Source organism: Vogesella indigofera (genome assembly GCF_003633895.1).
Taxonomy (GTDB): domain Bacteria; phylum Pseudomonadota; class Gammaproteobacteria; order Burkholderiales; family Chromobacteriaceae; genus Vogesella; species Vogesella indigofera.
Genome location: NZ_RBID01000014.1, coordinates 57,672 through 169,598, shown reverse-complemented (window position 1 = coordinate 169,598; position 111,927 = coordinate 57,672). Strand labels below are relative to the sequence as shown.

Below are 111,927 nucleotides of genomic sequence, written 5' to 3'. Positions count from 1 at the left end.
GTAGCTCTTGGCCACCTGGCTGCCCAGCGACAGTCTGAGCGCGGCCAGCGAGCGCTCGCTGGCGCTGACGTCGGCCAGCGCCGCTTCGCGTTCGCGGCGCAGCTTGCCCCACAGGTCCAGCTCCCAGCTGGCGGTCAGCCCGGCCTGGCGGCTGTCGAGCAGCGCCCCGCCACCACTGCTGTAGCTCGAGGTCTGGCTGCGGCCGCTGCCGGCACTGGCGCTGACCTGCGGCAGCAGGCCGGCTCGCGCCACACCGGCGGCGGCGGCGGCTTCTTCCACCCGCGCCGCGGCCTGCACCAGATCACGGTTGTAGCGCAGCGATTCGTCTATCATCGCGTCCAGCACCGGATCCTCGAAACTGCGCCACCAGTCGCTGGCGACCGGCGCCACGTTGGCCGCCGCCTGCGGCATTTCCAGCTGCGGACGCTGGTAGTCGGGGCCGACCGCGCACGCCGACAGCGCGGCGGCGACCATGATTGGCAACAGCGCTTGCTTAAGCATCATGCTGTTCTCCTTGTGGCGCCGGCTTGCGCTGGCTCCACTGCATAATCAGTTTGAAAAACAGGGGGATGAACAGCGCCGCGATGAAGGTTGCGGCCAACATGCCCCCGATCACGCCGGTACCGATCGAGTGACGGCTGGCGGAGCCGGCACCGCTGGAAATCGCCAGCGGCACACAACCGAGGATGAAGGCCAGCGAGGTCATCACGATCGGGCGGAAACGCAGCTTGGCCGCCTCCACCGCCGCCTCGGTCAGCGAACGCCCTTCTTCCATCTTCAGCACCGCGAATTCGACGATCAGGATCGCGTTCTTCGCCGCGAGGCCGATCAGCGTCACCAGCGCCACCTGGAAGTAGATGTCGTTCTCCAGCCCGCGCAGCCAGTTGGCCACCAGCGCGCCGAATACCGCGAACGGCACCGCGGTCAGCACCGCTATCGGCAGCGTCCAACGCTCGTACTGTGCCGCCAGGATCAGGAACACCATCACCAGCGCGATCACGAATACCGTCGACGAGGCACCGCCGGTGGACTGCTCCTGGAAGGCGGAACCGGTCCACGCCAGGGTGTAGCCATCCGGCAACGTTTCCTTCGCCAGCTGTTCCATCACCGCCAGCGCTTCGCCGGAGCTGTAGCCCGGTGCCGGGCCGCCGACCAGCTTGGCCGACGGGAAGGCGTTGTAGCGCTCGACGATTTCCGGACCGGTGGCCTGCTCCACCGTCACCAGGCTGGACAGCGGAATCATCTGCCCGTTCTGCGCCCGCACGAACACGGTACGCAGGTTGTCGACGCTCTTGCGGAACTCGGCCTCCGACTGCAGCTGCACGGTGAAGATGCGGCCGAACTTGTTGAAGTCGTTCACGTACAGCGCGCCGAAGGTGCTCTGCATGGTGTCGAACACGTCGTCGATCGGCACGCCCAGCGCCTTGGCCTTTTCACGGTCCAGCTGCACGTTGACCTGTGGCACGTTGGCGGAGAAGGTGCTCTGCACGCCGGCCAGTTCCGGCCGTTTTGCCGCCGCCATCATCAGCGCCTGCGCCTGGGCCGCCAGCTCGCCGGCCGAGGCACCGGCACGGTTCTGCACGTAGGCCTCGAAGCCGCCGGTGGAGGACATGCCGGAGATCGGTGGCGGGTTGAAGGCCAGGACCAGCCCTTCCTTGATGCCGGCACCCTTCATGAACACGTCGCCGACCACCGCCTGCGCCGACATGCCCGGCGCCTTGCGCTCGTCCCACGGCTTCAGGGTGATGAAGGTGACACCGGTGTTGGTGCGGTTGGAGCCGGACAGGATGTCGAAGCCGGCAAAGCTCATTACGTCCTTCACCGCCGGGTTCTTGGCGATTTCCACGTCCAACTTGTCCATCGCGTCCACGGTGCGGTTGATCGCCGCGCCGTCGGGCAGGATGGTGGCGGAGATCACGTAGCCCTGGTCTTCTTCCGGCGCCAGCGACGACGGAATCAGCTTGAACAGCCATGCCGAGGCGCCGATCAGCAGCCCGAACAGCACCAGTGCCAGCACGGAACGCTTGATCAGGAAGGCCACGCCGCTGCTGTAGCGCTGGGTGATGCGGTCAAACAGGCGGTTGAAGCCGTCGAAGAAGGCGTTGCTGTGCTGATGCTCGGACTTCAGCATCGCCGCGCACAAAGCAGGGGTCAGCGTCAGCGCCACGATGCCGGAGATGGTCACCGACATCGCGATGGTGATGGCGAACTGCTTGTACATCTGGCCGGCAATACCGCCCATGAACGCCACCGGGATGAACACCGAGCACAACACCAGCACGATGGCGACCACCGGGCCGCTGACTTCCTTCATCGCCTGGATGGTGGCTTCGCGCGGCGGCTTGCCCTCTTTCATCATGATGCGTTCGACGTTCTCCAGCACCACGATGGCGTCGTCGACCACGATACCGATCGCCAGCACCATGCCGAACAGCGTCAGGGTGTTGATGGAGTAGCCGAACATGTACATGCCGGCAAAGGTACCGACGATGGACACCGGCACCGCCAGCCCCGGAATCAGCGTCGCGCGCCAGTTCTGCAGGAACAGGTACACCACGGCGAACACCAGCACCATCGCTTCCATCAGCGTGGTGATCACTTCCTGGATCGACACCTCAACGAAGCGGGTGGTGTCGTACGGAATGGAATAGGACAGGCCAGCCGGGAATTTCGCCGCCAGCTCGTCCATCTTCGCCTGTACCGCCTTGGCGGTGTCCAGCTGGTTGGCGCCCGGCGCCAGGTTGATACCGATCGGGATGCTAGGACGGCCGTTGTGCTTGCCGTAGAAGTCATAGCCCAGCGCACCCAGCTCCACCCGTGCCACGTCCTTCAGCCGCACCTTGGCCCCGTCGGCAGCCGCGCGCACGATGATGTTCTCGAACTCGCTGGCCTCGGTCAGGCGGCCCTTGGTGGTGATGGTGTAGGTGAAGTCCGGCTTGCCGGCGTTCGGTTCGGCGCTGATCTTGCCGGCGGCGAACTGCGCGTTCTGCTCGCGGATGGCCTGTGCCACGTCGCTGGGCGTCAGCTTCAGCTGCGCCAGACGGTCCGGTCGCAGCCACACCCGCATCGCGTAGTCCTTGCCGGCGAAGTTGGTGACCTGGCCGACGCCGGGAATGCGCTTGATCTCGTCAACCACGTTGAGCAGCGCGTAGTTGCTCATGAACAACGTGTCGTAGCGCTTGTCCGGCGAGTACAGCGAGATCACCTGCAGGAAGGTGGCGGCCTGCTTGCGCACGTTGACGCTCTGGCGGCGCACCTCTTCCGGCAGCGACGACAGCACCGACTGCACGCGGTTGTTGACGTTGATCGACGCCTGGTCCGGATTGGTGCCGATCTTGAAGGTGACGTTGATGGTCAGCCGGCCGTTACTGGCACTGCTGGACTGCATGTACAGCATGTCGTCGACGCCGTTGATCGCCTGTTCCAGCGGCGAGGCCACGGTATCGGCGATCACCTCGGCGGAGGCGCCGGGATAGGCGGTGGTCACCGCCACCGACGGCGGCACGATCTGCGGGTACTGTTCGATCGGCAGCGCGCGCATGCCGAAGAAACCGGCCAGCACGATCACGATCGACAGCACGCTGGCAAAGATCGGCCGGCGGATGAAGAAAGATGAAAACATGTGTTATTCCTCGCCTTAGCCTTGGGCCGCTGCCGGGGCGGCAACGTTGGCCGCAGCCGCCTGCGGCACCACCTTGGCACCCGGACGCAGCTTGATCAGGTTGTCGGTAATCACCAGGTCGCCGGCCTTCAGCCCGCTCTCGACGATGAAGCCGTTATTGGCGCTGTCGCTGATCTGCAGCGGACGGGCCTCGACGGTATTGTCCTTGCCGACCACCCACACCATCTTGCCCTGCTGCGAGGTCAACACCGCCTTCTGCGGCACCACCAGCGCATTGAGGCGCACCGCGCCCTTCAGCTCGACGCGCACGAACTGGCCGGCACGCACGGTGCCTTCCGGATTGACGAAGCTGGCGCGCGCCGCCGAGGTGCCGGTGGTCGGGTCGATGACGCGGTCGGCAAAGTTGATGCGGCCTTCACGGCCGTAGGTGCTGCCGTCCGGCAATTTCAGCGACACGATGTAGCGGCCGCCTTCCGGCTGGCGCAGCTTGCCGCTGGCTGCCAGTTGCTGGTTCTTCAGTACGTCGTTGTCGGACAGCGAGAACTTGACGTAGATCGGGTCCAGCTGCGAGATCTTGGTCAGCAGACCGGCATCGCCCGGCTGCACCAGACTGCCCTCGGAACGCGCCTCGGCACTGGTCACGCCGGAAATCGGCGCGGTGACGCGGGTGTAGCCGAGGTTGATCTGCGCCGACTTCATCGCGGCGCGGGCGGCGGCGACCGAGGCCTTGGCGCTGGCCAGCGCGGCCACCGCGTCATCGCGGTCCTTCTGGCTGACAGCGTTTTCCTTGAACAGCGGCAGCACGCGGTCGTGGTCCTGCTGCGCGCGGATCAGCTTGGCTTCTTCCAGCTTCAGCGTCGCCTCCGCCTGCTCCAGTGCCGCCTGGTACGGGGCGGCGTCGAGCTGGAACAGCACGTCACCGGCGCGCACGCTGGCACCCTCGGTGTAGGCACGCTTCTGCAGGATGCCGGAGACGCGAGCGCGCACTTCCACCTCGCGCGAGCCGACCGCCTGGCCGACGTACTCGGTGACCACCGGCACATCGGCGGCGGCCATCTTCACCACGCTGACCGGCATCGGCGGCATCGCCCCGTGACCGGCAGCCTGCTCGCCCTGCTGCCCGCAAGCGGTCAGCATCACTGCCAGCGGCAACAGCGCCAGCGTCCATTTATGATTATTGAAAGAACTCACCAGAGATCTCCTTGATGTGTGCGTCGTACATTGGCAACAGCTGTCTGCGCGCTGCGTGCCGGTCAAAAAATGCCAACCGGCTATATAGCATGCAATCGTGCTGGACAGCCGCTTGCCAGGACGCGTTTCTGAATTCCGGTACAGACAATGCGGCAAATTTGCGCCAAAATACATACATTCGTGTATGTATGTAAACAAATCAACCAGCGCAGCGGTGGCTTTAACGCTATCCTTACGCCGCGTTGAATAACCCTTTCGAGAACATGGCACGCAAGACTAGAGAAGAAGCCGAGCAAACCCGTCACCTGCTGCTGGATACCGCCGAACAGGTGTTCTGGGAAAAAGGTGTCGCCGCGACCTCGCTTGCCGACATCGCCGCCGCCGCCGGGCTGACCCGCGGCGCGATCTACTGGCACTTTTCCAACAAGCTCGACCTGTTCAACGCGCTGTGCGACCGCATCATTCCGGAGCTGGAAATCCTCGACGCGCGCCTGCTCGACAGCAGCATCAACCCGGCGACGCGGCTGTGGCTGCACGGTCATTCCATGTTCGCCCTGCTGCACGACAATCCGCGTATCCGCCGCATCTGCGGCATCCACCATCTCGGCTGCGAACAGGTCGGCGAAATGGCGCCGTTGCTGCTGGAGCAGATCAGCTGGACCCAGGAAAAACAGGCCAAGCTGCAGCAGGTGCTGCACTGTGCGCAGGAGCAGCAATTGCTGCGTGCCGATGTCGATCCCAAGCTGGCCGCCATCGGCCTGCACAGCCTGTACGGCGGCCTGATCCACAGCTGGTTGCTGGCACAGGACGACCGCACCATTCACAATAATCTATCCGCGCTGTTAAGCCCTTATTTTGAAGGCATTTTCAAGGAGCGCTGCTGGCTGCAACCCCTGCCATGCGCTGCTGAATAGCGTTATACTCCGCGTCTTTACGCCTTCCGCCCTTCTGTCATGACTCACGCCATCAGCATCGATGCTGTCAGCAAACGCTTCGCGTCGCTGCAGGCACTGGATCACATCAGCTTCACTGTAGAACACGGCGAGTTCTTCGCCCTGCTCGGCCCCAACGGCGCCGGCAAGACCACGCTGATTTCCGCCATGGCCGGCCTGTCGCGCGCCGACAGCGGCCAGATCCGCATCATGGGTCACGACGTGGTTGCCGAGTCGCGCGCCGCGCGCATGAAACTGGGGGTGGTGCCGCAGGAACTGGTGTTCGATCCGTTCTTCACCGTGCGCGAGACGCTGACCTTCCAGTCCGGCTATTTCGGCATCCGCCACAACGATGCCTGGATCGACGAACTGCTGCACAAGCTGGGGCTGACCGACAAGGCCAACGTCAACATGCGCGCGCTGTCCGGCGGCATGAAACGGCGGGTGATGGTGGCGCAGGCGCTGGTGCACCGCCCGCCGGTGATCGTGCTGGATGAACCAACCGCCGGCGTCGACGTCGAACTGCGCCAGAGCCTGTGGGCGTTCGTGAAGGAACTCAACGCCGCCGGCCACACCATCGTGCTGACCACCCACTATCTGGAAGAAGCCGAAGCGCTGTGCAGCCGCATCGCGATGATGAAAAAAGGCCGGCTGATCGCGCTGGAAAACAAGGACACCCTGCTGTCGCGCAGCGCGGCGCGCGAAGTGTCGCTGCAGCTGTCGGGGCCGTTGCCGGCCAGCCTGCAGCCGCTGAGCCTACGCCAGCAGGACGGCCGCCACATCCTGGCGCTGCCGGACATTGCCAAACTGGAGCAGGTATTGAGCGAACTGAGGTTGGCCGCAGTGGAAGTACGCGAACTGTCGGTGCACGAAACCGATCTGGAGCAGGTCTTCGTCAAGCTGATGCACGGGGGACAACTCTGATGTATGGCTTTCTGACCCTGTTCAAGAAGGAAATCCTGCGCTTCTGGAAGGTCGGCTTCCAGACGGTGATGGCGCCGGTGCTGACCGCGCTGCTGTACCAGATGATCTTCTCGCACGTGCTGTCGCAGCACGTCGAGGCCTATCCCGGCGTCAGCTACACCGCGTTCCTGATCCCTGGCCTGGCGATGATGTCGATGGCGCAGAATGCGTTCGCCAACAGCTCGTCCAGCCTGATCCAGTCCAAGATCACCGGCAACATCGTGTTCTTGCTGCTGCCGCCGATCAGCGCGCCGGCGTTCTTCGGCGCCTACCTGCTGGCGTCCATCGTGCGCGGGCTGGTGGTCGGCTGCGGCGTGCTGCTGGTCACCGCCTGGTTCGGCCTCAGCCTGCCGGCACAGCCGCTGTGGCTGCTGGCCTTTGCCGTGCTCGGCTGCGGCGTGCTCGGCGCGCTGGGCATCATGGCCGGCATCTGGGCCGACAAGTTCGACCAGCTGGCCGCGTTCCAGAACTTCCTGATCATGCCGCTGACGTTCTTGTCCGGCGTGTTCTACTCTATCAACAGCCTGCCGCCGCTATGGCGCAGCGTCTCCCACCTCAACCCGGTGTTCTACATGATCGACGGCTTCCGCTACGGTTTCTTCGGCCAGGCCGACGTCTCGCCGTGGCTGTCGCTGGCGGTAGTCGGCGGCTGTTTCGTCGCGCTGTCGCTGTGGGTGATGCGGCTGATCGCCAGCGGCTACAAGCTTCGCCATTGAGCAGCGGCACCTTGCGTGCCGCGCCATTACAACAAAAGACAGGAACCATGATGGTAAGTGCAGACTATATCAAGGAAGTCATTCTCGCCGGACTTCCCTGTGACTACATTGACGTGCAGGGCGATGACGGCACCCACTTCAACGCCGTGATCGTCAGCGCGGAATTCTCCGGCCGCAATCGCGTCCAGCGCCACCAGTTGGTGTACCAGGCCCTCGGCGACCGCATGCGCGCCGAGATTCATGCATTGGGAATGAAGACACTCAGCCCGGAAGAATGGGCGCAGCAACAAGGCTAAATCACGAAAATGGAAAAACTGGTCATTCAAGGCGGCAACGGCCCGCTCAACGGTGAAATCCGTGTTTCCGGCGCCAAGAACGCCGCCCTGCCTATCCTGTGCGCCGGCCTGCTGACCGCCGACACGCTGAAGCTCACCAATGTGCCGATGCTGCGCGACGTGGCCACCACGCAAAAGCTGCTACAGGGCATGGGCGTACGCGTGATGACCGACAACGTGCACGAGTTCGAGATCACCGCCGCCAGCCTCGACACCCTGGTGGCGCCGTACGACCTGGTGAAAACCATGCGTGCGTCCATCCTGGTGCTGGGCCCGACGCTGGCCCGCTTCGGCGAGGCCACCGTGTCGCTGCCAGGCGGCTGCGCCATCGGCTCGCGCCCGGTGGAACAGCACATCAAGGGCATGGTTGCCATGGGCGCCGAGATCTCCATCGAGCACGGCTACGTCAAGGCGCGCGCCAAGAAACTGCGCGGCGCCCACATCGTGATGGACATGGTCACCGTCGGCGGCACCGAAAACCTGATGATGGCCGCGGTACTGGCCGAAGGCACCACCATCCTGGAAAACGCCGCGCGCGAGCCGGAAGTGGTCGACCTCGCCCACTGCCTGGTGGCGATGGGTGCCAAGATCCAGGGCATCGGTAGCGACAAGCTGATCATCGAAGGCGTCGAGCGCCTGCATGGCGCAGAACACGCGATCATGCCGGACCGCATCGAAGCCGGCACCTTCCTCGTCGCCGGTGCCATGACCCAGGGCCACGTGGTGCTGCGCAATGCCGCACCGCGCAGCATGGACGTGATCCTCGACAAGCTGACCGAAACCGGCGCCGTGATCGAGTGCGGCGACGACTGGATCTCGCTGGACATGAAGCGCCGTCCGAAAGCGGTCAACGTGCGCACCCTGCCGCATCCGGCATTCCCGACCGACATGCAGGCGCAGATGATGACACTGAACACCATCGCCGACGGTGCGGCGGTGATGACCGAGACCATCTTCGAAAACCGCTTCATGCACGTGCCGGAGCTGAACCGCATGGGTGCCAACATCGAAGTGGAAGGCAATACCGCCATCGTCAAGGGCGTGGAAAAACTGTCCGGCGCCACCGTGATGGCCACCGACCTGCGCGCCTCCGCCAGCCTGGTGATCGCCGGCCTCGCCGCCGAGGGCGAGACCATCGTCGACCGCATCTACCATCTGGATCGCGGCTACGAGCACATCGAAGCCAAGCTCAATGCCGTCGGTGCCAACATCACCCGCGTCGCGAGCTAAATCTTAAACAGCCACACCACCGCCGTGACTGCAACCGCAGCCACGGCGGTTTTTTATGGCCATCTCTGTTTAACAAAACTGTTGCACAAACGTCATTTACCATACATTAATTTAAAATATTAAACACCCGTCGCTTTATCTTCCGCCCTGCCGCCGCCTATCATCAGCCGACCCGCACCACCACAACCACGCTGCAGCGACAAGGAAGATCATGTTCGACACCATCAAGGCCAAGCTGCTGGTCGGCACCGGCCTGCTCGTTCTCGGCGGCTTCAGCCTGATCATCGGCGTCAACGCCCACCTCTCCGCGCAACAGGCGGAACAGCACGTACTGGCCGCCACCCGGCTGCTGGCCGCCAACGAGGCCGCCAAGCTCAACCAGCGCCTGGAAGGCGCCTACACCACCGCCAAGGACCTCGCCGCCTACGCGCTGGTGCTCAAGCGCGGCGCGCCGGCCAACGCCCGAGCCCTGGCCAGCGCCCACACCCGCCTGCTGATGCAGACCAATCCGCAGGCCATCGGCGTGTTCCTCGGCTGGGAGCCGAACGCACTGGACGGCCGCGACAGTGAGCTGGCCGGGCAGCCGGAAAACGGCGCCAGCGGCCGCGCCGGCAGCTACTGGTTCCGCAAGGGCGGTCAGGAGGACGTGGTGTGGGGCTCGGAGGACACCGACGGCAGCGAGTACTACGACGGCCCGAAGCACAGCCTGCAGCCGGTGCTGACCGAGCCGTACGAGGATCACGACATCAAGGTGCTGATGGCGACGCTGTCCTACCCCATCCTCGATAACGGCCGCTTTCTCGGCGTCGCCGGCATCGACTTCAGCCTGGCACAGCTGCAGGCGGTCGCCGCCGCGATCCGGCCCTACGGCAGCGGCTTCATGACCATCTACTCCAGCAAGGGCATGGTGCTCGGTGCCGGCAACAAGGCGCTGGTCGGCAAGGCGGACCCGGGGCTGCCGGCGGCGGCGCGGCGCGCGATCCACAGCGGCGCCAGCCTGCAGTACATCGACGACACGCAGGTGCTGCACTACATCGAGCCGATGCGCGTCGGCAACATCCGCAACGCGTGGGCGGTGCGCATCTCGATTCCGCTGGAGCGTGCGCTGGCCGACAGCCGCGCCGCCACCCGCGACACCATTCTGTTCAGCCTCGGCGCGCTGCTGCTGATCCTGCTGGTGCTCGGTGCGCTGCTGCGGCGGCTGACCACCCCGCTGACGCGGCTGCAGCAGGCGCTGAGTGCACTGGCCACCGGCGACGGCGACCTCACCCGCGAGCTGGCGATCCGCGGCCGCGACGAGATCGGCGCCTCCGCCGGCGCCTTCAACCGCTTCAGCCAGTCGCTGCGGCAGATGCTACTGGAAGTGCGCGAACGGGTCGGCGCCGTGCACCACGCCACCCAGGCACTGGCCGGCGAAACCGGCGACATCAGCACCCGCTCGCAGCAGCAGGCGGTGGCCGCCACCGCCACCGCCGCCGCCATCGAGCAGCTGTCGGTCAGCATCAGCCACATCGCCGACTCCGCCCGCGTCGCCGAAGGCAGCGTGCGCGAGGCCGGCCAGGAGGCGGAACAGGTCGCCGACAGCGTGCACGCCACCGCCAGCGGGATCTCGCGCATCGCCGACACCATCCGCCAGCTCAGCGGTGTTCTGGCCGGGCTGGAACAGCGCTCCGGCCAGATCAGTCACGTGGTGCAGGTGATCAGGGACATCGCCGAGCAGACCAACCTGCTGGCGCTGAATGCGGCGATTGAGGCCGCCCGCGCTGGCGAACAGGGGCGCGGCTTTGCCGTGGTTGCCGACGAGGTGCGCAAGCTGGCCGAGCGCAGCGCCGGCGCCACCGTGGAAATTGCCGCCAGCATCCGCCAGGTGCAGGACGAGACCCGCAATGCCAACGACAGCATGAACGCCGCCATCCGCCAGGTGGAAACCGGGGTGCAGCAGGCGGAACGCGCCGCCGCCGCCATCTCCGGCATCCACCACCACAATCAGCAGGTGATGCGCACCGTGGCCGGCATCGCCAGCGCCACCGCCCAGCAGTCCAGCGCCAGCCACGACATCGCGCGCAATGTGGCGCAGATCCACGACATGATCGACGGCACCGACCAGTCGGTGCTGCACGCCACCCGCGCCACCGGGCAGCTGCGCCAGCTGGCGGACGAGCTGCAGCAGCGCATCGAGCGCTTCAAGCTGTAATCGTACGCCAAGGTTGGCCGCAAGCCGTTGCGGCCAACCTTGGCCATGAAAAAACCGGCAGGCCCGCGGGGCACTGCCGGTTGTCGTGTCAGCTCACACGGCGCTCAGTGGCCGTCGAACGAGCACACCGTGAACAGCGGAATGTTCAGCTCGCGCATCAGCTCGCCGCCGCCCAGCTCCGGCAGCTCGATGATGCCGGCGGTCTCGACCACTTCCGCGCCGAGACGCTGCAGCAGCTTGTAGCCGGCCATCATGGTGCCGCCGGTGGCGATCAGGTCGTCGATCAGCACCACGCGGTCGCCCGGCTTCACCGCGTCGGTATGCATCTCCACCGTGGCGTTGCCGTACTCCAGCTCGTACTCCTCGGCCACGGTGGTGAACGGCAGCTTGCCCTTCTTGCGGATCGGCACGAAGCCGACATTCAGCTCGTAGGCCAGCACCGAGCCGATGATGAAGCCGCGCGCGTCCAGCCCAGCCACCATGTCGATGCGCTCGCCCATGTAGCGGTGCACGAAGATGTCGATCAGCATGCGGAAGGTTTTCGGATTCTGCAGCAGCGGCGTGATGTCGCGGAACATCACCCCTTCGCTCGGCCAGTTCGGTACGGTGCGGATCCAGCCCTTCAGGTAGCGGGAGTAATCCAGGTTGCTCAGGTTTTCCATCAATTCAATGCCTTAGTGGAAGAATGCCAGTTTCACGACCCACAGTCCGGCAATCACCAGCACCGCCGGCTTCAGGTCGGCAAAGCGGCCGGCCAGGATCTTGATCACGGCGTAGCTGATGAAACCGAAGGCGATGCCGTCGGCAATGGAGAAGGTGAACGGCATCGCCACCGCGGTCATCACCGCCGGCGCCGATTCGGTCAGGTCGTCCCAGTCGATCTCGGCCAGGCCGCGCGTCATCAGCACCGCGACGTAGCACAGCGCCGGCGCGGTGGCGTAGGCCGGCACCGTCTTGGCCAGTGGCGAGATCCACAGGCAGGCGAGGAACAGGATCGCCACCACCAGCGCGGTGAGGCCGGTACGGCCACCGACGGCGGTGCCGGCTGCAGATTCAATATAGGCGGTGGTCGACGAGGTGCCCATCGCCGCGCCGGCGGTAATGGCGATCGAGTCGGCCATCAGCGCGCGCTTCAGCCGCGGCAGCTTGCCATCCTTGTCCAGCAGGCCGGCACGGTGCGACACGCCGACCAGGGTGCCGGTGGTGTCGAACAGGTCGACAAAGAAGAACACGAAGATCACGCCCAGCAGACCGGCGGACAGCGCCCCCTCCAGATCCATCTGCATGAAGGTCGGCGCCATGCTCGGCACCGGCGCGAACAGGCCTTCGAAATTGGACAGCCCCAGTGTCACCGACAGCACCGTCACCGCCAGGATACCGATGATGATGGAGCCCGGCACGCGGCGGTATTCCAGCGCCACGATGATGAAGAAGCCGAGGATGGCGAGCAGCACTTTCGGGTCGTGCAGGTTGCCCAGCGTCACCAGCGTAGCCGGATGATCGGCCACCACACCGGCATTCTTCAGCGCGATGATGGCGAGGAACAGCCCGACACCGGCGGAAATGGCGAACTTCAGCGACTGCGGAATGGCGTTGACGATCGCCTCACGCACCTTGAACAGGCTCACCGCCAGGAACACGATGCCGGAGATGAACACCGCGCCCAGCGCCGCCTGCCACGGCACGCCCATGCCCTGCACCACGGTGAAGGTGAAGTAGGCATTCAGGCCCATGCCCGGCGCCAGCGCGATCGGGTAGTTGGCGACCAGCGCCATGATGCCGGTGCCCAGCGCCGCCGCAAGGCAGGTGGCCACGAAGACGGCATTGAAATCCATGCCGGTGAGCGACAAAATCGCCGGGTTGACGATGACGATGTAGGCCATGGTCAGGAAGGTGGTAAAGCCGGCGATGACCTCCGTTCTCACGTCGGTGCCGTGCTCTTTCAGCTTGAAAAAGCTTTCCAGCAGCATCTTGTTCTCCCTCAAATTACGCAGATAAGTTTCTGACAAAACGCGCGATTTTAACTGAAACGGTTGTTTCACGCTCGGCGAGATACACGGCTGCGCGGCACTTAACCAACAATGCCCCTTGTGGTATCCTGAAATATTATTTCCGATCGTTGGCAGGAAGCCTCATGTCGCAAACAAACGGCACGATTTTCATCGTGGTCGCCCCGTCCGGAGCCGGCAAAACCTCGCTGGTCAGCGCGCTGCTGCAAGCTGAGCCCAGTGTCGAACTCTCCGTGTCCTATACCACCCGCGCCCCGCGCCAGGGTGAAGAAAACGGCAAGCACTACCACTTTAGCGATCGCGCCACGTTCGAAAACATGATCGCCACCGGTGATTTCCTCGAGTACGCCGAGGTCTACGGCAACTACTACGGCACCAGCAAGCGCTGGCTGCGCGAAAGGTTGGCCGCAGGCCGCGACATCCTGCTGGAGATCGACTGGCAGGGCGCGCGCCAGGTGCGCGAGGTGTTCCCGGACGCGGTATCGGTGTTCATCCTGCCGCCGTCGATCGCGGTACTGGAAGCCCGCCTGCGCGGCCGCGCCACCGACAGCGAGGAGGTCATCGCCCGCCGCCTGTCCGAAGCGCGTGCCGAGATCGATCAGGTCGCCGAGTACGACTACCTGATCGTCAACGACGATTTCGAACAGGCGCGCCTCGACCTGATCAGTGTCATCCGCAGCCAGCGCTTGCGCGGCGAGCGGCAATGCCGTCACCATCAGGCAGCGATTGCCGCGATGCAGACGCCGGCCTGATACTTGCAGATCCGCTGCCACAACCCCATTATTTTTTGCACCACCTCACCAGGGAGACACCCATTCATGGCCCGCATTACTGTTGACGACTGCCTGGACCGTATCCAGAACCGCTTTGACCTGACCCTGGCCGCATCCTACCGCGCCCGCCAGGTTGCCTCCGGCGCCACCACCTTCGTGGAACAGGGCCGCAACAAGCCGACCGTGGTCGCGCTGCGCGAAATCGCCGCCGGCCACATCGGCCGCGAGATCCTGACCCGCAACAAGTCGTAAGCCGCAACATGAGCCAGGACAGCGCCGCCGAACACATCGACTACAACGCCCTCGTTGACGCCGAGGCGGCGGCCCTGTTCGACGCGGCCAACCAGTACCTGCGCCCGGAGGACGTGCAGCTGCTGCGGCAGGCGTTCGCCACCGCGCGCGAGGCGCACGAAGGCCAGACCCGCAAGAGCGGCGAGCCCTACATCACCCACCCGCTGGCGGTGGCGGCGATGCTCACCGACTGGCGCCTCGATGCGCAGGGCTTGGCCGCTGCGCTGATGCACGACGTGCTGGAAGACACCGGCGTCAGCAAGCCGACGCTGAGCGAGAAGTTCGGCCGCACCATCGCCGACCTGGTCGACGGCCTGTCCAAGCTGGAACGGCTGGAATACCAGACCAAGGAATCGGCGCAGGCGGAGAACTTCCGCAAGATGGTGCTGGCGATGGCGCGCGACATCCGCGTCATCATCGTCAAGCTCGCCGACCGGCTGCACAATATGCGCACCCTCGACGCGATGCGCGAGGACAAGCGCCAGCGCATCGCGCTGGAAACGCTGGAAATCTACGCGCCGATCGCCAACCGCATCGGCCTGAACAAGGTCTATCGCGAGCTGCAGGACCTGGCGTTCAAGCATCTGCACCCGCACCGCTACAGCGTGCTGTCCAAGGCGGTACGCGCCGCGCGCGGCAACCGCCGCGAAGTGGTCAACAAGATCCTGCAAGCCGTCACCCAGAAACTGGGCGAGGCCAATATCGAGGCCACCATCAAGGGCCGCGAGAAGAACCTGTACAGCATCTACAAGAAGATGCAGGAAAAGCACCTGTCGTTTTCCGAGGTGCTCGACATCTACGGCTTCCGCATCGTGGTCAAGGACAACGCCAGCTGCTACCTGACGCTGGGCGCGCTGCACAGCCTGTACAAGCCGATCCCCGGCAAGTTCAAGGACTACATCGCCATCCCCAAGGGCAACGGCTACCAGAGCCTGCACACCACCCTGTTCGGCCCTTACGGCACGCCGGTGGAGATGCAGATCCGTACCCAGGAGATGAACGCCGTCGCCGAGGCCGGCGTCGCCTCGCACTGGATGTACAAGTCCGGCGACGCCAGCATTGATGCCGCCAAGCAGCGCACCCACCAGTGGCTGCAGAGCATCCTCGACATGCAGGAAGAAAGCGAAGACGCGATCGAATTCCTAGAACACATCAAGATCGACCTGTTCCCGGACGAAGTCTACGTCTTCACCCCGAAGGGCAAGATCATGGTGCTGCCGCAAGGCTCCACCCCGGTCGACTTTGCCTACGCGGTGCACACCGACATCGGCCACCGCTGCATCGCCGGCCGCGTCAACTTCAACCTGGTACCGCTGCGCACCGTGCTGCGCAACGGCGACACCGTCGAGATCATCACTTCGACCCAGGCCAAGCCCAACCCGTCGTGGCTCAACTTTGTGCAGAGCGGCCGCGCCCGTTCCGGCATCCGCAACTACCTGAAAACGCTGCAGCAGAAGGATGCGGTGCAGCTGGGCGAAAAGCTGCTGCGCCAGGCGGCCAGCGCGCTGTCGCCGACGCCGCTGGACATCTCGCCGAAGCTGGAAGACAGCCTGCTGCACGCGCTGGGCGAACGCCAGCGCAGCTTCAACGACCTGCTGGCCGATATCGGCACCGGCAAACAGCTGGCAATCGTGATCGCGCGCAAGCTGTTCGAGCTGTCCGGCGAACAGCTGGGGCAGACCCCGGACGTCGGCCCGGTCACCATCCGCGGCAACGAGGGCGGCGCGGTGCAACTGTCCAGCTGCTGCAACCCGATCCCGGGCGACGCCATCATCGGCGCGATCAGCAAGGGCCAGGGACTGCTGGTACACCGCAAGGGCTGCGGCAATGCCGCGCGCATCGACCCGGAAAAGCTGCTGGAAGTGAACTGGGAGCCGCAGAAGGATCGCATGTTCGGCGTCAACATCAGCGTGCTGGCGCACAACCAGCGCGGTGCGCTGGCCGAAATCGCCGCCGCCATCTCGCAGGCCTCGGCCAACATCGAAACGGTCGACACCCAGGAAAACCACGGTGGCGACGGCTTCATCCACATCCACTTCCGCCTGCAGGTCGACAACCTGATCCATCTGGAAAACGTGCTGACCGCGATCCAGCAGGTCAATGTCGTGCAGCAGGCCGAACGACGCCAATAACCATGACCACGCTCATCATCAATGGCGAGATGCGCCAGTTTGACGAGATCGGCACGCTGGACGCGCTGATCGACACCCTCGCCCTGCGCGGCAAGCGCATCGCCATCGAACACAATGGCGAAATCGTGCCGCGCAGCCAGCATGCGCACACCCGGCTGAGCGATGGCGACACGCTGGAAGTCGTCGTTGCCGTTGGCGGCGGCTAACCTACCCCAAGGAGAAAGATACCGTGCAGGACGCTCTGACCATTGCAGGAAAATCCTATCAATCGCGACTGCTGGTAGGCACCGGCAAATACCGGGATTTCCAGCAGACCGCCGACGCTCTGGATGCCTCCGGCTGCGAAATCGTCACCGTCGCCATCCGCCGCGTCAACCTGGGACAGACTGCCGGCGAACCGAACCTGCTGGACTTTCTGCCGAAAAACCGGTATACACTGCTGCCCAACACGGCGGGCTGCTACTCGGCAGACGATGCCGTGCGCACGCTGCGCCTGGCGCGCGAACTGCTGGACGACCACCGCCTGGTGAAGCTGGAAGTGCTGGGCGACCCGAACAATCTGTATCCCAATATGCGCGAAACCCTGAAAGCCGCGGAAACGCTGGTGAAGGAAGGTTTCGATGTCATGGTGTACACCTCGGATGATCCGATTGCCGCACGCGAGCTGGAACAGATCGGCTGCTGCGCCATCATGCCGCTGGCCAGCCTGATCGGCTCCGGCATGGGCATCCTCAATCCGTGGAACCTGCAACTGATCATCGAACAGGCCAATGTGCCCGTTCTGGTCGATGCCGGCGTCGGCACCGCATCCGATGCCGCCATCGGTATGGAATTAGGCTGTGACGGTGTGTTGATGAACACCGCCATCGCCGCAGCACAAGACCCCGTGCGTATGGCACGGGCAATGAAACTTGCTGTCGAAGCAGGCCGCGAAGCCCATCTGGCGGGCCGCATGCCTCGACGCTTTTATTCGGCGACTCCGTCTTCGCCACTCGAGGGGGTGATTTCTTCCCGCAAGGGATGATGCATTCAGGCACACAAATACCCTTTGCCCTGCATCAGGCTTTTACAAAAGCTACGACGTTGTTTACAATACTCATTTTCCTCGGGGCGGTTTTACGCCTCAAGCCAAGATTTTAAGGACCTTCGCTAAATGCCGAATATTCGCGTTAAAGAGAACGAGCCGTTCGAAGTTGCCATGCGTCGCTTCAAGCGCGCGATCGAAAAAACCGGTCTGCTGACCGAACTGCGTGCTCGTGAGTTCTACGAAAAGCCAACTGCAGAACGCAAGCGCAAGAAAGCGGCTGCCGTTAAGCGCCACTACAAGCGCATCCGCAGCCAGATGCTGCCACCGAAGCTGTACTAAGCTTCCCGGTTGTACGCATGAAGACCGCAGGCCTGTCCTGCGGTTTTGCCATTTATACGTTGGCCGCATGCGACCAACGTTTCCCCCTCAAGTACGGACACGATCATGAGCCTGAAAGCACGCATCCAAGACGACATGAAATCGGCGATGAAAGCCCGCGAAACCGAGCGCCTGGCCGCCATCCGCCTGCTGATGGCCGCGATCAAGCAAAAGGAAGTCGACGAGCGTATCGAGCTGGACGACGCCGCCATCACCGCTGTGGTCGACAAGATGCTGAAACAGCGCCGTGACTCGATCAGCCAGTACGAAGCCGCCCAGCGCCAGGACCTGGCCGACAAGGAAAAGGCGGAAATGGCGGTGCTGATGGCCTACCTGCCGCAGCAGCTGAGCGAGGCCGAGATCGACACCATGATCGAAGGCGCCATCCTCAGCAGCGGTGCCGCCGGCATGCAGGACATGGGCAAGGTGATGGCGCTGCTGAAGCCGCACATGGCCGGCCGTGCCGACATGGCCGCCGTCTCCGCCCGCATCAAGGCAAAGCTGGCAGGCTGACCCCCGCCGGATGATCCCGCAGGATTTCATAGACCAGTTGCTGTCCCGCGTCGACATCGTCGACGTGGTGGATCGTTACGTCCCGCTGAAAAAGGCCGGCCAGAACTACATGGCCTGCTGCCCGTTCCACAAGGAAAAATCGCCGTCCTTCACCGTCAGCCCCAGCAAGCAGTTCTACCACTGCTTCGGCTGCGGCGCGCACGGCTCCGCCATCGGCTTCGTGATGGAGTACCAGGGGCTGCCGTTTGTCGACGCGGTGAAGATGCTGGCCGAAGGCATCGGCCTGCCGGTGCCGGAAGAGCGTGCGGCCAACCCCGAGGCCAGTCGCGCGGCGCGCGAGAAGAAGCTGTCGCTGGAAGACGCACTGGAACAGGCCGCCCGCTACTACAAGCAGCAGCTGAAACAGGCGCCGGTCGCCATCGACTACCTGAAGGGCCGCGGCCTGACCGGCGAAGTCGCCGCCCGCTTTGCCCTGGGCTACGCCCCGGACAACCGGCAGAACCTGGCCAGCGTGTTTCCCGAATACCTGAGCCCGGTGCTGGCCGAGTGCGGGCTGGTCATCGATGCCGAGGACGGCGGTCGCCGCTACGACCGCTTCCGCGAACGGGTGATGTTCCCGATCCGCAACCAGCGCGGCGGCATCATCGGTTTCGGCGGCCGCATCCTGTCGAAAGACAAGGCGCCCAATGCGCCGAAGTACCTGAACTCGCCGGAAACGCCGCTGTTCGAAAAGGGCCGCGAGCTGTACGGCCTGTACGAGGCGCGCCAGGCCATCCGCGACGCGAATGTCGTGCTGGTGGTGGAAGGCTATATGGACGTGGTGGCGCTGGCACAGTACGGCGTGGCGTACGCGGTGGCCACCCTCGGCACCGCCACCACCGGCGAGCACGTGCGCAAGCTGCTGCGCCACGCCGACCACGTCTATTTCTGCTTTGACGGCGACAAGGCCGGGCAGAAGGCGGCGTGGCGGGCGCTGGAAAACAGCCTGCCGCAGCTGGTCGACGGCAAGGCACTGCACTTCCTGTTCCTGCCACAAGAGCACGACCCCGACAGCTACATCCGCGAGTTCGGCCGCGAGGCCTTCGAGGCCGCGCTGAAAGAACAAAGCGTGCCGCTGTCGGCGTATTTCACCCAGGAGCTGACCTCGCGCGTCGACATGAGCACCCCAGAAGGGCGTGCCGACCTGGTCCGTCAGGCCAAGCCCCTGTTGGAACAGATTGCCGCCCCCACCTTGGGCTATATCATTAAAAAGAGGCTGGCCGAACTGGCCGGCATGGATGTCGACGAATTTGACATGCTCACCGGACACAGCCGTCCGGAGCGCAAGGGGCGACGCGATTACCAGCTACCTGAACAGTCGAACCGCCCCGGCAGCAGCTCGATGGTGCGCAAGCAGATCAAGTGGCTATTGATGAACCCCGCGTGGGCGCACGATGTCCTAGTAAGTGACAATCGGCCCTACGAAAACGAGATGGCCACCCTGGTGGCCATCGTGGAAGCAATACAGGCCAGTGACAGCGAACTGACGACAGCACGACTGGCAGAATTTTTCCGGCACAGCCCACACGAGCTCACGATCGACTCAGTCCTGTTGGACACCATGCGCGAACCGGAAGAATTCTCCAACCCGGATCAGAACGACCGCGAAAACTTCCGGCTGGGCTTTATCCGCCTGACCGACCGTTACGACGACGACCTGATCTCCGGCCTGTCGGCCAAAGGCTACGAACACCTGAGCAGCGAGGAGTTACAACTGCTGCGTACCCTGCTTGCAAGGAAGCTGGCGCCCTCCGGCGCGGCCCCCCGCAACGGGTGATACCGAGTTGTGATATAATCAATTGTTTTTTTCGGCTTTTTTTGAGCAGGAAACCAAATGGCGGCTTCTCCCGACATCAAGAAACAGAATAACGAACCGGCAACCGAGCCAATGAGCATCGAAGAACAGCGCAAGCGGCTTCGTATGCTCATTGCCTTGGGCAAAGAGCGTGGCTATCTCACCTACGCCGAGATCAACGACCACCTGCCCGAGGACGTCTCCGACACCGAGCAGATCGAGAACATCGTCACCATGATTGGCGGCCTGGGCATCCAGGTCTATGACGAGGCACCGGACGCAGAAACCCTGCTGATGTCCGACTCGACGCCAGCGGTGGCCGATGAAGACGCGGTGGAAGAAGCGGAAGCCGCGCTATCGTCCGTGGATGCCGAATTCGGCCGCACCACCGACCCGGTGCGCATGTACATGCGCGAAATGGGTTCGGTCGAGCTGCTGACGCGCGAGGGCGAAATCGTCATCGCCAAGCGTATCGAAGAAGGCCTGAAGAACATGATTCAGGCCATCTCGGCATGCCCGGGCTCCGTGGCACAGGTACTCGGCCTGATCGCCAAGGTTGAAGCCGGCGAGATGCGCATCGATGAGATCATCGAAGGCATCATCGACCCGAACGCCGAAGAAGCCACCGAAGAAGTCCCGTTCGCCGAGCCGGCCTCCGACGAGGAACTGGACGAGGATGAAGAGGAAGAAAGCGAAGAGGACGAAGAAGCCAACCAGGCACGCATCAACGAAGCCAATCTGGAAGAGTTGAAGCAGCAGGCACTGGCCCACTTCGCCGAAGTTCGCACCCTCTACGACCAGTTGCTGAAAACGCTGGCCAAGCACGGCTTTGGCAGCAAGCAGTACAACGAGGTGCAGGACGCGATTTCCGCGCAGTTCATGCTGGTGCGCTTCTCCACCCGCCAGATCGAGAGCCTGTGCGAGAGCCTGCGCAGCAGCGTCAACGACATCCGCAAGCTGGAACGCGAAATCCTCGACATCTGTGTCAGCCGTGTGCGCATGGACCGCAAGCACTTCGTCAGCCAGTTCCCGGGCAACGAGTGCAATCTGGACTGGGTCGAGCGCGAAATCGCGGCCGGCAAGCCCTGGTCCGACGTGCTGTCGCGCTTCAAGTACGCGATCATCGAGAAGCAGAGCAAGATCGCCGAGCTGCAGACGCTGTCGATGCTGACCATCAACGAGCTGAAGGAAATCAATCGCCAGATGTCGTCCGGCGAGACCAAAGCTCGCCTCGCCAAGCGCGAAATGATCGAGGCCAACCTGCGTCTGGTGATCTCCATCGCCAAGAAGTACACCAACCGCGGCCTGCAGTTCCTCGACCTGATCCAGGAAGGCAACATCGGCCTGATGAAGGCGGTGGACAAGTTCGAATACCGTCGCGGCTACAAGTTCTCGACCTACGCCACCTGGTGGATCCGTCAGGCAATTACCCGCTCCATCGCCGACCAGGCACGTACCATCCGCATTCCGGTACACATGATCGAAACCATCAACAAGATGAATCGTATCAGCCGTCAGATCCTGCAGGAAACCGGTCGCGAACCCGACCCGGCCGAACTGGCAGAGAAGATGGAAATGCCGGAAGACAAGATCCGCAAGATCATGAAGATTTCCAAAGAGCCGATCTCGATGGAAACCCCGATTGGTGACGATGACGACTCCCATCTGGGCGACTTCATCGAGGATTCGGTGACCGTGGCACCGGCGGAAGCGGCGATGTACTCCAGCCTGCGCGATGCGACCAAGGAAGTGCTGGACTCGCTGACCCCGCGTGAAGCCAAGGTCCTGCGCATGCGTTTCGGTATCGACATGAATACCGACCACACGCTGGAAGAAGTCGGCAAGCAGTTTGACGTGACGCGCGAGCGGATTCGCCAGATCGAAGCCAAGGCGCTGCGCAAGCTGCGCCACCCGACCCGTTCCGAGCGCCTGCGCAGCTTCCTCGACAACGAGCCGGGCAACCAGTAAGCCAATATCCTGCTATAATGGCCGCCGTTTGGGCCTTTAGCTCAGTTGGTTAGAGCAGAGGACTCATAATCCTTTGGTCGCGGGTTCGAGCCCCGCAGGGCCCACCACAAGAAATCAAGGACTTACAGATCACTCTGTAAGTCCTTTTTCTTTGTTGCCCGCCACCGCACCGCGCCGGTCAGCACCAGCCGGCGGCGGCGCCCGGACAGCACCGGCCACGCGATGAACACGGCCCCTCCCCCGCGGCAGCCACTCGGCCGCAGTTCGATTCTTTCCTGTATGGCAATAATCCGTTTCGTCCATCGCTGTTTATCCCTGGCCAGTCCGGCCGCAGAATCGGGGTCATCCGCCAGCAATGGCGCCGCCGTTTAGCCGAGGAACGCCAATGCACAGCCAGCCACCCCACCAGCCCCTTTCTTCGCAGCAGCCATCGGCACTGCGCCAGAATGCCGCCTCCGGTCTGCACTACCGCGTGCTGCAGGCCGACACGGCCACCGCGCCGCAACTGTTGCTGCTGCTATTGCATGGCGTGGGCGGCAACGAGGGACAGCTGGCCGCGCTCGGGCAACAGCTGGATGCCCGGGTTCGGGTGGTGCTGGTGCAGGCGCCGCTGGCTTTCGGTCCCGGCCAGTTCGGCTGGTTCCAGGTCAGCTTTGGCGCACAAGGGCCGACGATCAACCCGGCGCAGGCGGAAGCCAGCCGCCAGCAGCTGCAGCGGCTGGTGGCCAGCCTGCAGACGGAATGCGGGCTGGACGCGGCGCAGACGGTCATCGCCGGCTTCAGCCAGGGCGGCATCATGAGCGCAGGGCTAGCGCTGACGTCATCGCAGCTGGTCAGCGGCTTCGGCCTGCTGGCCGGCCGCATCCTGCCGGAAATCGCACCGCTGCTGGCCGCGCCGCAGGACCTGGCGACGCTGGCCGGCTTCATCTCGCACGGCGAGTTCGACGACAAGCTGCCGCTGGCGTGGGCAGAAAAAGCCGAACGCTGGCTGAACGAGCTGGGCGTACCGCACCAGCTGCAGCGCTACCCGGCCGGCCACCAGCTGACCGCGCCGATGGTGCAGGACTTCTGCCGCTGGCTGGTCGCGCGCTGGCTGCACTGAGCCGTCAGCCGGCCACGAGCAGGCGCCATGCGCCCATCAGGATTCAGGCCACCAGCGCGATGCGTTGCTGGAACCACTGCTGCAGCCGCAGCGCCGCGGCGGCCGGCGCCTGTTCCGGCAGCAGCAGTACATAGCCGTAGCCGCTGTCCAGGCAGCTGGCGAACGGCGCGATCGCCTGCCCGCTTTTCAGCTCTTCCGCCAGCAGGGTGACGTCGCCGAGGGTGACGCCGAAGCCCTGCAATGCCGCACTCATCGCCTGGTCGAGGGTGTCGAACACGGTGCCGCTCATCAATGCAGGCTGCCGCTCGCCGTTGGCCTGCAGCCATTGCCGCCAGTCGCGGCGGTCGGCGGACGGGTGCAGCAGCGGATAGGCGGCCAGCGCCGCCGGGCTGTCCAGCTTGCGGCCAACCTGTGCCAGCAGCGACGGCGCCAGCACCGGCGTCAGCCGCTCGGCGAACAGCACCACGCCGCGCTCGCCGACTGCAGCCAGCGGCCGGTAGACGATGGCCAGGTCGTAGTTCTCGCGGGCGAAGTCGATGTCGTGGGCGTGCACCCCGCTGAGCTGCACGCTGATCTCCGGCGCTTCGTCGGCAAAAGCACGCAACTGCTGCAATAACCAGCGCGCAATGCAGCTGGGCGCCTTCAGCCGCAACGGTGCGCTGGCTGCCGCCGCCTCCGCCACCCCCTTGTCGAGCAGGCCCAGCGCCTGCTGCACGTAACCGAGCAGGCACTCGCCCTGCACCGACAGTTTCAGGCTGCGCGCGTAGCGGTGGAACAGCGGGTAACCGAGGTGCGCCTCCAGCTGCGCCATCTGCTTGCTGACCGCGCCCTGGGTCAGGCACAGCTCGTCGGCGGCGCGGGTGAAGCTCTGGTGACGGGCGGCGGCCTCGAACAACGACAAGGCGTACAGCGGCAGATTGCGGCGCGACATCGCGGCCTCCATGACTGAAAAATTCTCAGCCATAACATGCCGATAAATCGTTTGTCGCACAAGGGGCAGTGGCGTTCAATGGACGCCAGATACCACAACCGGCCCCACAGATCATGCACAACTCCGTCACCGTCCCCTCCAAGCTGCCGCACGTCGGCACCACCATCTTCACCGTGATCGGCCAGCTGGCCGCCAAACACCAGGCCATCAACCTGTCGCAGGGCGCGCCCAACTTCCCGTGCAGCACCGATCTGGTGCGCTATGCGCACGAGGCGATGCAGGCCGGCCACAACCAGTACGCACCGATGAGCGGGCTGCCGCTGCTGCGCGAGGCGATCGCCGCCAAGGTGGAAACGCTGTACGGCCAGCGCTACGACGTCGACGACGAGGTGACGGTGATGGCCAGCGCCAGCGAGGCGCTGTTCTCCAGCATCGCCGCGCTGGTGCATCCCGGCGACGAGGTGATCGTGTTCGAGCCGGCCTTCGACAGCTACATCCCGATGATAGCCCTGCAGGGCGCCACCCCGGTGGTGATCAAGCTGGCGGCACCCGAGTTCGCCATCCCGTGGGACGAGGTCGCCGCCCGCATCACGCCGCGCACGCGCATGATCCTGCTCAACACCCCGCACAATCCGACTGGCACCGTGCTGTCTGACACCGACATCGCCCGGCTGGAGGCGCTCACCGAGGGCAGCAACATCATCATCCTGTCCGACGAGGTATACGAGCACGTGGTGTTCGACGGCGCACTGCACCACAGCATGAGTCGCCACCCCAGGTTGGCCGCACGTTCGGTGGTGGTGACCTCGTTTGGCAAGACCTTCCACGTCACCGGCTGGCGCGTCGGCTACTGCCTGGCGCCCAGGGTGCTGATGGACGAGATCCGCAAGGTGCACCAGTTCGCGATGTTCGCCGCCGATACCCCGATGCAGTACGCGCTGGCGCGGCTGATGGCGGAGCCGGCGCACTACCTCGGCCTGTCCGACTTCTATCAGCACAAGCGCGACCTGCTGAGCCGGGCGCTGGCGGATTCGCCGCTCAAGCTGATCCCGAGCCAGGGCAGCTTCTTCATGCTGGCCAGCTTCGGCCACCTGACGGACGAGAGCGACAGCGACTTCGTGCAGCGCCTGATCGTCGAGCACGGCGTGGCCACCATTCCGGTGTCGGCGTTCTACCGCGACGGCACCGACCAGCGCGTGATCCGCCTGTCCTTCGCCAAGGACGACGTCACCCTGCTCGCCGGCGCCGAGCGCCTGTGCCGGATCGGAGGCTGAGCATGACGATGCAGACACTGACCGCCGCCGCCATCCAGATGGTGTCCGGCGACGACCTTGCGGCCAACCTTGAACGGGCCGAGGCGCTGCTGGCCGACGCCGCGGCGCAGGGCGCGCAGTTCGTCGCGCTGCCGGAGTACTTCTACCTGATGCCGGCCGACGAGCGCGCGCGGCTGGCGCTGGCCGAGCCGTTCGGCGCCGGTCCGCTGCAGCAAAGGTTGGCCGCCGCCGCCGCCCACCACGGCGTCTGGCTGCTGGCCGGCACCCTGCCGCTGGCGGGCACGCAGCCGGGGCGCTTCTGCAACAGCAGCCTGCTGTTCGGCCCGCAGGGGCAGTGCGCGGCGCGCTACGACAAGACCCATTTGTTCGGTTTTGACGACGGCCGCGAACGCTACGCCGAGGCCGACACCATGCAGGCCGGCGACACCGTCGTCAGCGCCGCCACGCCGTGGGGGCCGACGCGACTGTCGGTGTGCTACGACCTGCGCTTCCCCGAGCTGTACCGCCAGGCGCCGGCCCCGGTGCTGATCACCGCGCCGGCGGCGTTCACCCACACCACCGGCCTCGCGCACTGGGAACTACTGCTGCGCGCCCGCGCGGTGGAAAACCTCGCCTTCGTGGTGGCGCCCGGCCAGGGCGGCGTCCACCCCGGCGGCAAATGCACCTTCGGCCACAGCATGATCGTCGACCCGTGGGGGCAGGTACTGGCCTGCCACGCCGAGGGCGAGGGCATCGCGCTGGCGACACTCGATTTCACCGGGCAACAGACCTGGCGCAGCCGCCTGCCGGCGCTGCAACACCGTCGTTTCATTGGATAAGCACCATCAAAGCGTCTCAAGGAGAAAACATGAAACTCAAGCACCTGATCCTGACTGCCAGCCTGCTGGCCCCGTTCGCCAGCCACGCCGCCGAGCCGCTGCGCATCGCCACCGACGCCACCTACCCGCCGTTCGAGTATGTCGACGCCAGCGGCAAGGTCGCCGGCTTCGAGGTCGACTTCGCCTACGCGCTGTGCAAGGCGATGGCCACGCCGTGCGAGGTGGTCAACCAGCCGTGGGACGGGCTGATCCCCGGCCTGCAGGCGAAGAAGTACGACGCGATCATGTCGTCGATGAACATCACCGACAAGCGCCGCCAGGTGGTGGACTTCAGCAAGGTGTACTACCTGATGCAGAACCGCTTTGTCGCACGCAAGGGCACGCAGCTGACAGCCGATCTCAAGGACAAGGTGATCGCGGTGCAGACCGGCACGCCACAGGACAGCTACGTGACCCAGTACTTCAAGGCCGCCAGCGTGAAACGCTATGTCAACGCGCAGGATCCGATGCTGGAGCTGACTTCCGGCCGCGCCGACTTCACCTTCGGCAACACCGTGCAGCTGCAGAAGGGCTTCCTCGATACCGCGGCGGGCAAGGCGTTTGCCTTTACCGGCCCGGTATTCGACGGCCGCAAGGACAAGATCCTCGGCGAAGGCGTGGCGGTGGCGCTGCGCAAGCAGGACGGCGAGCTGAAACAGCGCCTCAACAAGGCCATCGACCAGGTGAAGGCCAGCGGCGAATACGCGGCGCTGCTGAAGAAGCACCAGCTGGACGGCCTGCTGGAAGACTAAGCCGCCCCGCCTACCCCCCGACAACACCGGCCGCGCGCCGGTGTTTTGCCGTCTGCGGCCAACCTTGGTCCTGCCCTTCTCCGTGCGGCGCAGCATGAATTTCTCTCATGCACCGATCGCCATAAATCATTTGTTCCGCAGCCGCCAGATCATTAGCCTGACTTCAACGGCACCGGCACCGCCGCCAACACCAAACCAAGAAACAATCGGAGATCACCATGAACTGCAACAAAGTCCTCGCGCTGTCCCTGTTGTGCTCCCTGCCGCTGCTGGCCAATGCCCAGACCGTGCGCATCGTTACCGACGTCAGCTACCCGCCGTTCTCCAAGGTCAACCCGGACGGCAGCATCGTCGGCTTCGATCCGGACATCGCCCGTGCCATCTGCACCGAGGCCAAGCTGCAGTGCGAAGTCAGCACCATGGACTTCGACGGCATCATCCCGGCGGTGCAGGCCAAGAAATACGATCTGGCCATCGCCTCGATGAACATCACCCCGGAGCGCGCCAAGGCGGTCGACTTCAGCGACATGTACTTCAACATCCCCGGCCGCCTGATCGCCAAGTCCGGCACCAAGATCGACGACAAGTGGTTCAAGGGCAAGACCATCGGCGTGCTGCGTACCTCGGTACAGCGCGAGGAAGCCACCGCCAAGTGGGTACCGAAGGGCGTCAAGCTGAAGCTGTACGGCAAGGTCACCGACAGCTTTCTTGACCTCAGCAACCAGCGCCTGGACGCGGTCTACCTCGACGCCAACGTCGGCGACGAGGACTTCCTGAAGAAGCCGATGGGCAAGGGCTATTCCTTCGTCGGCCCGGTATACAACGATCCGAAGTACTACATGGGCTCCGGCATCGCGGTGCAGAAGGGCAACAAGGAGCTGCTGGCCAAGGTGAACACCGCGCTGAAGAAGATCATCGACAACGGCACCTACAAGCAGGTGCAGAACAAGTACTTCAGCTACGACATCTACCCGTTCAAGTAAGAGCGTGTTCACGATCTGGCGCGCTCACGCGAGACAAGGCGAAAACGGCTGAGGAAGCGGCATTTATCCAGACATCAACCGCATGCCGAAGCCGTACTCACCGCGTAGCGTTTCACGAAGCGCAGCGAATCGTGATGATTTTTACTGAACCGACCGCCGGGGCGCCCTGCCCCGGCACGAAAGACCCGCCATGACCCGCACCGCCTACGCCGAAATCAACCTCCCCGCCCTGCGCCACAACTACGCCATCGCCAGGCAGCAGCTGCCCGGCACCCGGGTGTGGGCGGTGGTGAAATCCAACGGCTACGGCCACGGCCTGTTGCGCGTGGCGCAGGCGCTGCCCGATGCCGACGGCTTTGCGCTGATCAACCTCGACGACGCCATCGCGCTGCGCCACGCCGGCATCCACGCGCCTATCCTGCTGCTGGAAGGCGCCATCGAGGCGCGCGAGCTGGACGAGGCGCACGCCTGGCAGCTGGACGTGGTGCTGCGCTCCGAGCACCAGCTGCAGTGGCTGCGTGCCTGCGGCCTGCCGCTGCGGGTGTGGGTCAAGGTCAATACCGGCATGAACCGCTTCGGCTTCGTGCCGGAGCGCGCCATCGAGGTGGTGCAGCAATTGCAGCAGGACGGCATCTGCGAGGTGGCCGGGCTGATGACGCACTTCGCCTGTGCCGACGATCTGGCGATCCGGCTGGATGCGCCGTGGCAGCGCTTCATGCAGGTGGTCACCACCACCGGGCTGCCGTTTACCGCGGCCAACAGTGCCGCCACCCTGCGCGCGCCGCTGACTCACGGCGCCGCGGTGCGCTTGGGCGGCCTGCTGTACAACAACAACCCGTTCTACCCCGACACCAGCCTGTGGCCGGCCGGCATCCTGCCGGCGATGCGCTTTGCCGCGCGCATCGTGCACATCGGCGAGCTGGCCGCCGGCGACAGCATCGGCTACGGCGCCGCGTTTACCGCCGAGAAGCCGATGCGCATCGGCATCGTCGGTGCCGGCTACGGCGACGGCTACCCGCGCGCGGCACCAAGTGGCACCCCGGTGCTGGTCAACGGCCAGCGCGTGCCGCTGGTCGGGCGCGTGGCGATGAACGTGCTGGCGATCGACCTGTCCGCGCAGCCGCAGGTGGGCATCGGCGACGAGGTCACGCTGTGGGGCGACCCGGCGCTGAGCTGCGACGAGATCGCCTGGCGCTGCGGCACCATCAGCGAAGAATTGCAGTGCGCATTGACGAGCCGGCTACCGATACGGCAGATTGTGGCCGATAGCCACCCGCGCCCGCTGCCCGATGACCAAACTGCCCCCGCTCAATGCCTTGCGTATCTTTGAGGCGGTTGCCCGCCTGCAAAGCTTCACCAAAGCCGCCGACACGCTGTACCTGACGCAAAGCGCGGTCAGCCATCAGGTGCGCAACCTGGAAGAACACTTCGGTTTTCCGCTGCTGGTGCGCAGCCAGCGCGGCATCACGCTGACGCCGGAAGGCGCCACGCTGCAGCACGGCCTGCACGAAGCGATCCAGAAGATCAGCGAAACCTGCGAACAACTCAACCAGCGCCAGCACAGCATCCGCATCAAGTCGCCGCCGTCGATCGCGGTGCGCTGGCTGGTGCCGCAGCTGCAGCATTTCAAGGAACAGTTTCCCGATCTCGACATCAGCGTCAGCACGGTGTGGGAGGAGAAGCCCGCCTTCGACTGGGGGCTGTTCGACATGGCGATCCAGTACGGCGACGGCAACTGGCCGGGGGTCAGCGTGCAGCTGCTGCACCAGGAGGTGCTGACCCCAGTGGCGGCGCCGTCGCTGCTGGGCGGCGCGCTGACACTGGCCGAGGACGCACTGGCGCAGTATCCGCTGATCCACACCAGCCGCGACCGTCACGACTGGCAGCTGTGGCTGGCGGCGCCGTGGCCGAAGGGACAGAAGGAATTGCTGTTCGACGCCGACGTGATGGGCATCGAGGCGGCGCGGCACGGGCTGGGCATCGCTCTGGTCGATCCGCTGATCGTGCAGGACGCGCTGCGCGACGGCAGCCTGGTCACTCCCTGCCCGCGCAGCGTGCACAGCGGCAAGGGCTACTACTTGGTGCTGCCGCCGCACGACCGCCACCTGCGCCGCGTGCAGCCACTGGTGCAGTGGCTGCAGCAGGCGATCTGAACTCGGCGCTGTTCTGCCGTGCTTTGTTGATACCTGTTAAATAGCATCCAGGAATGCGCGTTCAGCACCGCTAAACGCCGCTTCCCCCGGCCGTTTTCGCGGGGCTCGCACTCGCCCGCGAGACCGCGCACACGCGCTAAAACTCAGGCCGCCGCGCCGTCGAACGCCCAGGCGTCCATCGCCAGCGCCCCCAGCTCGATGCCGCGGTGCAGGCTGCGGCCAACCTTGCCCTTGGCCGCACCAAGGGCAAAGAACAGCGGCAGCAGGTGTTCGTCGCTGGGGTGGTTCTGCTTGGCAAACGGTACCCGCGCCTCCCAGTCCAGCAAGGCCTCGATATCGTTGTCCAGCAAGCGCTGCGCCATCCAGTCGGCAAACGCCTTCGCCCACGGCTGCTCCGGGCCGCCGGCGCGCGACAGCTCGTACAGATTGTGCGTCATGCTGCCGGAGCCGATGATCAGTACCCCCTGCTCGGCCAGCTGCGCCAGCGCCAGCCCCAGCTGGTAGTGCGCGCGCGCGTCCTGCCGCGGCAGGGTGCTGAGGGTGATCACCGGGATGTCGGCCTGCGGATACATCGCCAGCAGCGGCACCCACGCGCCGTGATCCAGCCCTTCGGCGCCGTCGTGACGGGCGCTGATGCCCGCCGCCGCCAGCAGCGCCATCGCCTCGGCCAGCACCTTGTCGTCGCCCGCCGCCGGATACTGCAACTTGTACAGCTCGCGCGGGAAGCCGCCGAAATCATGCACCGTGCCCCAGCGCGGGCTGCTGCCCAGCAGCGGCTGCAGCGCGAGGTAGTGCGCGGACATCATCAGGATGGCGCGTGGCCGCGGCAGGCTGTCGGCGTGAGCGCGCCATACCGCCGGTGCCGGCGAGCCGTTGATCAGCACATCCGGACCGCCATGGGACAGAAACAAGGGAGCGAAGAACATGGTGCGTTACCTGTAGCAAGGGCGGCGCCACACTGGCACCGCCGTCGGGATCATCGTGATGGGCTGAATCAGCCTTTTTTGTAGCCGACCGGCTTCAGCGCCGCGGCTCCGTCGCCGAGCAGCACCTGCACCACGGCCGCCACCACCAGGAAGGCCGGATATTCCCAGCCACCGCCCTGATTGCTGAACACCCAGCCGTTGCCACCGTGGCCGAGCACGCCGGCGCCGATCAGCAGTGGAATCAGGGCCAGCGCCACCGGACGGGTGGCCACCCCCAGCAGCAGCAGCACGCCGCCACCCAGCTCGGCGGCGATGGTGAGGTAGGCGAAGATCGCCGGCAGCCCCAGCGAGGCGAAGTAGCCGACGGTGCCGGCCGGGGTGAACACGAACAGTTTCAGCGCGCCGTGCGCAACGAACATCAGGCCCAGTGCCAGACGCAGGATCAGGGCGGCGTAAGGAGCGGTACGTTGGTCGATCATGATGGTTTCCTTCGGGTGGGTGTGGCGCCACGCGCTGTGGCGATGACTGCATTAAACACCTTGCCAGAGCGCGAATAAACGGCTATTCATGCAATGAATTGCTAACTATAAAGAAACAATCATGGACAAGCTGGTGGCCTTACGGGTGTTTCACAGCATTCACGACAGCGGCAGCTTCGTCGCCGCGGCGGCGCGGCTGGAGATGTCCACCGCCATGGTCAGCAAATACCTCGGCGCGCTGGAACAGGAACTGGGCACTCGCCTGATCCAGCGCACCACGCGGCGGCTGGCGTTCACCGAGGCCGGGCTGGACTACGCACGACGCACCGCGCTGGTGCTGGCGCAGCTGGAAGAGGCCGACGCCGCCGCGATGCAGCAGAGCGTGGAGGCGCGCGGCACGCTGCGGCTGGCGGCACCGCTGTCGTTCGGCATGCGCTACCTCGGCGAGTGGCTGGCCGAGCTGCGCTGCCGCCATCCGCTGCTGCAGGTGGAGCTGGAGCTGTCCGACCGCCAGGTCGACCTGGTGGAGGACGGCTTCGACCTCGCGCTGCGCATCAGCACCCAGCCCTTGGGCGGCGGCCTGATTGCGCGGCCGCTGGGGCGCATCGACATGCTGCTGTGTGCCGCACCGTCCTACCTTGCGGCCAACCCTGCGCCGCAGACGCCGGCCGACCTCGCCCGCCACAGCTGCCTGCGCTACCAGCAGGGCAACCAGCCGCAGGTGTGGCGCTTCTGGCACGGCGACGAGGAAATCGCGGTGGCGGTGGACGGCCCGCTGCAGAGCAATAACGGCGACGTGCTGGTCAGCGCCGCGGTGGCCGGCATGGGCATCCTGCTGCAACCGCGCTTCCTGCTGGAGGACGCACTGCAACGCGGCCAGCTGCAGCCGCTGCTCGCCGACTACCGCACCCGCAGCGCCGAGGTGTACGTGGTGTACCCGGCGCGGCGCTACCTGCCGATGAAGGTGCGGGTGCTGATCGAGCTGCTGCAGGACATGCTGGCGCGACTGGCGCCGGCCGCGCGCTGACACGCTGCGCCGGCGCGCCGTTTGCTTTTCCCTTGGCCGCAACCGCACCGCCCGACGGCAGCGCACGCGCAAAAGCCGGCATTTGTTGCCAGAATAGAAAGAAACCCGAGGAGCCGACATGAACCAACACGCCCTGCTGGCCACCCTGGCCGCCCTGGTGCTGCTGCCGGCGCAGGCCGCCGACATGAACAAGGTGCTGCGCGTGGCGCTGAACGCGCCGGAAACCGGCTTCGATCCGGCCAAGGTCTCCGACCTGTACTCCAGCACCGTCACCGAGAACATCTTCGATCCGCTGGTCACCTACGACTACCTGGCGCGGCCGGCGAAGCTGATTCCCAATACCGTCAGCGCGCTGCCCACCATCTCTGCCGACGGCAAGGTGTACACCTTCCGCCTCAGGCCCGGCATCCATTTCGCCACCGATCCGGCCTTCAAGGGCAAGAAGCGCGAGCTGACCGCCGCCGACTACGCCTACAGCATCAAGCGCCACCTCGACCCCAGCATCCACTCGCCGTGGAGCTTCCTGGTCGACGGCCGCTTTGTCGGCGGCAACGAACTGGTGAAGGCCGCCGGCAAGGGCGCGCTGAATTACGACGCGCCGCTGGCAGGCATCAAGGTGCTCGACCGCTACACGCTGCAGCTGACGCTGACCGCCACCAATTTCAATTACCTGCCGATCCTGGCGATGCCGGCGTTCGGTGCGGTGGCACGCGAGGTGATCGAGGCCCACCGCGACAACACCAACGCCCACCCGGTCGGCACCGGCCCCTACCTGTTGAAGGAGTGGAAACCGGGCAGCAGGATCGTGCTGGAGGCCAACCCGGGCTTTCGCAAGGTGGTGTTCAATGCCACGCCGGGTAACGACCCGGTAGACAAGGCGGTGGTGCAGGCGCTGCAGGGCAAGACCCTGCCGCAGCTTGGCCGCATCGAGATCTCCGTCATCGAGGAAGAACAGCCGCTGTGGCTGTCCTTCCTCAACCGCCAGCTGGACGTCAGCGGCATCCCGCAGGCCGCGCTGCAAAGCGCGCTGGTGATCGACCCGAAAAACCCGCTCAAGGTGCGGCTGGCCGAGCAGTACGCGCGGCAGGGCATCCAGCTGCAGCGCCAGCTGCTGCCGGAGGTCACCTTCCACTTCTTCAATATGCAGGACCCGGTGGTCGGTGGCGACAGCAAGGACAAGATCGCGCTGCGCCGCGCCATCGCGATGTCGTTCCCGGTCAGCGAGGCCATCGCCAGCATCCGCCGCGGCCAGGCGGTGCCGATGAACTACATCGTGCCGCCCGGCGTGGCCGGCCACAACCCGGCCTTCCGTGGCGCGCCGAAGTTCGATCCGGCGGCGGCCAACGCGCTGCTGGACCGCTTCGGCTATCGCGTGGGTAGCGACGGCTACCGCACCCGCCCGGACGGCAAGCCGCTGGCGATCGAGCTGGCCTGCGGCACCAGCGCGCTGGACAAGCAGTGGAACGAGTACTGGCAGAAGACCTTCGACACGCTGAAGATCCGCCTCGGCTTCCGGCAGGGCAAGTGGAACGAGCTGTCCAAGGCCAACCACCAGGGCAAGCTGCAGATGTGGGGCATGGCCTGGGGCGCCGACTACCCGGACGGCGAGAACTTCATGCAGCTGCTGTACGGCAGGAATGCCGGCGACTCCAACGCCGCCGACTTCAAGAATGCCGACTACGACCGCCTGTTCGAGGCCTCGCTGAAACTGCCGCACGGCTCGCAGCGCAACCAGCTGTACGACGCGATGAACAAGATCGCGGTGGCGCAGCAGCCGTGGATCTTCGGCGACATCCGCATGCGCAGCACGCTGGCGCACTCGTACGTGAAGGGACTGAAGCTGCACCCGCTGCTAAACACCAGCTGGCGCTACCTGGACCTGCAGAAATGAACGGCCGCGCGGCCGGAGGATAAATCATGCTGGCTTATATCGTCCGCCGCGTGTGGCAGATGGTGCCGACGCTGTTCGGCGTGATGCTGCTGCTGTTCGTGCTGTTCAACTGGGTGGGCGGCGATCCGTCCTACATCCTCGCCGGCAAGAACCTCAGCGCGGAGGCGCTGGCCGGCATCCGCCAGCAGCTGGGGCTGGACCTGCCGCTGCCGCAGCAGTTCCTGATCTTCATGCGCCAGGTGCTGACGCTGGACTTCGGCACCTCGTGGTCGACGCAGCAGCCGGTGTCGGCGCTGCTGCACAGCCGCATCGGGCCGTCGCTGCTGCTCACCGGCAGCATCCTGCTGCTGGGCACCGTGCTGGCGATAGCCATCGCCGCGCTGGTCGCCTACCTGCGCGGCAGCGTCACCGACCGGCTGGTGACGCTGATCGCCACCTGCGCGATGTCGGTCAGCGCGCTGGTGTACATCATCGCCGGCCAGTACTGGCTGGCGTTCAAGGGCGGCTGGTTCCCGATCATGGGCTGGAGCGACAGCACGCTCGACAACCTGCTGCACTACCTGCCGCTGCCGCTGCTGCTGGGGGTGATCGTCGGCCTGGCGCCGGACATCCGCTTCTACCGCAGCTGCTTCGTCGAGGAACTGGGTCACGACTACGTGCGCACTGCGCGCGCCAAAGGCCTGTCCGAGCCGGTGATCATGCTCAAGCACGTGCTGCGCAACGCGATGATCCCGGTGGTGACCTCGCTGATGATGTCGCTACCCTACCTGATGATGGGTGCCATGCTGCTGGAGACCTTCTTCGGCATTCCCGGCATGGGCAAGGAGGTAGTGATGGCGGTGGAGCGCAGCGATTTTCCGGTGATCAAGGCGATCACCATCTACATCGCGCTGGCCACCATGCTGTTCAACCTGCTGACCGACATCGTTTACAAGCTGATCGACCCGCGCGTGCAGCTACACTGACACCATGCCCCACACCTCAACCACGCCGCCTGCGGCCCAGCACCACCACAACAGCCTGACGCGCATCGGCTGGCGCCGGCTGCGCCGCGACCGCATCGGCTTTAGCGCACTGTGCATCGTCGGCGCCTACCTGCTGCTGGCACTGGCCGCCTGGAGCGGCCTCGTCGCCAGCCACTGGCAGGACGAGGTCGCCCATCCCTACGCGCCGCCGACGCTGTTCGCCGGCGCCGCGCCGCACCATGTCGAGCTCAACGCCGCCGACATCGACGCCGCCGACCGCCGCGCCACCAGCGCCGCCGCGCTGGACAGCAGCGGCGCCACCGGCCTGTCCGCCAGCGAGGACCCGCTGGCGGCCGATCTCGCCGCCGCCCAGCAGCAGTCCGCGCAGTACCGCAGCACCGAGCAGGCCCGCGCCGACAGCCTGCCGCTGGGCGCCGACCAGCGTGGCCGCGATGTGCTGCAAAAGCTGCTGCAGGGCAGCGCCACCTCGCTGCAGGTCGGCATCGCCGGCGCGCTGCTGGCACTGACCATCGGCACCGTGCTCGGCGCGCTGTCCGGCTACTTCGGCGGCCTGCTCGATGACCTGCTGATGTGGGGCTACAGCGTGTTCACCTCGGTGCCGGACATGCTGCTGCTGCTGGCGTTTGCCGCGGTCAGCGGTCGCGGCATCGGCACCGTGGTGCTGGTGATGGCATTCACCAGCTGGACCGGCACCTTCCGCCTGATGCGCGCCGAGTTCCTCAAGCACAAGGGTCGCGAGTACGTGCGCGCCGCCGACGCCATCGGCGCCGGCCACGGCCGCCGCATGTTCCACCACATCCTGCCCAACGTCAGCCACCTGCTGCTGGTGCAGTTTTCCATGCTCACCGTGGCGCTGATCAAGTATGAGGCGATCCTGTCCTTCCTCGGCTTCGGCGTCGGCGTCACCCAGGTCAGCTGGGGCGCGATGCTGGCCGAGGCGCCAGCCGAGCTGCTGCAGGGCTACTGGTGGCAGATGCTCGCCGTCACCCTGTGCATGTCGCTGCTGGTCACCGCGTTCTCGCTGCTCAGCGACAGCCTGCGCGACGCGCTCGATCCAAAAGTGAAATAGCCCCGACAGTGGAACAGGCACCCAACGTGAACCAGGCCCCGAAGGTGACATCGTGAACCCCACCCCGCCCCTGCTCAGCGTGCGCAAGCTGCGCGTCAGCTTCCGCGACGAACACGGCCACGGCGCCGAAGCGGTGAAAGGCATCAGCTTCGACATCCCCGCCGGCAAGACCGTGGCGCTGGTCGGCGAATCCGGCTCCGGCAAGTCGGTGACCGCGATGGCAATCACCCGGCTGCTGCCGGAACACGGCTGCCACATCGCCGCCGACAGCGAGATCCTGTTCGACGGCCGCAACCTGCTCACCGCCAGTCGCCGCGAGCTGCGCCGCCTGCGTGGCGGCGACATCGCCATGGTGTTCCAGGAGCCGATGAGCTCGCTCAACCCGGTGTACAGCGTCGGCGAGCAGATCATCGAGACGCTGATGCTGCACACCAGGGTTGGCCGCAAGGCGGCATACCAGCGCGCGGTGGCGCTGCTGAAGGAAGTCGGCCTGCCGACGCCGGACCGCAAGATGAGCAGCTACCCGCACCAGCTATCCGGCGGCCAGCAGCAGCGGGTGATGATCGCGATGGCCATCGCCTGCGAGCCGAAGCTGCTGATCGCCGACGAGCCGACCACCGCGCTGGACGTCACCATCCAGCAGCAGATCCTGCAGCTGCTGGCCGGGCTGCAGAAAAAACACGGCATGGCGGTGCTGTTCATCAGCCACGATCTGGAACTGGTCGGCCAGTTCGCCGACGAGGTGGTGGTGATGCACCACGGCAGCATCCACGAACACGCGCCGGTGCAGCAGATCTTCGAGGCGCCGCAAGACCCCTACACCAAGGCGCTGCTGCGCTGCCGCCCGCACCTGGCACAGCGCCCGGCGCGGCTGCCGGTGATCAAGGACTTCCTCGGCGACAGCTGCTACTTCGAGCCGCCGCAACGCCAGCGCGGCTACCAGGCGGACGACCGGGTGATCCTCGAGGTGCAGGGCCTCTGCGTCGACTACCACAGCCGCCACGGCTGGTTTGGCGGCCGCCACAGCCAGCGCGCGGTGGACGAGGTGTCGTTCACGCTGATGCGCGGCCGCACGCTGGGCATCGTCGGCGAATCCGGCTGCGGCAAGAGCACGCTGGGGCTGGCGCTGATGCGGCTGCAGCAGGCCAGCGTCGGGCGGGTGCTGTTCGAAGGCGAGGACATGCTGGCGCTGACGCCGCGCCAGTTGCGCGACTACAAGCGCCGCATCCAGATCGTGTTCCAGAACCCGTACGCCTCGCTCAACCCGCGCTTCTCCGTGGCGCAGATCCTGACCGAGCCGATGCTGCTGCACGGCATCGGCTGCGATGCAGAGGAGCGGCTGCAGCTGGCCGGCGACTGGCTGGAACACGTCGGGCTGCCTCGCAAGGCACTGGCCAAGTACCCGCACGAGTTTTCCGGCGGCCAGCGCCAGCGCATCGCCATCGCGCGCTGCCTGACCATGCACCCGGAAATCCTGATCTGCGACGAATCGGTGTCGGCGCTGGACGTGTCGGTACAGGCGCAGGTGCTCAACCTGCTGCAGGCGCTACAGGACGAACTGGGGCTGTCCTACCTGTTCATCTCGCACGATCTGGCGGTGGTGAAGCACCTGTCCGACCAGGTGCTGGTGATGCAGCACGGCCGCTGCGTGGAGCTGGCCGACGCCGACACCCTGTACGCCGCGCCGCAGCACCCGTACACCCGCCAGCTGCTGGACGCCATCCCGCAAGGTTGGCCGCACTGCATCAAGCCGCGGGTGGCGTGAGCAGGCGCTGCAACACCCACGCCGCGGCGGCGCCCAGCGGCCGCGGCCGCGCCCACACCGCGTCGATACGCTGCCGCCGCGGCCAGCCGGCCACCGGCAAGGCGTGCAGGCCGGCGCCGTAGCGCGCCACCAGCCAGTCCGGCAGCTCCGCCCAGCCGAAGCCGTGCAGCGCCATTTCCATCAGCAACAGGTAACTGGGCGCCGACCAGCACAGGCCGCCGTTGTCCGTCACCGGGCTATCCTGATAGGTCTTCAGCCGCAGTTCGCGATGCTGGTGCAAGTGTGCCGCCGTCACCGTGTCCTGCCGCGCCAGCGCGTGGCTGGCCGCGACATACAGCGCAGTGTCGGCCGGGCGCGGCAGGCTGCAACTGGCGATGTCGGCCGGATAAGCGGCCAGCGCGGTGAGCAGGCCCAGCTGCGCGCGGCCGCTCTGCAGCAGCGCCAGCACGTCCTCCTGCTCGCCGACCAGGCACTCCAGCTCCAGCGTCGGAAAGCGCTCGGCAAACTCGGACAGCATCGCCTCGAAATCGCCAGTGTGAAAGGTGTCCGACAGCACCAGCGTCAGCCGCGGCTCCAGCCCGCCGGCCAGCAGCTGCGCTTCCAGCTGCAGGCTGTCCTGCGCCGCCAGCGTCTGCCGCGCCGCCGGCAACAGCCGCTGTCCGGCGGCGGTGAGCTGCGGCTGGCGCCCGACACGCTCGAACAGCGTGACGCCGAGGTCGATCTCCAGGTTGGCGATGGTCTCGCTGATGGTGGACTGGCGCTTGCCCAGCCGCCGCGCCGCCGCCGAGAACGAGCCCAGCTCCGCGGCCAGCACGAACGCGGCGATGGCGTCGGCAGAGATGAACATATCGGTTTCTCCGATGGATGCTAGCTGTTATCAGGCAGAAAAACCTATCACACTGGCCGTCAATCCGATAGCACAAGAAAGGTTGGCCGCAATGATGACCCCCGACAAGACGCTGCGTGAACGGCTGCTGCATGCCGTGCTGTACGAGGTGTGCGCGATGGCGCTGCTGGTGCCCCTGGGCAGCTGGCTGCTCGATGCCGGCCTCGGCCACGTCGGCGTGCTGGCGCTGCTGATGTCGAGCATCGCGATGAGCTGGAACATGCTGTTCAATGCGCTGTTCGAACGGCTGGAGCGGCGCACCGGCTGGCAGCGCACGCCGCTGGTGCGCAGCCTGCACGCCATCGCCTTCGAGGGCGGGCTGGTGTTCCTGTGCGTGCCGGTGGCCGCGTGGTGGATGGCGATCAGCTACTGGCAGGCGTTCCTGCTCGATGTCGGCATCCTGCTGTTCTTCCTGCCCTACACCTATGTCTTCAACTGGTGCTACGACCACGCCCGCGCGCGGCTCTTGGCACGCCGGCTGGCCTGCGGCCAAGCTTGAAGCCGTCCCCGGCCAGGGCCGGGCGGCCGTCGCTCACAAGGGCAGCAGGTGGATGCCGTCAAAGCCGAGATGGTGGCTCAGCTCGCGCAGGATCAACAGCCGGGCGGCAAACTCGCCGTCCGTCGGCAGCCCCTCCAGCGCCGCCGGACGCCCCTGCACCACCTCGGCAAAGCGGCCGAAGGTGAACTCCAGCTGCGCGGTGGACAGCCACAGCGTGCCGCTGCCGTGCACGCCGGCATGAGCGGCCAGTGCGCGCAGCGCGCCATCCTGGCTGTAGAGCAGCGACGCCGGTGCCAGCTGCGCCCGTGCCGGCGCCAGCGCGTCCTCCACCGTCATGATCGCCAGCTCGATTTCCGCCGCAGTCGGTGGCTGGTGGCGGAAGTGCTGCTGCGCGGTGCGGCGGTAGCCCAGCGGCAGGCTCAGCAGCCGTGGCGGCGCGCTACCGCTGCCGCTGGCCAGCCGGGTTTCGTCGCCATCCAGCTGCAACAGGGTGAGGGCGCTGCCCGCCGGCAACTGCTGCTGCAGCCGGGCATAGAGCGGAAGAAGGGACATGTGGCACACCGGCAAGCGCATGACGATACGACGATGTTACGCCGCCGGCGCCGGCACTGGCTAGCCGCTGCCGCACGCCGTGTCACAGGCCGACAACGCCGCCGCCATGGGCTATGGTAAGGGAGGCTCTTGCCACACTTCCGGAAAGGAATCGACGATGAACTCCCCCCTACTCATGGCCGCCATGGCGCTGTCGCTGCTGGCAGGCTGCGGCGGCTACGGTCACGGCCCTCGCCACGCGCAGGGCGGCATGCCCATGCCGCAGGATGGCGCGATGATGCAACACGATGGCATGCATAGCGGCATGGCGATGATGCCGCCGGCGATGTTCCGCAGCGGCATGCTGATGGCGCACGGTGGCAAGACGCTGTACAGCTTTGACCGGGATCAGGCCGGCAGCAGCGTGTGCTACGGCGACTGCGCGATGAAATGGCCGCCCTACCTCGCCCCGGCCGGCGCCAGCGCCAGCGGCGACTACGGCCTCAGCAACCGCAACGACGGCAGCCGGCAATGGACCTATCGCGGCAAGCCGCTGTACTTCTGGTCCGGCGACCAGAAACCGGGCGACATGATGGGCGACAATATCGGCAATGTCTGGCACGTGGTGCGCCCGTGACGCGAGCGTGATGTGAACCGGTACGCAAGGTTGGCCGCAGCGCTGCCCGGCCGCGGCCGGCGCCCGCCGCTGGCTAGCTGCGCGCCGGGAACAGCGGAATCAGCTTGCGCTGCTCCAGGCAATCCGGCTCGCCTTCCTGATAGTCGGCGCAGATCCACGGCCGCACCGCGTAGATGGTACACAGCATGGTCTGCCGGTCCAGCGCCGCACACCAGCCGTCGTCCAGCCGCAGCATCACGTGGCCGCCCCACTGGTCCTGGGTGACAAAGCGGTCCGGCACGTCGTCGTCGCCGGCAATCAGCATCACCTCCAGCCGGCAACAGCAGGCGCGGCAGCTGTCGCAACGGATCTGCTGCGCCATCAGTAGCCGCGCTCGCGCAGCACCTGCCCCTGCACCGCGTCCCCCGCCGCCAGCCGCTCAAGGTTGGCCGCAATCTGGCGCACGGCTTCCTCGCGCAGGGTGATGGCGGCGATGTGCGGCGTCACCGTCACCGCCGGGTGTTGCCACAGGCGATGGCCATGCGGCAGCGGCTCGCTGGCGAACACGTCCAGCTGCGCACAGCGCAGATGGCCGGCATCCAGCAGCGCCAGCAGCGCGTCCTCGTCCAGCAGGTCGCCACGGCCGGCGTTGATCAGCATCGCGCCGGGCGGCAGTGCGGCCAACCTTTGTGCGTTCAGCAGGCCCTGCGTCTGCGGCGTGGACGGCAACACGCAGGCCAGCACCTCGCTGCCGGCCAGCAACTCGGCCAGGCCGTCGTCGCCGTGCAGGCAAGTCACGCCCGGCAGCTGGCGCGGCGAGCGGCTCCAGCCGCTGACCCGATAACCGTCGGCGGCCAGCGCCTGCGCCACCGCGCTGCCGATCTCGCCCAGCCCCAGCACGCCGACGCGCACCTCGGCCGGCAGCTTCGGCGCCAGCATCTTCCACACCCCCGCCGCCTGCTGGCGGCGATAGACATCCATGTGCCGCTGGTAGGACAGCACGCCGAAGCGGATGTACTCACTCATCTGCTGCGCCATACCGCCATCGAGCAGGCGGTAGATCGGCACGCCGGCGGCCAGATCGTCGCGCGCCAGCAGCTTGTCGACGCCGGCACCGAGCGCAAACACCGCCTCAAGCTTCGGCAACCGGGCAAACAGCGCCGGTGGCGGCCCCCAGGTAATCACGTAGCGCACCGCCTCCGGCTGCGTCATCTCATCCAGACTGATGAAACGATGCTGCGGCAGCGCCGCGCGGAACAGGTCGAGGTAGGCGGCAACTTCTTTGGCACTGGGGGTGTGGATCAGGATCATGGTGGGCCTGGCGATAACGGTGAGGCAGACATCTTACTGCGAATCGCCGCCAGCGGCGCGATGCAGCCAGGCGCGACAGCGGCGCTTGGCCACTGCCGCGGCGCCGGCAACACACGGCTCAGGCGACGGATGACTCCGCGACCGCCGGCAGCGGCTTTTTCAGGTACAGCCGCTGGTGCCCCGGCGGGCAGTCGTCCAGCACGCCCATCAGCTGGTAGCCCAGCTTGTGGTAGAAGTCCGGTGCCTGGAAGCTGTAGGTGTACAGGAACATGCCGACGCAGCCACGACGGCGCGCCTCGACTTCCACTTGCGCCATCAGTTGCGCGCCTAGGCCGGCGCCGCGCTGCGCGGCGTCCAGCCACAGGTAGTCCACGTACAGCCAGCCCATACCGGAGTGGCCGAACAGGCCGCCGACCACCACGCCGGCCTCGTCCCGCGCGTACAGTTCGACATCCTGATAAGCGTAATCGCCGATCTGCCCGACGTTGAAGGCCTTGAGGCCCAGCTGGACGACTTCGCGCGCCTGCGGATCGGCGCCAAGACTGAACTGGAAACTGTGCTGCGACATGGCCGGACTCCCGGAGTGATAAGGCAGCCAGTCTAGCGATAATCCGCCACCGGGCGCGAGGCAGCGTGCCCGCATCGATACGGCACTGTCCCAAACAGGCGGCCAACGTTGGCCAGACAGCAAGCGGCACACACCGGCATCCGGCAAAGCCATCCTGAACTTGCTGGTGGGTAAGGTGGCACAGGGCGCCGACACCCGGCTTGTGTTGTGGGTGCTGACCATGCAAGGCATCAACCAGGATCAAACGGCAAAGTGCCGCTTTGTTGCCGAAAAGCGGCGCTTTGCCATTCTGCTGCTGGCATAATCCAGCCTCATCGCATAACCGTTGCCGCGCATCCCATCATGGCCTCATTCCTTCGCCTGCTTGTCCTTAGCCTGCTGTTCAGTCTTGCCCTCCCCGCCGCTGCCAACGAAAAGTTCGGTCAGGTTGAGCTCGATGCGCAAAAGGAACTGCTGCAACTGAAGATCGACAGCAGCCGCGAGCTGACCCAGAAGGATGTCGACAGCCTGAAGAACCGTATCGATGCACTCGATAAACGGCTGGACGATCAGAACAACCGCGTCGGCGATATTGGGCAGGCGGTCGACCGGTTTGCGGTAATCACGGGTATTGCGGGGCTGGTAGTGACGCTGCTGCTCGCCCTTGTCGGCTTGATTGGCTATCTTTCCGTCACCCGACAAGCCAAAGAAGAGGCCAAGACGGCCAGCCGGCAATGGTTCGATAGCAACCATGAAGACTTGCTCGCACAAATTGATGAACTGAAGAAAAAAGCGGTGCAGGGTCATCAGGCTATTGAGCACTCGGTAAACGAGGTGGTGCAAAAGCGCGATGCTGCCATCACGCAAATGCAGGAAGGGTTGAAGACGTCTGGTGAAGACGGCACGCCCATCAACCGTGACGAAGAAGCTGCACTGCGTCAAAGCGCCGAAGAGATCAAGACCAGACCGGAAGCCAGTTATTCTTTTGATGACTGGAACACCCGGGCCTTCAACGCTTACCACGCCAAACAATATGAAGATGCCGCGCTGTACTGGAAACACGCGAGCAGCATCCCCAATACCGGTACGGTCAAAGCGGCGCAGGCCCTTTTCAATCGCGCGATCACATTAAATCAGCTGCAACGGCATTCTGAAGCTTGTACCACCTACCAGCAGCTGATCGACACCTATTCGTCCGACAACACGCCCGCCATCCGCGAACAGGTCGCCAAGGCTATGCTCAACATGGGAGCCACCTGCGGACAAATGCAGAAGCCCGCTGAGGAAATCGCCGCCTACCAGCAGCTAATCGACACTTACTCGTCCGACAATACACCGGCCATCCGCAAACAGGTCACCATGGCCATGCGCAATATGGGGATTGTCCTCGGACAAATGCAGAAACCAGTCGAGGAAGTCGCCATCTATCAGCAGCTAATCACCAATTACTCATCTGACAATACACCCGCTATCCGCGAACAGGTTGCCAAGGCCTTGTTCGATATGGGCAACTCTCTTGGGGCCATCCAGAAGCCCGACGAGGCCTGTGCTGCCTACCAGCAGCTGATCACCGCCTATTCGTCCGACACTACCCCAGCTATCCGCGAACAAGTCGCCAATGCATTCAACGGCAAAGGCTTTGTCCAACTGTTGAAAGCCAAGAAAGTGTGGCAGAACAGGGAGCAAGCTCTATCCCTGCTGAGAGAAGCGCAGAACGATCTGCTTGCCAGCCTCGAACTACGTACCGATTGCGGCATGACGTATGGCAATCTTGCCTACGTGCAGTGGCTGTTCGGCGAAGCACTGGCAGCCGAAAACAGTTTCCGTAGCGCACTGGCCGCCCCCCAGAATAGTGGCGAGGCGCTGTACAAAGGTACAGTGGCCGACATTGAGCAGCATACGATTGCGGAAGACGAAGGCTTCCGGGCAATGGTCGAACGGCTGTGGGCCGAGCATCAGGCCGCGAAGTCCAACGGAGACTGACTACGCCATTGCACGCGGCTGATGTCCCTAAAAATCCAGGCAGCGGATCGCCGGAATTAGCCGCTGATTCCGATAGTCACCACAAAAGCCCAAATAATCCACCGCACCACCCGCCTGATAACAAGGTTGGCCGCAAACCGTCATGGTTTGCGGCCAACCTTCATTCCTTCATTGATCAGATCAACAGGAGTTATCCGGCCAAGGTCACGTGCCGCAGAAGGTGCGGTAACCGGCCGCCAGCTCCGGCGCCGCCGGCAGCGCGTAGCGCTCCCGCCCGTCACGTTCGGTGAACGGGTCGGCCAGCACGTCCAGCAGGCGCAGCGTCAGGCTCATGTCGCCGTGTTCGCTGGCGGCGGCCAGCGCTTCTTCCACCAGATGATTGCGCGCGATGTACAGCGGATTGAGTGCGCGCATCGCGCTGGCGCGCACGGCGGCGGCTTGCGGCTCGGCGGCGAGGCGTTGCTGCCAGCGCGCCAGCCACGGCTGCAACGCGGCCGGATCGGCAAACTGTGCGGCCAACCTTGAACCGTCGCCATCCACCGCGTCGGCAAGGTAGCGCCAGCAAAGGGTGAAGTCCGCCTTCTGTGCCTGCAGCAGCGCCAGCCAGTCGTCTGCCAGCTGCTGGTCGTCGTCCTCTGCCGTGTAGAGGCCGAGCTTGCGCCGCGCCTGCGCCAGCCACTGTTCGCGGTAATGATCGACAAAGCGGTGGATGACGTCGGTGGCCTGCGCCACGGCCTGTTGCTGCGATTCGGCGTCCAGCAGCGGCAGCAGCGTTTCCGCCAGCCGCGCCAGGTTCCACTGCGCGATGGCGGGCTGGTTGCCGTAGGCGTAGCGGCCGCGCTCGTCGATGGAGCTGAACACGGTGGCCGGGTCATAGGCGTCCATGAACGCGCACGGGCCGTAGTCGATGGTTTCGCCGCTGATGGTCATGTTGTCGGTGTTCATCACGCCGTGGATGAAGCCGGCGTGCATCCACTGGGCAATCAGCCGCGCCTGGCGCCGGCACACCGCGTCGAGGAAGGCAAGATAAGGGTTGGCCGCACCCAGCAGCGCCGGATCGTGGCGGCGGATGGCGTAGTCGGCCAGTTGCTGCAGCGCGTCCTCGTCCTCGCCGTTGGCGAAGTATTCGAAGGTGCCGACGCGCAGGTGGCTGGCAGCGACGCGGGTCAGCACCGCGCCGGGCAGAGGCCGTTCGCGCGACACGGTCTCGCCGGTGGCCACTACCGCCAGCGCGCGGGTGGTGGGAATGGCCAGCGCCTGCATCGCCTCGCCGATGATCAGCTCGCGCAGCATCGGCCCTACCGCCGCCTTGCCGTCGCCGCGACGCGAGAACGGGGTGCGGCCGCTGCCCTTGAAAGCGAGGTCACGACGTTGGCCGCAGCGGTCGATTACCTCGCCCAGCAGCAGTGCGCGGCCGTCGCCCAGCGTCGGCGAGTAGCCACCGAACTGGTGGCCGGCGTAGGCCTGCGCGATCGGCTGCGCACCGTCCGGCAGCACCGCGCCGGAAAACTGGGCAGCCAGCGTTTCCGGTGCGACTGTCGCGCTATCCAGCCCCAGTTCCTGTGCCAGCGCGGCGTTCCAGTACAGCAGCTGCGGTTGCGGCGGGATGGCCGGTTGCCATGGCACCGCGTGTTGCGGCAGGTCGCGGGCGTAGCTGTTATCGAAGGCGATGAGGGGCATGATCTGGCTTTCTGGCTATAAAAACCTGTTTACGATCTCGCGAGCTCACGCGAGACAAGGCAAAAACGGCGGAGGAAGCGGCGTTTATCCGGAGATAAACCAACATGCCGAAGGCGTTTTTAACACCGTATCGCCCCATTGATATCAGTGGCAGCAGATCGTAAACAGGTTCCAAGACTGATGGGGGTTCGACCGCGCCGCGGCGGCAAGGTGCGCCGTGCGCGGCAGCAAAAAGCCGCCCCGGAGGGCGGCTGACTATCGGTTAACGGCTGCGGCCAACCTTGCTGCCCGGTTTGGCGCCACCACCGCCACGACCGGTGTTGGGCTTGGCGGCGGCGGGTTTGCCGGCTGGCGCCTTGGTGGCGGCCGGTTTGGCGCTGGCGGTGAAGGTCTTGCCACTGCCACGCGGGCTGCCGGCCGGGGCGCGCTGGCCCTGCGGCTTGCCACGGCCCAGCGGCTGCTGACCGAAACGGTGGCGCGCGGCGGCGGCCTTGTCGCCCGGCGGTGTCGGCGGGATCAGGCACTGCTTGCTGTGGCCGATCAGGTCGCCACGCCCCATGTCGATCAGCGCCTCGTAGATGATCTGCCAGTTGTCCGGGTGGTGGTAGCGCAGCAGCGCCTTGTGCAGCTTGCGGCGGTAGCCGTCGCGCACCACATCCACCTTTTCCGAGCTGCGGGACAGGCGCTTCAGCGGGTTGCGGCGGGTGTGCCACATGGTGGTGGCCATCGCCATCGGCGTCGGGGTGAAGGTCTGCACCTGGTCGAGGCGGAAGTTGTTCTTCTTCAGCCACAGCGCCAGGTTGACCATGTCTTCGTCGCTGGTGCCCGGGTGGGCGGCGATGAAGTACGGGATCAGGTACTGTTCCTTGCCGGCTTGGCGGCTGAAGCGCTCGAACAGCTCCTTGAACTTGTCGTAGGCGCCCATGCCCGGCTTCATCATCTTGGACAGCGGGCCTTCTTCGGTGTGTTCCGGCGCGATCTTCAGGTAGCCGCCGACGTGGTGCTGCACCAGCTCCTTGATGTACTCCGGCGATTTCACCGCCAGGTCGTAGCGCAGGCCGGACTGGATGTTGATCTTCTTGATGCCCGGCAGCGCGCGCGCCTTGCGGTACAGCTGGATCAGCGGGCCGTGGTCGGTGCCGAGGTTCTCGCACACGTCGGGATAGACACAGGACAGCTTGCGACAGGAACGCTCGATCTTCGGGTCCTTGCAGCTGAGGCGGTACATGTTGGCGGTCGGGCCGCCCAGATCGGAGATGTGGCCGGTGAAGCCCGGCGTCTTGTCGCGGATTTCCTCGATCTCTTTCAGGATCGACTCTTCCGAGCGGCTCTGGATGATGCGGCCTTCGTGCTCGGTGATCGAGCAGAAGGTACAGCCGCCGAAACAGCCGCGCATGATGTTGACCGAGTACTTGATCATCTCCCACGCCGGGATGTGCGCGTCGCCATAGCTCGGGTGCGGATTGCGGGCGTAGGGCGCGCCGAACACGAAGTCCATTTCCTCGGTGGTCAGCGGGATCGGTGGCGGCGTCAGCCACACGTCGCGCGTGCCGTGGCCCTGCACCAGCGCGCGGGCGTTGCCGGGGTTGGATTCCAGGTGCAGGGTGCGGCTGGCGTGTGCGTACAGTACCGGATCATGCGCCACTGCCTCGTAGGACGGGATGCGGATCACGGTCTTGGCGCGTTCGGCGCGGCGCTTGGCCAGGCGCTCCTCGCGCGACTCGATGCGGATCACCTGCGGTTTGGCCGCATCGTTGCCGGCGGTGGCCTTGGCCGCCTGTTCCGGAATCTCTTCGTACGGGTTGAGGTGGACATCGACCTTGCCCGGCACGTCGACCACGCTGGAGTCCATCTCCTGCCATTCTTCGTCCGGCAGCCAGCCGTGCGGCACCACGAAGGCGGTACCGCGGATGTCGCGCATCTCGGACAGCTTCTCGCCGCGCGAGGCGCGGTGGGCGATTTCCACCAGCGCGCGCTCGGCGTTGCCGTACAGCAGGATGTCGGCCTTGGAGTTCACCAGCACCGACGGGCGCACCTTCTCGCTCCAGTAGTCGTAGTGGGCGATGCGGCGCAACGATGCCTCGATGCTGCCGATCATCACGCCGACGCCGGGATAGGCCTCGCGGCAGCGCTGCGCGTACACCGTCACCGCGCGGTCCGGGCGCTTGTTGGCCTCGGCGTGCGGGGTGTAGGCGTCGTCGGAGCGCGGGCGGCGATCGGCGGTGTAGCGGTTGATCATCGAGTCCATGTTGCCGGCGGTGACGCCGAAGAACAGGTTGGGCTTGCCCAGCTCGCGGAAGGCGTCGGCGCTGTTCCAGTCCGGCTGCGCGATGATGCCGACGCGGAAGCCCTGCGCCTCCAGCAGCCGTCCGATCAGCGCCATGCCGAAGCTCGGATGGTCGATGTAGCAGTCGCCGCTGACAATGATGATGTCGCAGGAATCCCAGCCCAGCTCGTCCATCTCGGCGCGGCTCATCGGCAGGAACGGCGCGGTGCCGAAGCGTTGCGCCCAGTATTTGCGGTAACTGTTGATCGGTTGTGGTGCGGCAGGAAGCGTCATCGTGGCAGGTATTCCGTGTAAGACCGCGCATTGTGCCAGAAAGCGGCGCGGCTTTCACCTGAAAAAGGCTTTTTTTTCATTGACATAGCGTTGCAATACCCATAAAAAAGTTACGGCTTTTGCAGCGCCCGGGTGGTGGCAGAACAGGCTGTTCTGCCGGCGGCGGCCAGTGCCGGCCGTTCACCTTGCGGGCAGAAGGTGTAGCATGAAAGCGGCGGCGACAATTGACGCGGCCAATCACTCAGGCAAATGTCATTACCTAGTCCAGGATGCACCCCATGAGCCGTCATTACCGTCTGCTGCCCGCCGTGCTGTTGAGCCTGTATCCAACGTTGGCCGCAGCGCAGGTGCTGAACGTCGCCTTCGGCGAATCGCTGGAGCCGTACGTGATGCCGCAGCAGGCATCCGGTATCGAGGTGGAGATCATCCGCGAGGCATTGCGCGCCGAGGGGCTGGGCATGCAGCCGGTGTTCATGGCGCAGAAGCGGCTGCCGCTGGCGCTGAAAAACCCGCGCATCGACGCCATTGCCACCATCCGCCCCGATTCCGGGCTGAAGGCGGCCTATTCCGAGCCCTACGTCTACTACGAGGATGTCGCCGTCACCCTGCGCAGCCGCAACCTGCAGCTGCGCGAGGTGGCCGAGCTGGGCAAGTACAGCATCTCCGCCTTTCCGCTGGCGACTCAGTACCTGGGCGCCGAGTTCGCGCGCATGGCGGCGAACAATCCGCGCTACGGCGAGACCGGCAACCAGGTCGACCAGAACCGGCTGCTGTACCGCCACCTGATCGACGTGGTGGTCGCCGACCAGCGCATCTTCAAGTACATGAACCAGCGCGTGGTCAGCGACTTCCGCGAGGTGGTGCAGCCGGTCAGCTACCACCTGCTGTTCGAGAAGCTGCCCTACCGCGTCGCCTTCCGCTCTGCCGCGCTGCGCGACCGCTTCAACCGCGGGCTGGCCACGCTCAACGGCAACGGCCTGTACCAGCAGATCCTCAACCGCTTCCAGTACGCCGACAGCGTCGACTGAACGGCGGGCAGTTACGCTAGAATCTGCCCTTTGCCGATTAGCGGAACACCGTGCCATGAGATCGCTGTTTTTCCCTGTTGTCCTGCTGTCGCTGCTGGGCGGCTGCGCCAGCCACACCCCGACCCCGGTGGCCACGCCGTTCCCGCTGCTAAGCCAGCAGGACGGCCTGGCCGAGCCGGCCTCGGCGCCGGTTGCCACCACGCCGGTAATCACCCCGAGCATCCCGCCCAGCGTGGTGCCACCGAAAAAGGCGACCCTGCCGCCGGCGCAGCTGCTGGATAAGCTGCTGCCGACCTACGTCAAGCCGCGCAGCGGCTGGCGCGACGACATCGTCAACGCCATCGGCGCGCTGCAGCTGCCGCCGACGGCGGAGAACTTCTGCGCGGTGATCGCGGTGATCGAGCAGGAATCGACCTTCCAGGCCGACCCGGTGGTGCCGGGCCTGCCGGCCATCGTGTGGAACAAGATCGAGGAAAAGGTCGCCGGTTACCACATCCCGCTGCCGCTAGTGAAGGCGGCGCTGCTGAAACCGTCGCCGACCGGCGAGAGCTACAAGTCGCGCATCGACAGCCTGCGCACCGAGCGGCAGATGAACGACCTGTTCGAGGACATGGCGGCCGAGGCCGGCAAGCTCGGCCTGCCGGTGGGCATGAAGAACCCGATCCGCACCGCCGGCACCATGCAGGTCAGCGTCGATTTCGCCCAGGGCCACATCCGCGCCTGGCCCTATCCCTACCGCTACCAGGGCAGCCTGCGTGACGAGGTGTTCAGCCGCCGCGGCGGCATCTACTTCGGCACCGCCAACCTGCTGCACTACCCGGCCGGCTACCGCGACATGGTGTACCGCTTCGCCGATTTCAACGCCGGTCGCTACTCCAGCCGCAACGCCGCCTTCCAGCTCGCGGTAGCGCAGCTGAGCGGGCGCCAGCTGGCGCCGGACGGCGACCTGCTGCGCTACCGCGACGGCCTGCCCTCCGGCGAGGCCAGCAGCACCGAGCGTGCGCTGTACCAGATGAGCCAGCGCCTGGGGTTGAGCGACAGCGCCATCCTGCGCGACCTGAAACAGGAAAAGAACAGCAGCTTCAGCCAGAGCGCGCTGTACCAGAAGGTGATGGCGCTGGCCGACCAGCAGCTGGGCCGCAAGGTGGCGCGCGAGGCGTTTCCGCAGATCCGGCTGAACAGCCCGAAGATCACGCGCAAGCTGACCACCGAGTGGTTTGCCAAACGCGTCGGCTGGCGCTACGACAACTGCCTGAAGCGCAGCCCGCTATAAACGGCAAAAGCCCACCGCGCTGCGGTGGGCTTTTTTGCGGCCGGCACACGCCGGCGGCAGACAAAACAAAAACACCACCCGAAGGTGGTGTTTTTGCTTGAATCCTGGCGTCCCCACGGGGAATCGAACCCCGGCCGCCGCCGTGAAAGGGCAGTGTTCTAACCGCTAAACTATAGGGACTGTGGTGCACCCGGAGCGATTCGAACGCCCGACCCTTTGGTTCGTAGCCAAATACTCTATCCAACTGAGCTACGGGTGCAGTGCTGGCGGAGAAAGAGGGATTCGAACCCTCGATACAGGTTTAAGCCCGTATGCTTCCTTAGCAGGGAAGTGCCTTCGACCTCTCGGCCATTTCTCCGTCAAGCGAGGCGCCATAATACTAACGAAGGCGCCTGCTGTCAAGCTTTAGTGCCAATTAATTGGCAATTGCCTGGTCCAGACCGAAGGCCTTGTGCAACACGCGCACCGCCAGCTCCAGATACTTCTCGTCGATCAGCACCGACACCTTGATCTCGGAAGTGGAGATCATCTGGATGTTGATGCCCTCTTCCGCCAGGGTGCGGAACATGGTGGAGGCGATGCCGCAGTGCGAGCGCATGCCGACACCGACGATGGACACCTTGGCCACCTTGTCGTCGGCGTCGATCTTGGCGGCGCCGATGTGGGTCTGCACGTCGCGCAGCACGCCCATGGTGCGCGGGAACTCGCCGCGCGGCACGGTGAAGGAGAAATCGGTGGTGCCGTTTTCGCCGACGTTCTGGATGATCATGTCGACTTCAACGTTGGCATCGGCGATCGGGCCCAGGATCTGGTAGGCGATGCCCGGCTTGTCCGGCACGCCCTTGACGTTGATGCGTGCTTCGTTACGGTCGAACGCGATACCGGCAACTACGGCCTTTTCCATATTCTCATCTTCCTCAAACGTAATCAGTGTGCCCTCGCCCTCGTCTTCAAAGCTGGAGAGCACGCGCAGGCGTACCTTGTACTTGCCGGCGAACTCCACCGAGCGGATCTGCAGGATCTTGGAACCCAGCGACGCCATCTCGATCATCTCTTCGAAGGTGATGGTCTTCAGGCGGCGCGCTTCCGGCACCACGCGCGGGTCGGTGGTGTAAACCCCGTCCACGTCGGTGTAGATCTGGCATTCGTCGGCCTTCAGTGCCGCCGCCAGTGCCACCGCGGAGGTGTCGGAGCCGCCACGGCCCAGCGTGGTGAGGTTGCCCTGCTCGTCGATGCCCTGGAAGCCGGCAACAACGACCACGCGGCCTTCGCCCAAGTCGCCACGCATCGCGGCTTCGTCAATCGACTGGATGCGGGCCTTGTTGAAGGCGCTGTCGGTAACGACACGCACCTGCCAGCCGCAGTAACTCTTGGCCTCGACGCCGATTTCCTTCAGCGCCATGGACAAGAGGCCGATGGTGACCTGTTCGCCGGTAGAGATGATTACATCGAGTTCGCGCGGATCGGGCTGATCCTGGATTTCCTTGGCCAATGCGATCAGGCGGTTGGTTTCCCCGCTCATGGCGGATACGACAACCACCACATCATGTCCCTGGGCTTTCCATTTGGCGACACGGCGGGCCACGTTCTTGATGCGCTCCGGGGAGCCCATCGAGGTACCGCCGTACTTTTGTACGATAAGTGCCATGTTATGTTTTCTTGATAGGGTTTTGGATGTCGAACGATGATTCTTGCCTGATCTGCTACAGAAATGCAAGCCGCCGCGCCGCAAAAAACACGCCCTGTCCCGCAGTGCAGCAAGCCGTGCCGCAACCGTGCGCGACCGCGGCCATTCCGGGGTCAAAAAAACCCGCCGGAGGGCGGGTTCAGAACGTGTTCACGATCTCGCACGCTCACGCGAGACAAGATGAAAACAGCTGAGGAAGCGGCGCCTGGCTGAAATATAAACAAGCCTACCGAAGCCGTACTCACCGCGTCACGTTTCACGACGCGCAGCAGATCGTGAACAGGTTCTCAGACGCAGAGCGGGGCTTCTCGCATCGCCTCCAGCTGCTGTTGCAGTTCGACAATGCGCTCCTGCCAGTACTGCGCGGTATCGAACCACGGAAAGGCGACGACAAAGGCCGGATCCTCGCGCCGCCGCGTCAGCCACGCGCTGTAGTGCAGCAGGCGCAGCGTGCGCAGCGCTTCCAGCAGGTGCAGCTCGCGGCGGTCGAAATCGCAGAAGTCCTCGTAGCCGACGATCAGCTCCAGCAGCTGCGCCTGTTGCTGCGCGCGGTCGCCGCTGAGCAGCATCCACAAGTCCTGCAGCGCCGGTGCCATGCAGCTGTCGTCGAGATCGACGAAGTGCGGCCCCTCCTGCGTCCACAGGATGTTGCCGACGTGACAGTCGCCGTGCACGCGGCGCCAGCTGATGTCGCCGGCGCGGTCGAAGGCGCGGCGCACCTCGTCCAACGCCTGTCGTGCCGCCTGCTCGTAAGGGGTGGCCAGGTCGTAGGGCAGCTGCGCCTGTTCCTGCACGCAACGCAGCGAGGCCTCGCCATAGCTGTCGAGGTCCAGGGTTGGCCGCAAGTGGTAGGGCGCCACCGCGCCGTGCGCGTGCAGGCGGCCGAGGAAGCGCCCCAGCCAGGCGAGGGTGTCCGCGTCGTCCAGCTCCGGCGCGTGGCCGCCGCGGCGCGGGAACAGCGCGAGGCGGAAATCCTGGTAGTGGTGCAGCGTGCGGCCGCCGAAGGCCAGCGCCGTCACCACCGGGATGTCGCGCGCGGCCAGCTCGGCGGCGAAGTCGTGCTCCTCCTGGATCTGCGCGTCGCTCCAGCGCTCCGGGCGGTAGAACTTCGCCACCAGCGGCGTGCCGTCCTCGATGCCGATCTGGTAGACGCGATTTTCGTAGCTGTTCAGCGCCAGCAGGCGGCCGTCGCAGCGCAGGCCGAGGCTTTCCACCGCATCGAGCAGGAAATCCGGGGTCAGGCGCGAAAAGGGGTGCAGGGAGTTGGCTGTCATGGCCGGCATTATAAGGCGCATGGCGCGATGCTTTGCGATTTGTCGGCCAGCCTTTACCATCCGCGGATGAGTTCAACTTCCTTTAGCTATTTCCAGTCCGAAGACCGCCTGCTGGTGGTGGTGCAGCCGGGCGACCACAAGCTGTGGCTGACCCGGCGCCTGACCTGCTCCATCGTCGACGACATCGCGCGCCTGTTCGCCAGCCAGGTGCCCGGCGACGGCATTCCCGGTGCCGGCAACGAGGACGAGCGCATCGCGCTGGAACACCGCATGGCGATGAACGAGGAAGACCTCGACGGCCGCGACCAGCATCACCGCCCGCTGCAGTTCAGCGACAGCGCGCCGGCGCGGCCGGGCGACAGCGACATCCTGCTGTGCACCGGGCTGGATGCGCAGCTGGGCCGCGACTACGCCAGCCTCAGCTTTGTCTGCGGCGACAAGACGCTGAACCTGCGCCAGAGCCGTCCCGGTTTTCACCGTTTCCTGCGCACGCTGCTGCTGTGCGCCGACAAGGCCGAATGGCAGCTGCCGGCGGTGCCGGCGTGGCTGACGCAGAGCCTGCTCGGCGAGCTGCTGGCCAACCTGCCGCCGCTGGACGAAAACGACGAGCAGGATCTGCCATGAGCCACCGGCACGCGTTAAGGCTGGCTTCAGCCGCCGCTGCCAGCATTCCCCCTTTTTTCCGGAGCCCGGCATGAACCCGCATCCGTCGCCCTCCCTGCAGCAGGCCGCACAGCGCAGCCTGTGGCTCAGCGTCGCCGTCAACGTCGTGCTCACCGTGCTGCAGATCGTCACCGGGCTGTGGGCAGGCTCGCAGGCGCTGGTCGCCGACGCGCTGCACTCGCTGTCCGACCTGATCGCCGACTTCGTCGCGCTGCTGGCGCGCCGCCACAGCCACAAGGCGCCGGACGACGACCACCACTACGGCCACCAGCGCTACGAGACCGCCGCCTCGCTGGCGCTGGGCCTGCTGCTGCTGGGCGCCGGTGCCAGCATGCTGCTCGGCGCCGGCAACAAGATCACCAGCGCCACACCGCTGGCGCCGGTACACCAGGCGGCGCTGTGGGTCGCGCTGCTGACGCTGCTGGCCAAGGAATTGCTGTTCCGCTACATGCTGAAGATCGCCAGCGAAGTCAAATCCAGCATGCTGGTGGCCAACGCCTGGCATGCGCGCGCCGATGCCGCCTCGTCGCTGGTGGTGGCGCTGGGCATCGCCGGCAACCTCGCCGGCTACAGCTGGCTAGATCCGCTGGCGGCGGCGCTGGTCGGCTTCATGGTCGGCAAGACCGGCTGGGGCTTCGCCTGGGACGCGCTGCACGACCTGATGGACCGCGCCGCTGACGCGGACACCGTGGCCGCCATCCGCGCCACGCTGCTGGCGACGCCGGGGGTGCAGGGCGTGCACGACCTGCGCACGCGGCGCATGGCCGACCAGATCCAGGTCGACGTCCACCTCGAGATCGACGGCAACCTGACCGTGCACCAGGGCCACGACATCGCCGCCGCGGCGCGGCTGCGGGTGATGAGCAGCCAGCCGGTGCTGGACGTGATGACCCACATCGACCCGGTGTGAACGCCTGCGGCCAACCTTGGAACCTGTTCACGATCTAAACCGCACACAGGAAAACACCGTGACGCCGCCATGGCGTCACGGTGTCTTGGTACGGTGCCGTTCACCCCGCCGCCCCGGCCGCCGCCAGGCCGACGCGACACCGTCACGCACACCGCCTCAGGCGGCGTCGTGTTCTGCCGCCAGCGGCGCCCCGCCCAGCGCCTGATACAGCGTGACCGTGGCCGCCAGCTGCGCCTGTCGCGCCGCCAGCCATGCCGACTCCGCCGCCAGCGTGTTCGCCTGCGTTTCCAACAGCGTGCCGCGTTCCAGCGCCCCCAGCCGGTAACGCGCGCTGTCGATCTGTTCCGTGCGCCGCGCCGCGCCCAGCTTTGCCTGCTGCGCCTGCATCCCCTGCTCGCCGCTGGCCACTTCGTGCAGCGCGTCATCCGCCTGCTGCAACGCAGCCAGCACCGTGCTACGCCAGTTCTGCAACTGTTCCTGATACTGCGCCTCGCTCAGCGCCACGCCGGCCTTCAGCTTGCCGCCGTCGAACAACGGTGCCGCCAGACTGGCCAGTGCGCTGCCCAGCCACTGTGCCGGGCCGCCGCCGGCGCTGCTGAGTACGCCCTGCAGCGACAGCGTCAGCGTCGGATACAGCGCGGCGCGCGCCGCCACCACGTCGCCCTGCAGTGCTTGCAGCGTGGCGTCGGCGGCGCGGATATCTGGCCGCCGCTGCAGCAGCGCTGCCGGCTGGATGTCGGCCGGCAACGGCAGGGCCAGTGCCTGCAACTTGCTGCCCTGCGGCCGGAAATCCTGCGGCGCCTTGCCGCACAGCACCGCCAGCGCGTTGTAGGCCTGCTGCAATTCCAGGCGCTGCGCCGCCAGAGTCGCCTGCAGCGTGGCGATCGTCTGCACCAGCTCCGCCTCGTCGCGCGGCGCCGTCTGCCCCAGCCGGATCTGCTGCTGCAACAGGCTCAGCCGCTGCGTCAGCAGCAACAGTCGCCGGCTGTCCAGCTGCTGCTGTTCGTCCAGTAGCAGCAGCGAGAAATACTGGCGTGCCACCTCGCTCTCCAGCGTCAACGCCGCCGCATCGCGGCTGGCGACACTGGCCACCAGCCGCGCGCTGTCGCCGGCCAGCAGCGCCTGCTGCTGCCCCCACCAGTCGAGCTGGTAGCTCAGCGTCGGCGTCAGGCTGACGCTGCTGCTGCCCTGCTGCCGCTGCGCGCTGCCGGACAGGTTCAGCTGCGGCAGGCTGCCGGCGGCGGTCTGCGTCCGCACCGCCTGCGCCTTGGCGATCGCCGCCTGCGCCGCCAGCAGCTCCGGGTTGGCGGCGCGGGCGTCGGCGATCAGCTGCACCAGCTCGGCGCTGCCGAAGGCCTGCCACCATGCGGCATTGCTGCGCGGCGCGTGCCACTGGCCGGCCGGCGCGCGCCAGCTGTCCTGCTGCAGCGGGATGTCGGCAGTACCAGGCGTTGCGGCCAACGTTGTCGTGCTGCAGGCCAGTGCCAGCGCCAGCACGCTCAGACGCCGACGCCAGGATGAATGTTGTTTCATGATTGTGTTCCTGATTATTCCGCGGCCAGTGCCAGCACCGGGTCCAGCTGCGCCGCCTTGCGCGCCGGCAGGTAGCCGAACACGCAGCCGATGGCAAAGGCGCAGCCGAACGCCAGCAGCGGCGGCAGCAATGAAAACGCCACCGACACCCCGCCCAGGCGCAGGCCCCACACCAGCGCCAGTCCCAGCACGATGCCGATCACGCCGCCGAGGCCGCACACCAGCACCGCCTCGACATTGAACTGCAGCAGGATGGCCTGCATCCGCGCGCCGGTGGCCATGCGCAGCCCGATCTCGCGGGTGCGCTCGGTCACCGACACCAGCATGATGTTCATCACCCCGATGCCGCCGACCAGCAGCGACACCGCCGCCACCGAGCCCAGCAGCAGCGTCAGCGTGTTCTGCGTCGAGGTGATCATCTCCACCAGTGACGCGGTATTGCGCAGCTGGAAGTCCTCGCTGCCGTGGCGCGCACGCAGCAGCTGCTGCAGCATGCTTTCGGTGGCGCCGCTGACGCCGATGTCGGCGATCTTCACCGTGATCGAACTGACGAACTGGCCGCCGAACAGCCGCGACTGCGCGGTGGACAGCGGCACGAAGGCGACGTCGTCCTGATCCTGGCCGAAGGTATTGGCGCCCTTGCTGCTCATCACCCCCACCACCTCGAACGGGATGTTGGACACCATCACGTACTGGCCGACCGGCTCCTGCCCGGCCGGGAACAGGCTGTCGACCACGGTCTGCCCCAGCACGATCACCGCCGCCTGTGCCCGTTCTTCCGCCGCGCCGAAGAAGGCGCCGCGGCTGACCGTCCAGTCCTTGACGCGGCCGTAGCTCGGCCACACGCCCTGTACCTGCTGCGTCTGGTAGTCGCGGTTGCCGACGCGCAGGGTGGCGCTGCCACTGCGCATCGGCACCACGCCGTCGATATTGGGCAGCCCCTGCATCGCGCTGGCGTCGGCGGCGGTGAGGGTGGCAATCTCGCCCGTCGCGCGGATGCCGGCGGCGCCGGGGCGCACCAGCAACAGGTTGGTACCCATCGCTTCAATGCGCTGCAGCACGTCGGCCTTGCTGCCGTCACCGATCGCCAGCATGGTCACCACCGCGGCGACGCCGATGATCACCCCCAGCAGCGTCAGCGCGGTACGGAACAGCTTGGCGCGCAGGCTGCCCAGCGCCATGTGCAGCGTCTCCAGCCACGGCACCGCGGCGGGCTGCCGCACCGGCGCCGGCGTTGCCGCGACGGCTGCGGCCAACGTTGGCCGCGCCAGCGCGCCGCTGTCGGATTCGATACGGCCGTCGCGCAAGCGCACGATGCGCTCGGCGTGGCGGGCAATATCAAGATCGTGGGTGATCAGCACGATGGTGCGCCCCTCGCGGTGCAGCTGCTGCAATAGCGCCAGCACCTGCTCGCCGCTGTGGCTGTCCAGCGCGCCGGTCGGCTCGTCGGCGAGGATCACCGGCGCGTCGTTGATCAGCGCACGCGCGATCGACACCCGCTGCTGCTGGCCGCCGGACAGCTGCCCCGGCTTGTGTGTCAGCCGCGTGCCCAGCCCCAGCCTGGTCAGCAGCTGCTGCGCCCGCTGGCGGCGCTGCTGGCGACCGACGCCGGCGTAGATCGCCGGCAGCGCCACGTTGTCCTCGGCGCTCGCCGTCGCCAGCAGGTTGTAGCGCTGGAACACGAAGCCGAAGCTGTCGCGGCGCAGCACCGCCAGCGCGTTGCCGTCCAGCGTCGCCACGTCCTGGCCGTTGACCAGATAGCGGCCGTGGCTGGGGCGGTCGAGGCAGCCGAGGATGTTCATCAGCGTCGACTTGCCGCAGCCGGACGGCCCCAGCAGCGCGACGAACTCGCCGGCGGCGATGTCCAGCGTGATGTCGGCCAGCACCGGCACCGTCTCGTCGCCGCTGGGGTAGTGCTTGCCCAGTTGTTGCAGGCTTAACAGTGCGCCCATGTCAGCCTCCCGGTGGCGGCGGCATGCTGTCGGCCTTGCTGCTGTCGGCGCTCTGCTGCGCCAGTATCAGCTGCTCGCCGACGCGCAGGCCGCTGCGGATCGCCGCCTGGCTGCGGGTGACCAGCGCCACCTCCACCTCGCGCGTTTCCGGCTGGCCGTCGCGGTTCAGCACCTGTGCGCGGTAGCGCTTGCCGCCCGATGCCAGCGGCTGCAGCGCGGAAAGCGGCACCACCGGCAGGCCGCTGACGCGGGCGAGGCGGAAAAATACCTGCGCCGTCATGTCGATCATCAGCTTGTGGCCGGGGTTGGCAACATCGAGCAGCACGGTGTACAGCACCACGTCGTTGCTGGTGGTCGGGGTCGGCTTGATCTGGCGGATGCTGGCGGCGTGGCGGGTCTGGCTGTCGCCCAGCGTGGTGAAATAGGCGGCCATGCCGGGGCGCAGCAGCGGGATGTCGGCCTCGGCCACCTCCGCCTCCACCGTCATGGTGTCCAGCCGCGCCACGCGCAACAGCGTCGGCGCCGACTGGCTGGCGTTGATGGTCTGCCCCTGCAACACCGTCTGCGACACCACGGTGCCGTCGAGCGGCGCATAGATGCGGGTGTAGCCAAGGTTGGCCGCATCGCCCTTCAGCGTCGCCTGCGCCTTGGCCAGCTGCGCCTGCAGCGAGCGTTCGCCGGCACGCGCCTGGTCAAAGCCGGCCTGCGCCTGCTCCAGCGTCTCGCTGGTGGTGGCGTCCACCTTGGCCAGTGCGGTTTGCCGGATCAGCAGCTGGCGCGCACGCACGGTGGCGACCTGCTGCTGCTCCAGCTGCGCCTGCAGGTCGGCGACCGCGGCCTGGTCGGCGGCGACCTTGGTCTGGTACACCTCGGGATCGATCTGCGCCAGCAGCTGGCCTTTTTTCACCTGGTCGCCGATGGCGACATAGACACGGCTGAGCTGGCCGGACACCTGCGCACCGACATCGACATAGTCGCGCGGCGCCAGCGCGCCCTGCGCGGTCACGGTTTGTTCCAGCTCGCCGATGCTGACGCGCTGCGTCAGCCATTGGGTGGTCGCCGCCGGCTGCGGCCACAGCGTGCAGGCGGCCAACACCGCCGCCGCGAGCAGCAGCAGGCCGAGGCCGTAGCGGCGCCAGCGGCGTGCCGGATTTGCTGCCGGATTTGCTGATTGTTGCGTCATGACATCCTCCAATACGGATGCCCATTTCAGCGCAGCAAGTTGTCGCCATCATCACCGCAATGTATCAGGCTGCTGACAATCGCCGCCGCAAGGGTAATTCCGCATTGGCAGGCGCGCCGGCACGGGCTTTAATCCAGAACAAGCCTGCCCGGGCATTGCGCTGGAGACCCCGCTTACGCCATGAACGTCGCCCTTTTCATTCCCTGTTTCGTCAACGAACTGTATCCGCACGTGGCGATGGCCACCGCCGAGCTGCTGGAAGGCTACGGTATCGATGTCGTCTACCCGCTGGAACAGTCCTGTTGCGGCCAACCGTTGAGCAACAACGGCGACAGCCAGGGCGCCTGCGACGCCGCGCGCCGCTTTACCGGCGTGTTCAAGGACTACGACTACATCGTGTCGCCATCCGGCAGCTGCACCTCGCACGTCAAGCATCACTACGGCTGGTACATCGCCGACAACGCCGACTACCAGCGCCTGCAGCCCAGGGTGTACGAGATCGTGGAATTCCTGCAGGACGTGCTGAAGGTGGACAAGCTGCCCAAGCCGGTGTACTTCCCGCACCCGGTGTCCATCCACCAGAGCTGCCACGGCCTGCGCGAGCTGGGCCACGCTGCGCCGTCGGAGCTGATGATTCCCTACCACTCGCGGCTGGAACGCATCCTGCAGCTGGTGGACGGCATCGACGTGCGGCTGCCGGAACGCCGCGACGAGTGCTGCGGCTTTGGCGGCACCTTCAGTGTCGACGAGCCGGAAGTGTCGGTCGCGATGGGCGAGGACCGCGTCGCGCAGCACGAAGCCACCGGCGCCGAATTCATCGTCGGCGCCGACCCGTCCTGTCTGATGCACATGGGCGGCATCATCCGTCACAAGTGCCGTCCGATCCGCCCGCTGCACATCGTCGAAATCCTGACCGGACGCGGGGGCGCGGCATGAAGAACGACAACATCAACCACGCCGAAGCGGCGGCCGCCTTTTTGCAGGACCGCGAACAGGCACGCTGGCACGACAGCGCCATCTGGTGGGTGCGGCAGAAGCGCGATGCGCAGGCCAAACAGTTGCCGGAGTGGGAACAGCTGCGCGCACTGGCGCAGCAGATCAAGGCGCACACGCTGTCGCGGCTGGACGAGTACCTCGAACAGTTCCAGCGTAACGCCGAGCAGAACGGCGTCACCGTGCACTGGGCGGCCGACGCCGATGAGCACAACCGCATCGTGCACGGCATCCTGGCCGCGGGGGGCGTCAAGAAGCTGGTGAAGTCAAAGTCGATGCTGACCGAGGAATGCGGGCTGAACCCGTATCTGGAGCAGCGCGGCATCGAGGTAATCGATACCGACCTCGGCGAGCGCATCGTGCAGCTGCGCCACGAGCCGCCGAGCCACATCGTGATGCCGGCGATTCACCTGAAGAAGGAACAGATCTCTGAGCTGTTTCACAAGGAGCTGGGCACCGAGGCCGGCAACAACGACCCGACCTACCTGACCCACGCCGCGCGCGCCAACCTGCGCGAGCATTTCCTCACTGCCGGTGCCGGTCTGACCGGCGTCAACTTCGCCATCGCCGAAACCGGTGGTGTGGTGGTGTGCACCAACGAAGGCAATGCCGACCTCGGCACCGCGCTACCGCCGATCCACATCGCCAGCATGGGGCTGGAAAAAATCATCCCCAAGCAGGCGCACCTGGGTGTGTTCACCCGGCTGTTGGCACGCTCCGCCATCGGCTCGCCGATTACGACTTACACGTCGCACTTCCAGCAGGCGCGGCCGGGCGGCGAGATGCACATCGTCATCGTCGATAACGGCCGCAGCGACATCCTCGGCAGCGACGACTTCTCGCAGAGCCTGCGCTGCATCCGCTGCGGCGCCTGCATGAACACCTGCCCGGTATACCGCCGCTCCACCGGCCACAGCTACAGCTACATCATTCCGGGGCCGATCGGCTCGACGCTGGGCCCCAGCCGCGACATCAAGAAACACGGCAGCATGGCGTTTGCCTGCACCACCTGCGGCTCGTGCAGCAATGTCTGCCCGGTGAAGATCAACCTGCACGAACAACTGATCCTGCAACGCAAGCGCGCCTTCGACGCCGGCACGCTGAAGCCGGTGAAGAAGATGGGCCTGCTGGCGATGCGCTTCCTGACCCAGCACCCGTCGCTGATGGACACCGGCGGCAAGCTGATGCGCAAGGTGGTACCGATCCTGCCGCAGGCGCTGACGCAGCACAGCGCGTGGAGCCGGCCGGGACGCGATCTGCCGCAGATGCCGGCGCAGAGCTTCAAGGAAATGTGGCAGGCACGGCAGAAGGACAAGCCATGAGCGACTGGCACACCGCGTCGGTAGCGGCCGACGATTTCGAGGCGCTGCTGGCACTGCGCATCGCCGCGATGCAGCCCAGCCTGAGCGCCATCGGCCGCTTCGACGCCCAACGCGCCCGCGACCGGCTGGCCGCCAGCTTTGCGCCACAGCACAGCCGCTGGATCGTGCAGCATGGCGAGCGCATCGGCTGGTACGCGCTGCACACCGCCGCCGACCACCTGTACCTGCATCACCTCTACCTGGCGCCGGCACACAGCGGCCACGGCATCGGCAGCGCGCTGCTGTGGCAGTTGCAGCAGCAGGCCGCCGCACAAGGCTTGCCGCTCCGGCTTGGCGCGCTGAAGCACAGTGCGGCCAACCTTTTCTACCAGCGTCACGGCTTTGTACTGTTGCAGGCCGACGACTGGGACAACCATTACCAATGGAGCGCGCCATGAGCAGCCGCGAACAGATACTGGCCAAACTGCGGCACAAGCGCCCGCACGGCCCGGCCTTGCCGGACATCGACGCCGTACCGTTCATCACCTTTGCCGACAAGTTCGACGCCTTTGCCACGCTGGTGCGCAATCTCGGCGGCGACGCGGTACAACTGCAGCCGGGCGAAACCGTCGCCGGCATCGTGGCGCAACGTTGGCCGCAACCCGGCCGCGTGGTCGATGTCACCGCCGCCAACCCGGAACAGGTGAGCGCGCCGCACGACTGGCACGACGTCGATATCGCCATCGTGCCCGGCGAACTGGCGGTAGCGGAGAGCGCGGCGGTGTGGGTCAGCCACGCCGGCAACAGCCAGCGCGCGCTGTATTTCCTCACCCAGAAGCTGGTGCTGGTGGTGCCGAAAGACGCCATCGTCGACACCATGCGCGACGCCTACGCCCGCGTCAGCATCCGCGAGCACGGCTTTGGCGGCTTCATCAGCGGCAGCTCGCGCACCGCCGACATCGAACAGAGCCTGGTAATGGGCGCGCACGGCGCGATGGCGGCGCTGGTGATCTTCGTGTGAACCGAATCTGCGTTGTAGCTTCTCTTGACACGGCCTGCGGGCCGTTTTTTTTGGACGCGAAAAGGGCCGCAGCTCGCTGCGGCCCCAGACCGATCAAGCCGCCTCAGGCGCCGGCGGTATCCTGCTCGGCGGCGAACAGCCAGCCGCCCAGCCCGCCGCCGATGGCCGCCCCCGCCAGCTGCGCCAGCACAAAGCCGCCGACATCGGCCGGCGCGATGCCGGCAAAGGTATCGCTCAGGCTGCGCGCCAGCGTCACCGCCGGATTGGCGAACGAGGTCGAGGCGGTAAACCAGTACGCCGCCACGATGTACAGCGCCACCAGCAGCGGCACCTTGTCGCGGGCGTGACGCACGCCGCCCAGAATGGTCAGCAGCAGGCCGGCGGTGGCGGTGACCTCGGCCAGCCACTGCGGCCAACCGCTGCGCAGGTGCTGCGATTCCTGCAGCAAGGGCAGGCCGAACATCGCGTGCGCCAGCAGCACGCCGGCGACGGCGCCGGCCACTTGCGCCGCCAGATACGGCAACACGCGCGGCCACGGCAGCTCGCCGCGCGCCGCCATCACCAGGCTGACCGCCGGATTGAAGTGCGCGCCCGACAAGGGCGCAAACAGCGTGATCAGCACCAGCAGGCCGGCGCCGGTGGCCAGCGCATTGGCCAGCAAGGCGACCGCGTCATTCCCTGCGGCCAACGTTTGGCCCATGATGCCGGAGCCGACCACCACCGCCAGCAGCAAGGCACTGCCGATGGCTTCTGCAACCAATGCCCGCATCGCTTATGCCTTCCCGATGGCGGCCAGTTCGGCCTTCAGTTCGTCCTCGCCCAACGCGGCGATGTCCAGCGCCACGAAGCGGCTGACGCGGCGATGGATGATCTGGTACGCCTTCGCGAACGCCGCCATCGCCTCGTCGTCGTTGCTGCCGACGCCGGCCGGATCTTCCAGCCCCCAGTGCGCACGCAGCGGCGTGCCCGGCCACAGCGGGCAGGTTTCGCCGGCGGCGCTGCCGCAGACGGTGAACACGAAGTCCATTTGCGGCGCGCCCGCCACGCCGAACTCGTCCCAGCTCTTGCTGCGGTAGCCGGCGGTATCCAGACCGTGCTTTTCCAGCGTCTTGAGCGCATAGAGATTGACCTTGCCGGCAGGCTGGCTGCCAGCACTGTAACCCTTGAAGCGGCCCTGGCCCAGATGGTTGATCAGTGCTTCGCCGAGGATGCTGCGCGCCGAGTTGCCGGTGCACAGGATCAGTACATTGTAGACCTTGTCAGTCACGGGACTTCCTTTCGCGGGATACGATGGCCTCGATGTTCTTGCGTGCGATCAGCTGGATTTTTTGCGGGGCCGGCGCGCAGCAGGCGCTGGCCGTGGCGCTGCTATCGGCCGGGGCGCAACAGGCGTCGGCGGCGGCCAGCGCGGCGGGAGCCGGGGCACAGCAGCTGTCGGGGTTGGCCGCAGCGGCTGCCGGCGCGTCGTTGTAGGTCGGCGCGCTGTCCAGCGTGTGGTAGGTTTCCCAGGCGATGCCGGACGGGTCCTGCACCCAGTGCTTGTCCGATTTGGCGTAGCAGCAGGTGGTCCCCTCTTCCGTCAGCGCCGCCATGCCGGCGGCGTCGATGCGCTGCTTCAGCTCGGCCAGCTCGTCGCCGTTCTCGGCCTGGATGCCGAGGTGATCCAGCCCGGCCGGGGCGCCGCGCTGGCTGATGGCAAAGTTGACGCGCGGGTCGTCCAGCAGCCACTTGGCGTAGTCCGGTTTCAATACCGTCGGCTCGGCGCCGAACAGCGCGTTGTAGAAGCGCACGCTGGTGGCCAGCTCATCCACCGACACGTGAATATGCAGTCGTTTCATCACAGTTCTCCGGTTCAGCAAGCACAGCCGTCGGCACTGGAGGCGCGACAGCAGTTTTCGGTCATAAACGCCAGCAGCGCGTTCATGCTGGCGAAGTTGGCGGCGTAGATCACGAAGCGGCCATCCTGACGCCCCTCGATCAGCGCCGCGTTGGACAGCTCTTTCAGATGGAAGGACAGCGTGGCCGGCGCGCAGCCCAGCACCTCGGCCAGCTCGCCGGCGGCACGACCGGCGGGGCCGGCCTCCACCAGCTGGCGGAACACCGCGAGGCGGGTTTCCTGCGCCAGCGCGGCCAGCATCTTGACGGCGGATTTCGTTTCCATATTTTGACAATCGTTGAAATATTGAACGAATTATCGCCAACGCCGTGGCAAAACACAAGTAGCGAAAAGACAACGCGGGAAAGTGGGTGGCCGCACCGCCGGCACCGCGCTGGCGGGCTGGCAGTAGCGATGGGAGCGTTAGCGACAGCGCTTGCGCTCGACACAAGGTTGGCCGCAAGGTCTGCGGCCAACCTTGCGCTACGCCGCCTGTGGCAGCGGCGGTGCCGCCGGCTTCGGTTTGGCGACGATGTGGCCGGACAGCAGGCTGGCGCTGGCGATCAGCGCGCCACCGATCCACTCCTGCAGCTGCATGCGCTCGCCGGCGAGCAGATAGGCGGAAATGGCGGCGAACAGTAGCTCCATCAGCATCAGCGTCATCACCTGCGTCGCCGGCAGGATGGACAGCCCGTGCATCGAGATGATGCTGGTCGCCAGCAGCGTGACGCCCAGCACCAGCACGATCAGCAGCACCTCGCCGTGCAGCAGCATAAGCTCCGCACCCAGCTGGCCGCGCCACAGCAGCGACGCCAGGCCGCAGGCGGCCACGCCCAGCCACACCATCGCCGACTTCAGCGCCACCGGCAGCGCGTGCGCCTTCTTCGACAGCACATTGCCCAGCGCGAAGCTGATGCCGCCGGACAGCGCCAGCCAGTCGGCGCGGCTGGAGAAGAAATCGCCGCTAAACAGCCCCGGGCGGTACAGGATCACCAGCATGCCACCCAGCGACATCGCGATCACCAGCCAGCCGATGCGGCTCAGCCGCTCGTGCAGCAGCAGCCAGGAAAACAGCGCGCTCCACAGCGGCGACAGGTAGAACAGCAGCAGCACGCGCATCACCTGCCCCTCCGACACCGCCCAGGTGTAGCTGAAGTTGCACCAGCCATACAGCAGGGCCAGCGGCAGCAGGATGAACTCGAAGCGCGCCTCGCGGCGGAACACCTCGCGGAACAGCACCACGCCCAGCGCGGCGGAGACCAGGTACACCGTCAGCGAGGTGGCAGCGGTGGAAAAGCCGGCCTCGTGCAGCGCGCGAAACGGGAACCACATCAGCCCCCACACCAGTGCCGTGGTCAGTGCGCACGTCACCGCCAGCAGCTTTTGTTTTGCCAGATTCATAGTCTTTTCTTACACTTGTCGTTTTGTTGCATTGCAAGGAAGCGGCGTTGAATCCCCACCTCGAACTGTTGCAGCCCTACCCGTTCCAGCGTTTGCGCGGCCTGCTGGCCGGCGTGACGCCTCCCGCCGACCTGCCGCACATCAACCTGTCGATCGGCGAGCCAAAGCACCCGACCCCGGCGGTGGTGAAACAGGCGCTGATCGATGCGCTGGACGGCCTCGCCGCCTACCCGGCCACCCTCGGCAGCGACGCACTGCGCGGCGCCTGTGCCGGCTGGCTGCAGCGCCGCTATGGCGTCAGCGTGGACGCCGCCCGCGAAATCCTGCCGGTGTGCGGCAGCCGCGAGGCACTGTTTTCCTTCGTGCAGGCGGTGATCGATCCGCGCGGCGAGCAGAAGCCGGTGCTGATCTCGCCCAACCCGTTCTACCAGATCTACGAAGGCGCCGCGCTGCTGACCGGCGCCGAACCTTACTATGTCAATTGCCTGGCCGCCAACCGCTACCAGCCGGACTGGGCCGCGGTGCCGGAGGCCGTCTGGCAGCGCACGCAGGTGGTCGTAGTATGCAGCCCGGGCAACCCGACCGGGGCGGTGATGTCGCTTGCCGACTGGAACACACTGTTCTCGCTGTCCGACCGCTACGGTTTCATCATCGCCAGCGACGAGTGCTACTCCGAGATCCACTTCGGCACCCCGCCGCTGGGCGGGCTGCAGGCGGCGCAACAGCTCGGCCGCGGCTTTGAGCGGCTGGTGATGTTCACCAGCCTGTCCAAGCGCAGCAATGCCCCCGGCCTGCGTTCCGGCTTCGTCGCCGGCAATGCCAAAGTGCTGGAAAAATTCCTGCTATATCGTACCTATCATGGCAGCGCGATGAGCGTCACCATCCAGCAGGCCAGCATCGCCGCGTGGAACGACGAAGAGCATGTTGCGGCCAACCGTGACGCGTATACTGCCAAATTCGACGCCGTCACCGCGCGCCTGGCGCAGGTGCTGGACGTCACGCGGCCGGATGCCGGCTTCTACCTGTGGGCGGCGGTGCCCGGCGGTGACGATGCCCGCTTCGCCCGCGAGCTGTTCGCGCAGCAGCACATCACCGTGCTGCCCGGCAGCTTCCTCGCCCGTGACGCGCACGGCGTCAACCCCGGCGCCGGCCGTGTGCGCCTGGCGCTGGTGGCGCCGCTGGCGGAATGCGTCGCCGCCGCCGCGCGCATCGAACAGTTTTTGCAGCAGTACCACTAAAACCAATAACACCACCGAACAACCAAACCAGCAGAAAACCCATCATGTCTGTAGAAATCCACCTTGCCAAAGGACTGAGCCACATGCACCCGATTCAAGCCCTCATCGAAGAAGCTTTTGAAAAACGCGCCGAGATCACCCCGGCCACCGTCTCCGCCGAGCTGAAGTCGGCAATCGAACAAGTGATCAACGAGCTGGATGAAGGTCGCCTGCGCGTCGCCGAGAAGAACGGCAGCGACTGGGTGGTCAACCAGTGGGTGAAGAAAGCCGTCCTGCTGTCGTTCCGCATCCGCGACAACGAAGTGCTGGACGACGGCGTGTCGCGCTACTTCGACAAGGTCGACACCAAGTTCAACGACTGGAACCAGCAGCGCTTCCAGGACGCCGGCTTCCGCGTGGTACCGGGCGCCGTGGCGCGCAAGGGCAGCTTCATCGCCAAGAACACCGTGCTGATGCCGTCCTACGTGAACATCGGCGCCTACGTTGACGAAGGCACCATGGTCGACACCTGGGCCACCGTCGGCAGCTGCGCGCAAATCGGCAAGAACGTGCACCTGTCCGGCGGCGTCGGCATCGGCGGCGTGCTGGAGCCACTGCAGGCCAACCCGACCATCATCGAGGACAACTGCTTCATCGGCGCGCGTTCGGAAGTGGTGGAAGGCGTGATCGTCGGCGAAGGCTCGGTGATCTCGATGGGCGTCTACATCGGCCAGTCGACCAAGATCTACGACCGCGAAACCGGCGAAGTCAGCTACGGTCGCATTCCGCCGGGCTCGGTGGTGGTATCCGGCAACCTGCCATCGAAAGACGGCAGCCACAGCCTGTACTGCGCGGTGATCGTGAAGAAGGTCGACGCGCAGACGCGCAGCAAGACCAGCATCAACGAACTGCTGCGCGGCGTGTAAGCCGGCGCCGGTGCCACACCATGCACCGGCCTGCCACACTTGCACCCGTCATGGCGCCGCCTTTTTGCGCCATGCAGCATAGGCAGGTACAATAGCGGGGCAAAGCGGAGGGGATCGTGAATACGATCCCCTTACCTGTTCCCCCCAAGGACTCGCCACCACATCGTGCAAAACGACAGTTTCATCGAATTCAACCGCGTCAGCTTCGGCTATGGCGACCGGCTCATCCTGCAGGACATCTCGCTGAAAATCGGCCGTGGCCAGCTGGTCGCCATCATGGGCGGCAGCGGCAGCGGCAAGACCACGCTGCTGCGACTGATCGCCGGCCAGATCCGCGCCCAGCAGGGCCAGGTGCTGGTCGACGGCCGCGACGTTGGCCGCATGAACCAGCGCGAGCTGTACCAGCACCGCCGTCGCATGGGCATGCTGTTCCAGTTCGGCGCGCTGTTTACCGACCTGCCGGTGTTCGACAACGTCGCGTTCCCGATCCGCGAGCACACCTCGCTCAGCCCGGAGATGGTGCGCGATCTGGTGCTGATGAAACTGCACGCCGTCGGCCTGCGCGGCACCGAGGCGCTGATGCCGGCCGAGCTGTCCGGCGGCATGTCGCGCCGCGTCGCACTGGCTCGCGCCATCGCGCTCGACCCGCAGATCATGCTCTACGACGAACCGTTCACCGGGCTGGACCCGATCTCGCTGGCCACCATCGCGCTCTTGATCAAGAAGCTGAGCGACGCGCTGGGTACCTCGGCGGTGATGGTCACCCACGACGTGCACAAGTCGCTGGAAATCGTCGACTACGTCTACTTCATCGCCGGCGGCAAGATCGCCGCCGCCGGTACCCCGGACGAGGTCCGCGCCTCCGACTCGCCTTGGGTACACCAGTTCGTGCACGGCGAGGCCGACGGCCCGGTGCATTTCGCCTACCCGGCACAGCAAAGTCTGGCCGGCAGCTTCGGCCTGGAGGGCGCATGATGCTGGACAATCTGCTCGCACCGCTGCGCCACCTCGGCCACAGCACCATCAATGCCGTCTGGAAGCTGGGCGTGATGAGCCGCTTCCTGCTGGCCATCATCGCCCACTCCGGGCAAAGCCTGTTGCGCTTCCAGCTCACCATCCGCGAGGTGTACTTCGCCGGCGTGCTGTCGCTGATCATCATCGTGGTGTCCGGCCTGTTCGTCGGCATGGTGCTGGGACTGCAGGGCTACAACACGCTATCGCGCTTCGGCTCCGCCGACGCGCTGGGCGCGCTGGTGGCGCTGTCGCTGCTGCGCGAACTGGGCCCGGTGCTGGCCGCGCTGCTGTTCGCCAGCCGCTCCGGCAGCGCGATGACCGCCGAGATCGGCCTGATGAAGGCCACCGAACAACTGGAGGCGATGAGCGTGATGGCGGTCGATCCGATCGCCCGCGTGGTGGCGCCGCGCTTCTGGGCCGGCGTGATCTCGATGCCGATTCTCGCCGCGCTGTTCAACGTGATGGGCATCTTCGGCGGCTATCTGGTCGGCGTGGTGATGATAGGCCTGGACGAAGGCACCTTCTGGTCGCAGATGCAGAACAACGTCGACCTGCACTTCGACGTGATCAACGGCCTGATCAAGAGCCTGTTCTTCGGCATCGCGGTGACGCTGATCGCGGTGTTCGAAGGCTTTGACGCCACGCCCACTGCCGCGGGCGTCTCTTCTGCCACCACCCGTACCGTGGTGACCTCGGCCCTGGTTATCCTGGCGCTGGACTTTGTCCTGACCGCCTTCATGTTTTAGGAATTCGCCATCATGAAACGTTCCATCATTGATTTGTGGGTCGGCATCTTCGTCGCCATCGGTCTCGCCTCGGTGACCTTCCTGGCGCTGAAAGTGGCCAACCTGACACCGCAAAGCAACAACAACAGCTACACCCTGATCGCCGAATTCGACAATATCGGCGGCCTGAAAGTGAAGGCGCCGGTGAAATCGTCCGGCGTGGTGGTCGGCCGCGTCAGCAATATCGAGCTGGACACCCAGCGCTACGTCGCCCGCGCCACGCTGACGCTGGACGGCCAGTACCATTTCAGCCGTGACACCAGCGCCGAAATCCTCACCGCCGGCCTGCTCGGCGAACAGTACGTCGGCCTGGTGCAGGGCGGCGAGGAAGAAAACCTGAAGCCCGGCGACCGCCTGCAGCTGACCTCGTCGGCACTGGTGCTGGAACAGCTGATCGGCAAGTTCATGACCAGTTTTGCCGAAGGCAACAACAAAGCCGCAGCGGCCGATGCCGCCGCTGCGGAAACTGCACCCTGAAAAAACCATCCAAGCCCTTGTTACCCGAGATACGGAAAACCATCATGAAAAAGCTGTTTGCCTGTTTTGCCCTGCTGTTCGGTCTGAGCAGCGTGGCCCACGCCGCCGATACCCCGGTGGATCTGGTCCGTGACACCTCGCGCCAGGCGCTGGAAATGCTGAGCAAGGACAATGGCAAGAACAGCGCCAAGGTTCGCGAGCAGCTGATCAGCATGGTGACGCCGAAGTTCGACTTCCAGCGCATGACCGCACTGGCGGTCGGCAAGGACTGGCGCGCCGCCACCCCGGCACAGAAGCAGCAACTGGCCAAGGAATTCGAGACCCTGCTGGTCGGCACCTACTCCGCCACCATGACCCGCTTCAAGAACGCGCAGATCGAGATCAAGCCGAACGTGCTGCTCAACAACGAAGGCCGCGAGGCGGTGGTGAAGTCGGAAGTGACCCTGCCGGGCTCGGCCGAGAAGAAGCCGATCAACGTCGACTACACCCTGTACAAGACGCCACAGGGCTGGAAGGTGTTCAACGTCACCGTTGAAGGCGGCAGCCTGGTCACCATCTACCGCAACCAGTTCGGCGAACAGGTGCGCAAGAGCGGCATCGACGGCCTGATCAAGTCGCTGCAGGACAAGAACAGCGGCGCCAAGGCGGCATGAAACTGACCGAAACCCAGACCGGCGTGGTGCGCCTTGACGGCGCGCTGACCATGGACAGCGTCGCCGACACCCAGCTGCAGCTGGACAAGATGCTGGTCAACGGCGCCATGACGCTGGATTTCGGCGGCGTCAGCCACTGCGACTCCGCGGCGCTAGCGCTGCTCTTGGCGTTGCGCCGGCGCAAGGATGCGCGCAACATCAAGCTGAGCCACATCCCGGCCAGCCTGTATGGCCTCGCCCGGCTCTACGAACTGACCCCGCTGCTGGAACTGCCCCCGGAAACCTGATCATGAAACGTCTGCTTGTTGTCGGCGGCTGCCTGTTGCTGACCGCCTGTGCCAGTACCCCCAGCCATCCGCAGGACCCGCTGGAGCCGCTGAACCGCGCCGTTTACCGCTTCAACGACGCCGCGGACAAGGCGGTGCTGAAACCGGTGGCGCAGGCCTACCAGCAGGTGACACCGCAACCGCTGCGCACCGGGGTCGGCAACTTCTTCGACAACCTGCGCGACGTGTACAGCGCCGCCAACAACACCCTGCAGGGCAAGGCGGAACTGGCGCTCACCGACGTGCTGCGCGTGTCGTTCAACAGCACCTTCGGCCTGTTCGGCCTGATCGACATCGCCACGCCGATGGGACTGAAAAGCAGCAAGGCGACGCTGGGTGACACCTTCGCCCACTACGGCTGGCAGGACAGCAGCTACCTGGTGCTGCCACTGCTGGGGCCGTCCACCGTGCGTGACGGCAGCGGCATGCTGATCAGCAACTCGCTGGAGCCGGCCACCAGCGTGTTCCACACCCACACCCAGGCCTCCGTGGCGCGGGTGCTGAATGCGGTCAACACCCGCGAAAAGCTGCTGGGACTGGAAGAGATGGTCGACGGCGCCGCGCTGGACAACTACAGCTACGTGCGTGACGGCTTCCTGCAGATGCGCGCCCACCAGCTGGGCCTGCCGCAGGGCAAGCGGCAGCAGGAAGAAGAGCTGAACATCGACGACCTGGTCGACGAGCCGGACGCCAGCGCCCCGGCGGTGAATGACACGAACGATGCCAGCGCCCCGGAGGCAAAGGACGCCAGCGCGCCCTGAGCCGGCGCCCCGCCACGAACAAAGCCACCTCTGCGGTGGCTTTTTCTTTGCTACCTGCCTGGCGTGGTACGGTTGGCAGCCACGACCAGGGTTGGCCGCAACGCTCAGTACATGCCGATCGACAGCCCCGCCGCCAGCGTGGCGCCCAGCTCCTCCGCCGCCGCCAGATCCGCCGCCGTCGCCTCGCCGCGCACGATCAGCGGCGGCAGCACCTGCTGCAGCGGATAGCCGCGCGCGATGCGCTCCACCGCCTGCACCGCGCCGCGACCGTCATTGCCGGCCGACACCAGCAGCGCGTAGGGCAGACCGTCGACCCTCCCCTGCGCCGGATAGTAGGTTCGGTCGAAAAAATCCTTCAGCGCGCCGGCCATGTAGCCGAAGTTTTCCGGCGTCGCCAGCAGCAAGGCGTCGGCGTGCAGCAGGTCGTCGATGCCGGCCTGCAGCGCCGGCAGCTGCCGCAGGCTGACCTCCTCCGCCAGCGTGACGATGCCGCGCGCGGCGGCATCGGCCAGCTGCAGGGTGTGACCGCTCTGGCTGGCGTACACCAGCAGCAGCGTCTTCATGCCGCCCCCAGTCGCGCCAGCAAGGGTGCCAGCAGCACCGGCTGCGGCCACGCCGACGGCGCGACAAAGCCGCGCGCCACTTCCTGCCAGCGTCCGTCGCCGCGCACTTGCAGCTCCGCCACCAGCTGCGGCGAAACAAACTGCCGGCTGGCCAGTTGCAGCTCGGCCAGCGACAGCGTGTCCTCACGATCGAGCAAGGCCGGCGCCAGCCAGCGCAGGCGCGGCAGCTGGCACCAGCGACTGTCCGCCGCCTGCTGCGGCCAGTCGTCGTCGCACGTGATCCACCAGCCGCGATTGGCCGCGGTATTCAGCGGTGCGGCCAACCTTGTCGCCGCTGCCTGCGGCGGCGAGAACAGCCAGCCGCTGGTGCGCGCCGCCACCTCGCAGCCGGCAAACCCCGCCGGCAGGCAGGCCGCCGGGTGACGCGACAACTGCAGCTGCTGCCGCGTCTTGCCGGCCTTCAGCAGCAGCGCGTCGCGCAGGCTGGCACCGACCCAGGCGCCGTCATCCAGCTGCAGATAGAACTTGCTGGCCGCCTCCAGATGCAGCGGCACACCGTCGACGCGCAGCAGGAAGTCGAACTCGCCGACCGTCTTGCCGCCGTCGCGCACCGGCAGGTTGGCCGCCACCAGCTCGATGTGCGGCGCGATGCCGAACCAGAACGCCAGCAGCCGCTCGGCGTAAAAACCCAGCCGCCGCACCGGATGCGCGGCGAGATAGGCCAGCAAGGGCTGCGGCGCCGCATCCAGTGCCAGCAGCTGCGGCCAACCTTGCGCCCCGAGCAGCCGCGCGGGGTCGATGTCGGCGCTGTCCTGCCACGGCGACGCGGACATCAGCAACCAGGCCAGGTCGCGCACTGCCGGCGTGTGCAGCGCCGCAAGCGTGGCCGCCGTCATCTCAGTCGCCGCTTTTCTTGCGCGGCGGCAACGTGCCGTCGGCAAAGCGCTGCGCCTGCTTGAAGAAGCCGCGCAGGATGTCGATCTCCTCGCGCTGCAGCGCGGCGCGATGGAACAGCGTGCGCATGCGGCGCAGCAGGCGCTCGCTGTTGCGGTGCTCCAGATAGCCGACGTCGGCCATCGCCGCTTCCAGATGGCCGCAGAAGCTGTCGACCTCGCCCAGCGTCGCGCTGCGGTCTTCCGGCTTCAGGTAGTCGACGCTGACGCCGCTGTGGCTGAACAGCTCGTAGGTCATCACCTGCACCGCCATTGCCAGATTCAGCGAGAAGTAGTCCGGATTGCCCGGCACCGTCACCAGCCGGTTGCACTGCTCCACCTCGTCGATGGACAGGCCGAAGGTCTCGTTGCCGAACACCAGCGCCACCTGCTCGCCGTCGCGCGCCCGCGCCATCAGCTCCGGCGCGGTCTCGCGCGGCGTCGACAGCGGGGTGGACAGCTCGCGGCGGCGGCTGGTCAGCGCGCAGGCGACGCTGACATCGGCCAGCGCCTCGGCCAGGCTGGACACCACGATGGCGTTTTCCACCACGTCCACCGCGCCGGAGGCCAGCACATTGGCCTCCTCGTGCGGGAACGCCTTCGGCTCGACCAGATACAGCCGGGTCAGGCCCATGGTTTTCATCGCCCGCGCCGCCGAGCCGATATTGCCCGGATGGCTGGGACGCGCCAGCACGACGCGAATGTTCTTCAAAAAATCAGGTACTTGGGGTTTATTCATTGGCTACTTTTGCGTAGAATCGCGGTTTATTCAAAAACTCCGCACCACGCGGGGTTTTTTTGTTCCTTAACATCGACCAGTAATACGGCAGCCGCGCCGTGGCGACCTCGCCCGCGCGCCTGCCCAGATGATTCATTCAGAGGCTATCAATGCATCCAATTCTCACCATCGCCATCAAAGCAGCACGCCGTGCGGGCAACATCATCCAGCGAGCATCGCTGAACATGGAATCCGTTCGTGTCGAAAACAAGAAGCACAACGACTTTGTTTCCGACGTAGACCGTGCCGCCGAACAGGCGATCATTGATGTGATCATGGAAGCCTATCCGAAGCACGCGATTCTAGCAGAAGAGTCCGGCGCCAAAGGCATCGGCGAGTCCGAATACGAATGGATCATCGACCCACTGGACGGTACCACCAACTTCCTGCACGGCCACCCGCAATACTGCATTTCCATCGCGATGGCGCATCGCGGCCAGATCCAGCAAGCCGTGGTCTACGACCCGAACCGTAACGAACTGTACTCCGCCAGCCGCGGCGTCGGCTCGTTCATGAACGACCGCCGCATCCGCGTCTCCAAGCGCATCAACATGAACGAATGCCTGATCTCCACCGGCTTCCCGGTTGTGGACCAGAGCATGCTCGACACCCATCTGGCCATCCTGAAGGACGTGCTGGGCAAGACCGCCGGCGCCCGCCGCGAAGGCTCCGCCGCGCTGGACCTGTGCAACGTCGCCATCGGCCGCGTTGACGGTTTCTTCGAATTCAACCTCAAGCCGTGGGATATCGCCGCCGGCAGCCTGATCGTGCAAGAGGCAGGCGGCATCGTCACCGACATGCACGGCGAGCAGACCTGGCTGGAAAGCGGCGACATCGTGGCCGCACCGCCAAAAGTACTGGGCCAGCTGCTGCCTATCATCGGCAAGCACGTCAAGTAATCCCCGCTGCGGCCAACCCTGGCCGCCAGCACAAAACACCCCCGCGCCTCACGGCCGGGGGTGTTTTGTTTTACGACACGGGAACCGCCGCCGCCGCCGCGGCTCACAGCCCTAGCCCGTTCACCAGCCAGGCACCGCACCATGACCGCCCTCAGCCCGAAAAAACTGCTGCACAGCAAGTGGAGCGCGCTCGCGCCACGCGATCGCGAGAAGCATTTCCTGGTCGTCGCCGTCGAGCATGACCCGCTGGACGCGCAGCGCGTCACCACCATCACGCTGGAAGCGGTGCTCAGCCGCCGCCACTACACCCTGCCGTGGCGCGAGCTGGCCGACGCCGCCCAGTGGCAGCGCGGCTGGCGCTAGCGCAGCAGAAACCCCCGCCCGATCTCGTCGTCCGCCTCCAGCGTCCAGCTGGCGCGGCCGCTGTAGTGGGCGCGGCCGCTGACGCGGACGGTTACCGCGTCATGGCCGGGCAGCTTGGTCGCACCGTTCACGCTGGCGCCAAAACGCGCGCCAGTGAGGCTCTCGAACTGGCAGGCCTCCCCTACCGCCACCAGGCCACGCGCGTGGCGTAGCGCCATGCGGGTGGTGACGCCGGAGCCGGTGGGGCTGCGGTCCACTTCGGCGTCGGCGAACACGCACACGTTGCGGCTGGGGCCGTCGCCGGCGCGCTCCACGCCGTCGGTAAGGATGCTGCCGTACAGAAAGCCCAGGTCCTCGGCCTCCGGGTGGCGCACGCTGATGCTGCGGCGAACCGCCTCACTCAGTGCGCTGGCGGCGTCCACCACGTCGCGCAGGCGGCCGTCCAGCGACACGCCAAGGTTGGCCGCAGAGGTCACCGCGTAGAAGGCGCCGCCGTAGCCGATGTCGACGTTGATGTTGCCGATGCCCGGCACGTGTACCGGGTGATCGAGTACAAAGGCGAAGGCCGGCACGCTGTCGAAGCGCACACTGCCGTCTTCCGCCAGCCAGGCGCTCACCAGCCCGCACGGGCATTCGATGCCGACCCGGGTCAGCGGCGCGCTGCGCGGCACCAGGCCGTGCTCCACCGCGTAGCGCGCCAGCGCGATCACCGCGTGGCCGCACATGGTGCTGTAGCCCTCGTTGTGGATGAACAGCACCGCGAGGTCCGCGCCGGGCAGGCTGGGGCGCACCAGTACCGCGCCGTACATGTCGTAGTGGCCGCGCGGTTCGAACATCAGCAATTTGCGCACGCCGTCCAGCCGCTCGCGCATGTCGCGGCGCTTGGCCAGGATGTCATCGCCGTGGATGTCGCCCTGCAGGCCGGGGATGATGCGCACCGGCTCGCCGCCGGTGTGCATGTCGATGGTGTCGAAAGTTCGGCTCTGCCAGTTCATGTGGCTTGCTCCTGTCGGCTGGCGGCCAGTGCGCAACGGGCGGCGGCCAGGTCCCAGGCGGCGCTGCCCACGCTCTTGAACAGCCTGGGCGCGGCCGGGTCGAAGCGGCCGGCCAGCGCGTCGGCCAGGCTGTGTACCTGTGCCCAGTCGACGCCGGCCTGGATCAGGTCGCCGGCTTCGTGGCGGGCGCCGGGCACGTCGTCGCAGAACAGCTGGCTGCCGGCGATGCTGGTCGGCCCCAGCTCGGCCATGTCCGGGCGGAAGGCGCCGGTGCCGATCAGCAAGCGACCGGCGCGCGCCGGCTCGTTGTACAGCGGGCTGCGGCTGGTGGTGAGCAGGATCACCACCTCGGCGCCGTCGTCGATGCGGCCAACCTTGGGCGTCAGTTGCAGCGGCAGCGACGCCAGTTGCTGACAGCAGGTGGCGGCGCTGTCCGCGCTGCGGCTGTGGATGTCCACGCGCAGGCCGGGCCAGGTTTCGGCCAGCGCCGCGGCATGGGCGCGCGCCTGTTTGCCGGTGCCCACCAGCGCCACGTGGCGCGGCGCTTGCGGTAGCAGGGTCTGGATCGCCAGCAGCGATACCGCAGCGGTGCGGCGCGCGGTGACGCTGGGGCCGTCCAGCAACAGCTGCGGCACACCGCTTGCCGCGTCGTAGACGCTGACCACGCCGTGGATGGTGGCGAGGCCCAGCCCGGCGTTACGCGGGCAGACGTTGACCAGCTTGTGGATGGCGATGTCGGCGGCGCTGGCCGGCATCGACAGCAGGGTGCCGCCCGCGGGCAGCGGCAGCGCCTGCCGCTCCGGGCTGTGGATGTGGCCGGCGGCCAGCTCGGCGGCGGCCAGGGCGACCTCGCGGCACAATTCGGCCATCGGCAGCCGCGCCTGGGTAGTGGCGGCGTCGAGCACCGGCAAGGGGGAAACAATGGACATCGGGCAATCTCCGCTAAAAAAAGTGGCCGGCTTGCGCCGGCCCCAAATGCAACTGCAACTGCCAGCACCGGCACGGCCGGCCGCCAGCGGCACCACCACAACGGCGCGCCACCGCACCGGCGCATGACGCGCGACCGGCGGCGACGCGCCACCGCGCTTACTGCACCACGGTCTTCACCTTCCAGTCGTTGCCCTCCACCGCCGAGATGGTCACCGGCGCGTTCTTCAGGTTGCCCATGCCGTCAAAGCTGAAATCGGCGGTGACGCCCTTGTAGCCGGTCCTGGCGATCAGCGGCAGGAACTTGCCCGGCTCGGTGGAGTTGGCCCGCTTCATCGCGTCGGCCACGATCATCACGCCGTCGTAGAACTGCGGCCCGAGCAGCACCACTTCCTGCTTGAAGCGTGCCTTGTAGCGGCTTTCAAAGTCCTTGCCAGCCGGACGCGAGCCCAGTTCGCCACCCGGTACCGCCGAGAAATGGCCGGCCGAGTCGGCGCCGGCCAGCTTGATGAAGGTCGGGGTGCTGAGCATGTCGCCGCCCATCAGCTTGGCGTTGATACCGAGGCGTTTCATCTGCCGCGCCATCGGTGCCGCCTGCGCGTCGGCGCCGCCGTAGAACACCACGTCCGGGTTCTGCGCCTTCAGCGCGGTGAGGATGGCGGTGAAGTCGGTGGCCTTGTCGCTGGTGTATTCACGCTTCACCGGCTTCTTGCCCATGGTCTGCAGCGACTTGATGAACTCGTCGGCGATGCCCTGGCCGTAGGCGGAGCGGTCGTCGATCACCGCGATGCGCTGCGCTTTCAGCTGCATCACCGCGTAGCGGCCGAGCGAGCCGCCGACCTGGCTGTCACTGCCGACCAGGCGGAAGGCGGTCTTGTAGCCGGCGGTGGTGTAGGCCGGGTTGGTGGACACCGACAGCTGCGGGATGCCGGCATCGGAATAGATGCGCGACGCCGGGATCGACACCCCGGAGTTGAAGTGGCCGATCACCGCCTTGACGCCGGCATCGACCAGCCGCTGTGCCACCTGGGTGCCGACGCGCGGGTCGGCCTGGTCATCCTCGGACACCAGCTCGAACTTCACTTTCTGGCCGCCGATGGTGATCGGCTTGGCGTTGAGGTCGTCGATGGCCATGCGGGTGGCGTTCTCGTTGTCCTTGCCGTAGTGCGCCTGCGGGCCGGACAGCGGCGAGGAAAAGCCGATCTTGACCACGGTGTCGGCCTGCGCCGCGCTGATGGCGAACGGGGCCATCATGCCGCCCAGTGCCAGGACCAGATGCAGTGCGCGTGGTGCGATGGAATGCTTCATGCTGTTTCTCCTTTGTGTTCACGACTGAAGGTTGGCCGCAAAGGCGGCTGTTTGTTGCCCAAGGTCTGTCTTGCGGTCTTGTTGCCGCGCCTGGCGTCGCTAACCACATCCCTGATCCTGCGTTGCGCCCCCTTGCCGTACGACTTGTACTGTCTGCGTCGGCGCGCCTTGTCTCAGGTGCCGTTGTTAGCGACTCCTCATCCACTACAAACCAGCCGCCGTGCCGGGGCACGGCGGCGAAAACGGTGCGGCTCAAAAACGGTCCGGGCGATAGGCACTGGCGTCCAGGCTGCAGGCCTGACCGCAGATCTGCTCGGTCAGCAGCGCGCCGGTGGTGGCCGCCAGCGTCAGGCCGAGGTGGCCGTGGCCGGTGGCGAAATACAGGCCGCCGCAGTCCGGTGCCGGGCCGATCACCGGGATGGTGTCCGGCAGCGACGGGCGGTTGCCCATCCACACGCTCATGCCCTCGGTGCTGAAGTCGCCGACGATGCGGCGGGCGCGCTCGATCAGGATGTGGGCGCGCTGCCAGTTCGGCGGCGCGTCGCGGTGCGCCAGCTCCACGGTGCCGGCCAGGCGCAGGCCGCCGTTCGCCATCGGCAGGATCACGAAGCTCTCGCTGGCGCACTGGATGAAGTGGTGCAGCGCCACGCCGGCGTTGGGCAGGGTGACGTGGTAGCCGCGCTCGCTCTCCAGCGGCAGGCGGCAGCGCTGCTGGCGGGCAAAGCGGTCGCTCCACACGCCGCAGGCGATCACCACCGTGTCCGCCTGCAGCCGGCCATTACCGGCGGTGTCGACGCCGACGATGCGGCCAACATTGGCCGCAGTGGCCAGCACCTCGTCCTGGATGAAGCGCCCGCCTTCGCGGATGAAGGCATCGAACAGGCCACGGCTGAACAGGTACGGGTCGTCGACGTGCGACCACTGCGGCACCTGCACTGCCACCTGCCACTCGTCGGCGATCTGCGGCGCGATGGCGGCCAGGTCGGCGCGCGCCAGCTTGCGCCACTCGACACCGTGCTGGCGCTTGCTGTGCCAGGCGCCGGCGGCGGCGCGGAATTCCGCCTCGCTGCGGTACAGGGTGAGGTTGCCGTGGCGGCGCCACATGGACGCCAGCCCGGCGCGCTCGATCAGCGGTGCGTAGTCGGCATTGACCCGCGACAGCAGCGCGCTCAGCTGGCGGGTCAGCTCGGCCACCCTGCTAGGGCGGCTGGCGGCCAGAAAGCGCAGCAGCCACGGCGTGAGGCTGGGTAGGTAGCGCCAGCGCAGCGCCAGCGGCCCCAGCGGGTCGAACATCCAGCCCGGCACCTTGCGCAGCACGCCCGGCTCGGCCAGCGGGATGATGTCGCTGACCGCGAAGGCGCCGGCATTGCCGTAGCTGGTTTCCATCGCCGGTTCGCCGCGGTCGAGCAGGGTCACCTCGCAACCGGCGAGGCGCAGCTGCAGCGCGGTGGCGATGCCGACGATACCGGCGCCGACCACGATCACGTGGCGGCCGCCAGCCGTACTCGCCGGCTGCAACAGGGTGTTGTCTCGCGGTGCGCTCATCATCAGGCCACCACGAAGCCGTGCACGTACGGGTCGGCATCGTCCAGCAGGATGCGGTTGTAGCCGGTGGTGATCGCCCAGCCCTCGATGCCGGGGATGATGGCGGCGATGCCGGCCACTTCGCATTCCGCCTCGATGCTGCCGGTGAACTGGCTGCCGATGAGGCTCTCGTGCACCAGCACGTCGCCGGCCTTCATCAGGCCGCGGCCGTAGCGCTGCGCCAGCCGTGCCGAGGTGCCGGTGCCGCACGGCGAGCGGTCCAGTGCCGCCGCGCCGTACAACACCGCGTTGGCCGCATGCGAGCCGGGCGTCTTCGGCGCGCCGGTCCACTGCACGTGGCGCACGCCGCGGATATTGGCATCCAGCGGATGCACGATGTCGTAGTGCGCGTTGAGGTAGTCGCGCAGCTCATTGCCCATCGCCACCAGCTGCGCCGGCGTGTAGTCGGCCATGTCGCGGTAGTTGTCCTGCGCTTCGACGATGGGATAGAAGTTGCCGCCGTAGGCGATATCCACTTTCAGCTTGCCCAGCGCGGCGATCTCCACTTCCACATCTTTCAGCAGCAGGAAGGACGGCACATTGGTGAGCTTCACCGATTTCACCTTGCGGCCAACTTGCGTGTACTCGGCCACCACCTTGCCGGCCGGGGTGTCCAGGTTCAGCACGCCCGGGGTCTTCGGGGTAACGATGCCGTGCTCGATGGCCATGGTGACCACGCCGATGGTGCCGTGGCCGCACATCGGCAGGCAGCCGCTGGTTTCGATGTACAGCACCGCCACGTCGCAGTCGTCGCGGGTGGGCGGGTAGAGAAAGGCGCCGGACATCTGCGCATGGCCGCGCGGCTCGTCCATCAGGCCGGTGCGCATCCAGTCGTAGCGTGCCAGGAAATCCAGCCGCCGCTCGGCCTGGGTGTTGCCGTTCAGCGCCGGCGCCCCCTTGGTCACCAGCCGCACCGGGTTGCCGCAGGTGTGGCCGTCTATGCATTCAAATTCTGTCACTGCCATCACGTTTGCTCCTTGCTTGCGTTGAACCCACTGTAGGATTTTGACGTTTTGAATGCAATAACTGAATGCATTGTGCCGAAATGATACAGTCACCGCCCGCCACACGCACCCCGACAAAACCGGCAAACAACCAATAAAATCAACACTTACAGCCGTTGTCGCAAAAAAACACAGCCGCAGCGCAGCATTTTTACATCGCAGAGAAATGCAAACATTGCATACAAAAAAGCTTGAGGATTGGATACAAAAAGTCCTAGCATGGGAACCGAACGCAGCACCCGGCTGCAGCACACCCGCAAGGAGCACACTTCATGGCACATCTCTGGACTGGCGTTTTCCCCGCTGTCACCACCAAATTCCACGCCGACGAATCGCTGGATCTCGCCGGCACCGTGAACCACATCAAGTGGCAGCTGGAATGCGGCGCCGACGGCATCATCGTCTGCGGCTCGCTGGGCGAAGCCTCCACCCTCACCGCCGATGAAAAAATCACCATCCTGAAGGCGGCCAAGGAAGTCGCCGGCGACAAGCCGGTGCTGCTGACCGTGGCCGAAGACAGCACCCGCGCCGCCGCCGCGCTGGCGCAGGCGGCCCACGCTGCCGGCGCCGACGGCATCATGCTGCTGCCGGCGATGCGCTACGTGTCCGACGCGCGCGAGACCCTCAACCACTACCAGCGCGTGGCCGATGCCAGCCCGCTGCCGATCATGATCTACAACAACCCGATCGCTTACGGCGTGAACATCACCCCGGAGATGTACGTTGAGATGGCGAAAGAGCCGAAGTACGTGGCGATCAAGGAATCCAGTGGCGACATCCGCACCCTGACCAACGTGATCAACGCGGTGGGCAGCCGCTTCGCCATCTTCAGCGGTGTCGATGACCTGGCGCTGGAAAGCATCGTGATGGGCGCCGACGGCTGGGTCGCCGGCCTGGTGGTGGCGTTCCCGAAAGAAACCGTGGCCATCTACAAGCTGGCCAAGGCTGGCCGCGTGGAAGAAGCGCGCGCCATCTACCGCTGGTTCGCGCCGCTGCTGCACCTGGACGTCTCGATGAAGCTGGTGCAGAACCTGAAGCTGTGTGAAGCGATGGTGGGCGTCGGCACCGAGCACGTACGCGCGCCGCGTTTGCCACTGGTCGGTGCCGAGCGCGAACGCGTGGCGGCGGTGATCAAGGCGGGCCTCGCCAGCCGTCCGGCGCTGCCGACGCTGTAAGCCGTTGCGGCCAACCCTGACCGCAGCCGCCGGCCATGCCCGTCATGGCCGGCGGCCTTCCTGTCCATAGGCCCGCCCCTGCGGCGGATGCGCGCTGCCGCCTGCCGGCAGCCACCGGGAGTTTCCATGCATTGCAACCTGATCAACGGCGAGTGGCGCGGCGGACAGCCGGCCATCGTCAACCGTAATCCGTCCGACCTCGACGACGTGGTCGGCGACTACGCCAGCGCCAGTGCCGCCGACATGCGCGATGCCGTCGCCGCCGCGCGCGCCGCCTTTCCGGCGTGGTCGCGCAGCACGCCGCAGCAGCGCGCCGACATCCTCGATGCCGCCGGCAACGAGATCCTGACGCGCAAGATCGAGCTGGGCACGCTGCTGGCGCGCGAGGAAGGCAAGACGCTGCCGGAAGCCATCGGCGAAGTGGCGCGCGCCGGCCAGATCTTCAAGTTTTTTGCCGGCGAGGCGCTGCGCCAGCAGGGCGAACTACTGGATTCGGTGCGCCCCGGCGTCGAGGTGCTGATCAGCCGCGAGCCGGTGGGCGTGGTGGGGCTGATCACGCCGTGGAACTTCCCGATCGCGATTCCGGCGTGGAAGGCGGCGCCGGCACTGGCCTTCGGCAACTGCGTGGTCATGAAACCGGCGGAGCTGGTGCCGGGCTCGGCGTGGGCGCTGGCCGACATCCTGCAGCGCGCCGGTCTGCCGGCCGGGGTGTTCAACCTGGTGATGGGCAGCGGCCGCGTGCTGGGCCCGGCCATGCTGGATGCCGGCATCGACGCGTTGAGCTTTACCGGCTCGCAGGCCACCGGCGAAAGCTTGGCCGCAGACTGCGCCGCGCTCGGCATCAAGGTGCAGCTGGAGATGGGCGGCAAGAACCCGCTGCTCATCGCCGACGACGCGCAGCTGGAGCAGGCGGTGGAGTGCGCGATCAACGGCGCGTTCTATTCCACCGGCCAGCGCTGCACTGCCAGCAGCCGCATCATCGTCTGCCATGGCATCCACGATGCCTTCGTCGCGCGGCTGGCCGAGCGCACCGCGGCGCTGCGCGTCGGCCACGCGCTGGACAGCAGCAGCCAGATCGGCCCGGTGGCCAGCGAAGCGCAACTGGCCGGCAACCTGTCCTACGTGGACAAGGGCCTGGCCGACGGCGCCAGCCTGCTGTGCGGTGGCGAACGGCTGTCGCTGGCCACCCGCGGCTACTACCAGTCACCGGCGCTGTTTGCCGGCTGCACGCCGCAGATGGCGATCAGCCGCGAGGAGATCTTCGGCCCGGTGGCGGCGGTGCTGCGCGCCGACGACTACGAGCACGCGCTGGCGCTGGCCAACGACACGCCGTTCGGCCTGGCCGCCGGCATCTGCACCCAGTCGCTGGCGCTGGCGACGCACTTCCGCCGCCATGCCGAGGCCGGCATGGTGATGGTCAACCTGCCCACCGCCGGGGTGGACTACCACGTGCCGTTCGGCGGCCGCAAAGGCTCCAGCCACGGCCCGCGCGAACAGGGCCGCTACGCCGCGGAGTTCTACACCACGGTGAAGACCAGCTATCTCGGCCTGTAATGCTTGCTCTGCGTGCAGGCGCCCCTGACTGCACCTTGCGCCCTGCGGGGCGCTTTTTTGTCGCCGCCAGCAATGACAAGCGCGTGGCCGGCCGGCCAGCTATGGTAAGGTAGCGCCTGCATGAAAGAGGTCACCATGAGTCAGGAAAGCAAGGACAGCGCACCGCTGTCACTCACCACCGTCGCCACCGACGCCATCCGCCAGCGCATTCTGGCCGGCGAATGGGCGGACGGCAGCCAGCTGCGCCAGGAAGCGCTGTCGCGCGAGCTGGGCATGAGCCGGGTTCCGGTGCGCGAGGCACTGCGCCAGCTGGAAGCGGAAGGGCTGGTCAATATCGAGGACAACAAGGGCGCGGTGGTGTCACAGCTGTCGCTGCCGGAAATCGTCGAGCTGCTGCGCGTGCGCGTGCTGCTGGAGTGCGACGTGCTGCTGGAGGCGATTCCGCGCCAGACCAGCGCCGACATCGCCGAGGCCGAGGCACTGCTCACCCGCTTCGAGAACGCGCTGCGCGACAAGGACATCAGCGCCTGGGGCATCCTCAACGCGCAGTTCCACCTCGCGCTGTACCGCGCCGCCGCCCGGCCGCAGACGCTGGCCATCATCGAGCAGCTGCACAACCGTACCGACCGCTACACGCGGATGCAGATCCTGCTCACCGGCTTCAACGACCGCGCCCACCGCGAACACACCCAGCTGCTGGAGCTGTGCAAGCAGAAGGACGCCATCAGCGCGGCGGCCTTTTTGCGCCAGCACGTGATGAATGCGGAGGAAGCGCTGGAGGCGTGGTATCGCGCGCAGGAAAGCCAGCAGAAAACCCCGCGCGGACGCAAGAAAAAAGCCGCGCCCTGAGCCTGCCCACGCGGTGACGGCTAAGGCCTTGTTTTGCCGGAAAAATCGCTGCCGGTAGCGCCGGCACTGGCGCACAGCCTGAAGCCACACCGCGGCAGGGGGCTTTTCTTTGGCCGGCAAGCTGGCTAAAATACGCAGCATTCGGGGTGTAGCTTAGCCTGGTAGAGCGCTACGTTCGGGACGTAGAGGCCGGAGGTTCGAATCCTCTCACCCCGACCAGGATCAGAAAGCCGGAAGTGCTGCCCAGCGCTTCCGGCTTTTGCCGTTTGTGGCGCACCGTTGACGGCGATCACCCCCGCCGCACCGCGAATCTGCCATGCTGTAGTGCCCCCTCCCCCACGCTGCCTGCCCGCCGCTGGCGTCGCCGGCCGCACTGCCGAAAGGTTGCCCATGCACTTTCTCGACCAGGCCCCACCCTTCCTGTTTTTCACCGGCAAAGGCGGTGTCGGCAAGACCTCGCTGGCCTGCGCCTGCGCCATCCACCTCGCGGCACAAGGCAAGCGCGTGCTGCTGGTCAGCACCGATCCGGCCTCCAATGTCGGCCAGGTGTTCGGCACCGAGATCGGCAACCGCATCACCGCCATCGACAGCGTCGCCGGGCTGTCGGCACTGGAGATCGACCCGCAGGCGGCGGCGCAGCAGTACCGCGACCGCATCATCACCCCGCTGCGCGGTGTGCTGCCGGACGCCGAGGTCAACAGCCTGACCGAACAGCTGTCCGGCGCCTGCACCACCGAGATCGCCGCCTTTGACGAATTCACCGCCCTGCTCACCGATGCCGCGCTGCAGCGGCAATACCAGCACATCGTGTTCGACACCGCGCCCACAGGCCACACCATCCGCCTGCTGCAGCTGCCCGGCGCCTGGAGCGGCTTCCTGCAGGCCGGCAAGGGCGACGCCTCCTGCCTCGGGCCGCTGGCCGGCCTCGACAAGCAGCGCAGCCAGTACCAGGCGGCGGTGGCGGCGCTGGCCGACGGCAGCAGGACGCGGCTGATCCTGGTGGCACGGCCGCAGCCGGCGACGCTGCGCGAGGTGGCACGCACACAGGGCGAGCTGGCCGCCCTCGGCCTGCAGCAGCAGTACCTGGTGCTCAATGGCGTACTGCCGCAGCAGGCAGTCGGCGACGACCCGCTGGCGCGCGCGCTCTGGCAACGCGAACAGGCGGCCTTGGCGGCGATGCCGGCGCCACTGCAGACGCTGCCGCGCGACCTGCTGCCCTTGCTGCCGTTCAATCTGGTGGGGGTGTCAGCGCTGCAGGCGCTACTGCAACCGGGCGCCAGCGTGCCGGCCGGCGCGACGACGGCAGCACCCACCCCGCCGCCGGCGCCGGATCTGGCCAGCCTGGTCGACGAGCTGGCGCGGGACGGTCACGGTCTGATCATGCTGATGGGCAAGGGCGGTGTCGGCAAGACCACGCTGGCCGCCGCGGTGGCGGTGGAGCTGGCCAGCCGCGGCCACGCCGTGCACCTGACCACCTCCGATCCGGCCGCCCACCTCGCCGAAACCGTGGCCGGCGCGCTACCCACGCTGCAGCTCAGCCGCATCGACCCGCAAGCGGAAACCGCGCGCTACCGCGAACAGGTGCTGGCCAGCAAGGGCAAGCATCTGGATGCCGCCGGCCGCGCGATGCTGGAAGAAGACCTGCGCTCGCCGTGCACCGAGGAAATCGCCGTGTTCCAGGCCTTTTCCCGCATCATCCGCAGCGCCGGCCGCCAGTTCGTGGTGATGGACACCGCGCCCACCGGCCACACCCTGCTGCTACTGGACGCCACCGGCGCCTATCACCGCGAGGTGGCGCGGCAGATGGGCAGCAAGGGCCTGCACTTCACCACTCCGATGATGCAGTTGCAGGACCCGGTGCAGACCAAGGTGCTGCTGGTGACGCTGGCGGAAACCACACCGGTGCTGGAGGCGGCCAACCTGCAGACCGATCTGCGCCGTGCCGGCATCGAGCCGTGGGCCTGGCTGATCAACAACAGCCTGGCGCTAGCGCGGCCGCAGTCGCCACTGTTGCAACAGCGTGCCGGCAACGAGCTGGCGCAGATCGAGCTGGTGGCACGGCAGCACGCGCGGCGCTGGGCGATCGTGCCGCTGCAGGCGGAAGAGCCGGTCGGCGTGGCGCAGCTGCAGCGGCTGGCGCGCCACTAGGCACCGCGAGCAAAACCGCTGACCGGTCTTGCGCCGCCGCGGCGTGCTGCCGCGACGATCGGCGGCGGCGCACCCGGGCTTAACTGGTTTGCGGGGTGTTGCCAGCCACGCCACAAGCAGCGGCACAGCCATGAAAAAGGGTACGACCACGGTCGCACCCTTTTTGCGGAAATCGGCGTCGCGCTTACTTGCGGTCGCTGTTTTTCACCTTCTTGATGAACATCACGATGATGGTGGTGACGATCACCGAAGTGACGCCGATGGTGATGACACTCAGCAGGCCGACATCGTCAGAGAGCAGTTGTTTCCACAGTTCCATTTCAAGCTCCTCCCGGTGTTTCCGGTATCTAATCAGGATAAATTCGATCTTACCCCTACCCTTGACAGGGACTTTGATACAGGTCAATCCGCCGCGAGGCACCCGCGGGAAAGCAACAGCCCGCTGCCGCGCTCACCCTCAGGAATAGCTCAGTTCGCGCGCCTTGCCCCAGAACACACGGTAGGCGAACACGGTGTAGCCGATGATGGTGGGCAGCACCACCGCGGCGCCGGCGAGGATCACCCACAGCGCCTCCGCGTCGCTGGCCGCCTGCCAGATGGTCAACCGGCCGATGACGATCTCCGGGAACACGCTGTAGGCCAGCCCCCAGAACGACAGCAGCACGATGCCGACGGTGGCGGCAAACGGCAGCCAGCAGAAGCTGTCGTTGCCCGCCGCCTGCCTTGCGGCCAACCTTGGCAGGCTGACGGCCAGCAGCACGAACAGCGCCAGCGTGACCAGCGGCAGCGGCAACAGCAGCAGCACATCCGGCAGCGTGAACCACTTGGCGGCGATGCGTGCGCTTGCCAGCGGCGTGGCGATCGACACCGCGGCGACCGCCACGCCGGTGCCCAGCAGCGCACGCTGCGCCCAGCGCGTGGCGCGCTGCTGCAGCTCGCCCTCGGTCTTCATGATCAGCCAGCCGGCGCCAAGCAGCACGTAGGCGGCGGTCAGCCCGGCGCCGGCCAGCAGCGCAAAGCCCCACGCCGCCGCGCCGGGGGCGAAACCGGTCAGGTAGCGCCCCAGCATCACACCCTGGCTGGCTGCCGCCAGCAGCGAGCCGGCGGCAAAGGCGGCATTCCACGCCGGCTGGTGATGCGCCTGCGCCTTAACGCGGAAGTCGAACGCCACGCCGCGCAGGATCAGCCCCAGCAGCATCAGCGCCACCGGCAGGTACAGCTCGCCGAGGATGATGCCGTGCGCCATCGGAAACGCCACCAGCAGCAAGCCGACACCCAGCACCAGCCAGGTTTCGTTGGCGTCCCAGAACGGGCCGATGCTGGCGATCATGTTGTCGCGCTGGCTGTCGCTGCCCAGCGGCAGCAACACGCCGACGCCAAGGTCGTAGCCGTCGAGGATCACGTAGGCCAGCAAGGAGATGGCCATCAGGCCGGCGAAGATCACCGGCAACCATAGTTCCGCATTCATGCCGAGACTCCTTCAAGGTTGGCCGCAGCCGGCTGGCCGGCCTTCTTCGCCAGATAAAACACCACCGACACGTAGCTGGCCAGCAGCACCGCGTACAGCGCCAGATACATCAGCAAGGTGGACAGGATCATGCCGCCGCCCACCGCCGAGGCGGCATCGGCGGTGCGCAGGATGCCGGTCACCAACCACGGCTGGCGGCCGATCTCGGTCACGTACCAGCCGGCCAGCGTCGCCAGCCAGCCGGAGAAGGTCATCGCCACCAGCGCGCGTGCCAGCCATGGCGCCGGCTCGCCGCGGCGGCGCAGCTGCCACGCCGCCAGCCAGCTGGCCAGCAGCATCGCCACCCCCACCGCCACCATCACGCGGAAGCTCCAGAACACCTTGGCCACCGGCGGATGCGCGCCGGCAAACTCGTTCAGGCCGCGAATCTCGCCGTCCGGCTGGTGGGTGATGATCAGGCTGGCCAGCTTGGGAATGCCCAGCGCGTAGCGGTTGGACTGTGTCGCCTCGTCCGGCAGTGCGAACAGCAGCAGCGGCGCGCCGCGCTCGGTGTGCCACACGCCCTCGATCGCCGCCAGCTTGGCCGGCTGGTGGTGGAAGGTATTCAAGCCGTGCGCGTCGCCGACCAGGATCTGCAGCGGGATCAGCATGGCGGCCAGGGTGACGCCGGTCTTCAGCGCGTGACGCACGCCGGCGCCACGGTCGCCGCGCAGCCAGCGGTAGGCCGACACTCCGGCCACCAGGAAGGCCACCGTCAGGCCGGAGGCCAGCAGCATGTGCGTCAGCCGGTAGGGCATCGACGGGTTGAAGATCACCGCCAGCCAGCTCTCTACGTGCACCTTGCCGTCCACCACGCTGACGCCGGCCGGGGTCTGCATCCACGAATTCAGCGCGATGATCCAGAACGCCGACACCGTGGTGCCGAACGCCACCAGGAAGGTGGCCAGCGTGTGCACGCGGTTGCTCACCCGCGAGCGGCCGAACAGCATGATGCCGAGGAAGGTTGCCTCCAGGAAAAAGGCGGTCAGCACCTCGTAGGCCAGCAGCGGCCCGGCGACGTTGCCGACCTTCTGCATATAGCCCGGCCAGTTGGTGCCGAACTGGAAGCTCATGGTGATGCCGGACACCACCCCCAGCGCGAAGGTGAGCGCAAAGATCTTCACCCAGAAGCCGTAGGCGTCCAGCCACGCTTGGTCGCCGCTGCGGTCAAAGCGGGTCTTGAAGTACAGCAGCACCCAGCCCATGGCGATGCTGATGGTGGGAAACAGGATGTGGAAACTGATGTTGGCCGCAAACTGGATGCGCGCCAGCGTCAGCGGATCGAAGCTGTCCATGTTCAGGCCTCCGCGTCGGCGTTACGGTTGCTGTCGCGGCCGGTGAGACGGCCGATGCTCTGCGTGAACTGCAACACCTTCTGCACCTGGCTGCCCAGCTTCATCAGCTTCTGCAGCGTGTCCACGTCCATGTCGCGGATGTCGGCGAACCACTTGGTCACCAGTTCGATCAGCTGGTACATCTCGTTCATGCGTGCCTGTGCGTGGCGCTCGGCGTCGCCGGACGGCGTTTCCATGATCGCGCCGCGCAGCATGGTCAGCGTCGGCTCCACCTCGCGCTTCTGCCGCTCCTCGGCCAGGGTCTTGAAGATCGCCCACACGTCCTCCGGGGTGGAGAAGTATTCGCGACGGTCGCCGGGCAGGTGCTGCAGCTTGACCAGCCGCCACGCCTGCAGCTCCTTCAGCGCCATGCTGGTATTGGAGCGCGAACAGCCGATGGCCTCGACGATGTCGTCGGCGTTCAGTGGTTTGTCGGAGACGTACAGCAAGGCGTAGATCTGGCCCACGGTGCGGTTGATGCCCCAATGGCTGCCCATTTCGCCGAAATGCAGTACGAAGGATTGAATCAGGGGTGGCAGGTTCATGTCGTTTTCCAATTTTCAGTAATTTCTGAAAGTTTGATATGGATCATAGACGCTGGAAATAATGCTTGTCAAACCACACGCCAGCCCCGTGCCGTGACGGCCACCATTCATTGCTTCCGCAAGCCGGAACTAAGTTGCATACTGAAACGGATACGCACCGAGCGCGCCAGCCATGCCCGATCCCGACCGCATCCGCGATGCCCTGTTGCTGCACAGCGCCAGCTGCATCGGCAAAAAGTACCTGCAACAACTGGTCAGCCAGCTCGCCTGCCTGACCGGGGCCGAGCGCGTGCTGCTGTCGCAGCGCAGCAGCGGCCCGCACCGCCAGCTGCAGGTGCTGTTTGCCAACGACGCCGCCGGCACACCGCACGCGCTGCCCTGCAACTGCCAGTTCGACAACCGGCAACCGCTGCTGCTCGGCCGCGGCCTGCGGCAGTGCCTGCCAGACGCCGGCCAGCAGGCGTGGCAGAGCTGTCTCGCCTGGCCACTGCTGGACGGCGACGCGCATTGCCTGGGCCACTTGGCGCTGCTGGACCCGCGCCCCAACTTCTTCGCGCCGGAACTGCCGGCGCTGCTGCAGCCCTTCATCGAACGCGCCGGCGCCGAGCTGGAACAGCTGCAACAACGCGAAAAGCTGGCCAGGCGCCAGCACTGGCAGCTGCTGCACAGCGACATCCTGCGCCAGAACGCGCAGGGCACGCCGCTGGACGCCCTGCTGCGCACCGTGGTGCAGCAGATCGAGCTGGCGCTGCCGGAATGGCGCTGCTCCATCCTGCTGCTGGATTCGCGCGGCCGCCTGCAGCCGGTGGCCGGGCCGTCGCTGCCCAGCGCCTACCAGCAACGCCTGGTCGGCCTCGCCCCCGGCCCGATGGTCGGCAGCTGCGGCGCCGCGGTGTGGCACGCGAAACGGGTGGTGGCGGAAAACCTGCAACTGCACCCGAACTGGGCGCCGTACCGCGAGCTGGCGGCGCGCTTCGAACTGGGCAGTTGCTGGTCCGAGCCGCTGATCGACAGCAAGGGCACCGTGCACGGCACCTTCGCCGTCTACCACCGCACGCCGTCGGCGCCGACGCCGCAGGCGATCACCATCCTCGAGGACACCGCGCGCCTGCTGGCGCTGCTGCTGGAAAACCAGACCATCCACCGCCAGCTGGACAGCCGCAGCCAGTGGTACCGCGCCATCCTGCAGAACGCCGCCGACGGCCTGTCCATCATCGACATGAACGGCCGCTTTCTCGAAGCCAGCGACAGCCTGTGCCAGATGCTGGGCTACAGCCTGGACGAGCTGCTGCACATGCACCTGTGGCAGGTGGTGCCCGGCAGCACGCCGCAGAGCATCCGCCAGCGGCTGGCCGCCACCGGCGAGGACGGCGAGACCTTCGAAAGCGTCAACCGCACCAAGCACGGCGCGCTGCTCGATGTCGAGGTCAGCGCCCGCCGCCTGATGCTGGACGGCCAGCCGGTGATCTGGGGCTCGGCGCGCGACATCAGCCAGCGCAAGGCGCTGCAGCGCATCCTGGAGCAGCAGGCCACCATCGACGCGCTGACCGGGCTGTTCAACCGCCCGACACTGCTGGCGCGGCTGGAAACCCAGCTGCAGCTGGCGCAGGTTCAGCACGCGCCGCTGTCGGTACTGATGCTGGACCTCGACCACTTCAAGCAGATCAACGACCGCTACGGCCACCACGCCGGCGATCTGGTGCTGGCCGCGCTGGGCGACGCGCTGGAAGAAGTGCTGCGTGAGAGCGATGTCGCCGGCCGCATCGGCGGCGAGGAATTCTGCCTGCTGCTGCCGGGACTGGGGCTGCACGAGGCGCTGGACCTGGCCGAGCGCATCATCGACGACATCAGCGAGCTGCGCATCCAGAGCGGGCACCACATCCTCGCCATCACCAGCTCCATCGGCGTCGCCTGCCTGCAGGCCGACGACGACAGCCGCACCCTGCTCGCCCGTGCCGACAGCGCGCTGTACGCGGCCAAGGCCGCCGGTCGCCACCGCGCCGTCGCGCTCAGCGCCGACCCGCCGTGACGGCACCGGTCACATCCCGTAAAATAGCTTGCCGCGCCCCGCCTGTCGGGGCGTTGCCTATTGCGGCCAACCTTTTTACCTCCGACGGACAGCCTGATGACCACACCCCAGCACACGCCGATGATGCAGCAGTATCTCGCCCTGAAACGCGAACACGCCGACAAGCTGCTGTTCTACCGCATGGGTGACTTCTACGAGCTGTTCTACGACGACGCCGAGAAAGCGTCGCGGCTGCTGGACATCACCCTCACCGCGCGCGGTGCCAGCGGCGGCAACCCGATCCGCATGGCCGGCATCCCCTATCACGCCGCCGAGGGCTATCTCGCGCGACTGGTGAAGATGGGCGAGTCGGTGGCCATCGCCGAGCAGATCGGCGACCCGGCGACCAGCAAGGGCCCGGTGGAGCGCAAGGTGGTGCGCATCGTCACCCCCGGCACCCTCACCGACGCCGCGCTGCTCGATGACAAGCGCGACAACCTGGTGCTGGCCATCAACCTGCACAAGGGCGTGCTGGGCCTGGCCTGGCTGTCGCTGGCCAGCGGCGACTTCAAGGTGATGCAGACCGGCGTCGAGGAGCTCTCCAGCGAGCTGGAGCGGCTGAAGCCGGCCGAGCTGGTGATCCCCGACGACACCGGCCTCGCGGTGTTCGACAGCATCACGATGCCGAAAAAGAAGCTGCCGCCGTGGCAGTTCGACGCCGAATCGTCGCAGCTGGCGCTGACCCGTCACTTTGGCACCCGCGACCTGGCCGGCTTCGGCGCCGACACCCTGCCGGTGGCGGTCGGCGCCGCCGGCGCGCTGCTGGAGTACGTGAAGTCGACGCAGGGCGTGAATCCGGCGCACATCGCGCAACTGGCGGTGGAAGACGCCGGCGAGCTGATCCGCATGGACGCCGCCACCCGCCGCAATCTGGAACTGACCGAAACCATCCGCGGCGAAGCGTCGCCGACGCTGGCGTCGCTGCTGGATGGCTGCGCCACCAGCATGGGCAGCCGCCTGCTGCGCCACTGGCTGCACCACCCGATCCGCCGCCACGACAAGCTGGCGCGCCGCCTGCAGGCGGTGCGCGCGCTGCTAACCCGTCACGGCGACATCCACGCCCAGCTGCGCGAGGTGGCCGACATCGAGCGCATCACCGCGCGCATCGCGCTGCGCTCGGCGCGGCCGCGCGACCTCGCCGCACTGCGCGATTCGCTGAACGCGCTCGGCGGCGCCAAAACCTTGGCCGCCAGCCTGGACGCGCCACTGCTGGCCGAGCTGGCGACGCTGCTGCCGGACAATTCGCCGGTGGAAAGCCTGCTGCGCGCCGCCATCCTGCCGGAGCCGGCCACTTTCCTGCGCGACGGCGGCGTGATCAACCACGGCCTCAATGCCGACCTCGACGAGCTGCGCGCGATCCAGAACGACTGCGGCGACTTCCTGCTGCAGCTGGAGGCGCGCGAGAAGGAGCGCACCGGCATCAGCACGCTGAAGGTGGAATTCAACCGCGTGCACGGCTTCTACATCGAGGTGTCGAAGGCGCAATCGGTGAACGTGCCGGAAGACTACCGCCGCCGCCAGACGCTGAAGAACGCCGAGCGCTACATCACGCCGGAGCTGAAAACCTTCGAGGACAAGGCGCTGTCGGCGCAGGACAAGTCGCTGGCACTGGAAAAACAGCTGTACGAGCTGGTGCTGGACCAGCTGGCGCCGCACATCAGCGAGCTGAAGCTGATCGCGCAGGCGGTGGCCGGGCTGGACGTGCTGGCCGCCTTTGCCGAGCGCGCCGCCAACCACAACTACGTGGAGCCGCAGTTCGTGGCGGAGACGCGGCTGGACATCGTTGCCGGCCGCCACCCGGTGGTGGAAGCGGAGGTGGAGCGCTTCATCGCCAACGACACCAGGTTGGCCGCAGAACGGAAGCTGCTCTTGATCACCGGCCCGAACATGGGCGGTAAGTCGACCTATATGCGGCAGAACGCGCTGATCACGCTGATGGCGCACATCGGCAGCTTCGTACCGGCCGACGCCGCCACCATCGGCCAGATCGACCGCATCTTCACCCGCATCGGCGCCAGCGACGACCTCGCCGGCGGCCGTTCCACCTTCATGGTGGAGATGACCGAGACCGCCAACATCCTCAACAATGCGACCGACAAGTCGCTGGTGCTGATGGACGAGGTTGGCCGCGGCACTTCCACCTTCGACGGCCTGGCGCTGGCGTGGGCGATCGCCAAGGCGCTGATCGAGAAGAACCGCGCCTACACCCTGTTCGCCACCCACTACTTCGAGCTGACCAGCCTCGCCGCCAGCTACAACACGGTGGCCAACGTGCACCTGTCGGCGGTGGAGCACAAGGACCGCATCGTGTTCCTGCACCACGTCGAGGACGGCCCGGCCAGCCAGAGCTACGGCCTGGCGGTGGCGCAGCTGGCCGGCGTGCCGCCCAAGGTGATCCGCGAGGCGAAACGCTATCTCACCGAGCTGGAAAACCAGTCCGCCGCCAGCCAGCAGCCGGACCTGTTCAGCACCCCGCGCGTGGTGGAAGTGGAGGCTGAGCCGCACCCGGCGCTGGAGCGGCTGCGCGATATCGACAGCGACAGCCTGACGCCGCGGCAGGCGCTGGAGCTGCTGTACGAATTGCAAAAAATGACAAAATAAAGACAGGCGTTCTGCATACGGTTGCCTACAATACAAACACGAATCTGCCGCAAACACAGTGCAGATAAGTGAGCACCCGATCAACGCTGTCCCACTGGAGGAACCCCATATCATGCATGCAGAAGGTTACGCCGTTACATCCGCTCTGGCCCGCCTGTTCGGTACGGCCAACGGTGGCGAAGCCCTCCCTCTTTCAGGCATCCGCGAGCGCGCGATGCGGGAGTTGTCGCAATTCTCCGCCATTGTGCGTGAAGAGCTTGCCCGCCTGAATATTTCCATCCCACCGGCAATCAGCCTGGTCAGTTGTTCCGATTGCCAGCTCAGTCTGGAAAGCGAACACCCGCAGCGGGACCGCATTCTGGCGTGGCTGGACGGCAATGACCGCGTTGCCAAGTATTTCAAGGAAGTTGAAGTGCTGTTCGAGGTGGTACGCGCCACCGAAAACCTGGGTGTCACTTTTGCGGAGGACAGCTGTTTTCATATCGGCCTGACCAGCGCGGGCCCGATCGCCTACTTCCAGGACCACCAGTGCACGCCACAATAGGCACGGGGTCACCACCACACCGGGAGCGCTGAACTCCCGGTTTTTTTATGCCCGCCGCCGGCCGTTACGGCGCGCCGGCATCCTGCCCTCGCAGCCGGGCGGCGTAGCGGTGGCAGAAGCGCAGCTCCACCGGGTAGGGATAGAAGTCCTCGATATAGCCATCGCGGATGCGCTGCTGCTTGTGCTGCCAGAAGCCGGCGTCCAGCAGCTCGCGGTGGTACTGCAGAAATACCCGCCGCACCAGCGGATCGCCCAGCAGGAAGGTGCCGAACTCCTCCGGAAACACGTCGTTACGCGCCACCGGATACCACACCTCGCCGGACAGCTCCATTTCCGGGTTCGGCGCCGGCGGAATGCGGCGGAAGTGGCAGTCGGTCATGTACTCGATTTCATCGTAGTCGTAGAAGATCACCCGCCCGTAACGGGTGACGCCGAAGTTCTTGAACAGCATGTCGCCGGGGAAGATGTTGGCCGCCGCCAGATCGCGGATCGCGTCGCCGTACTCGCGCACCACGCGCTCCTTTTCCGCCGTGTCGCTGTTCATCAGGTACAGGTTCAGCGGCTTCATGCGCCGCTCGATGTACAGGTGCTTGATCACCAGCGTGTCCGGACCTTCTTCGATGCTGCTGGTGGCCAGCCGGCGCAATTCGTCCAGCAGCTCGTCGCTGAAGCGCGCCTTGGGAAACGCGACGTTGGAAAACTCCAGCGTGTCGGCCATGCGGCCGACGCGGTCGTGGCGTTTCACCAGCTGGTACTTGGCCTTCACCGTGGCACGATCCACCTCCTTCGGCCCGCCGAACACGTCCTTGATCAGCTTGAACACGTAGGGGTAGGACGGCAGGGTGAACACCAGCATCACCAGGCCGCGGATGCCCGGCGCCACCGTGAACTGGTCGTTGGAGTGCTGCAGGTGCTGCATGAAGTCGCGGTAGAAGGTGTTCTTGCCCTGCTTCTGCAGCCCGAGCATGGTGTACAGCTCGGCCTTGGTCTTGGTCGGCAGCATCGAGCGCAAAAACTGCACGTAGCCGGACGGCACTTCCATGTCGGCCATGAAGTAGGCGCGGCTGAAGGAGAACAGCACGCCGATGCGCCACGGCTCCAGCAGCACGGTGTCCAGGTACAGGCAGCCGTCGGCGTCGTGCAGTACCGGCACGGCAAACGGGTAGACCTGGCCGCCATTCACCACCTTGCCGAAGAGGTAGGCGGTCTTGTTGCGGTAGAAGGCGCTGGACAGCAGCTGGATCTGCAGGTTGGCCTCGGCCTGCGGCCAACGTTGCGCGAAGTATTCGTCCACCGCGCGGATCACCCACGCCAGGTCGCGCGACAGCTTGGCAAACGGCCGCCGCCAGCCGAAGTCGGCCACGATCTGGCGCAGCGTGTGGCGCAAGCCGCGCTGCTTGGGATAGTAGCTGCGATAGGACGGCGGGTCGGACTCGATGTACTCGGTGGAGATCGCCGGGCGGATGAAGATGAAATCGTTGTTGAAGTAGTCGCGGTGCAGGATGCGGGTGAACACCGAGTTGAAGAAGGTCTCTGCCAGCTCCGGCTGCTTGTGGTTGGTCAACAGGCCGATGAAGTACAGCTTGGCCTGCTGCCAGATTTCGTCGTCCAGCAGGTCGGCGTGAAACTGGTGCTGCAGCCGCTGCACCGTCTCGTGCACCCGCTCGTCGTAGAACTGGATGCGGTCGCGTACCAGCCGCTGCACCCCCTGCCACGCGGCGTCCTCGAACAGCTGCTTGGCCTGCTGGCTGACCTCGCGAAACAGCTGGTAGTGGCGGTTGAAGCCGTCCACCAGCGCCTGCGCAATCTCGCGCGCCACCGGGTTGTAGTATTCGGGGATCTGCATCGTGGCACCTCGCTGGCGCCGACTGTCCGGCGCAGAGGAATGACTGCTGCGGCCTTACTTACTTCTTGGCGAAACGGAAACGCGGCGCCGGGGCGGACGCGGCCTGCGGCGCGGCGGGCTGCGTTCTGCTCTGGTTCGCGGCGTTCTTGCCTGCCGGATTCTGGTTCGCGAAGTTCTTGCCCGCGGGCTCCCTGCGCGCCGGTGCCGGCGCGGCCGGTTTAGCATGCCGCGTGCGTGGCAAGTCGGCAAGCGACACCTCGATGCTGCGCAGCATGCCCGGCTGCAGCTCGTCCAGCCGCCACGGCCCGATCGCCACCCGCACCAGACGCAGCGTCGGCAGGCCGACCTTGGCGGTCATGCGCCGCACCTGGCGGTTCTTGCCTTCGCTGATGATGATCTCCAGCCAGGTGTCCGGCACCGTCTTGCGAAAGCGCACCGGCGGCTTGCGCTCCCACAGTGCCGGCGCTTCCGGCAGCACGCGCACTTCGGCCGGCTGGGTAATGAAATCGCCAAGATCGACCCCGGCGCGCAGCGCGGCCAGCTTGTCCTCGTCCGGTCGCCCTTCCACCTGCACCCAGTAGGTCTTCGGCAGCTTCCAGCGCGGGTCGCTGATGCGGTGCTGCAGCTCGCCGTCGCCGGTGAGCAGCAACAGCCCTTCGCTGTCGGTGTCCAGCCGCCCGGCCGGGTAGATGCCGGGCTGGGCGACACAGGACTTGAGCGTGGGATGCAAGGGGTGCTCGGAAAACTGGCAAATCACGCCATAAGGCTTGTTGAGCAAGAAGAGTTGGGACATGTCCGCGCCGCCGGTATTAAGCAATGGGCCGGATGATAACAAGGCTGGTCGCCTGCAGTCACATGCGCGTTGCCGCCGGCGGACGCGGCCAACCTTGCGCTCTGCGCGGCAATTCAAACATTCGTTTTAGAAAACGGCGACACCATAGCAGATATAGCGCTTCGGAATAGGCGGCGCCCGGCGTAGCCGCGGCGCAACACAATTCACATTCGAACAAGCGTTCACCGGAAAAACGACGCCAAAGTTCGAATGTGCGTCGAACAGCAGGGCGCGGACGGAGTATAATTCGCATCTGAAAAGTCGCCCGAGAGTCACCGGGCATCACCGTTCCGGGCGCCGCTGGCACCTGACGAACCAAGAGCCGGCCTTTCACAGCCTTTCCCCGCGTCGACACGGGTTGTCGTCCAGCACCGCAAGCCCCCGTGCCATCGCCCCGTGCCATCGTTTAGTCGTCACAAAATAATCATGGAGATAGAGTAATGCCTTCGGAACAACCGACCATCATCTACACCCTCACCGACGAAGCGCCCGCGCTGGCAACCAACGCCTTCCTGCCGATCATCCAGACCTTTACCGGCGCCGCCGGCATCCACATCGACACCGCCGACATTTCGGTCGCGGCGCGCGTGCTGGCCGAATTCCCCGATTACCTGACCGACGCCCAGAAGGTGCCGGACACCCTGGCCGCACTGGGCCGCCTGACGCAGGACCCGGACGCCAACATCATCAAGCTGCCGAACATCAGCGCCTCCGTCGGCCAGCTGCAGGCCTGCATCAAGGAACTGCAAGCCAAGGGCTACGCGGTGCCGGACTTCCCGGAAAACCCGACAACCGACGAAGAAAAAGCGATCAAGGCACGCTACAGCAAGTGCCTGGGCTCCGCCGTCAACCCGGTGCTGCGTGAAGGCAACTCCGACCGCCGCGCACCGAAGGCGGTCAAAGAATACGCGCGCAAGCACCCGCACAGCATGGCCGAGTGGAGCCAGGCATCGCGCACCCACGTATCGCACATGCACCACGGCGACTTCTACCACGGCGAGAAATCCATGACTCTGGATCGCGCCCGTGACGTGAAGATGGAGCTGGTGACCAAGAGCGGCCAGACCATCGTGCTGAAGCCGAAGGTATCGCTGCTGGAAGGCGAGATCATCGACAGCATGTTCATGAGCAAGAAGGCGCTGTGCGAGTTCTACGAGAAGGAAATCGAAGACGCGCACAAGACCGGCGTGATGTTCTCGCTGCACGTGAAGGCCACCATGATGAAGGTGTCGCACCCGATCGTGTTCGGTCACTGCGTGAAGATCTTCTACAAGGACGCGTTCGCCAAGCACGGTGCGCTGTTCGACGAGCTGGGCGTGAACGTGAACAACGGCATGGCCAACCTGTACGACAAGATCGCCACCCTGCCGCAATCCAAGCAGGACGAGATCAAGCGCGACCTGCACGCCTGCCACGAATACCGTCCGGAACTGGCGATGGTGGATTCCGCCAAGGGCATCACCAACTTCCACTCGCCGAACGACATCATCGTCGACGCCTCGATGCCGGCGATGATCCGCAACGGCGGCAAGATGTGGGGCGCCGACGGCCGCCTGAAGGACGTGAAGGCGGTGATGCCGGAATCGACCTTCGCCCGCATCTACCAGGAGATGATCAACTTCTGCAAATGGCATGGCAACTTCGATCCGAAGACCATGGGCACGGTGCCGAACGTTGGCCTGATGGCGCAAAAAGCCGAAGAGTACGGCTCGCACGACAAGACCTTCGAGATCTCCGAAGACGGCGTGGCCAACATCGTTGACCTGGCGACCGGCGAAGTGCTGCTGAGCCAGGACGTGGAGCAAGGCGACATCTGGCGCATGTGCCAGGTGAAGGACGCCCCGATCCGCGACTGGGTGAAGCTGGCGGTGACCCGCGCCCGCAACTCCGGCATGCCGGCGATCTTCTGGCTGGACCCGTACCGTCCGCACGAAAACGAGCTGATCAAGAAGGTGAAGCTGTACCTGAAGGATCACGACACCACCGGCCTGCACATCGAGTGCATGTCGCAGGTGCGCGCCATGCGCTACACGCTGGAACGCGTGATCCGTGGCCTGGACACCATCTCGGTCACCGGCAACATCCTGCGCGACTACCTGACCGACCTGTTCCCGATCATGGAACTGGGCACCTCCGCCAAGATGCTGTCCATCGTGCCTCTGATGGCCGGTGGCGGCATGTACGAAACTGGCGCCGGTGGTTCGGCACCGAAGCACGTGCAGCAGCTGGTGGAAGAAAACCACCTGCGCTGGGATTCGCTGGGTGAATTCCTGGCACTGGCGGTATCGCTGGAAGACCTGGGACTGAAGACCGGCAACGACAAGGCCAAGATCCTGGCCAAGACCCTGGACGCCGCCACCGGCAAGCTGCTGGACAACAGCAAGGGTCCGTCGCCGAAGACCGGCGAGCTGGACAACCGCGGCAGCCAGTTCTACCTCGCCATGTACTGGGCGCAGGAACTGGCCGCGCAGACCGAGGACGCCGCCCTGGCGGCCCAGTTCGCGCCGCTGGCCAAGACGCTGAGCGAGAGCGAACAGCAGATCGTGGACGAGCTGAAGGCCGTGCAGGGCAAGCCGGTGGACATCGGCGGCTACTACCTGGCCGACCGCGCCAAGTGCCAGGCGGTAATGCGCCCGAGCGCCACCTTCAACGCCGCGCTGGCGGCAGCACGCGGCTAAACCGCAAGCAAGGGCAGCGCGGCCAGACCGCACTGCCAGCATCCGACAACGCCAGGGCCTCGCCCTGGCGTTTTTTCTTGCCGTCGATGAGCGCTTGCGGTCGATCATGTTCCACCAAGCACGTGCTCGGCTACAATGCAACGGCGTGGCACGGCAGCAAACACCGATACCGCTGCGGCCAACCTTGAGCTAACAATAACAAACGGCAGCCCTCGGTCACGCAGGGTGCGACAGGCCAGGGACGGCAACGCGGATTGCCACGACACAGGTCAACACAGATGGAGTCCACAAAGGAGAGGTATTGATGAGCGCATCCCATATCACGGTTCCGGCCGGCGGACAGAAGATCATCCCGGGCCAGCCGATTCCGAACCACCCGATCATCCCGTTCATCGAAGGCGACGGCATCGGCATCGACATCACCCCGGTGATGATCAAGGTCATTGATGCCGCGGTGGCCAAGGCCTACGGCGGCGACAAGAAAATCCACTGGATGGAAGTCTATGCCGGCGAGAAGTCGACCCGTCTGTACGGCCCGGACGAATGGCTGCCGAAGGAAACCTTCGATGCGCTGAAGGAATACGCGGTGTCGATCAAGGGCCCGATGACCACCCCGGTCGGCGGCGGCATCCGCTCGCTGAACGTGGCACTGCGCCAGGAACTGGACCTGTACCAGTGCGTGCGCCCGGTGCAGTACTTCAACGGCGTGCCATCGCCACTGAAGCACCCGGAACTGGTCAATATGGTGATCTTCCGCGAGAACACCGAGGACATCTACGCCGGTATCGAATGGGCGGCCGAGTCCGAAGGCGCCAAGAAGATCATCGAATTCCTGCAGCAGGAAATGGGAGTCAGGAAGATCCGCTTCCCTGACAGCTCCGGCATCGGCATCAAGCCGATCTCCATCGAGGGCACCACCCGCCTGGTACGCGCCGCGCTGAAGTACGTGATCGCCAACGACCGCCAGTCGCTGACCATCGTGCACAAGGGCAACATCATGAAGTTCACCGAGGGCCTGTTCCGTGATGTCGCCTACAAGGTGGCACAGGAAGAGTTCGGCGCCCAGGCGATCGACGGCGGCCCGTGGTGCCAGTTCAAGAACCCGCACACCGGTCGCGACATCATCGTCAAGGACGCGATCGCCGACGCCTTCCTGCAGCAGATCCTGCTGCGGCCGGCTGAATACGACACCATCGTCACCACCAACCTCAACGGCGACTACATCTCTGACGCGCTGGCGGCGCAGGTCGGCGGCATCGGCATCGCGCCCGGCGCCAATATCTCCGACCACTACGCCTGCTTCGAAGCCACCCACGGCACCGCGCCGAAGTACGCCGGCCTCGACAAGGTGAACCCGGGCTCGCTGATCCTGTCCGCCGAGATGATGCTGCGCCACCTGGGCTGGAAGGAAGCCGCCGATCTGGTGATCAAGGCCATGGAAGCCGCCATTGCCGACAAGCAGGTGACCTACGACTTCGCGCGGCTGATGGACGGCGCCACCGAGGTGTCGTGCTCCGCCTTCGGCGACGCCATGATCGCGCGCATGTAAATCCCGCAGCCCTTCCAGTCCGGCCCGCCACGGCGGGCCTTTTGCGTTGCGGCCAACGTTGGCCGCAACGCTAGCGCCACTCGCCGGCCAGCGCGCGCACGGTGTCCAGCACCTGCTGCAACGGCGCATCCGCGCGCTTGCCGGTGCGCCACGCCATCATCACCTCCCACTCCCACAGCGGCAGATCGCTCAGCGCCAGCTTCACCAGCCGGCCATCGCGCAGGTCGCGCCGCACCGCCACCTCCGGCATGAAGGTCAGGAAACCGTGCTCCATCGCCAGCTCGCGCGCCGCCACCGCCGGCTGCACCGCGTGGATCGGGCCGGCCACCCGCCGCGCGGCGCGGATCAGCGCCAGCAGCTCGTCGCAGCCCTCACCCCAGTACTGCGGCGCCAGCCGCTCGTTGGCGATGTCGGCCAGCTGCAGGCTGCCGGCGCTGGCCAGCGGGTGACGGTTGTGCACCACCGCCACCATCGGCGAGCGCCAGATACGCTCCATCTGGATGCCGGCCATCGGCGGGCAGCGCAGCACGAAGCCGACCTGCGCCTGCCCGGTCAGCAGGCGTTCCATGATCGCCGGCGAATGATCGGTACTGCAGCGGATTTCCAGCGCGGCATCGGCCAGCGCCAGCAGCACCGGGCCGAAGATCACCGACGACAGCGACGGCAGGCTGGCCAGCGTCAGCCGTGGCAGCGCCGGCTCGCGCTGCAGTGCCTCGCGCCCGCGTTGTAGCGCATCCAGTGCCTGCTGCGCCGCCGGCAGGAACGCCTCGCACGCCGGCGTCGGCAAGGCGCCGCGCCGGTGGCGGCGAAACAGCTGTGCGCCGACCTCGGCCTCCAGCAGCGCCACGCGCTGGCTCACCTGCGGCTGCGACCAGCCACGCCGCGCCGCCGCCTGGCTGAAACTGCCGCAGGCCACGATATCGAGCAGCAACTGCAGGTCATCCATCGCAATAGACATAAGCAATCCGGATAGCAAATATTGCAAGTTAATGGCTTCAATAATAACTGAAGCGCGCGGAAAATGCCGTTATCAACCCTGCAGAAAGCCTATCATGTCCAGCCCGGAACAAGCCCGCCGTTACGGCCGATGGTTCATCATGACCGACAACCTGCTGGTGGTGATGGGCTTCTTCATCGTCTTTCCGCTGATCAGCCTGCACTTTGTCGACCGGCTCGGCTGGGCCGCCACGCTGGTCGGGGTGGCGCTGGCCATCCGCCAGCTGCTGCAGCAGGGCCTGGGTCTGCTTGGTGGCACGCTGGCCGACCGCTACGGCGCCAAGCCGCTGATCGTCAGCGGCATGCTGCTGCGCGCCGCCGGCTTCGCGATGATGGCCAACGCCAGCTCGCCGTGGTGGCTGATCGCCTCCTGCGTGTTCTCCGGGCTGGGCGGCACGCTGTTCGATCCGCCGCGCTCGGCGCTGATCGTGAAGCTGACCCGCCCGCACGAGCGCAACCGCTTCTACACCCTGCTGATGATGCAGGACAGCGCCGGCGCGGTGATCGGCGCCCTGCTCGGCTCCTGGCTGCTGCACTACGATTTCTGGTGGGTCGGCATGAGCGGCTGTGCCATCTTCCTGCTGGCGGCGCTGGTCAACGCGCTGCTGCTGCCGCCCTACCGCGTGGCCAGCAAACGCGCGCCACCGTTGGCCGCAGCGCGCACCGTGCTGCGCGATCGTGCCTATATGCGCTTCGTGCTGATCCTCAGCGGCTACTACGCGCTGGGGGTACAGATCATGCTGCTGGTGCCGGTGACGCTGAAACAGCTGGCCGGCACCGCCGCCGCCGTCGGCTGGATGTACACGCTGGAAACGCTGCTGTCGCTGAGCCTGCTGTACCCGCTGGCGCGGCTGGGCGAACGCTATCTGTCGCTGGAGGCGCGCATTCTGGCCGGCATCCTGCTGATGAGCAGCAGCCTGCTGCTGATGAGCCAGATCCAGTCCTGGCAGCCCGCCTTCGTCATTCTGGGGCTGTTCTATCTCGGCACCATCATCACCGAGCCGCCACGCGAGGCGCGCATCGCCGGCTTCGCCAGGGCCGAGGCCCGCGCCAGCTATATGGGCATGAGCCGCATGGGGCTGGCGCTGGGTGGCGCCAGCGGCTATGTCGGCGGCGGCTGGCTGCTGGACATCGCCCGCCAGCTGCAGCAGCCCGGTTTGCCGTGGCTGGTGCTCGGCCTGGTCGGCTACCTGACCTGCCTGCTGCTGCACCGCCAGTTCCGGGCCGACCGCGGCGCCGAGCGGCAGCGGCGCTGGTGGCTGGCAGCACAGCCCACGCACTGAGGCCGCACCATGCAAAAACCCCCGCCAGCACAGCTGGCGGGGGTTTTGCGTCAGACGCGGCTAAATCAGGCAGCCTGGATGTTCGACGCCTGGTTGCCTTTCGGGCCCTGGACGATGTCGAAAGATACACGCTGACCTTCGGTCAGGGTTTTGAAACCTTGCATATTGATCGCGGAGAAGTGCGCGAACAGGTCATCACCACCACCATCAGGAGTGATGAAACCGAAACCTTTAGCGTCGTTAAACCATTTAACAATACCAGTTGCCATCTGTAACTATCCTTACATGCATAATGAAAACAGGCTGCAGCAGCCTGACAATTCGAGCCTACAAGCATGCAAAGGACAACCTTATGCAAACTGGTAAGCCAACTTACAGTTCGTTTTTACGCCAGCCGTACTAAGACGTCAAGCGACAAGCACAATACCATGCGTTACTCTTGAAAAAAAAGCACCGCGAACCAAACTTCAAGCAAGCATGAATTAGTAGAAAGCCCACATGTCTACGCAGTATCAGGATGACACGACGCTCAAGGCGTCTCGCAGCAAGACGGCCCCGCCCCCCCTGTACAAGGTCTTGCTGCTGAACGACGACTTTACCCCGATGGATTTTGTGGTCGCCGTGTTGCAGCAGTTTTTTTACATGGACGAGACCAAGGCAACACGCGTCATGTTGCAGGTACATACAGAAGGCAAAGGCGTTTGCGGTGTTTATACTAAAGATGTCGCCGCGACCAAAGTTGAACAAGTTTCGCAGCACGCACGGGCGCACCAGCAACCGCTGCAGTGTGTCATGGAGGAAAACTGATGATTGCCCAAGAACTGGAAGTAAGCCTGCACATGGCATTTATGGAGGCACGGCGCAAGCGGCATGAACTCATCAGCGTTGAGCATCTGCTGCTGGCGATGACAGACAATCCGTCTGCTGCCGAAGTGTTGCGCGCTTGTGGCGCCAATATCGAACAGCTGAAGAAACAGCTGGGCGATTTCATCGACGAACACACCCCGATCGTCCCGGGTGACAACGAAGTGGAAACCCAGCCCACGCTCGGCTTCCAGCGCGTGATCCAGCGCGCCATCCTGCACGTGCAGTCCTCCGGCAAAAAAGAAGTCACCGGCGCCAACATTCTGGTGGCGATCTTCGGCGAAAAGGACTCCCATGCCGTGTACTACCTGCACCAGCAGGGAACCTCACGCCTGGATGTGGTCAACTTCATCTCGCACGGCATCACCAAGCAAAGCCCGAAAGCCAGCGGTGCCGGCAGCAGCGAGCACAGCGAAAACAATGATGCCGACCAGGAAGAAGCCGCGGCCAACCCTGGACGGGCACTGGAGAGCTATACCCAGAACCTGAACCAGCTGGCCCGCGACGGCAAGATCGATCCGCTGATCGGCCGTGCCAGCGAAGTCGAGCGCGTGATCCAGATCCTGTGCCGCCGCCGCAAGAACAACCCGCTGCTGGTCGGCGAGGCCGGGGTCGGCAAGACCGCCATCGCCGAAGGTCTGGCGCGGCGCATCGTCGGCGGCGACGTGCCGGAAGTGCTGGCCACGGCAACCGTCTACTCGCTGGACATGGGCGCCCTGCTTGCCGGCACCAAGTATCGCGGCGACTTCGAGCAGCGCCTGAAGCAGGTGATCAAGCAGCTGTCGGAAGACAAGGGCGCGATCCTGTTCATTGACGAGATCCATACCCTGATCGGTGCCGGCTCCGCCTCCGGCGGCACGCTGGACGCGTCCAACCTGCTGAAGCCGGCGCTGTCCAACGGTAGCCTGCGCTGCATCGGCGCCACCACCTATACCGAGTTCCGCGGCATCTTCGAGAAGGACAGCGCGCTGTCGCGCCGTTTCCAGAAGATCGACGTGGTGGAACCGACGGTGGAACAGACCGTGGAGATCCTCAAGGGGCTGAAGAGCCGCTTTGAAGAGCACCACGGCGTGAAGTACACCGTGTCGGCACTGACCACCGCCGCCGAGCTGTCCGCACGTTACATCAACGACCGTCACCTGCCGGACAAGGCGATCGACGTAATCGACGAAGCCGGCGCCGCGCAGAAGATCCTGCCGAAGTCGCGCCAGAAGAAGGTGATCAACAAGTCCGAGATCGAGGAAATCATCGCCAAGATTGCACGCATTCCGCCGAAGACCATCTCCAGCGATGACCGCAACGTGCTGAAAAACCTCGACCGCGACCTGAAGAACGTGGTGTTCGGCCAGGAGAAGGCGATCGATGCGCTGACCAGCGCCATCAAGATGGCACGCTCCGGCCTCGGCAACCCGCAAAAACCGATCGGCTCCTTCCTGTTCTCCGGCCCCACCGGCGTCGGCAAGACCGAGGTGGCCAAGCAGCTGGCCTACTTCCTCGGCGTCGAGCTGATCCGCTTCGACATGTCGGAATACATGGAGCGCCACGCGGTATCGCGCCTGATCGGTGCGCCACCGGGCTATGTCGGCTTCGAACAGGGCGGACTGCTGACCGAGGCCATCAACAAGCAACCGTACGCGGTGCTGCTGCTGGACGAAATCGAGAAGGCGCATCCGGACATCTTCAACGTGCTGCTGCAGGTGATGGACCACGGCAAGCTGACCGACAACAACGGGCGCAAAGCCGACTTCCGCAACGTGGTGATCATCATGACCACCAACGCTGGTGCCGAAGCGCTGGCCAAGCCGAGCATCGGTTTCACCAACAGCAAGCAGGCCGGCGATGAAATGGCGGACATCAAGCGCCTGTTCAGCCCGGAATTCCGCAACCGGTTGGATGCCACCATCCCGTTCCGCATGCTGGACGAGCAGATCATCCTGCAGGTGGTGGACAAGTTCCTGATGCAGCTGGAGCAACAGCTGAACGAGAAGAAAGTGGAAGTCCACTTCTCCGACGAGCTGCGCGCCTACCTGGCGAAAAAGGGCTTCGATCCGCTGATGGGTGCCCGCCCGATGGCGCGCCTGATCCAGGATATGATCCGCAAGGCGCTGGCCGACGAGCTGCTGTTCGGCCGCCTGGCCAATGGCGGCGAGGTGACAGTGGATATCGACGACGCGGAGAAGATCCAGCTGAGCTTCGAGGAAACCGCTGACGTTGCCTGAATTTGACTGCCAAAGCACAACCCCGCGTCACGACGCGGGGTTTTTTCTTGTCTGCGGCCAACCTTAGCCGCGCGGGTGATGCGCCAGGTGCAGCGCCTTGAGGCGCTCGCGCGCGACATGGGTGTAAATCTGGGTGGTAGATAAACTGGCATGGCCGAGCAGCAACTGCACCACGCGCAGGTCGGCGCCGTGGTTGACCAGGTGGGTGGCGAAGGCGTGGCGCAAGGTATGCGGGCTCAATGGCGGCAACTGTGCCCGCCCCGCGTAGCGTGTGATCAGCACCCAGGCCATCTGCCGTGTCAGCGCCTGCTTGCGGCGGCTGACAAACACCGCATCGCAACGATGCGCCCCCAGGATCAGCGTGCGCGCCTCCGCCAGATAGCGCCGCAGCCAGTCCTCGGCCACCTCGCCCAGTGGCACCAGCCGCTCCTTGTTACCCTTGCCGACCACGCGCAGATAGCCGTCGTTGAGATACAGCTGCCCCAGCGTCAGGCCGACCAGCTCGCTGATGCGCAGCCCGGTGGCGTACAGCACCTCCATCAGCGCCCGGTCACGCAGCCCGAGCGGAACCTCGCAATCCGGCGCCTGCAACAGCGCCTCCACATGCTGCTCCGACAGCGAGGTCGGCAGGCGCAGCCCCAGCCGCGGCGCCTGCAGCCTGGCCGCCGGGTCGTCATCGCGCAGCTGCTGCTGGCACAGGTACTGGTAATAGCGCCGTACCGCCGACAAGCGCCGCGCACGGGTAGCCGGCTTGTCGACCTCGATCAGCGCCAGCATCACCTGCTCCAGTGCCGGGGTATCCGCCTCCTCCAGGGTGGTGCCTTGCGTCAGCAGCAACTCGTGCACCCGCCCCAGATCGCGGCGGTAGGCAGCCAGCGTGTTCAGCGACAGGTTATCCAGCAGCCAGAGGTGATCGAGAAAGCCGTCCAGCGCCGGCGCGGAGGATGCGGACTGTGTTTGCTGTGCCATGATTTTTTATTGCGTACCGACATGAAAAAAGCGCCAGCAACAGGCTGGCGCTTTCTTGAGGCAAAGCCTTCGCAAGAAGATTACTTGCGGTTTGGCAGCTTTTCCTTGATACGTGCCGACTTGCCGGTACGACCACGCAGGTAGTACAGCTTGGCACGACGTACGTCACCGCGACGCTTCACTTCGATGGAAGCCATCAGCGGGGAGTACAGCTGGAAGGTACGCTCAACGCCTTCACCGGCGGACAGTTTGCGCACGATGAAAGAGCTGTTCAGACCACGGTTGCTGCGAGCGATCACAACACCTTCGTAAGCCTGCAGACGCTCACGGGTACCTTCCTTAACCTTGACTTGCACAACAACGGTGTCGCCAGGTGCAAATTCAGGGAAAGTCTTGCCCAGACGAGCGATTTCTTCCTGTTCCAGTTGCTGGATCAGATTCATGTTACTACTCCTTGTTTTTCAGGGAATCTTGTTCCTGCTGAAACTCCGTCAGCAGCCGAGATTCCTGTTTTGTCAAAATGCGGTCTTTCAGCAAGTCCGGCCGGCGCAACCAGGTGCGTCCGAGAGACTGCTTCAGCCGCCATTTGGCGATCAGGGCATGGTTACCGGAGAGCAGAATCTCTGGCACCCGGACACCCCGGTATTCTTCCGGACGCGTGTAGTGCGGGCAATCGAGCAGGCCATCCACGAAAGAGTCTTCGTAGGCGGACTGCATGTCATTGAGTACCCCCGGCAACAGCCGTACCACCGCGTCCATCACGATCATCGCCGGCAATTCACCACCGGACAGCACGTAGTCACCGACCGAAATCTCTTCATCGACCTCCTGGTCGATCAAGCGCTCGTCGATGCCTTCGTAACGCCCGCACAACAGGATCAGGCCCGGCATTGCGGCCAGACTTGCCACCCGTTGGTGCGTCAGCGGTTGCCCCTGCGGCGACAGGTACACGACATGACTGCGCTCGACACCTTGCTGCTGCTGCCTGGCTTTCGCGGCCGCAATGGCCTGCTCCAGCGGATTGGCCATCATCACCATTCCGGGGCCGCCACCGTAAGGGCGATCGTCGATCGTCTTGTAACTGTCGGTAGTGAAATCACGCGGATTCCACGCCGAGAACTGCCAGATCGATTGTTCCAACGCCCGACGGGTGACCCCATAGCGGGTGATGGCATCAAACATTTCGGGGAAAAGTGATACCGCATCAAGCTGCATCAGTAATCCAGTCCCCACTCGACCTTGATCTGCTTGTTCTGCGTGTCGACATCGCCGACATAGGCAGCCACAAACGGGATCAGGATCTGGCCGTGTTCACCGCTGATCACCAGCACGTCATTGGCGCCGGTTTCCATCAGGTCCACAACCTTGCCCAGACAGAGGCCTTCCGCGTTGATGACGTCCATACCGATCAGGTCCGACCAGTAATATTCGCCATCTTCGGCAGGCGGCAATTCCACCTTGGGTACTGCAACTTTCAGGCCACGCATCGCCTCAGCCTGTTCACGGCCAGTGACTTCTTCCAGCTGTGCCACCAAGTTCTTTGGCTGCACTGCCCCGTCTTTGAACGTAAAAGGCTTCCAGTCGTTTTCCTTGCCGATCCACCAGACCGGGTAGTCAAACAGGCTGTCAGCGAACTGGGTATCCGCGTGTACCTTGATCCAGCCACGAACACCAAACGCGCCGCGGACAAAACCCATTATTGCCAGATCATCATCACGCATGCGCTCAGGCTCCGTTATTGGCAGATCAACGGAGATCAAGCGGCTTTTGGCTGCTCTTTCAGCAGTTTTGCAACGGAATCAGATACTTGTGCGCCAGTACCGATCCAGTAGTTCAGACGGTC

At 65.8% G+C, this 111,927-nt stretch carries 106 protein-coding genes, 5 tRNA genes and 1 pseudogene (2 of these 112 running past the window's edge); 63 read left to right on the top strand and 49 right to left on the bottom strand.

Annotated features, from left to right (window positions below):
* The 3 genes in view from C8E02_RS08935 to C8E02_RS08925 are tightly spaced (at most 15 nt apart) and all read right to left on the bottom strand, a layout consistent with a single transcriptional unit that may run on beyond the window.
* Positions 1-504, bottom strand: the 5' end (the start) of a protein-coding gene (locus C8E02_RS08935) for an efflux transporter outer membrane subunit (RefSeq protein WP_120810504.1). It extends 879 nt beyond the left edge of the window; only the first 504 of its 1,383 coding nucleotides appear in the window; it begins with the start codon at positions 502-504; its stop codon lies off the left edge, out of view.
* Entirely contained in the window at positions 494-3,622 is a 3,129-nt protein-coding gene (locus C8E02_RS08930; protein WP_120810503.1) for an efflux RND transporter permease subunit, read from the bottom strand. The genes C8E02_RS08935 and C8E02_RS08930 overlap by 11 nt, the downstream gene beginning before the upstream one ends.
* A gap of 15 nt (positions 3,623-3,637) precedes the next feature.
* Positions 3,638-4,813, bottom strand: coding sequence for an efflux RND transporter periplasmic adaptor subunit (locus C8E02_RS08925; protein WP_245961110.1), 1,176 nt, complete (start codon positions 4,811-4,813; stop codon positions 3,638-3,640).
* Positions 4,814-5,076: 263 nt separating this feature from the next.
* On the opposite strand from C8E02_RS08925, the gene C8E02_RS08915 reads away from it, so the two are divergent.
* The 6 genes from C8E02_RS08915 (at position 5,077) to C8E02_RS08890 (ending at position 11,183) form a co-directional block, all read left to right on the top strand.
* Entirely contained in the window at positions 5,077-5,727 is a 651-nt protein-coding gene (locus C8E02_RS08915; RefSeq protein ID WP_047967774.1) for a TetR family transcriptional regulator, read from the top strand.
* Positions 5,728-5,766: 39 nt separating this feature from the next.
* Positions 5,767-6,669: an ABC transporter ATP-binding protein gene (locus C8E02_RS08910; protein WP_120810501.1), complete on the top strand. Its 903-nt coding sequence runs from the start codon at positions 5,767-5,769 to the stop codon at positions 6,667-6,669.
* Positions 6,669-7,424 carry an ABC transporter permease gene (locus C8E02_RS08905; protein ID WP_120810500.1) on the top strand — a complete coding sequence of 252 codons (756 nt, stop codon included), beginning with the start codon at positions 6,669-6,671 and terminating at the stop codon, positions 7,422-7,424. Before C8E02_RS08910 ends, C8E02_RS08905 begins: the two co-directional genes overlap by 1 nt.
* A 47-nt stretch (positions 7,425-7,471) precedes the next feature.
* Complete coding sequence (locus tag C8E02_RS08900) at positions 7,472-7,720, top strand: BolA family protein (protein WP_245961109.1); 249 nt, start codon at positions 7,472-7,474, stop codon at positions 7,718-7,720.
* A 9-nt stretch (positions 7,721-7,729) separates the two neighbouring features.
* Entirely contained in the window at positions 7,730-8,989 is a 1,260-nt protein-coding gene (gene murA, locus C8E02_RS08895) for a UDP-N-acetylglucosamine 1-carboxyvinyltransferase (protein WP_120810499.1), read from the top strand.
* Between the two features lie 211 nt (positions 8,990-9,200).
* On the top strand, positions 9,201-11,183 hold the full coding sequence (locus tag C8E02_RS08890) for a methyl-accepting chemotaxis protein (protein WP_120810498.1): 1,983 nt from the start codon (positions 9,201-9,203) through the stop codon (positions 11,181-11,183).
* 104 nt (positions 11,184-11,287) lie between these two features.
* On the opposite strand, the gene C8E02_RS08885 is transcribed toward C8E02_RS08890, so the two are convergent.
* Positions 11,288-11,845: an adenine phosphoribosyltransferase gene (locus C8E02_RS08885; RefSeq protein ID WP_047967779.1), complete on the bottom strand. Its 558-nt coding sequence runs from the start codon at positions 11,843-11,845 to the stop codon at positions 11,288-11,290.
* Between the two features lie 12 nt (positions 11,846-11,857).
* The gene (locus C8E02_RS08880; protein WP_047967780.1) at positions 11,858-13,153 is read right to left on the bottom strand and encodes an NCS2 family permease; all 1,296 of its coding nucleotides are present in this window, start codon (positions 13,151-13,153) and stop codon (positions 11,858-11,860) included.
* 164 nt (positions 13,154-13,317) lie between these two features.
* Between C8E02_RS08880 and gmk the strand changes: the two genes are divergently transcribed.
* The 11 genes from gmk (at position 13,318) to C8E02_RS08825 (ending at position 23,210) form a co-directional block, all read left to right on the top strand.
* Positions 13,318-13,944, top strand: coding sequence for a guanylate kinase (gmk, locus tag C8E02_RS08875; protein ID WP_047967781.1), 627 nt, complete (start codon positions 13,318-13,320; stop codon positions 13,942-13,944).
* A gap of 66 nt (positions 13,945-14,010) precedes the next feature.
* Positions 14,011-14,217: a DNA-directed RNA polymerase subunit omega gene (gene rpoZ, locus C8E02_RS08870; RefSeq protein ID WP_047967782.1), complete on the top strand. Its 207-nt coding sequence runs from the start codon at positions 14,011-14,013 to the stop codon at positions 14,215-14,217.
* Positions 14,218-14,225: 8 nt separating this feature from the next.
* Positions 14,226-16,388, top strand: a complete 2,163-nt coding sequence (locus tag C8E02_RS08865) for a RelA/SpoT family protein (RefSeq protein WP_047967783.1) — start codon at positions 14,226-14,228, stop codon at positions 16,386-16,388.
* Between the two features lie 2 nt (positions 16,389-16,390).
* On the top strand, positions 16,391-16,594 hold the full coding sequence (gene thiS, locus C8E02_RS08860) for a sulfur carrier protein ThiS (protein WP_120810497.1): 204 nt from the start codon (positions 16,391-16,393) through the stop codon (positions 16,592-16,594).
* Positions 16,595-16,617: 23 nt separating this feature from the next.
* Complete coding sequence (locus C8E02_RS08855) at positions 16,618-17,412, top strand: thiazole synthase (protein WP_047967785.1); 795 nt, start codon at positions 16,618-16,620, stop codon at positions 17,410-17,412.
* Positions 17,413-17,541: 129 nt separating this feature from the next.
* Positions 17,542-17,754: a 30S ribosomal protein S21 gene (gene rpsU / locus C8E02_RS08850; RefSeq protein ID WP_047967786.1), complete on the top strand. Its 213-nt coding sequence runs from the start codon at positions 17,542-17,544 to the stop codon at positions 17,752-17,754.
* A 105-nt stretch (positions 17,755-17,859) separates the two neighbouring features.
* Positions 17,860-18,306, top strand: a complete 447-nt coding sequence (locus C8E02_RS08845; RefSeq protein ID WP_047967787.1) for a GatB/YqeY domain-containing protein — start codon at positions 17,860-17,862, stop codon at positions 18,304-18,306.
* A gap of 10 nt (positions 18,307-18,316) precedes the next feature.
* A complete protein-coding gene (gene dnaG, locus C8E02_RS08840) occupies positions 18,317-20,122 on the top strand; it encodes a DNA primase (protein WP_120810496.1) in 1,806 nt (601 codons plus the stop codon).
* A gap of 57 nt (positions 20,123-20,179) precedes the next feature.
* The gene (rpoD, locus tag C8E02_RS08835) at positions 20,180-22,108 is read left to right on the top strand and encodes an RNA polymerase sigma factor RpoD (RefSeq protein ID WP_047967789.1); all 1,929 of its coding nucleotides are present in this window, start codon (positions 20,180-20,182) and stop codon (positions 22,106-22,108) included.
* A 30-nt stretch (positions 22,109-22,138) separates the two neighbouring features.
* Positions 22,139-22,215, top strand: a tRNA-Ile gene (locus C8E02_RS08830).
* Positions 22,216-22,493: 278 nt separating this feature from the next.
* A complete protein-coding gene (locus tag C8E02_RS08825; RefSeq protein ID WP_120810495.1) occupies positions 22,494-23,210 on the top strand; it encodes an alpha/beta hydrolase in 717 nt (238 codons plus the stop codon).
* 43 nt (positions 23,211-23,253) lie between these two features.
* Here the strand turns inward: C8E02_RS08825 and C8E02_RS08820 are convergent, their stop codons facing one another.
* Positions 23,254-24,141: a LysR substrate-binding domain-containing protein gene (locus C8E02_RS08820; RefSeq protein WP_170152130.1), complete on the bottom strand. Its 888-nt coding sequence runs from the start codon at positions 24,139-24,141 to the stop codon at positions 23,254-23,256.
* A 113-nt stretch (positions 24,142-24,254) separates the two neighbouring features.
* Between C8E02_RS08820 and C8E02_RS08815 the strand changes: the two genes are divergently transcribed.
* The 6 genes from C8E02_RS08815 to C8E02_RS08790 all read left to right on the top strand — a co-directional run bounded on the left by C8E02_RS08815 (position 24,255) and on the right by C8E02_RS08790 (position 30,160).
* The gene (locus C8E02_RS08815) at positions 24,255-25,415 is read left to right on the top strand and encodes a methionine aminotransferase (protein WP_120810493.1); all 1,161 of its coding nucleotides are present in this window, start codon (positions 24,255-24,257) and stop codon (positions 25,413-25,415) included.
* A gap of 8 nt (positions 25,416-25,423) precedes the next feature.
* Positions 25,424-26,233, top strand: coding sequence for a carbon-nitrogen hydrolase family protein (locus C8E02_RS08810; RefSeq protein ID WP_120810650.1), 810 nt, complete (start codon positions 25,424-25,426; stop codon positions 26,231-26,233).
* 29 nt (positions 26,234-26,262) lie between these two features.
* Complete coding sequence (locus tag C8E02_RS08805) at positions 26,263-27,024, top strand: transporter substrate-binding domain-containing protein (RefSeq protein WP_047967793.1); 762 nt, start codon at positions 26,263-26,265, stop codon at positions 27,022-27,024.
* 218 nt (positions 27,025-27,242) lie between these two features.
* Positions 27,243-28,007 carry a transporter substrate-binding domain-containing protein gene (locus C8E02_RS08800; protein ID WP_047967794.1) on the top strand — a complete coding sequence of 255 codons (765 nt, stop codon included), beginning with the start codon at positions 27,243-27,245 and terminating at the stop codon, positions 28,005-28,007.
* Positions 28,008-28,197: 190 nt separating this feature from the next.
* A complete protein-coding gene (gene alr, locus C8E02_RS08795) occupies positions 28,198-29,337 on the top strand; it encodes an alanine racemase (protein ID WP_047967795.1) in 1,140 nt (379 codons plus the stop codon).
* Complete coding sequence (locus C8E02_RS08790) at positions 29,297-30,160, top strand: LysR substrate-binding domain-containing protein (RefSeq protein ID WP_047967796.1); 864 nt, start codon at positions 29,297-29,299, stop codon at positions 30,158-30,160. The genes alr and C8E02_RS08790 overlap by 41 nt, the downstream gene beginning before the upstream one ends.
* Positions 30,161-30,303: 143 nt before the next feature.
* Here C8E02_RS08790 and C8E02_RS08785 read toward each other — a convergent pair whose 3' ends face one another.
* Entirely contained in the window at positions 30,304-31,086 is a 783-nt protein-coding gene (locus C8E02_RS08785) for a DODA-type extradiol aromatic ring-opening family dioxygenase (protein WP_120810492.1), read from the bottom strand.
* 68 nt (positions 31,087-31,154) lie between these two features.
* Entirely contained in the window at positions 31,155-31,565 is a 411-nt protein-coding gene (locus C8E02_RS08780; protein ID WP_047967809.1) for a DoxX family protein, read from the bottom strand.
* Positions 31,566-31,686: 121 nt separating this feature from the next.
* Here C8E02_RS08780 and C8E02_RS08775 point away from each other — a divergent pair, with 121 nt between their 5' ends.
* The 5 genes from C8E02_RS08775 (at position 31,687) to C8E02_RS08755 (ending at position 38,303) form a co-directional block, all read left to right on the top strand.
* Positions 31,687-32,592, top strand: a complete 906-nt coding sequence (locus C8E02_RS08775; protein ID WP_120810491.1) for a LysR family transcriptional regulator — start codon at positions 31,687-31,689, stop codon at positions 32,590-32,592.
* A 118-nt stretch (positions 32,593-32,710) separates the two neighbouring features.
* On the top strand, positions 32,711-34,483 hold the full coding sequence (locus tag C8E02_RS08770) for an ABC transporter substrate-binding protein (RefSeq protein WP_120810490.1): 1,773 nt from the start codon (positions 32,711-32,713) through the stop codon (positions 34,481-34,483).
* 26 nt (positions 34,484-34,509) lie between these two features.
* Complete coding sequence (locus tag C8E02_RS08765; RefSeq protein ID WP_120810489.1) at positions 34,510-35,448, top strand: ABC transporter permease; 939 nt, start codon at positions 34,510-34,512, stop codon at positions 35,446-35,448.
* Positions 35,449-35,452: 4 nt separating this feature from the next.
* Positions 35,453-36,538: an ABC transporter permease gene (locus C8E02_RS08760; RefSeq protein ID WP_120810488.1), complete on the top strand. Its 1,086-nt coding sequence runs from the start codon at positions 35,453-35,455 to the stop codon at positions 36,536-36,538.
* Positions 36,539-36,590: 52 nt separating this feature from the next.
* Positions 36,591-38,303: an ABC transporter ATP-binding protein gene (locus C8E02_RS08755; RefSeq protein ID WP_211329207.1), complete on the top strand. Its 1,713-nt coding sequence runs from the start codon at positions 36,591-36,593 to the stop codon at positions 38,301-38,303.
* On the opposite strand, the gene C8E02_RS08750 is transcribed toward C8E02_RS08755, so the two are convergent.
* Positions 38,284-39,150, bottom strand: coding sequence for a LysR family transcriptional regulator (locus tag C8E02_RS08750; protein ID WP_120810486.1), 867 nt, complete (start codon positions 39,148-39,150; stop codon positions 38,284-38,286). The genes C8E02_RS08755 and C8E02_RS08750 overlap by 20 nt on opposite strands.
* A 91-nt stretch (positions 39,151-39,241) precedes the next feature.
* Here C8E02_RS08750 and C8E02_RS08745 point away from each other — a divergent pair, with 91 nt between their 5' ends.
* Positions 39,242-39,688, top strand: a complete 447-nt coding sequence (locus C8E02_RS08745) for a multidrug/biocide efflux PACE transporter (RefSeq protein WP_120810485.1) — start codon at positions 39,242-39,244, stop codon at positions 39,686-39,688.
* 33 nt (positions 39,689-39,721) lie between these two features.
* Here C8E02_RS08745 and C8E02_RS08740 read toward each other — a convergent pair whose 3' ends face one another.
* Positions 39,722-40,240, bottom strand: a complete 519-nt coding sequence (locus C8E02_RS08740; RefSeq protein ID WP_120810484.1) for a hypothetical protein — start codon at positions 40,238-40,240, stop codon at positions 39,722-39,724.
* 157 nt (positions 40,241-40,397) lie between these two features.
* Between C8E02_RS08740 and C8E02_RS08735 the strand changes: the two genes are divergently transcribed.
* Positions 40,398-40,856: a COG4315 family predicted lipoprotein gene (locus C8E02_RS08735; protein WP_245961108.1), complete on the top strand. Its 459-nt coding sequence runs from the start codon at positions 40,398-40,400 to the stop codon at positions 40,854-40,856.
* 73 nt (positions 40,857-40,929) lie between these two features.
* Here C8E02_RS08735 and C8E02_RS08730 read toward each other — a convergent pair whose 3' ends face one another.
* From C8E02_RS08730 to C8E02_RS08720, 3 genes are all read right to left on the bottom strand, one after another.
* Positions 40,930-41,217, bottom strand: coding sequence for a YkgJ family cysteine cluster protein (locus tag C8E02_RS08730; protein WP_120810483.1), 288 nt, complete (start codon positions 41,215-41,217; stop codon positions 40,930-40,932).
* Positions 41,217-42,146 carry a 2-hydroxyacid dehydrogenase gene (locus C8E02_RS08725; protein ID WP_120810482.1) on the bottom strand — a complete coding sequence of 310 codons (930 nt, stop codon included), beginning with the start codon at positions 42,144-42,146 and terminating at the stop codon, positions 41,217-41,219. The genes C8E02_RS08730 and C8E02_RS08725 overlap by 1 nt, the downstream gene beginning before the upstream one ends.
* Before the next feature lie 118 nt (positions 42,147-42,264).
* On the bottom strand, positions 42,265-42,714 hold the full coding sequence (locus tag C8E02_RS08720; protein ID WP_120810481.1) for a GNAT family N-acetyltransferase: 450 nt from the start codon (positions 42,712-42,714) through the stop codon (positions 42,265-42,267).
* Positions 42,715-42,889: 175 nt separating this feature from the next.
* Here C8E02_RS08720 and C8E02_RS17735 point away from each other — a divergent pair, with 175 nt between their 5' ends.
* Positions 42,890-43,018, top strand: coding sequence for a hypothetical protein (locus C8E02_RS17735; protein WP_255348027.1), 129 nt, complete (start codon positions 42,890-42,892; stop codon positions 43,016-43,018).
* Between the two features lie 38 nt (positions 43,019-43,056).
* Entirely contained in the window at positions 43,057-44,676 is a 1,620-nt protein-coding gene (locus C8E02_RS08715; protein ID WP_120810480.1) for a tetratricopeptide repeat protein, read from the top strand.
* A 204-nt stretch (positions 44,677-44,880) separates the two neighbouring features.
* Here the strand turns inward: C8E02_RS08715 and C8E02_RS08710 are convergent, their stop codons facing one another.
* Entirely contained in the window at positions 44,881-46,356 is a 1,476-nt protein-coding gene (locus C8E02_RS08710; protein ID WP_120810479.1) for a protein adenylyltransferase SelO, read from the bottom strand.
* 262 nt (positions 46,357-46,618) lie between these two features.
* Positions 46,619-48,916 carry a YgiQ family radical SAM protein gene (locus tag C8E02_RS08705; RefSeq protein ID WP_120810478.1) on the bottom strand — a complete coding sequence of 766 codons (2,298 nt, stop codon included), beginning with the start codon at positions 48,914-48,916 and terminating at the stop codon, positions 46,619-46,621.
* A 278-nt stretch (positions 48,917-49,194) separates the two neighbouring features.
* Between C8E02_RS08705 and C8E02_RS08700 the strand changes: the two genes are divergently transcribed.
* On the top strand, positions 49,195-49,944 hold the full coding sequence (locus C8E02_RS08700; RefSeq protein ID WP_170152129.1) for a substrate-binding periplasmic protein: 750 nt from the start codon (positions 49,195-49,197) through the stop codon (positions 49,942-49,944).
* A 55-nt stretch (positions 49,945-49,999) separates the two neighbouring features.
* Entirely contained in the window at positions 50,000-51,217 is a 1,218-nt protein-coding gene (locus C8E02_RS08695) for a DUF1615 domain-containing protein (RefSeq protein ID WP_120810476.1), read from the top strand.
* 105 nt (positions 51,218-51,322) lie between these two features.
* On the opposite strand, the gene C8E02_RS08690 is transcribed toward C8E02_RS08695, so the two are convergent.
* The 5 genes from C8E02_RS08690 to C8E02_RS08670 form a co-directional block, all read right to left on the bottom strand.
* A tRNA-Glu gene (locus C8E02_RS08690) sits at positions 51,323-51,397 on the bottom strand.
* Between the two features lie 2 nt (positions 51,398-51,399).
* Positions 51,400-51,476, bottom strand: a tRNA-Arg gene (locus C8E02_RS08685).
* Positions 51,477-51,481: 5 nt separating this feature from the next.
* Positions 51,482-51,575: transfer RNA gene (locus tag C8E02_RS08680), tRNA-Ser, on the bottom strand.
* A gap of 57 nt (positions 51,576-51,632) precedes the next feature.
* Positions 51,633-52,865 (bottom strand): aspartate kinase, encoded by a 1,233-nt coding sequence (locus C8E02_RS08675; RefSeq protein WP_047966683.1) that lies wholly within the window; start codon positions 52,863-52,865, stop codon positions 51,633-51,635.
* A 326-nt stretch (positions 52,866-53,191) separates the two neighbouring features.
* Positions 53,192-54,178 (bottom strand): serine/threonine protein kinase, encoded by a 987-nt coding sequence (locus C8E02_RS08670; RefSeq protein ID WP_120810475.1) that lies wholly within the window; start codon positions 54,176-54,178, stop codon positions 53,192-53,194.
* A 66-nt stretch (positions 54,179-54,244) separates the two neighbouring features.
* Between C8E02_RS08670 and C8E02_RS08665 the strand changes: the two genes are divergently transcribed.
* Together C8E02_RS08665 and C8E02_RS08660 are read left to right on the top strand one after the other, a co-directional pair.
* On the top strand, positions 54,245-54,802 hold the full coding sequence (locus C8E02_RS08665) for a hypothetical protein (protein WP_120810474.1): 558 nt from the start codon (positions 54,245-54,247) through the stop codon (positions 54,800-54,802).
* Between the two features lie 70 nt (positions 54,803-54,872).
* Positions 54,873-55,751 (top strand): cation diffusion facilitator family transporter, encoded by an 879-nt coding sequence (locus tag C8E02_RS08660; RefSeq protein WP_120810473.1) that lies wholly within the window; start codon positions 54,873-54,875, stop codon positions 55,749-55,751.
* Positions 55,752-55,907: 156 nt separating this feature from the next.
* Here C8E02_RS08660 and C8E02_RS08655 read toward each other — a convergent pair whose 3' ends face one another.
* From C8E02_RS08655 to C8E02_RS08645, 3 genes are read right to left on the bottom strand one after another with little or no spacing between them, the layout of a single operon-like run.
* Positions 55,908-57,284 (bottom strand): efflux transporter outer membrane subunit, encoded by a 1,377-nt coding sequence (locus tag C8E02_RS08655; RefSeq protein ID WP_120810472.1) that lies wholly within the window; start codon positions 57,282-57,284, stop codon positions 55,908-55,910.
* Positions 57,285-57,298: 14 nt separating this feature from the next.
* The gene (locus tag C8E02_RS08650; protein WP_120810471.1) at positions 57,299-59,236 is read right to left on the bottom strand and encodes a MacB family efflux pump subunit; all 1,938 of its coding nucleotides are present in this window, start codon (positions 59,234-59,236) and stop codon (positions 57,299-57,301) included.
* Between the two features lies 1 nt (position 59,237).
* Positions 59,238-60,419 carry an efflux RND transporter periplasmic adaptor subunit gene (locus C8E02_RS08645; protein WP_120810470.1) on the bottom strand — a complete coding sequence of 394 codons (1,182 nt, stop codon included), beginning with the start codon at positions 60,417-60,419 and terminating at the stop codon, positions 59,238-59,240.
* A gap of 180 nt (positions 60,420-60,599) precedes the next feature.
* Between C8E02_RS08645 and C8E02_RS08640 the strand changes: the two genes are divergently transcribed.
* From C8E02_RS08640 to C8E02_RS08625, 4 genes are read left to right on the top strand one after another with little or no spacing between them, the layout of a single operon-like run.
* Positions 60,600-61,355 (top strand): (Fe-S)-binding protein, encoded by a 756-nt coding sequence (locus tag C8E02_RS08640; protein WP_120810469.1) that lies wholly within the window; start codon positions 60,600-60,602, stop codon positions 61,353-61,355.
* Positions 61,352-62,734, top strand: a complete 1,383-nt coding sequence (locus C8E02_RS08635) for a lactate utilization protein B (RefSeq protein ID WP_120810468.1) — start codon at positions 61,352-61,354, stop codon at positions 62,732-62,734. Before C8E02_RS08640 ends, C8E02_RS08635 begins: the two co-directional genes overlap by 4 nt.
* Complete coding sequence (locus C8E02_RS08630; protein WP_120810467.1) at positions 62,731-63,171, top strand: GNAT family N-acetyltransferase; 441 nt, start codon at positions 62,731-62,733, stop codon at positions 63,169-63,171. The genes C8E02_RS08635 and C8E02_RS08630 overlap by 4 nt, the downstream gene beginning before the upstream one ends.
* Positions 63,168-63,734, top strand: a complete 567-nt coding sequence (locus C8E02_RS08625) for a LutC/YkgG family protein (RefSeq protein ID WP_120810648.1) — start codon at positions 63,168-63,170, stop codon at positions 63,732-63,734. Before C8E02_RS08630 ends, C8E02_RS08625 begins: the two co-directional genes overlap by 4 nt.
* A gap of 103 nt (positions 63,735-63,837) precedes the next feature.
* Here the strand turns inward: C8E02_RS08625 and C8E02_RS08620 are convergent, their stop codons facing one another.
* From C8E02_RS08620 to C8E02_RS08600, 5 genes are all read right to left on the bottom strand, one after another.
* A complete protein-coding gene (locus tag C8E02_RS08620) occupies positions 63,838-64,503 on the bottom strand; it encodes an aquaporin (protein WP_120810466.1) in 666 nt (221 codons plus the stop codon).
* A gap of 3 nt (positions 64,504-64,506) precedes the next feature.
* Positions 64,507-65,001 carry an arsenate reductase ArsC gene (locus C8E02_RS08615; RefSeq protein WP_120810465.1) on the bottom strand — a complete coding sequence of 165 codons (495 nt, stop codon included), beginning with the start codon at positions 64,999-65,001 and terminating at the stop codon, positions 64,507-64,509.
* On the bottom strand, positions 64,994-65,572 hold the full coding sequence (locus C8E02_RS08610; RefSeq protein ID WP_120810464.1) for an ArsI/CadI family heavy metal resistance metalloenzyme: 579 nt from the start codon (positions 65,570-65,572) through the stop codon (positions 64,994-64,996). Before C8E02_RS08610 ends, C8E02_RS08615 begins: the two co-directional genes overlap by 8 nt.
* 14 nt (positions 65,573-65,586) lie before the next feature.
* Entirely contained in the window at positions 65,587-65,895 is a 309-nt protein-coding gene (locus tag C8E02_RS08605) for an ArsR/SmtB family transcription factor (RefSeq protein ID WP_120810463.1), read from the bottom strand.
* A gap of 198 nt (positions 65,896-66,093) precedes the next feature.
* Entirely contained in the window at positions 66,094-67,011 is a 918-nt protein-coding gene (locus C8E02_RS08600) for a DMT family transporter (protein WP_120810462.1), read from the bottom strand.
* 47 nt (positions 67,012-67,058) lie between these two features.
* Between C8E02_RS08600 and dapC the strand changes: the two genes are divergently transcribed.
* The 8 genes from dapC (at position 67,059) to C8E02_RS08560 (ending at position 73,170) form a co-directional block, all read left to right on the top strand.
* A complete protein-coding gene (dapC, locus tag C8E02_RS08595; RefSeq protein ID WP_120810461.1) occupies positions 67,059-68,249 on the top strand; it encodes a succinyldiaminopimelate transaminase in 1,191 nt (396 codons plus the stop codon).
* 83 nt (positions 68,250-68,332) lie between these two features.
* Complete coding sequence (gene dapD, locus C8E02_RS08590; protein ID WP_120810460.1) at positions 68,333-69,154, top strand: 2,3,4,5-tetrahydropyridine-2,6-dicarboxylate N-succinyltransferase; 822 nt, start codon at positions 68,333-68,335, stop codon at positions 69,152-69,154.
* A gap of 162 nt (positions 69,155-69,316) precedes the next feature.
* Positions 69,317-70,129, top strand: coding sequence for an ABC transporter ATP-binding protein (locus C8E02_RS08585; protein WP_047966699.1), 813 nt, complete (start codon positions 69,317-69,319; stop codon positions 70,127-70,129).
* Complete coding sequence (mlaE, locus tag C8E02_RS08580; protein WP_120810647.1) at positions 70,129-70,914, top strand: lipid asymmetry maintenance ABC transporter permease subunit MlaE; 786 nt, start codon at positions 70,129-70,131, stop codon at positions 70,912-70,914. The genes C8E02_RS08585 and mlaE overlap by 1 nt, the downstream gene beginning before the upstream one ends.
* Positions 70,915-70,926: 12 nt before the next feature.
* On the top strand, positions 70,927-71,430 hold the full coding sequence (gene mlaD / locus C8E02_RS08575) for an outer membrane lipid asymmetry maintenance protein MlaD (RefSeq protein ID WP_047966700.1): 504 nt from the start codon (positions 70,927-70,929) through the stop codon (positions 71,428-71,430).
* A 44-nt stretch (positions 71,431-71,474) separates the two neighbouring features.
* The gene (locus tag C8E02_RS08570) at positions 71,475-72,083 is read left to right on the top strand and encodes an MlaC/ttg2D family ABC transporter substrate-binding protein (RefSeq protein WP_047966701.1); all 609 of its coding nucleotides are present in this window, start codon (positions 71,475-71,477) and stop codon (positions 72,081-72,083) included.
* Positions 72,080-72,370: an STAS domain-containing protein gene (locus C8E02_RS08565; protein ID WP_120810459.1), complete on the top strand. Its 291-nt coding sequence runs from the start codon at positions 72,080-72,082 to the stop codon at positions 72,368-72,370. Before C8E02_RS08570 ends, C8E02_RS08565 begins: the two co-directional genes overlap by 4 nt.
* 2 nt (positions 72,371-72,372) lie before the next feature.
* A complete protein-coding gene (locus tag C8E02_RS08560) occupies positions 72,373-73,170 on the top strand; it encodes an MlaA family lipoprotein (protein ID WP_047966703.1) in 798 nt (265 codons plus the stop codon).
* Between the two features lie 104 nt (positions 73,171-73,274).
* On the opposite strand, the gene C8E02_RS08555 is transcribed toward C8E02_RS08560, so the two are convergent.
* From C8E02_RS08555 to C8E02_RS08545, 3 genes are read right to left on the bottom strand one after another with little or no spacing between them, the layout of a single operon-like run.
* Positions 73,275-73,733 carry a flavodoxin family protein gene (locus tag C8E02_RS08555; RefSeq protein WP_120810458.1) on the bottom strand — a complete coding sequence of 153 codons (459 nt, stop codon included), beginning with the start codon at positions 73,731-73,733 and terminating at the stop codon, positions 73,275-73,277.
* Positions 73,730-74,629, bottom strand: coding sequence for a DUF1853 family protein (locus C8E02_RS08550; protein WP_120810457.1), 900 nt, complete (start codon positions 74,627-74,629; stop codon positions 73,730-73,732). Before C8E02_RS08550 ends, C8E02_RS08555 begins: the two co-directional genes overlap by 4 nt.
* A gap of 1 nt (position 74,630) precedes the next feature.
* Positions 74,631-75,404, bottom strand: a complete 774-nt coding sequence (locus tag C8E02_RS08545; RefSeq protein ID WP_120810456.1) for an RNA methyltransferase — start codon at positions 75,402-75,404, stop codon at positions 74,631-74,633.
* Positions 75,405-75,553: 149 nt separating this feature from the next.
* On the opposite strand from C8E02_RS08545, the gene C8E02_RS08540 reads away from it, so the two are divergent.
* Both C8E02_RS08540 and C8E02_RS08535 read left to right on the top strand, forming a co-directional pair.
* The gene (locus tag C8E02_RS08540; RefSeq protein WP_047966707.1) at positions 75,554-76,342 is read left to right on the top strand and encodes an inositol monophosphatase family protein; all 789 of its coding nucleotides are present in this window, start codon (positions 75,554-75,556) and stop codon (positions 76,340-76,342) included.
* A gap of 141 nt (positions 76,343-76,483) precedes the next feature.
* The gene (locus tag C8E02_RS08535; protein WP_120810455.1) at positions 76,484-76,705 is read left to right on the top strand and encodes a TIGR02450 family Trp-rich protein; all 222 of its coding nucleotides are present in this window, start codon (positions 76,484-76,486) and stop codon (positions 76,703-76,705) included.
* Here the strand turns inward: C8E02_RS08535 and C8E02_RS08530 are convergent.
* From C8E02_RS08530 to C8E02_RS08510, 5 genes are all read right to left on the bottom strand, one after another.
* Positions 76,702-77,700, bottom strand: a complete 999-nt coding sequence (locus tag C8E02_RS08530; RefSeq protein ID WP_120810454.1) for a proline racemase family protein — start codon at positions 77,698-77,700, stop codon at positions 76,702-76,704. The genes C8E02_RS08535 and C8E02_RS08530 overlap by 4 nt on opposite strands.
* Positions 77,697-78,629, bottom strand: a complete 933-nt coding sequence (gene lhpI, locus C8E02_RS08525) for a bifunctional Delta(1)-pyrroline-2-carboxylate/Delta(1)-piperideine-2-carboxylate reductase (RefSeq protein ID WP_120810453.1) — start codon at positions 78,627-78,629, stop codon at positions 77,697-77,699. Before lhpI ends, C8E02_RS08530 begins: the two co-directional genes overlap by 4 nt.
* A gap of 157 nt (positions 78,630-78,786) precedes the next feature.
* Positions 78,787-79,935: a branched-chain amino acid ABC transporter substrate-binding protein gene (locus tag C8E02_RS08520; RefSeq protein WP_120810452.1), complete on the bottom strand. Its 1,149-nt coding sequence runs from the start codon at positions 79,933-79,935 to the stop codon at positions 78,787-78,789.
* A gap of 252 nt (positions 79,936-80,187) precedes the next feature.
* Complete coding sequence (locus tag C8E02_RS08515) at positions 80,188-81,480, bottom strand: NAD(P)/FAD-dependent oxidoreductase (RefSeq protein WP_120810451.1); 1,293 nt, start codon at positions 81,478-81,480, stop codon at positions 80,188-80,190.
* A gap of 2 nt (positions 81,481-81,482) precedes the next feature.
* Entirely contained in the window at positions 81,483-82,484 is a 1,002-nt protein-coding gene (locus C8E02_RS08510) for a 4-hydroxyproline epimerase (RefSeq protein ID WP_047966712.1), read from the bottom strand.
* A 311-nt stretch (positions 82,485-82,795) separates the two neighbouring features.
* Here C8E02_RS08510 and C8E02_RS08505 point away from each other — a divergent pair, with 311 nt between their 5' ends.
* The 5 genes from C8E02_RS08505 (at position 82,796) to arsA (ending at position 88,249) form a co-directional block, all read left to right on the top strand.
* Positions 82,796-83,698: a dihydrodipicolinate synthase family protein gene (locus tag C8E02_RS08505; protein ID WP_120810450.1), complete on the top strand. Its 903-nt coding sequence runs from the start codon at positions 82,796-82,798 to the stop codon at positions 83,696-83,698.
* Between the two features lie 126 nt (positions 83,699-83,824).
* On the top strand, positions 83,825-85,252 hold the full coding sequence (locus C8E02_RS08500) for an aldehyde dehydrogenase family protein (RefSeq protein ID WP_120810449.1): 1,428 nt from the start codon (positions 83,825-83,827) through the stop codon (positions 85,250-85,252).
* Between the two features lie 135 nt (positions 85,253-85,387).
* Complete coding sequence (locus C8E02_RS08495; protein WP_120810646.1) at positions 85,388-86,101, top strand: GntR family transcriptional regulator; 714 nt, start codon at positions 85,388-85,390, stop codon at positions 86,099-86,101.
* 142 nt (positions 86,102-86,243) lie between these two features.
* Positions 86,244-86,320, top strand: a tRNA-Pro gene (locus tag C8E02_RS08490).
* Between the two features lie 171 nt (positions 86,321-86,491).
* Positions 86,492-88,249 carry an arsenical pump-driving ATPase gene (gene arsA / locus C8E02_RS08485; protein ID WP_120810448.1) on the top strand — a complete coding sequence of 586 codons (1,758 nt, stop codon included), beginning with the start codon at positions 86,492-86,494 and terminating at the stop codon, positions 88,247-88,249.
* 184 nt (positions 88,250-88,433) lie between these two features.
* Here the strand turns inward: arsA and C8E02_RS08480 are convergent, their stop codons facing one another.
* The 4 genes from C8E02_RS08480 to C8E02_RS08465 all read right to left on the bottom strand — a co-directional run bounded on the left by C8E02_RS08480 (position 88,434) and on the right by C8E02_RS08465 (position 91,635).
* Positions 88,434-88,568 carry a DUF3149 domain-containing protein gene (locus tag C8E02_RS08480; protein WP_082133684.1) on the bottom strand — a complete coding sequence of 45 codons (135 nt, stop codon included), beginning with the start codon at positions 88,566-88,568 and terminating at the stop codon, positions 88,434-88,436.
* Positions 88,569-88,706: 138 nt separating this feature from the next.
* Entirely contained in the window at positions 88,707-89,717 is a 1,011-nt protein-coding gene (locus C8E02_RS08475) for a cytochrome d ubiquinol oxidase subunit II (RefSeq protein WP_120810447.1), read from the bottom strand.
* Positions 89,714-91,051 carry a cytochrome ubiquinol oxidase subunit I gene (locus C8E02_RS08470; RefSeq protein ID WP_120810446.1) on the bottom strand — a complete coding sequence of 446 codons (1,338 nt, stop codon included), beginning with the start codon at positions 91,049-91,051 and terminating at the stop codon, positions 89,714-89,716. The genes C8E02_RS08475 and C8E02_RS08470 overlap by 4 nt, the downstream gene beginning before the upstream one ends.
* A 2-nt stretch (positions 91,052-91,053) precedes the next feature.
* Positions 91,054-91,635, bottom strand: a complete 582-nt coding sequence (locus C8E02_RS08465; RefSeq protein ID WP_120810645.1) for a GbsR/MarR family transcriptional regulator — start codon at positions 91,633-91,635, stop codon at positions 91,054-91,056.
* Between the two features lie 172 nt (positions 91,636-91,807).
* Between C8E02_RS08465 and C8E02_RS08460 the strand changes: the two genes are divergently transcribed.
* From C8E02_RS08460 to C8E02_RS08450, 3 genes are all read left to right on the top strand, one after another.
* Complete coding sequence (locus tag C8E02_RS08460; protein WP_120810445.1) at positions 91,808-93,664, top strand: sensor domain-containing diguanylate cyclase; 1,857 nt, start codon at positions 91,808-91,810, stop codon at positions 93,662-93,664.
* Positions 93,665-93,760: 96 nt separating this feature from the next.
* On the top strand, positions 93,761-96,304 hold the full coding sequence (mutS, locus tag C8E02_RS08455; RefSeq protein WP_120810444.1) for a DNA mismatch repair protein MutS: 2,544 nt from the start codon (positions 93,761-93,763) through the stop codon (positions 96,302-96,304).
* 112 nt (positions 96,305-96,416) lie between these two features.
* Positions 96,417-96,848, top strand: coding sequence for a hypothetical protein (locus tag C8E02_RS08450; protein ID WP_120810443.1), 432 nt, complete (start codon positions 96,417-96,419; stop codon positions 96,846-96,848).
* 64 nt (positions 96,849-96,912) lie between these two features.
* On the opposite strand, the gene aceK is transcribed toward C8E02_RS08450, so the two are convergent.
* Both aceK and C8E02_RS08440 read right to left on the bottom strand, forming a co-directional pair.
* Positions 96,913-98,694, bottom strand: a complete 1,782-nt coding sequence (gene aceK / locus C8E02_RS08445; protein WP_120810442.1) for a bifunctional isocitrate dehydrogenase kinase/phosphatase — start codon at positions 98,692-98,694, stop codon at positions 96,913-96,915.
* Positions 98,695-98,968: 274 nt separating this feature from the next.
* Positions 98,969-99,487 (bottom strand): annotated as a pseudogene (locus tag C8E02_RS08440) (pseudouridine synthase); the annotation flags it as partial.
* A 479-nt stretch (positions 99,488-99,966) separates the two neighbouring features.
* Between C8E02_RS08440 and C8E02_RS08435 the strand changes: the two are divergent.
* Together C8E02_RS08435 and icd are read left to right on the top strand one after the other, a co-directional pair.
* Positions 99,967-102,204: an NADP-dependent isocitrate dehydrogenase gene (locus tag C8E02_RS08435; RefSeq protein ID WP_120810440.1), complete on the top strand. Its 2,238-nt coding sequence runs from the start codon at positions 99,967-99,969 to the stop codon at positions 102,202-102,204.
* Between the two features lie 304 nt (positions 102,205-102,508).
* Positions 102,509-103,753: an NADP-dependent isocitrate dehydrogenase gene (icd, locus tag C8E02_RS08430; protein ID WP_120810439.1), complete on the top strand. Its 1,245-nt coding sequence runs from the start codon at positions 102,509-102,511 to the stop codon at positions 103,751-103,753.
* A 70-nt stretch (positions 103,754-103,823) separates the two neighbouring features.
* Here the strand turns inward: icd and C8E02_RS08425 are convergent, their stop codons facing one another.
* A complete protein-coding gene (locus C8E02_RS08425; RefSeq protein WP_120810438.1) occupies positions 103,824-104,711 on the bottom strand; it encodes a LysR family transcriptional regulator in 888 nt (295 codons plus the stop codon).
* Between the two features lie 94 nt (positions 104,712-104,805).
* On the opposite strand from C8E02_RS08425, the gene mdtH reads away from it, so the two are divergent.
* The gene (gene mdtH, locus C8E02_RS08420) at positions 104,806-106,032 is read left to right on the top strand and encodes a multidrug efflux MFS transporter MdtH (protein WP_120810437.1); all 1,227 of its coding nucleotides are present in this window, start codon (positions 104,806-104,808) and stop codon (positions 106,030-106,032) included.
* Between the two features lie 65 nt (positions 106,033-106,097).
* Here mdtH and C8E02_RS08415 read toward each other — a convergent pair whose 3' ends face one another.
* The gene (locus tag C8E02_RS08415; RefSeq protein ID WP_047966725.1) at positions 106,098-106,301 is read right to left on the bottom strand and encodes a cold-shock protein; all 204 of its coding nucleotides are present in this window, start codon (positions 106,299-106,301) and stop codon (positions 106,098-106,100) included.
* A gap of 229 nt (positions 106,302-106,530) precedes the next feature.
* Here C8E02_RS08415 and clpS point away from each other — a divergent pair, with 229 nt between their 5' ends.
* Both clpS and clpA read left to right on the top strand, forming a co-directional pair.
* Complete coding sequence (clpS, locus tag C8E02_RS08410) at positions 106,531-106,839, top strand: ATP-dependent Clp protease adapter ClpS (protein ID WP_047966726.1); 309 nt, start codon at positions 106,531-106,533, stop codon at positions 106,837-106,839.
* A complete protein-coding gene (gene clpA, locus C8E02_RS08405) occupies positions 106,839-109,115 on the top strand; it encodes an ATP-dependent Clp protease ATP-binding subunit ClpA (RefSeq protein ID WP_120810436.1) in 2,277 nt (758 codons plus the stop codon). Before clpS ends, clpA begins: the two co-directional genes overlap by 1 nt.
* 63 nt (positions 109,116-109,178) lie before the next feature.
* Here the strand turns inward: clpA and xerD are convergent, their stop codons facing one another.
* The 5 genes from xerD to rpsP form a co-directional block, all read right to left on the bottom strand.
* Positions 109,179-110,084, bottom strand: a complete 906-nt coding sequence (xerD, locus tag C8E02_RS08400; protein ID WP_120810435.1) for a site-specific tyrosine recombinase XerD — start codon at positions 110,082-110,084, stop codon at positions 109,179-109,181.
* An 80-nt stretch (positions 110,085-110,164) separates the two neighbouring features.
* Positions 110,165-110,527 carry a 50S ribosomal protein L19 gene (gene rplS / locus C8E02_RS08395; RefSeq protein ID WP_047966729.1) on the bottom strand — a complete coding sequence of 121 codons (363 nt, stop codon included), beginning with the start codon at positions 110,525-110,527 and terminating at the stop codon, positions 110,165-110,167.
* A 4-nt stretch (positions 110,528-110,531) separates the two neighbouring features.
* Positions 110,532-111,299 (bottom strand): tRNA (guanosine(37)-N1)-methyltransferase TrmD, encoded by a 768-nt coding sequence (gene trmD, locus C8E02_RS08390; protein WP_120810434.1) that lies wholly within the window; start codon positions 111,297-111,299, stop codon positions 110,532-110,534.
* Positions 111,299-111,805, bottom strand: a complete 507-nt coding sequence (rimM, locus tag C8E02_RS08385; RefSeq protein ID WP_370687860.1) for a ribosome maturation factor RimM — start codon at positions 111,803-111,805, stop codon at positions 111,299-111,301. The genes trmD and rimM overlap by 1 nt, the downstream gene beginning before the upstream one ends.
* A 35-nt stretch (positions 111,806-111,840) precedes the next feature.
* Positions 111,841-111,927: the end of a 30S ribosomal protein S16 gene (gene rpsP, locus C8E02_RS08380; protein ID WP_047966732.1), read on the bottom strand. Its footprint extends 162 nt past the window's final position; 87 of the gene's 249 nt are visible here — the last part of the coding sequence; the start codon falls outside the window, past its right edge; the stop codon is at positions 111,841-111,843.

Coding starts and splice junctions, on each gene's coding strand:
- C8E02_RS08880 (WP_047967780.1), bottom strand. CDS start 13,153: ATGCTGCTGGAAAGCTTTTTCAAGCTGAAAGAGCACGGCACCGACGTG.
- C8E02_RS08815 (WP_120810493.1), top strand. CDS start 24,255: ATGCACAACTCCGTCACCGTCCCCTCCAAGCTGCCGCACGTCGGCACC.
- C8E02_RS08750 (WP_120810486.1), bottom strand. CDS start 39,150: ATGTTCATCTCTGCCGACGCCATCGCCGCGTTCGTGCTGGCCGCGGAG.
- mdtH (WP_120810437.1), top strand. CDS start 104,806: ATGTCCAGCCCGGAACAAGCCCGCCGTTACGGCCGATGGTTCATCATG.
- C8E02_RS08515 (WP_120810451.1), bottom strand. CDS start 81,480: ATGAGCGCACCGCGAGACAACACCCTGTTGCAGCCGGCGAGTACGGCT.
- C8E02_RS08500 (WP_120810449.1), top strand. CDS start 83,825: ATGCATTGCAACCTGATCAACGGCGAGTGGCGCGGCGGACAGCCGGCC.
- alr (WP_047967795.1), top strand. CDS start 28,198: ATGACCCGCACCGCCTACGCCGAAATCAACCTCCCCGCCCTGCGCCAC.
- C8E02_RS08770 (WP_120810490.1), top strand. CDS start 32,711: ATGAACCAACACGCCCTGCTGGCCACCCTGGCCGCCCTGGTGCTGCTG.
- arsA (WP_120810448.1), top strand. CDS start 86,492: ATGCACTTTCTCGACCAGGCCCCACCCTTCCTGTTTTTCACCGGCAAA.
- dnaG (WP_120810496.1), top strand. CDS start 18,317: ATGATCCCGCAGGATTTCATAGACCAGTTGCTGTCCCGCGTCGACATC.
- C8E02_RS08480 (WP_082133684.1), bottom strand. CDS start 88,568: ATGGAACTGTGGAAACAACTGCTCTCTGACGATGTCGGCCTGCTGAGT.
- C8E02_RS08910 (WP_120810501.1), top strand. CDS start 5,767: ATGACTCACGCCATCAGCATCGATGCTGTCAGCAAACGCTTCGCGTCG.
- C8E02_RS08545 (WP_120810456.1), bottom strand. CDS start 75,404: ATGAATAAACCCCAAGTACCTGATTTTTTGAAGAACATTCGCGTCGTG.
- mutS (WP_120810444.1), top strand. CDS start 93,761: ATGACCACACCCCAGCACACGCCGATGATGCAGCAGTATCTCGCCCTG.
- trmD (WP_120810434.1), bottom strand. CDS start 111,299: ATGCAGCTTGATGCGGTATCACTTTTCCCCGAAATGTTTGATGCCATC.
- C8E02_RS08670 (WP_120810475.1), bottom strand. CDS start 54,178: ATGACAGCCAACTCCCTGCACCCCTTTTCGCGCCTGACCCCGGATTTC.
- C8E02_RS08785 (WP_120810492.1), bottom strand. CDS start 31,086: ATGTTCTTCGCTCCCTTGTTTCTGTCCCATGGCGGTCCGGATGTGCTG.
- C8E02_RS08765 (WP_120810489.1), top strand. CDS start 34,510: ATGCTGGCTTATATCGTCCGCCGCGTGTGGCAGATGGTGCCGACGCTG.
- C8E02_RS08560 (WP_047966703.1), top strand. CDS start 72,373: ATGAAACGTCTGCTTGTTGTCGGCGGCTGCCTGTTGCTGACCGCCTGT.
- C8E02_RS08425 (WP_120810438.1), bottom strand. CDS start 104,711: ATGTCTATTGCGATGGATGACCTGCAGTTGCTGCTCGATATCGTGGCC.
- C8E02_RS08465 (WP_120810645.1), bottom strand. CDS start 91,635: ATGAACCTGCCACCCCTGATTCAATCCTTCGTACTGCATTTCGGCGAA.
- clpA (WP_120810436.1), top strand. CDS start 106,839: ATGATTGCCCAAGAACTGGAAGTAAGCCTGCACATGGCATTTATGGAG.
- C8E02_RS08530 (WP_120810454.1), bottom strand. CDS start 77,700: ATGAACTGGCAGAGCCGAACTTTCGACACCATCGACATGCACACCGGC.
- thiS (WP_120810497.1), top strand. CDS start 16,391: ATGACCACGCTCATCATCAATGGCGAGATGCGCCAGTTTGACGAGATC.
- C8E02_RS08535 (WP_120810455.1), top strand. CDS start 76,484: ATGACCGCCCTCAGCCCGAAAAAACTGCTGCACAGCAAGTGGAGCGCG.
- C8E02_RS08760 (WP_120810488.1), top strand. CDS start 35,453: ATGCCCCACACCTCAACCACGCCGCCTGCGGCCCAGCACCACCACAAC.
- rpoZ (WP_047967782.1), top strand. CDS start 14,011: ATGGCCCGCATTACTGTTGACGACTGCCTGGACCGTATCCAGAACCGC.
- C8E02_RS08520 (WP_120810452.1), bottom strand. CDS start 79,935: ATGAAGCATTCCATCGCACCACGCGCACTGCATCTGGTCCTGGCACTG.
- mlaE (WP_120810647.1), top strand. CDS start 70,129: ATGCTGGACAATCTGCTCGCACCGCTGCGCCACCTCGGCCACAGCACC.
- C8E02_RS08505 (WP_120810450.1), top strand. CDS start 82,796: ATGGCACATCTCTGGACTGGCGTTTTCCCCGCTGTCACCACCAAATTC.
- C8E02_RS08705 (WP_120810478.1), bottom strand. CDS start 48,916: ATGACGCTTCCTGCCGCACCACAACCGATCAACAGTTACCGCAAATAC.
- C8E02_RS08695 (WP_120810476.1), top strand. CDS start 50,000: ATGAGATCGCTGTTTTTCCCTGTTGTCCTGCTGTCGCTGCTGGGCGGC.
- C8E02_RS08715 (WP_120810480.1), top strand. CDS start 43,057: ATGGCCTCATTCCTTCGCCTGCTTGTCCTTAGCCTGCTGTTCAGTCTT.
- C8E02_RS08555 (WP_120810458.1), bottom strand. CDS start 73,733: ATGAAGACGCTGCTGCTGGTGTACGCCAGCCAGAGCGGTCACACCCTG.
- C8E02_RS08450 (WP_120810443.1), top strand. CDS start 96,417: ATGCATGCAGAAGGTTACGCCGTTACATCCGCTCTGGCCCGCCTGTTC.
- C8E02_RS08720 (WP_120810481.1), bottom strand. CDS start 42,714: ATGTCGCAGCACAGTTTCCAGTTCAGTCTTGGCGCCGATCCGCAGGCG.
- C8E02_RS08710 (WP_120810479.1), bottom strand. CDS start 46,356: ATGCCCCTCATCGCCTTCGATAACAGCTACGCCCGCGACCTGCCGCAA.
- dapD (WP_120810460.1), top strand. CDS start 68,333: ATGCACCCGATTCAAGCCCTCATCGAAGAAGCTTTTGAAAAACGCGCC.
- C8E02_RS08735 (WP_245961108.1), top strand. CDS start 40,398: ATGAACTCCCCCCTACTCATGGCCGCCATGGCGCTGTCGCTGCTGGCA.
- C8E02_RS08635 (WP_120810468.1), top strand. CDS start 61,352: ATGAAGAACGACAACATCAACCACGCCGAAGCGGCGGCCGCCTTTTTG.
- murA (WP_120810499.1), top strand. CDS start 7,730: ATGGAAAAACTGGTCATTCAAGGCGGCAACGGCCCGCTCAACGGTGAA.
- C8E02_RS08600 (WP_120810462.1), bottom strand. CDS start 67,011: ATGAATCTGGCAAAACAAAAGCTGCTGGCGGTGACGTGCGCACTGACC.
- C8E02_RS08540 (WP_047966707.1), top strand. CDS start 75,554: ATGCATCCAATTCTCACCATCGCCATCAAAGCAGCACGCCGTGCGGGC.
- xerD (WP_120810435.1), bottom strand. CDS start 110,084: ATGGCACAGCAAACACAGTCCGCATCCTCCGCGCCGGCGCTGGACGGC.
- C8E02_RS08650 (WP_120810471.1), bottom strand. CDS start 59,236: ATGGGCGCACTGTTAAGCCTGCAACAACTGGGCAAGCACTACCCCAGC.
- C8E02_RS08640 (WP_120810469.1), top strand. CDS start 60,600: ATGAACGTCGCCCTTTTCATTCCCTGTTTCGTCAACGAACTGTATCCG.
- C8E02_RS08495 (WP_120810646.1), top strand. CDS start 85,388: ATGAGTCAGGAAAGCAAGGACAGCGCACCGCTGTCACTCACCACCGTC.
- C8E02_RS08605 (WP_120810463.1), bottom strand. CDS start 65,895: ATGGAAACGAAATCCGCCGTCAAGATGCTGGCCGCGCTGGCGCAGGAA.
- C8E02_RS08475 (WP_120810447.1), bottom strand. CDS start 89,717: ATGAATGCGGAACTATGGTTGCCGGTGATCTTCGCCGGCCTGATGGCC.
- C8E02_RS08915 (WP_047967774.1), top strand. CDS start 5,077: ATGGCACGCAAGACTAGAGAAGAAGCCGAGCAAACCCGTCACCTGCTG.
- C8E02_RS08655 (WP_120810472.1), bottom strand. CDS start 57,284: ATGAAACAACATTCATCCTGGCGTCGGCGTCTGAGCGTGCTGGCGCTG.
- C8E02_RS08570 (WP_047966701.1), top strand. CDS start 71,475: ATGAAAAAGCTGTTTGCCTGTTTTGCCCTGCTGTTCGGTCTGAGCAGC.
- C8E02_RS08470 (WP_120810446.1), bottom strand. CDS start 91,051: ATGGACAGCTTCGATCCGCTGACGCTGGCGCGCATCCAGTTTGCGGCC.
- C8E02_RS08890 (WP_120810498.1), top strand. CDS start 9,201: ATGTTCGACACCATCAAGGCCAAGCTGCTGGTCGGCACCGGCCTGCTC.
- C8E02_RS08550 (WP_120810457.1), bottom strand. CDS start 74,629: ATGACGGCGGCCACGCTTGCGGCGCTGCACACGCCGGCAGTGCGCGAC.
- lhpI (WP_120810453.1), bottom strand. CDS start 78,629: ATGTCCATTGTTTCCCCCTTGCCGGTGCTCGACGCCGCCACTACCCAG.
- gmk (WP_047967781.1), top strand. CDS start 13,318: ATGTCGCAAACAAACGGCACGATTTTCATCGTGGTCGCCCCGTCCGGA.
- C8E02_RS08645 (WP_120810470.1), bottom strand. CDS start 60,419: ATGACGCAACAATCAGCAAATCCGGCAGCAAATCCGGCACGCCGCTGG.
- C8E02_RS08630 (WP_120810467.1), top strand. CDS start 62,731: ATGAGCGACTGGCACACCGCGTCGGTAGCGGCCGACGATTTCGAGGCG.
- C8E02_RS08845 (WP_047967787.1), top strand. CDS start 17,860: ATGAGCCTGAAAGCACGCATCCAAGACGACATGAAATCGGCGATGAAA.
- mlaD (WP_047966700.1), top strand. CDS start 70,927: ATGAAACGTTCCATCATTGATTTGTGGGTCGGCATCTTCGTCGCCATC.
- C8E02_RS08435 (WP_120810440.1), top strand. CDS start 99,967: ATGCCTTCGGAACAACCGACCATCATCTACACCCTCACCGACGAAGCG.
- C8E02_RS08460 (WP_120810445.1), top strand. CDS start 91,808: ATGCCCGATCCCGACCGCATCCGCGATGCCCTGTTGCTGCACAGCGCC.
- C8E02_RS08800 (WP_047967794.1), top strand. CDS start 27,243: ATGAACTGCAACAAAGTCCTCGCGCTGTCCCTGTTGTGCTCCCTGCCG.
- C8E02_RS08675 (WP_047966683.1), bottom strand. CDS start 52,865: ATGGCACTTATCGTACAAAAGTACGGCGGTACCTCGATGGGCTCCCCG.
- C8E02_RS08660 (WP_120810473.1), top strand. CDS start 54,873: ATGAACCCGCATCCGTCGCCCTCCCTGCAGCAGGCCGCACAGCGCAGC.
- C8E02_RS08775 (WP_120810491.1), top strand. CDS start 31,687: ATGGACAAGCTGGTGGCCTTACGGGTGTTTCACAGCATTCACGACAGC.
- C8E02_RS08810 (WP_120810650.1), top strand. CDS start 25,424: ATGCAGACACTGACCGCCGCCGCCATCCAGATGGTGTCCGGCGACGAC.
- C8E02_RS08510 (WP_047966712.1), bottom strand. CDS start 82,484: ATGGCAGTGACAGAATTTGAATGCATAGACGGCCACACCTGCGGCAAC.
- C8E02_RS08625 (WP_120810648.1), top strand. CDS start 63,168: ATGAGCAGCCGCGAACAGATACTGGCCAAACTGCGGCACAAGCGCCCG.
- C8E02_RS08665 (WP_120810474.1), top strand. CDS start 54,245: ATGAGTTCAACTTCCTTTAGCTATTTCCAGTCCGAAGACCGCCTGCTG.
- C8E02_RS08620 (WP_120810466.1), bottom strand. CDS start 64,503: ATGCGGGCATTGGTTGCAGAAGCCATCGGCAGTGCCTTGCTGCTGGCG.
- rpoD (WP_047967789.1), top strand. CDS start 20,180: ATGGCGGCTTCTCCCGACATCAAGAAACAGAATAACGAACCGGCAACC.
- C8E02_RS08780 (WP_047967809.1), bottom strand. CDS start 31,565: ATGATCGACCAACGTACCGCTCCTTACGCCGCCCTGATCCTGCGTCTG.
- C8E02_RS08905 (WP_120810500.1), top strand. CDS start 6,669: ATGTATGGCTTTCTGACCCTGTTCAAGAAGGAAATCCTGCGCTTCTGG.
- C8E02_RS08740 (WP_120810484.1), bottom strand. CDS start 40,240: ATGTCCCTTCTTCCGCTCTATGCCCGGCTGCAGCAGCAGTTGCCGGCG.
- C8E02_RS08790 (WP_047967796.1), top strand. CDS start 29,297: ATGACCAAACTGCCCCCGCTCAATGCCTTGCGTATCTTTGAGGCGGTT.
- C8E02_RS08820 (WP_170152130.1), bottom strand. CDS start 24,141: ATGTCGCGCCGCAATCTGCCGCTGTACGCCTTGTCGTTGTTCGAGGCC.
- C8E02_RS08565 (WP_120810459.1), top strand. CDS start 72,080: ATGAAACTGACCGAAACCCAGACCGGCGTGGTGCGCCTTGACGGCGCG.
- clpS (WP_047966726.1), top strand. CDS start 106,531: ATGTCTACGCAGTATCAGGATGACACGACGCTCAAGGCGTCTCGCAGC.
- C8E02_RS08700 (WP_170152129.1), top strand. CDS start 49,195: ATGAGCCGTCATTACCGTCTGCTGCCCGCCGTGCTGTTGAGCCTGTAT.
- C8E02_RS08730 (WP_120810483.1), bottom strand. CDS start 41,217: ATGGCGCAGCAGATCCGTTGCGACAGCTGCCGCGCCTGCTGTTGCCGG.
- C8E02_RS08825 (WP_120810495.1), top strand. CDS start 22,494: ATGCACAGCCAGCCACCCCACCAGCCCCTTTCTTCGCAGCAGCCATCG.
- C8E02_RS08610 (WP_120810464.1), bottom strand. CDS start 65,572: ATGAAACGACTGCATATTCACGTGTCGGTGGATGAGCTGGCCACCAGC.
- C8E02_RS08415 (WP_047966725.1), bottom strand. CDS start 106,301: ATGGCAACTGGTATTGTTAAATGGTTTAACGACGCTAAAGGTTTCGGT.
- rplS (WP_047966729.1), bottom strand. CDS start 110,527: ATGAATCTGATCCAGCAACTGGAACAGGAAGAAATCGCTCGTCTGGGC.
- rpsU (WP_047967786.1), top strand. CDS start 17,542: ATGCCGAATATTCGCGTTAAAGAGAACGAGCCGTTCGAAGTTGCCATG.
- C8E02_RS08745 (WP_120810485.1), top strand. CDS start 39,242: ATGATGACCCCCGACAAGACGCTGCGTGAACGGCTGCTGCATGCCGTG.
- icd (WP_120810439.1), top strand. CDS start 102,509: ATGAGCGCATCCCATATCACGGTTCCGGCCGGCGGACAGAAGATCATC.
- C8E02_RS08725 (WP_120810482.1), bottom strand. CDS start 42,146: ATGATCCTGATCCACACCCCCAGTGCCAAAGAAGTTGCCGCCTACCTC.
- C8E02_RS08885 (WP_047967779.1), bottom strand. CDS start 11,845: ATGGAAAACCTGAGCAACCTGGATTACTCCCGCTACCTGAAGGGCTGG.
- C8E02_RS08930 (WP_120810503.1), bottom strand. CDS start 3,622: ATGTTTTCATCTTTCTTCATCCGCCGGCCGATCTTTGCCAGCGTGCTG.
- C8E02_RS08805 (WP_047967793.1), top strand. CDS start 26,263: ATGAAACTCAAGCACCTGATCCTGACTGCCAGCCTGCTGGCCCCGTTC.
- C8E02_RS08900 (WP_245961109.1), top strand. CDS start 7,472: ATGATGGTAAGTGCAGACTATATCAAGGAAGTCATTCTCGCCGGACTT.
- aceK (WP_120810442.1), bottom strand. CDS start 98,694: ATGCAGATCCCCGAATACTACAACCCGGTGGCGCGCGAGATTGCGCAG.
- rimM (WP_370687860.1), bottom strand. CDS start 111,805: ATGCGTGATGATGATCTGGCAATAATGGGTTTTGTCCGCGGCGCGTTT.
- C8E02_RS08865 (WP_047967783.1), top strand. CDS start 14,226: ATGAGCCAGGACAGCGCCGCCGAACACATCGACTACAACGCCCTCGTT.